This is a genomic window from Clostridium sp., from assembly GCF_021372645.1.
Taxonomy (GTDB): Bacteria; Bacillota; Clostridia; order Clostridiales; family Clostridiaceae; genus Clostridium.
This window is the reverse complement of record NZ_JAJFUC010000053.1, coordinates 1-80,748: the sequence shown is the minus strand read 5'-3', so window position 1 is coordinate 80,748 and position 80,748 is coordinate 1. Positions and strand designations below refer to the sequence as shown.

Annotated in this window: 79 protein-coding genes, 1 pseudogene and 2 other annotated features; of the genes and pseudogenes, 76 read left to right on the top strand and 4 right to left on the bottom strand. The window is 27.4% G+C overall.

Annotated features, from left to right (window positions below; all coding sequences use genetic code 11):
* Positions 1–203 precede the first annotated feature (203 nt).
* Together LLF98_RS09420 and LLF98_RS09415 are read left to right on the top strand one after the other, a co-directional pair.
* A pseudogene (locus tag LLF98_RS09420) lies at positions 204–578 on the top strand (uridine kinase); the annotation flags it as partial.
* A 206-nt stretch (positions 579–784) separates the two neighbouring features.
* Positions 785–1,450 carry an HAD family phosphatase gene (locus LLF98_RS09415; protein ID WP_291702944.1) on the top strand — a complete coding sequence of 222 codons (666 nt, stop codon included), beginning with the start codon at positions 785–787 and terminating at the stop codon, positions 1,448–1,450.
* A gap of 72 nt (positions 1,451–1,522) precedes the next feature.
* Here LLF98_RS09415 and ilvA read toward each other — a convergent pair whose 3' ends face one another.
* Both ilvA and LLF98_RS09405 read right to left on the bottom strand, forming a co-directional pair.
* On the bottom strand, positions 1,523–2,743 hold the full coding sequence (gene ilvA / locus LLF98_RS09410) for a threonine ammonia-lyase (RefSeq protein ID WP_291702943.1): 1,221 nt from the start codon (positions 2,741–2,743) through the stop codon (positions 1,523–1,525).
* Between the two features lie 638 nt (positions 2,744–3,381).
* Positions 3,382–4,938 carry an ABC-F family ATP-binding cassette domain-containing protein gene (locus LLF98_RS09405; RefSeq protein WP_291702942.1) on the bottom strand — a complete coding sequence of 519 codons (1,557 nt, stop codon included), beginning with the start codon at positions 4,936–4,938 and terminating at the stop codon, positions 3,382–3,384.
* Between the two features lie 640 nt (positions 4,939–5,578).
* Here LLF98_RS09405 and LLF98_RS09400 point away from each other — a divergent pair.
* Entirely contained in the window at positions 5,579–5,743 is a 165-nt protein-coding gene (locus LLF98_RS09400; RefSeq protein ID WP_291702941.1) for a hypothetical protein, read from the top strand.
* A gap of 110 nt (positions 5,744–5,853) precedes the next feature.
* Here the strand turns inward: LLF98_RS09400 and LLF98_RS09395 are convergent, their stop codons facing one another.
* Positions 5,854–6,558, bottom strand: a complete 705-nt coding sequence (locus tag LLF98_RS09395) for a DUF6873 family GME fold protein (RefSeq protein ID WP_291702940.1) — start codon at positions 6,556–6,558, stop codon at positions 5,854–5,856.
* Between the two features lie 208 nt (positions 6,559–6,766).
* Between LLF98_RS09395 and ytxC the strand changes: the two genes are divergently transcribed.
* From ytxC to LLF98_RS09255, 28 genes are all read left to right on the top strand, one after another.
* Positions 6,767–7,675 carry a putative sporulation protein YtxC gene (gene ytxC, locus LLF98_RS09390; RefSeq protein ID WP_291702938.1) on the top strand — a complete coding sequence of 303 codons (909 nt, stop codon included), beginning with the start codon at positions 6,767–6,769 and terminating at the stop codon, positions 7,673–7,675.
* A 19-nt stretch (positions 7,676–7,694) separates the two neighbouring features.
* Positions 7,695–7,823, top strand: a sequence feature (ribosomal protein L20 leader region).
* A gap of 15 nt (positions 7,824–7,838) precedes the next feature.
* Positions 7,839–8,360, top strand: a complete 522-nt coding sequence (infC, locus tag LLF98_RS09385; protein ID WP_291702936.1) for a translation initiation factor IF-3 — start codon at positions 7,839–7,841, stop codon at positions 8,358–8,360.
* Positions 8,361–8,381: 21 nt separating this feature from the next.
* Positions 8,382–8,579, top strand: a complete 198-nt coding sequence (gene rpmI / locus LLF98_RS09380) for a 50S ribosomal protein L35 (protein ID WP_160688907.1) — start codon at positions 8,382–8,384, stop codon at positions 8,577–8,579.
* A gap of 28 nt (positions 8,580–8,607) precedes the next feature.
* Positions 8,608–8,967 carry a 50S ribosomal protein L20 gene (gene rplT, locus LLF98_RS09375; RefSeq protein WP_291702932.1) on the top strand — a complete coding sequence of 120 codons (360 nt, stop codon included), beginning with the start codon at positions 8,608–8,610 and terminating at the stop codon, positions 8,965–8,967.
* A 234-nt stretch (positions 8,968–9,201) separates the two neighbouring features.
* Positions 9,202–9,984: an RNA methyltransferase gene (locus tag LLF98_RS09370; RefSeq protein WP_291702930.1), complete on the top strand. Its 783-nt coding sequence runs from the start codon at positions 9,202–9,204 to the stop codon at positions 9,982–9,984.
* Positions 9,985–10,212: 228 nt separating this feature from the next.
* Positions 10,213–10,439: a binding site (T-box leader), on the top strand.
* Positions 10,440–10,555: 116 nt separating this feature from the next.
* Complete coding sequence (gene pheS, locus LLF98_RS09365) at positions 10,556–11,575, top strand: phenylalanine--tRNA ligase subunit alpha (RefSeq protein ID WP_291702929.1); 1,020 nt, start codon at positions 10,556–10,558, stop codon at positions 11,573–11,575.
* 48 nt (positions 11,576–11,623) lie between these two features.
* Positions 11,624–14,002 carry a phenylalanine--tRNA ligase subunit beta gene (gene pheT / locus LLF98_RS09360; protein ID WP_291702928.1) on the top strand — a complete coding sequence of 793 codons (2,379 nt, stop codon included), beginning with the start codon at positions 11,624–11,626 and terminating at the stop codon, positions 14,000–14,002.
* A gap of 353 nt (positions 14,003–14,355) precedes the next feature.
* Positions 14,356–15,288, top strand: a complete 933-nt coding sequence (gene rsmH, locus LLF98_RS09355) for a 16S rRNA (cytosine(1402)-N(4))-methyltransferase RsmH (RefSeq protein WP_291702927.1) — start codon at positions 14,356–14,358, stop codon at positions 15,286–15,288.
* Between the two features lie 120 nt (positions 15,289–15,408).
* Positions 15,409–15,924 (top strand): cell division protein FtsL, encoded by a 516-nt coding sequence (locus LLF98_RS09350; RefSeq protein ID WP_291702926.1) that lies wholly within the window; start codon positions 15,409–15,411, stop codon positions 15,922–15,924.
* Between the two features lie 525 nt (positions 15,925–16,449).
* On the top strand, positions 16,450–18,708 hold the full coding sequence (locus tag LLF98_RS09345; protein WP_291702925.1) for a stage V sporulation protein D: 2,259 nt from the start codon (positions 16,450–16,452) through the stop codon (positions 18,706–18,708).
* A 249-nt stretch (positions 18,709–18,957) separates the two neighbouring features.
* Positions 18,958–21,219, top strand: a complete 2,262-nt coding sequence (locus LLF98_RS09340) for a stage V sporulation protein D (RefSeq protein ID WP_291702923.1) — start codon at positions 18,958–18,960, stop codon at positions 21,217–21,219.
* A gap of 316 nt (positions 21,220–21,535) precedes the next feature.
* On the top strand, positions 21,536–22,999 hold the full coding sequence (locus tag LLF98_RS09335; protein ID WP_291702920.1) for a UDP-N-acetylmuramoyl-L-alanyl-D-glutamate--2,6-diaminopimelate ligase: 1,464 nt from the start codon (positions 21,536–21,538) through the stop codon (positions 22,997–22,999).
* 75 nt (positions 23,000–23,074) lie between these two features.
* Positions 23,075–24,433, top strand: a complete 1,359-nt coding sequence (gene murF, locus LLF98_RS09330) for a UDP-N-acetylmuramoyl-tripeptide--D-alanyl-D-alanine ligase (RefSeq protein ID WP_291702918.1) — start codon at positions 23,075–23,077, stop codon at positions 24,431–24,433.
* Positions 24,434–24,473: 40 nt separating this feature from the next.
* Positions 24,474–25,454 (top strand): phospho-N-acetylmuramoyl-pentapeptide-transferase, encoded by a 981-nt coding sequence (mraY, locus tag LLF98_RS09325; protein ID WP_291702916.1) that lies wholly within the window; start codon positions 24,474–24,476, stop codon positions 25,452–25,454.
* A gap of 21 nt (positions 25,455–25,475) precedes the next feature.
* Positions 25,476–26,612: a stage V sporulation protein E gene (gene spoVE, locus LLF98_RS09320; protein WP_291702915.1), complete on the top strand. Its 1,137-nt coding sequence runs from the start codon at positions 25,476–25,478 to the stop codon at positions 26,610–26,612.
* A gap of 349 nt (positions 26,613–26,961) precedes the next feature.
* Entirely contained in the window at positions 26,962–27,720 is a 759-nt protein-coding gene (locus LLF98_RS09315; RefSeq protein ID WP_291702914.1) for an FtsQ-type POTRA domain-containing protein, read from the top strand.
* A gap of 7 nt (positions 27,721–27,727) precedes the next feature.
* Entirely contained in the window at positions 27,728–28,456 is a 729-nt protein-coding gene (locus LLF98_RS09310; protein ID WP_291702913.1) for a DUF881 domain-containing protein, read from the top strand.
* A 12-nt stretch (positions 28,457–28,468) separates the two neighbouring features.
* On the top strand, positions 28,469–28,861 hold the full coding sequence (locus LLF98_RS09305) for a small basic family protein (protein WP_291702911.1): 393 nt from the start codon (positions 28,469–28,471) through the stop codon (positions 28,859–28,861).
* Between the two features lie 12 nt (positions 28,862–28,873).
* A complete protein-coding gene (locus tag LLF98_RS09300) occupies positions 28,874–29,608 on the top strand; it encodes a DUF881 domain-containing protein (RefSeq protein WP_291702909.1) in 735 nt (244 codons plus the stop codon).
* Positions 29,609–29,700: 92 nt separating this feature from the next.
* Positions 29,701–30,381: a YggS family pyridoxal phosphate-dependent enzyme gene (locus LLF98_RS09295; RefSeq protein WP_291702907.1), complete on the top strand. Its 681-nt coding sequence runs from the start codon at positions 29,701–29,703 to the stop codon at positions 30,379–30,381.
* Positions 30,374–30,826: a cell division protein SepF gene (sepF, locus tag LLF98_RS09290; RefSeq protein ID WP_291702905.1), complete on the top strand. Its 453-nt coding sequence runs from the start codon at positions 30,374–30,376 to the stop codon at positions 30,824–30,826. Before LLF98_RS09295 ends, sepF begins: the two co-directional genes overlap by 8 nt.
* 12 nt (positions 30,827–30,838) lie before the next feature.
* On the top strand, positions 30,839–31,090 hold the full coding sequence (locus LLF98_RS09285) for a YggT family protein (protein WP_291702902.1): 252 nt from the start codon (positions 30,839–30,841) through the stop codon (positions 31,088–31,090).
* Between the two features lie 5 nt (positions 31,091–31,095).
* Positions 31,096–31,860: a YlmH/Sll1252 family protein gene (locus LLF98_RS09280; RefSeq protein WP_291702901.1), complete on the top strand. Its 765-nt coding sequence runs from the start codon at positions 31,096–31,098 to the stop codon at positions 31,858–31,860.
* A 13-nt stretch (positions 31,861–31,873) separates the two neighbouring features.
* A complete protein-coding gene (locus LLF98_RS09275) occupies positions 31,874–32,515 on the top strand; it encodes a DivIVA domain-containing protein (protein WP_291702900.1) in 642 nt (213 codons plus the stop codon).
* A 172-nt stretch (positions 32,516–32,687) separates the two neighbouring features.
* The gene (locus LLF98_RS09270; RefSeq protein WP_291702899.1) at positions 32,688–33,605 is read left to right on the top strand and encodes an RluA family pseudouridine synthase; all 918 of its coding nucleotides are present in this window, start codon (positions 32,688–32,690) and stop codon (positions 33,603–33,605) included.
* Between the two features lie 82 nt (positions 33,606–33,687).
* Positions 33,688–34,236 (top strand): bifunctional pyr operon transcriptional regulator/uracil phosphoribosyltransferase PyrR, encoded by a 549-nt coding sequence (pyrR, locus tag LLF98_RS09265; protein WP_291702898.1) that lies wholly within the window; start codon positions 33,688–33,690, stop codon positions 34,234–34,236.
* 33 nt (positions 34,237–34,269) lie between these two features.
* Positions 34,270–35,430: a class I SAM-dependent RNA methyltransferase gene (locus tag LLF98_RS09260; protein WP_291702897.1), complete on the top strand. Its 1,161-nt coding sequence runs from the start codon at positions 34,270–34,272 to the stop codon at positions 35,428–35,430.
* Positions 35,431–35,713: 283 nt separating this feature from the next.
* Positions 35,714–36,535 carry a MurR/RpiR family transcriptional regulator gene (locus tag LLF98_RS09255; RefSeq protein WP_291702895.1) on the top strand — a complete coding sequence of 274 codons (822 nt, stop codon included), beginning with the start codon at positions 35,714–35,716 and terminating at the stop codon, positions 36,533–36,535.
* A gap of 227 nt (positions 36,536–36,762) precedes the next feature.
* Here LLF98_RS09255 and LLF98_RS09250 read toward each other — a convergent pair whose 3' ends face one another.
* Positions 36,763–38,496 (bottom strand): NFACT RNA binding domain-containing protein, encoded by a 1,734-nt coding sequence (locus tag LLF98_RS09250; protein ID WP_291702893.1) that lies wholly within the window; start codon positions 38,494–38,496, stop codon positions 36,763–36,765.
* 439 nt (positions 38,497–38,935) lie between these two features.
* Here LLF98_RS09250 and dapF point away from each other — a divergent pair, with 439 nt between their 5' ends.
* From dapF to LLF98_RS09025, 45 genes are all read left to right on the top strand, one after another.
* A complete protein-coding gene (gene dapF, locus LLF98_RS09245) occupies positions 38,936–39,763 on the top strand; it encodes a diaminopimelate epimerase (protein WP_291702891.1) in 828 nt (275 codons plus the stop codon).
* 43 nt (positions 39,764–39,806) lie between these two features.
* Positions 39,807–40,814: a hypothetical protein gene (locus LLF98_RS09240; RefSeq protein ID WP_291702890.1), complete on the top strand. Its 1,008-nt coding sequence runs from the start codon at positions 39,807–39,809 to the stop codon at positions 40,812–40,814.
* A 290-nt stretch (positions 40,815–41,104) separates the two neighbouring features.
* Positions 41,105–41,653: a rubrerythrin family protein gene (locus tag LLF98_RS09235; RefSeq protein ID WP_291702888.1), complete on the top strand. Its 549-nt coding sequence runs from the start codon at positions 41,105–41,107 to the stop codon at positions 41,651–41,653.
* Between the two features lie 182 nt (positions 41,654–41,835).
* A complete protein-coding gene (locus LLF98_RS09230; protein ID WP_291702886.1) occupies positions 41,836–42,258 on the top strand; it encodes a GNAT family N-acetyltransferase in 423 nt (140 codons plus the stop codon).
* Positions 42,259–42,361: 103 nt separating this feature from the next.
* Positions 42,362–42,517 carry a hypothetical protein gene (locus LLF98_RS09225; protein ID WP_366512089.1) on the top strand — a complete coding sequence of 52 codons (156 nt, stop codon included), beginning with the start codon at positions 42,362–42,364 and terminating at the stop codon, positions 42,515–42,517.
* Between the two features lie 372 nt (positions 42,518–42,889).
* Positions 42,890–44,128 (top strand): GspE/PulE family protein, encoded by a 1,239-nt coding sequence (locus LLF98_RS09220; protein WP_291702884.1) that lies wholly within the window; start codon positions 42,890–42,892, stop codon positions 44,126–44,128.
* Positions 44,121–45,263, top strand: a complete 1,143-nt coding sequence (locus LLF98_RS09215; protein ID WP_291702882.1) for a type II secretion system F family protein — start codon at positions 44,121–44,123, stop codon at positions 45,261–45,263. Before LLF98_RS09220 ends, LLF98_RS09215 begins: the two co-directional genes overlap by 8 nt.
* Positions 45,263–45,709 carry a prepilin-type N-terminal cleavage/methylation domain-containing protein gene (locus LLF98_RS09210; protein ID WP_291702881.1) on the top strand — a complete coding sequence of 149 codons (447 nt, stop codon included), beginning with the start codon at positions 45,263–45,265 and terminating at the stop codon, positions 45,707–45,709. The genes LLF98_RS09215 and LLF98_RS09210 overlap by 1 nt, the downstream gene beginning before the upstream one ends.
* The gene (locus tag LLF98_RS09205; RefSeq protein ID WP_291702880.1) at positions 45,706–46,134 is read left to right on the top strand and encodes a hypothetical protein; all 429 of its coding nucleotides are present in this window, start codon (positions 45,706–45,708) and stop codon (positions 46,132–46,134) included. The genes LLF98_RS09210 and LLF98_RS09205 overlap by 4 nt, the downstream gene beginning before the upstream one ends.
* Positions 46,097–46,579, top strand: a complete 483-nt coding sequence (locus LLF98_RS09200; protein ID WP_291702879.1) for a competence type IV pilus minor pilin ComGF — start codon at positions 46,097–46,099, stop codon at positions 46,577–46,579. The genes LLF98_RS09205 and LLF98_RS09200 overlap by 38 nt, the downstream gene beginning before the upstream one ends.
* Entirely contained in the window at positions 46,570–47,013 is a 444-nt protein-coding gene (locus tag LLF98_RS09195) for a hypothetical protein (protein ID WP_291702878.1), read from the top strand. The genes LLF98_RS09200 and LLF98_RS09195 overlap by 10 nt, the downstream gene beginning before the upstream one ends.
* A 46-nt stretch (positions 47,014–47,059) precedes the next feature.
* Entirely contained in the window at positions 47,060–47,722 is a 663-nt protein-coding gene (locus LLF98_RS09190) for a hypothetical protein (RefSeq protein WP_291702877.1), read from the top strand.
* A complete protein-coding gene (locus LLF98_RS09185) occupies positions 47,673–48,089 on the top strand; it encodes a hypothetical protein (RefSeq protein ID WP_291702875.1) in 417 nt (138 codons plus the stop codon). The genes LLF98_RS09190 and LLF98_RS09185 overlap by 50 nt, the downstream gene beginning before the upstream one ends.
* Positions 48,082–48,456, top strand: coding sequence for a hypothetical protein (locus tag LLF98_RS09180; protein ID WP_291702873.1), 375 nt, complete (start codon positions 48,082–48,084; stop codon positions 48,454–48,456). Before LLF98_RS09185 ends, LLF98_RS09180 begins: the two co-directional genes overlap by 8 nt.
* A 162-nt stretch (positions 48,457–48,618) precedes the next feature.
* Positions 48,619–49,176, top strand: a complete 558-nt coding sequence (gene efp / locus LLF98_RS09175; RefSeq protein WP_291702871.1) for an elongation factor P — start codon at positions 48,619–48,621, stop codon at positions 49,174–49,176.
* 91 nt (positions 49,177–49,267) lie between these two features.
* Positions 49,268–49,636 (top strand): CD1247 N-terminal domain-containing protein, encoded by a 369-nt coding sequence (locus tag LLF98_RS09170; RefSeq protein WP_291702869.1) that lies wholly within the window; start codon positions 49,268–49,270, stop codon positions 49,634–49,636.
* Positions 49,637–49,792: 156 nt separating this feature from the next.
* Positions 49,793–50,713, top strand: coding sequence for a stage III sporulation protein AA (gene spoIIIAA / locus LLF98_RS09165; protein ID WP_291702867.1), 921 nt, complete (start codon positions 49,793–49,795; stop codon positions 50,711–50,713).
* The gene (spoIIIAB, locus tag LLF98_RS09160) at positions 50,701–51,219 is read left to right on the top strand and encodes a stage III sporulation protein SpoIIIAB (RefSeq protein WP_291702866.1); all 519 of its coding nucleotides are present in this window, start codon (positions 50,701–50,703) and stop codon (positions 51,217–51,219) included. The genes spoIIIAA and spoIIIAB overlap by 13 nt, the downstream gene beginning before the upstream one ends.
* 133 nt (positions 51,220–51,352) lie before the next feature.
* Complete coding sequence (spoIIIAC, locus tag LLF98_RS09155) at positions 51,353–51,550, top strand: stage III sporulation protein AC (RefSeq protein ID WP_008417904.1); 198 nt, start codon at positions 51,353–51,355, stop codon at positions 51,548–51,550.
* An 8-nt stretch (positions 51,551–51,558) separates the two neighbouring features.
* Positions 51,559–51,942, top strand: coding sequence for a stage III sporulation protein AD (spoIIIAD, locus tag LLF98_RS09150; RefSeq protein WP_291702865.1), 384 nt, complete (start codon positions 51,559–51,561; stop codon positions 51,940–51,942).
* A 9-nt stretch (positions 51,943–51,951) separates the two neighbouring features.
* On the top strand, positions 51,952–53,232 hold the full coding sequence (gene spoIIIAE, locus LLF98_RS09145) for a stage III sporulation protein AE (RefSeq protein ID WP_291702864.1): 1,281 nt from the start codon (positions 51,952–51,954) through the stop codon (positions 53,230–53,232).
* A 7-nt stretch (positions 53,233–53,239) separates the two neighbouring features.
* Entirely contained in the window at positions 53,240–53,845 is a 606-nt protein-coding gene (gene spoIIIAF, locus LLF98_RS09140) for a stage III sporulation protein AF (RefSeq protein WP_291702863.1), read from the top strand.
* Between the two features lie 12 nt (positions 53,846–53,857).
* Entirely contained in the window at positions 53,858–54,469 is a 612-nt protein-coding gene (gene spoIIIAG / locus LLF98_RS09135; protein WP_291702862.1) for a stage III sporulation protein AG, read from the top strand.
* A 39-nt stretch (positions 54,470–54,508) separates the two neighbouring features.
* The gene (locus LLF98_RS09130) at positions 54,509–55,021 is read left to right on the top strand and encodes a SpoIIIAH-like family protein (RefSeq protein ID WP_291702860.1); all 513 of its coding nucleotides are present in this window, start codon (positions 54,509–54,511) and stop codon (positions 55,019–55,021) included.
* Between the two features lie 100 nt (positions 55,022–55,121).
* Entirely contained in the window at positions 55,122–55,502 is a 381-nt protein-coding gene (locus LLF98_RS09125) for an Asp23/Gls24 family envelope stress response protein (RefSeq protein ID WP_291702858.1), read from the top strand.
* A gap of 136 nt (positions 55,503–55,638) precedes the next feature.
* Entirely contained in the window at positions 55,639–56,040 is a 402-nt protein-coding gene (nusB, locus tag LLF98_RS09120; RefSeq protein ID WP_291702856.1) for a transcription antitermination factor NusB, read from the top strand.
* A 36-nt stretch (positions 56,041–56,076) separates the two neighbouring features.
* Positions 56,077–56,925 carry a bifunctional methylenetetrahydrofolate dehydrogenase/methenyltetrahydrofolate cyclohydrolase gene (locus tag LLF98_RS09115; protein WP_291702855.1) on the top strand — a complete coding sequence of 283 codons (849 nt, stop codon included), beginning with the start codon at positions 56,077–56,079 and terminating at the stop codon, positions 56,923–56,925.
* The gene (xseA, locus tag LLF98_RS09110) at positions 56,915–58,126 is read left to right on the top strand and encodes an exodeoxyribonuclease VII large subunit (RefSeq protein ID WP_291702853.1); all 1,212 of its coding nucleotides are present in this window, start codon (positions 56,915–56,917) and stop codon (positions 58,124–58,126) included. The genes LLF98_RS09115 and xseA overlap by 11 nt, the downstream gene beginning before the upstream one ends.
* Positions 58,127–58,272: 146 nt before the next feature.
* The gene (locus LLF98_RS09105) at positions 58,273–58,497 is read left to right on the top strand and encodes an exodeoxyribonuclease VII small subunit (RefSeq protein WP_291702851.1); all 225 of its coding nucleotides are present in this window, start codon (positions 58,273–58,275) and stop codon (positions 58,495–58,497) included.
* Positions 58,484–59,353, top strand: coding sequence for a polyprenyl synthetase family protein (locus tag LLF98_RS09100; RefSeq protein WP_291702849.1), 870 nt, complete (start codon positions 58,484–58,486; stop codon positions 59,351–59,353). Before LLF98_RS09105 ends, LLF98_RS09100 begins: the two co-directional genes overlap by 14 nt.
* 17 nt (positions 59,354–59,370) lie before the next feature.
* The gene (gene dxs / locus LLF98_RS09095; protein WP_291702848.1) at positions 59,371–61,227 is read left to right on the top strand and encodes a 1-deoxy-D-xylulose-5-phosphate synthase; all 1,857 of its coding nucleotides are present in this window, start codon (positions 59,371–59,373) and stop codon (positions 61,225–61,227) included.
* Between the two features lie 12 nt (positions 61,228–61,239).
* A complete protein-coding gene (locus LLF98_RS09090; RefSeq protein ID WP_291702847.1) occupies positions 61,240–62,049 on the top strand; it encodes a TlyA family RNA methyltransferase in 810 nt (269 codons plus the stop codon).
* A 16-nt stretch (positions 62,050–62,065) separates the two neighbouring features.
* On the top strand, positions 62,066–62,920 hold the full coding sequence (locus tag LLF98_RS09085; RefSeq protein ID WP_291702846.1) for an NAD(+)/NADH kinase: 855 nt from the start codon (positions 62,066–62,068) through the stop codon (positions 62,918–62,920).
* On the top strand, positions 62,917–63,366 hold the full coding sequence (locus tag LLF98_RS09080; protein ID WP_291702843.1) for an arginine repressor: 450 nt from the start codon (positions 62,917–62,919) through the stop codon (positions 63,364–63,366). Before LLF98_RS09085 ends, LLF98_RS09080 begins: the two co-directional genes overlap by 4 nt.
* 21 nt (positions 63,367–63,387) lie before the next feature.
* Positions 63,388–65,076: a DNA repair protein RecN gene (gene recN, locus LLF98_RS09075; RefSeq protein WP_291702841.1), complete on the top strand. Its 1,689-nt coding sequence runs from the start codon at positions 63,388–63,390 to the stop codon at positions 65,074–65,076.
* A 350-nt stretch (positions 65,077–65,426) separates the two neighbouring features.
* Complete coding sequence (gene spoIVB / locus LLF98_RS09070) at positions 65,427–66,617, top strand: SpoIVB peptidase (protein WP_291702838.1); 1,191 nt, start codon at positions 65,427–65,429, stop codon at positions 66,615–66,617.
* Positions 66,618–67,241: 624 nt separating this feature from the next.
* Positions 67,242–68,063, top strand: a complete 822-nt coding sequence (gene spo0A / locus LLF98_RS09065) for a sporulation transcription factor Spo0A (RefSeq protein ID WP_291702836.1) — start codon at positions 67,242–67,244, stop codon at positions 68,061–68,063.
* Between the two features lie 171 nt (positions 68,064–68,234).
* On the top strand, positions 68,235–69,245 hold the full coding sequence (locus tag LLF98_RS09060; RefSeq protein ID WP_291702835.1) for a tyrosine-type recombinase/integrase: 1,011 nt from the start codon (positions 68,235–68,237) through the stop codon (positions 69,243–69,245).
* Positions 69,246–69,802: 557 nt separating this feature from the next.
* Entirely contained in the window at positions 69,803–71,335 is a 1,533-nt protein-coding gene (locus LLF98_RS09055; protein WP_291702834.1) for a hypothetical protein, read from the top strand.
* Between the two features lie 142 nt (positions 71,336–71,477).
* Positions 71,478–72,407 (top strand): hypothetical protein, encoded by a 930-nt coding sequence (locus LLF98_RS09050; RefSeq protein ID WP_291702833.1) that lies wholly within the window; start codon positions 71,478–71,480, stop codon positions 72,405–72,407.
* 1,166 nt (positions 72,408–73,573) lie between these two features.
* Complete coding sequence (locus LLF98_RS09045; RefSeq protein WP_291702832.1) at positions 73,574–74,338, top strand: hypothetical protein; 765 nt, start codon at positions 73,574–73,576, stop codon at positions 74,336–74,338.
* 371 nt (positions 74,339–74,709) lie between these two features.
* Positions 74,710–75,888 (top strand): MBL fold metallo-hydrolase, encoded by a 1,179-nt coding sequence (locus tag LLF98_RS09040; protein WP_291702831.1) that lies wholly within the window; start codon positions 74,710–74,712, stop codon positions 75,886–75,888.
* A gap of 12 nt (positions 75,889–75,900) precedes the next feature.
* Positions 75,901–77,385: a Hachiman antiphage defense system protein HamA gene (locus LLF98_RS09035; protein ID WP_291702830.1), complete on the top strand. Its 1,485-nt coding sequence runs from the start codon at positions 75,901–75,903 to the stop codon at positions 77,383–77,385.
* A 19-nt stretch (positions 77,386–77,404) separates the two neighbouring features.
* Positions 77,405–79,924, top strand: coding sequence for a DEAD/DEAH box helicase (locus LLF98_RS09030; RefSeq protein WP_291702828.1), 2,520 nt, complete (start codon positions 77,405–77,407; stop codon positions 79,922–79,924).
* Positions 79,925–80,150: 226 nt separating this feature from the next.
* Positions 80,151–80,525 carry a hypothetical protein gene (locus LLF98_RS09025; protein ID WP_291702826.1) on the top strand — a complete coding sequence of 125 codons (375 nt, stop codon included), beginning with the start codon at positions 80,151–80,153 and terminating at the stop codon, positions 80,523–80,525.
* The last annotated feature ends 223 nt before the right edge of the window (positions 80,526–80,748 follow it).

Genomic DNA, 80,748 nt, shown 5'->3' with positions numbered 1-80,748 from the left:
CTTTAACATTTATTTACCACCTTGCTTAGTCTTAATAAATAAATTATATAACAAAAAAAGCATATTCCCAATACTAAACGTATTGGAATTATACTTTTTAATTCTTAAAATAGAGTGAGGGCACTTTTTCAGTGGCCTCTTTAATAGGAGTTGTCTTTTTCTTTGTTTTATAATAAAATCTAATAGGCGTAGTAGTAAAAGTTTATCATTATAAATCTAATGAAGGAATTTCTTTAGAAGAGCGAAAAAAGCTCAATTATGATCATCCAGATTCTTTTGACACGGATCTTTCAATATTTGAAAATAAAGAACTTTGTGATTTAATGGATATTAATGTCTTTGTAGATACAGATGGAGATGTAAGAATAATAAGAAGATTATTAATAGATGTGCAGGCGCGAGGAAGAGATTTAGATTCTGTAGTAAATCAATACTTAAGCACAGTAGCACCTATGCATGAAGAATTTTTAGACCCAAGTAAAAGAAGAGCAGACATAATAATTCCAGAAGGTGGAGTAAATACAGTTGCTTTAAGTATGCTCCTAGAAAGAATAAAAAACTTTCTAAACGAAAGCTAATAGTACATAGCTTACAGGTATTGCAAAATATAAAAATACTTGTAGTAATATTAAAATTTTAAGGTTACTACTAACAAAATCGAAAGGGAAGACATGCTCCATAAAAGCAAGCCTATCCTTTCTTTTATTAGTGTAGATTTTAAAAATATGCTATAATTAATATAAATAAGCAAATAATATTTTAATGTAAGAGGAGACTATTACAGGTGAGAAAAGTAGATGCAATAATTTTTGATATGGATGGAGTATTAATAGATTCAGAAAGAAGATCATTTGAATGCTTTAAAGAAGTTTTCAAAGAATATAATTATAAAATGGATGAAAAATTTTATCTAAAATTAATAGGAAGAAATGTTAAGAGTATAAAAACTATAATGGAAGAAAAGTATGGGGCTGATTTTCCATTTGATACTATATATAAGAAAAAAGCTAACTTAGCATTAGAGATTACTAATAGAAATGGAGTAATAATTAAGCCTGGAGTTCATGAGTTATTGGATTATTTGAACAAAGAAAATTATAAAATAGCAGTAGCTACTTCAACAAGAAGAGAAAGAGCACTTCAATTATTAGAAGAAGCAAAAATAAAGGGAAAAGTTGATTATGTGATTTGTGGGGATGAAGTTGAAAACTCTAAGCCAGATCCAGAAATTTTCTTAAAGGCAGCAAAGGGATTGAATGTAAATTCAGAAAAATGTATAGTTATAGAGGATTCAGATGCAGGAATAACAGCAGCTCATGCAGCTAAGATGATGGGTATACATGTTCCGGATATGAAATTCCTAGAAGATGATACAAAGGAATTAACGTTTAAAATATGTGATGATTTAGTTAAAGTTAAAGAATATTTAGAAAAAATTAAAGAAAACTAGAATTATGAAATATATAATCCCATTAAATAATATAAAAATAGGAATACCTCAAAATTAGAGGTATTCCTATTTTTATTGGTAAATCATTTTAGGCTGGATTAAAGTTGGTTTATAACCATTATCTCTGAGGGCTTTCATAATTGCTTCTTTATGGTCATGACCAAAGGTCTCCATAGTAATATCAAGTTCAACTGCATTATTACGATTAATACTAACAAATTGATTATGGTCAAGCTTAATTATATTACCTTGAGCTTCTGCAATTACCTTAGATACATTTGTTAATTCACCTGGCTTATCTGGAAGTGAAACAGAGATTGTACAAATACGTTCTCTTTCAATTAAACCATGTTGCACTAAAGAAGCAAAAGTAATTACATCCATGTTACCACCACTTATAATAGATACGATTTTTTTATCTTTAACATTTAAGTGCTTAAGGGCTGCAACCGTTAGTAATCCAGAATTTTCAGCAAGCATTTTATGATTTTCAAGCATATCTAAAAAAGCACAAATTAATTCATGATCCTCAATTGTAATAATATCATCAATATTTGCTTGTATGTATGGGAAGATTTTAGAGCCTGGAGTCTTAACAGCAGTACCATCAGCAATGGTATCAACTTTTGGTAAAGTTACAACTTCTCCTGCCTTTAGAGAAGCTTGCATACAATTTGCACCTGCTGGTTCCACACCTATAACTTTAATATTTGGATTAAGAAGTTTAACTAAGGTAGAAACACCAGTAGCAAGCCCACCACCACCAATTGGAACTAAAATAATATCAACTGTTGGAAGTTCTTTTATAATTTCCATTGCAATAGAGCCTTGGCCAGTTGCTACATCAAGATCATCAAATGGATGGATGAAAGTATAGCCTTTTTCCTCAACAAGTTCTAATGCATAATTGCAAGCTTCATCATAAACATCCCCATGCAAAATAACTTCTGCACCATATGCCTTTGTGCGGTTTACTTTCATTAGTGGTGTAGTAGTTGGCATAACTATTACTGCCTTTGAATTATATTCTTTTGCAGCATACGCAACTCCTTGCGCATGATTACCAGCAGAAGCTGTTATAAGTCCTTTATTTCGTTCTTCATCAGTAAGAGTACTAATTTTATAATAAGCCCCTCTAATCTTATAAGCTCCAGTTTTTTGCATATTTTCAGGTTTTAAATAAACTTTATTTCCAGTCGTATCTGAATAATAATCACTATAAACTAATTTTGTCTTTAAGATTACTTTTTGCACAATTTCATATGCTTCTTCGAATTTATCTAATGTAATCATTTTTATAACCCCTTCTTATGTATAATTGCTTTTTAATCATCAATAGTTTCATGATAACATTTTAGTATTTTATGTCAAGAGACACTTTGCCTAAACTGTTATATTTAAATTGTTGATTTCTAACTGAAAAAGGCTTGTCTCAAAAGGCAATGGGTATTACTCAACATTAAAGGCGAGCGTATTTATTATAAGTAAATTAATAACGAGCCTTATAAAAAGGCTCGTTAATTTGAGGTATAGTATACTATTTTAGTTGTCAAATCTACATTACAGTTTTAATAATTAAATTAAATATTTAATTTAATATTAATATCAATCTTTTTTATGTATCTTTTTAGTATGTTTAGTTCTAGAATTATTTGCTTTCTTTTCCTTTTCTTGTTGGCTTGCGCAAGAAGAATCATGTTTTTCACTCATAGCATTTATCCCTCCTAAAAATAAGAATTTAATCGAGTATCACACTACTATTTTCTTCAATATACAAATTATAATACTATGAAATTAATAGAAAAAGAAAAAACACTAATCCTCCAAAGATTATTACTTAACTCTTTAAATATTTTTAATTGTGAATTGTTTAAAATTATAATTCAGTAAAAAGAGCTAGCTTTAATAAACTGACTATTTTTCTAGAACTATTATACGATTTTAGTTGTCCAATCTTCACAATTCCAAGTTTCAGTTATTATATCTCTATAAAACTCTGGTTCATGGGATACTATAAGGATTGTCCCTTTGTATTCTTTAAGAGCTCTTTTTAGCTCATCTTTTGCATCTACATCTAAATGATTTGTAGGTTCGTCTAGGATTAGTATATTTGTTTCATTATTTAGAATTTTGCAAAGTCTAACTTTTGCAGCTTCTCCACCTGATAAAACTCTTATTTGAGATTCAATTTGTTTACTTGTTAATCCACATTTAGCAAGAGCTGCTCTTATTTGATATTGAGTATATCCAGGAAACTCTTGCCAAGCTTCTTCTATACATGTATTTGTATTATTTTTTCTATCTTCTTGTTCAAAATATCCTATGTATTGATAATCACCAAGGTTAACCTGTCCGCTGATCGGTTTAACTATTCCAAGTAAACTTTTTAAAAGCGTTGATTTACCAAGTCCATTAGCTCCAACTAGTGCTATTTTTTGTCCTCTTTCCATATATAAATTTAATGGTTTTGTAAGAGGAGAGTCATATCCAATAACTAAATCATGAGTTTCAAATATAATTTTACCTGAGGCTCTAGCCGTTTTAAAAGTAAATTCTGGCTTTGGTTTTTCTTTTGAAAGTTCTATTACATCCATCTTATCCAATTTTTTTTGTCTAGATTTAGCCATGTTAGCAGTAGCGGCATTGGCTTTATTTCTAGCAACGAAATCTTCGAGTTTTGCAATTTCCCTTTGTTGTTTTTCGAAGGCAGCTTCTAATTTTTCTTTATTTATTGCATATATTCTTTGGAATTCATCATAATCTCCAACGTATCTTGTAAGTTTTCTTTCATCTACATTATATATTAAATTTACTACTGAATTTAAAAATGGGATATCATGTGAAATTAATATAAATGCATTTTCATATGATTGAAGATATCTTTTAAGCCATTCTACGTGTTCTTCATCAAGATAATTCGTAGGCTCGTCTAAAAGTAAAATATCAGGACATTCAAGAAGTAGTTTACCTAAAAGAATCTTAGTTCTTTGTCCACCTGATAAATCATCAACATCTTTATCAAGGCCTAAATCTAAGAGCCCAAGTCCCTTTGCAACTTCTTCAACCTTTGGATCAATTACATAAAAGCCATTATGGTCAAGCAAATCTTGGATTATAGCTGTTCTCTCTAGCATTTTATTTAATTCATCTTCTGTGCAATCACCCATTTTTTCATATAGGGAATTCATTTCTGTTTCTAAGTCGAAAAGATATTTAAATGCATCTCTTAATGCATCTCTAATGCTTAGTCCTTTAGTTAAAGCAGCATGTTGATCCATATAACCAACTCTAACATTATTTGACCAAAGGATACTGCCTTCATCAGGCATAAGCTTTCCAGTTACTATATTCATAAATGTTGATTTACCTTCACCATTAGCTCCAATAAGACCAACGTGTTCTCCTTTTAATAATCTAAATGAAACATCTTCAAAAATAGCTCTATCTCCGAATCCGTGATTCATATTTTTCACAGTAAGTACGCTCATTAATTGCCTCCTAAAATATAAAATAATTATTTATAACTCTATCCTAAAACAGTTTAAATGATAGAAAGCTAATATGTCAAAGTAAATTTCTAAAAATTTTAGATCTTTTAAAAAGATTTATTCTAATATGGTAAAAATCTAAATCATATATATTCTCAAGAATATGCACATATAAAAAAAGTGCGATAGCACAATTAAGAACTTTCACACATATAAAAATCCCAAGTATTATAGTTTCCGTGGGAAATTTATTTGTACAAGCACTGGTTAATTAACTAATTTATCTACAAGAATAATTTTCGCGTATGGTATAGCATTTTTAATTGGACAGAAAGCCATATGGTGGGCAGTATCTTTAGGATGGATATTTGCATCAATGGTATCTGTTATAAGATATAAAAGTGGAAAGTGGAAGGGGAAAGCAGTAATTTGATACAATGCCTTAAATATATGAATGGAGAAAGAAATGGATAATTTAACTTTATTAAAAGATGAACCCTGCAAATATTTAAATTAATAATTTTCATATTTTGGGGAAAACTTATTAAATGTAGATAAAAATATTTTTAAATCTATAAATTTTAATTGTTTATGGAAATTTAAAATAATATCAAGATATTTTATGGAAGGAGAAATTATAATGGTAGATTTCACTAGACAAATAAAGGAAAGGGCAGAGAGGATGGGATATGAAATGAAGGAGCTGGCTCAAGATATGGGCAGTGAAATGAGAGATATGAGAGAATTTATGAAAGAAAAAGCTGAAAGATTAGGCAATGAGATAAAGAAAAAAATGATGAGATAAATTATAAAAAAGTTAGTAAGTTGGGATATCATTCTTACTAGCTTTTTTATTATATGCCTTATCTAAAAGTAACACAAAAAAATAGAAATCATATTATATAGTTGACATGATTAAACAGTAAAAAAACTACCTCTATCTATTAATTTTCCTTTCCTAAGTGAAATAGGGGAGACATCGTATTTAAAGAGAAATTCTTTTATTTCCGCTCCCCATTTGTAACTATTTAAATCACCAAAGAAAACCATCTTATCATTAGAGATCATACCACCAACCCCACCTATAAAACCATAATTTAATGAAGGTAGTAATATATCCCCGGGCGGAAGCAAAAGAATATCAAAGTCATAATTTTTTAAAGATTCAAAAATTCCTTTATCGCTTGTTATTAATGCATTATCTCTGACAGGCAGGATAGAACACTTAGTATATCCTTGGGGAACATTAATATGTACTTTTAAATTTTGAGATTTTAAAAGTTCTTCGTCACTATATTTTAAATTGTGAATAAAATAATTTTCTAAAATTAAAGAATTTAAAATAATATCATCAGGATATGTATTGGACAATGATTTTTTTGAAACAATATAGTTTATATTATTTGCTTTAAGAACTTCTTTAAATTGCTGCGAAATATCTCTTTGAACAATAATTTTAGCAGATGATTTATTTTTGAGTATATTTAGTTGAATATCGGGATGACCATTTATAGCTTCATAAACTTCATTACACTTAGGGATTAAGATTGGGTTTATATTTAGTCTTGAAAGGCTTAGTAACTCTTCTTTAGTAACTCTATAATCAACGAAACAATGCATATAACTCTCCTTATAAAATGTATAATTAATAATTTGTTGTAAAAATTTGTATTCAATATTTAAAATGTTATTTTGAATTATACATTATATTTTGAACTTTAAATTATAACCTGTCAATTAACTGTTACTAAGTACAAAAAATAAAAATAATTTTTGCATATCCATAAAATTTTTATACATACTAATTATTAAGAAGGGAGTGAAATCCATGCTTATTTTAAAATTAGCTTATAATGAAGATTTGACTTTTTCCAGCGAATTACAAGAGCTAAGAGAATTACTAAAGAAAAAAGATATATTAATAGGATTTGTTGAAAGTATAGAAGGAAAAACTCATATAATTAAGATTATTTGTGAAGAAAATTGTTATAATGAAAAAATAAAAGAGATTATTAACTTATATGTTAGTAATATTTTATATAGAATAGTTATTGATAATTATAGAAAAAAAGAAATGTTTGAATTTTTAACTGATAATTATTTTTTCTTAAAACAACATGAGATATTAGAAGTGGAAGATGAAATAGTAAAAGTATTGAAATATGAAGAAACAACTAAAAATGAAGATTCTATATATTGTTTGAATAGAGTAAATTCAATGGTAGAAAAAATTAAAGATTGTATAAGCGAAAAACAAGAAATTAATATAGACGGCTTTATAACGTTTAGAATGAGAAAACTTAGAGGAGACATAGAAAAAATTATAGATAAAGTAGTAGAAAGATATATGATAGAAAAAGAGTATAAAGAATTTGTAAAGCTGTTAAAGTACTTTGTAGAGATACAAGAATGTAAAATAGATGAGATCAATATAATAATAGAAGAAAATAATAACTATATAATAAAAAATAGAGAAGGAAAAGACTTATATTATGATTTTTTGAAAGAAATTAAAGCAGAACAAGGTAGAATAGAATTAAACATGGAAGATATATTAATAAGTGGTCTTATAACGAGTGCACCTAAAAATATAATTATATATGGAAAAGAAAATTGTAATAATAAAGAATTTTTAAATACAATAGAAAATGTATTTGGTGATAAAGTAACTTTTCGAGAAGGTGTTAGTAATTTTAAAGCTAAAAAAATAATAACAAAAAATGTTGACATGTATTAAACATGGTGATATACTCATATATGTTAAGAAGAAACAGCCGTTTCTCACCCTACAGTGTTTGTAGACTACTAGTATGGGTATTTGATGAAGATTTATTATTGAGTATTGATAATATGAGACGGCAGTGATGCCGTCTTTTTATTATGTATAGAGTTTTTCGGAGGTGAAAAATATTAATAAAGATTTTTCTATGAATGAACAGATTAGAGAAAAAGAAATTAGACTAATAGGAAGCGATGGGGAACCATTAGGTGTTGTCCCAACGATCGAAGCAAAAAGACTTGCTGAAGAGAAAGAAATGGACTTAGTTATGATTTCTCCTAATGCGAAACCACCAGTTTGTAGGATTATGGACTTTGGTAAGTATATATATGAGCAATCTAAAAAAGAAAAAGATGCTAAGAAAAAGCAAAAGATAGTAAGTCTTAAAGAAGTAAGATGTAGTCTAACAATCGAGGAACATGACATTGATATAAAAGCAAAAAATGCCAGGAAGTTCCTATTAGAAGGAGATAAAGTTAAAATCACTGTTCGATTTAGAGGTAGAGAAATGGAACTTGCCCATATGGGACAAAAGATTCTTGATAACTTTGCAACTAAATTAGAGGATGTCTGCCTTGTAGAAAAAAGACCTAAAAGAGAAGGCAGAAACATGACAATGGTTTTAGGGCCTAAAAAGGCATAACTTGAGAGGAGGATTTAAATCATGCCAAAAATGAAAACTCATAGAGGTGCAGCAAAAAGATTCAAAAAGACAGGTACAGGAAAATTAAAAAGAGCTAAAGCATTTAAGAGTCATATCTTAACAAAGAAGAGCTCAAAGACTAAGAGAAATCTTAGAAAAGCTGGATATGTTTCAAAGACACAAGAAAAAGTAATGAAGAAATTATTACCATACCTATAATAGAAAGTTAATACAGGAGGTTTAAGTAATGGCAAGAGTAAAAAGAGCAAAGAATGCTCGTAAAAATCATAAAAAAGTTTTAAAGCTTGCAAAAGGATACTACGGTGGAAAAAGTAAGTTATATAAAACTGCAAATGAATCAGTAATAAGAGCATTTAGAAATGCTTACGTTGGAAGAAAGAATAAAAAGAGAGATTATAGAAGCGTATGGATTGCAAGAATTAACGCTGCTACAAGAATAAATGATTTATCATATTCAAAATTCATGAACGGAATCAAATTAGCTGGAATAGATATCAACAGAAAAATGTTATCTGAAATAGCTATAAATGATCCTAAGGCGTTTTCAGACTTAGTAGAAGTTGCTAAAAAACAAATAAACGCTTAATACATAAAATGCGACTTAGGTCGCATTTTTTATTTTATATAATTATATATAAAATAAAAAATGTAGTCATACTACATAGTTTGAAAATCAATTTTTAGTGATAAAAATATAATTAGTATTATTAATTTAGGGGATTGTATATTAACTGCTAAATTTTTTTTAATATAGAAAATAATTAAAATATAGAAGTTTGAAAAAATATGATAAGGTTAATTAGTTTTGAGGTGTAAGACTTTGGTATTTATTGAAAGCAAAGAAAATAACTTATTTAAGCATACAAAAAAACTTAAAGAAAGAAAAAATAGAAATAAAAGCAGTAAATATATAATAGAAGGTTTTAGATTAGTTCAAGAAGCATTTAAGGCGAAAGTAAATGTAGATTGTTTAATTGTTACAGAAGATGCCGTAGGAAAGATTGATAAATTTTTAATAGATTATATAACTGAAGATATAAAAATTTATAAAATAAGTGATAATTTATTTAAAGAACTTATTTCTACAGAGAACCCTCAAGGGATACTTGCAGTTATAAATATGAATATAATGCCCGTGCTGGCTAATGGGAATTTTTATTTGCTTTGTGATAAGTTGCAGGATCCAGGTAATTTAGGAACTATAATAAGAACTGCTCATGCAGCAGGAGTTCAAGGGATTATATTAACTAGGGGAACGGTTGATATATATAATGAAAAAACAATTAGATCAACAATGGGATCAATATTCTATATTCCTATTCACTATGAGGATGAGAATTTATCTTTAGTTAAGAGTTTAAAAGAAGACGGTTTTAATTTAGTAATAACTTCTCTTGATACAAATAAGGATTTTTTTGAGGAAGATTTACGAGGCAAGATAATATTAACAGTTGGAAATGAAGGTAACGGAGTAAGCAAAGAAGTATTGGATTTAGCAGATGCAAAAGTTAAAATACCAATGCCAGGAAATGCTGAATCTTTAAATGTTGCAATAGCAACATCTGTTATAATATACGAAAAAGTACGGCAAGATAGGTTATAGAACAATAGTTTTAATATTTTGAAATATTTGTTATAAGATTAAGAAGTGGATAAATAATTTCTAGATGTAATTTTAGAAATTATTTATTCTTTATTTTTTTATCTAAAGTCTTTTATACATAAGAATATAATTTTAAAACATAGGCAAATTTTAATTTACAGAAATAAATAAAATGAGTATTGATATTTTTAGCATTTATTTGTATAATTAGTTGTATTAATTTAATATTTAAAAACTGTGAATGAGAAAGTAGATATTAGAAAAATTTTAAGGGAGAGAAGGTCATAGACTGTAAGCCTTCTTAAATAATATAATATTGAAGTTCGCTCAGGAGTTCTAGCTGTGAAATTTTAAGTAGTAGCTAGCGGCAAAAAGAGTCGTTAATTTAATTGAGTTGGGTTGCTTTATTTAATAAGTACCAATTAGGGTGGTAACGCGGATAATTCGTCCCTTTTATGAGGGGACGATTTTTTTATGCAAAAAATTAATTAAATAAGAATCAATTTAGAATTTTAGTTTCAATTGAATCATACCTAAATTTCTAGTTGAATTTGTTGGAAGGAGAACAATTATGAAAGAAAAACTTAAAGAATTACAAGAACTTGCATTAAAGCAAATTGAAGAAGCTGTGAAGAGTAGTGAATTAGAAGAAATTAGAGTTAAGTTCTTAGGTAAAAAAGGTGAACTTACTACAATATTAAGAAGTATGGGAGGATTATCTCCAGAGGAAAGACCACAAATAGGGAAATTAGTTAATGAAACTAAAGCTTTTGTAGAAGAAAAATTAGAAACAACTATAAAGAACATAAAGGACAAAGAAAGAGATGCAAAGCTTTCAAGTGAAACTATAGATATTTCACTTCCGGGAAAGAAAAAAGTTATAGGAAAAAGGCATCCTTTAGATTTAACACTTCAAAGTATGGAAGAAATATTTATTTCAATGGGTTTTACAATTGAAGAAGGTCCTGAAGTTGAATTAGATTATTATAATTTTGAAGCTTTAAATATTCCTAAAAATCATCCTGCAAGAAGTGAGCAAGATACTTTATACATAAATGACAATATAGTGCTTAGAACTCAAACTTCACCGGTTCAAATTAGAACTATGGAAAATCAAAAACCACCAATAAAGATGATATCACCTGGTAAGGTTTATAGATCAGATTCAGTAGATGCGACTCATTCGCCTATATTTTATCAAATGGAAGGATTAGTTATTGATAAAGGAGTTACTTTTGCAGATTTAAAAGGAACTTTAGAATTATTTGCTAAAAAGATGTTTGGTAATAAAGTTCAAACTAAGTTTAGACCACATCATTTTCCATTCACAGAGCCATCAGCTGAAATGGATGCAACTTGTTTTGTTTGTGGTGGCACAGGATGTAAAGTATGTAAAGGTAGTGGCTGGATAGAACTTCTTGGATGTGGAATGGTTCATCCAAATGTACTTAGAAATTGTGGTATTGATCCAGAAGTTTATAGTGGATTTGCCTTTGGATTTGGTGTTGACAGAATGGTAATGCTAAATTACGGAATAGATGATATAAGATTATTATATGAAAGTGATGTTAGATTTTTAGATCAATTCTAGAAATACTTAGAATAACTACCCAAAGGTAAAAATTGAGGAGGAAAGAATATGAAAGTACCATATAGTTGGCTTAAAGATTATGTTGAAATAAATGTAATCCCAAAAGAATTAGGAGATAAATTAACCTTAACTGGCTCACAACTTGAAGAGCTTATAGTTCAAGGGGATGTAATTCAAAATGTAGTTACAGGAAAAATCATACAAATAGAGAAACATCCAGATGCTGAGAAATTAAGCATTTGTCAAGTTGACATTGGAAGCGAAGAAATACAAATAGTTACGGCTGCGATAAATATGAAAGAGCAAGATATAGTACCGGTTGCACTTCATGGTTCAACACTCGTTGATGGAACCAAAATTAAAAAAGGAAAACTTAGAGGAGAAGTATCAAATGGTATGTTCTGTTCTGAAGAAGAACTTGGAATTGCTGGAGATCAACCCATTCATGGATTATTGATTTTACCTACTGATACAGTACTTGGAGCGGATATTAAAGATGTTTTAGGACTTAATAAAGCAATTTTAGATTTTGAAATAACTTCAAATAGACCAGATTGTTTAAGTATTGTTGGTATGGCAAGAGAGACTGCTGCTGCACTTAGAACAACATATAAAATGCCAAACTTAGAGTATACAGTTTCAAATTCTTCTAACATTACTAATGAATTGAAAGTTGAAGTTAAGGATGAGCTTTGCTCTAGATTTATGGCAAGAGGAATTAAAAATGTTAAAGTCCAATCATCGCCAGGCTGGATGCAAGAAAGATTACTTGAAGCAGGTATCAGACCAATAAATAACATAGTGGATATAACAAATTTTGTTATGCTAGAAATTGGTCAGCCAATGCATGCTTATGATAAAAGAGAAATCTCAACTAATAAGATTGTAGTTGAAAGAGCAAAGGTTGATGAAAAGTTTACTACATTAGATGAAACTGAAAGAATTTTAGATAATTCTATGCTTTGTATAAAAGATAATGACATAATTATTGGTCTTGCTGGAATCATGGGTGGATTAAATTCAGAAATAAAGGAAGACACTACTGAAGTTATATTTGAGTGTGCAAACTTTGATGGAACTAATATTAGAGTAAATTCTAAAAAATTAAACTTAAGAAGTGAAGCTTCAAGCAGATTTGAAAAAGATATTGATCCTAATTTAGCTGAAGTTGCAATGAATAGAGCTTGTGCTTTGATTTGTGAATTAGAGGCTGGAGAAGTTATGGAAGGAATTATAGATGTTTATAATAACAAAAAAGAAGCTGGAACAGTAGTTGTTGATTCTAATTGGGTAAATTCTTTTCTTGGTACTGATATTTCTAAAGAAGAAATGAAGAAATGCTTAGATAGTGTTGATTTATTTACAAAAATTGATGGAGATAATCTAATTGTAACAGCTTCGACTTTTAGAGTTGATATTGCAATTAGAGAAGATATAGCTGAAGAAGTTGCAAGAATTTATGGATATGATAATATTCCTACAACAATATTTAGTGTTTCTACTGAAAGAGAACCTAGATATAGAAAAGGAATTTTAGATAATAGGGTAGTATTACTTGCAACAGGTAGTGGATTAAACCAATCTATAAGCTACTCATTTGTATCACCAAAGGTATTTGATAAAATTAATTTACCAGAAGATAATGAACTTAGAAATGTGGTTAAAATAAAAAATCCATTAGGTGAAGATTATAGTGTAATGAGGACAACAACACTTCCTTCAATGATGGAGAGTTTAGGGAGAAATTATTCTAGAAATAATTCTTATGTTAGATTGTTTGAAATGGGTAAAGTATATATAAAGAATGATGATGATACTAAGCTACCAGCAGAAAAGAACATTATAACTATTGGCATGTATGGAGACTGCGATTATTTAGACCTTAAGGGTGCAGTTGAAAATATAATAGAGGGCCTTGGAATAAAGAATTCTAAGTATGAAAGAGAAAGTGAAAATGTAAGCTTCCATCCAGGAAAAACAGCTAAACTTGTTGTAGGAAAAACTGTGGCTGGAACTTTGGGTGAAGTTCATTTAGCTGTTTGTGAAAACTATGGGCTTGATGTACCATGTTTTGTAGCACAGTTAAATTTAGATGTCTTATATGAAAGTTCTAATATGTACAAAAACTATAAACCATTACCTAAATTTCCAGCAGTAACAAGAGATATTGCTTTAATTGTTGAAGATGCTATTTTAGTTCAAGAAATTGATGAAACAATACGCAAAGCTGGTGGGAATTTAGTTGAAAAGGTAGAACTATTTGATATATATAAAGGAAAGCAAATACCTGAAGGTAAGAAGAGCATAGCTTATGCAATTGCATATAGAGATGAAAATAAAACATTAACAGATAACGAAGTTAATAAAATCCATGAGAAAATATTAAGATCTCTTGAATACAAGCTTGGAGCTACATTAAGAGATTAAAACAAACTAAGCTAATATAAATATTAATAAACTGTTTTAAAAATAAATTTACTTGTTTTTAAAGCAGTTTATTTTTGCATTTATTAAGCTATTAAGTTTTAAGAAAAGTTCAGATTTGAAAATTATTTTTGATTGTTTTTTATTAAAAAGCAAATTTAAAATTAAAAATATTAATTTTGAGGAGGAATTGCTATATTTTTATAGAATAATATAGATAAAGTGGTGCACAGTGGAGTATAATAGAATCAAAAGTATGAAGCCTATTAAAGTGGAATGAATACAATGAGTCAAATATGGACTTTGATTCAATTGCAGAAAAAATGAATTATTTGGGAATATAAGGAGTTTTTATTATGGAATTTAAACATGTATCAGTATTATTAAATGAGTGTATAGAAGCATTAGATATAAAAGAAAATGGGATTTATGTTGATTGTACTTTAGGGGGAGCAGGACATTCATCTCATATTGTGGAGCATTTATCTAAAGATGGAATACTAATTGGAATAGATCAAGATAAAGATGCTTTGAAGGCAGCTAAAGAAAGATTAAAGGAATTTACAAATGTAAAATATGTTCACAATAATTTTTATAATATAGACAATATTTTAAACGAGTTAGATATTGAAAAAGTTGATGGAATTTTAATGGATCTTGGGGTTTCATCATATCAACTTGATGAGCCTGAAAGAGGCTTTAGTTATATGAAAGATGCTCCGTTAGACATGAGAATGGACAGAGATAATGATTTTTCAGCTTATGAAATTATAAATAGTTACAGTGAAGATGAATTATACAAAATAATAAAAAATTATGGGGAAGAAAGATTTGCTAAAAGAATTGCAAATTTTATAGTTAATAAAAGAGTAGAAAAACCTATAGAAACAACTTTTGAACTTGTAGACCTTATTAAAGCTGCAATTCCAGCAAAAATGAGAAGAGATGGACCCCACCCAGCTAAAAGAACTTTTCAAGCTATTAGAATAGAAGTTAATTCAGAACTGAAAATATTAAATAAGACCATAGAAGATGGAGTAAATAGATTAAATAAAGGTGGAAGAATGGCTATTATAACATTCCATTCTTTGGAAGATAGAATAGTTAAACTTAAATATAGAGAATTAGAAAATCCATGTACTTGTCCAAAAGAGTTTCCAATTTGCGCTTGTGGCAAATTACCAATAGTTAAGGTTATATCAAAAAAAGGAATAGCACCAACTGAAAAAGAAGTTGAAGAAAATCCAAGAAGTAGAAGTGCTAAACTTAGGATAATTGAGAAATTATAATTTTTCCCATAAGGGGACATTGTGCCCTTTATGGGTATAAGTTCAACTGAGATTCAGAGGGGGGTATACCTTACCTGGATCAAGTTTCACTTAATATTATGTATATAAATGAGTTGGGATGTGAATAAATTGGCAGGAAGAGAATATGATTATATAAAGGGTAGTACAGTATCAGCACCAGAAAGAAAAAGTGGAGTCCGTAAACTAGATAAGAAGTATAAAAAAATACAAAGACGAAAAAACATAAACAATAGAAATACCTTATTAAGAAATAGAAGAAAAAATGATAGAAAATATGTCTTAACTATGGTAGTGATTATATTTGGATTGGGTTTTTTAACTATTTCTGGAGATGGCAAGGTTTATGATATGCAAAGGAAAATAAGTAATTTAGGTACTCAAATTAATCAAACGCAAGAAGACAATGAAGCATTAAAAGTAAAATTATTAAAGTATTCTGCTTTAAGCAATATTCAAGGCAAAGCTGAAACTAAGTTATCTATGTTTATTCCTAATAAAAAAGAAACAGTGAGAATTGACTTTTCACAAAATTATTTTGAAGATTTAAAATCTAATAGTTCTAGCAATAATACTAAAGAAACCTTGTTATCTAAAGTTATGAATTTAATAAAGTAATTATAAGCTTCAGATGGAGTGTTCCTAATAGGAATATGATTCTCCACCTGAAGCTTAGAAAAACTTATCCCCACAAGGGGGGCTCGGAACCTCAAGGGTCACAATGTCCAGGAGCGTGCAGCCGTTATCTGATAGTTAGGCAGATAAGTGAGAGCCCAAATCTTGTATTTGGGTTTTCGAACTTAATTAATTCGTTCATACGAGTTAACTTCCTTAAGTAGAGAATCAAAATCTACGATTTTGTGTGAATCACTTACTCAGTGAGTACTCCTCTGATTTTAGGGCTAGTAGTTTCATATATCGTGAGTGTTACGAATGCTAGCTAGCAGATAAAATAATTATGAAGTTGATTTAAAAATCATAGTATTAGTGAATCTAATGTTTACATGGAGAACAATATTAAAAGTGAATTTTATCTGAAATTTAAAAGGTATTAGGCATATTAAAAAAATAACGTGTCAATGATGCAATTTGTATTTTTTTAATATGCCTTATGTAAAGGAAAGTACATGGGGGAAATAGATATTGAAAAAGAAAAATTATAAAGATAGGGCAAAAATGCGTCAAAGGATGAGTAATGCAGCTTTTGCATTGACTTTTGTTTTTGCAATATTGACCATTAGGCTCTCTTATATAATGATAGTTAAGAGAGTAGATTATGCTGCAAGAGCAGAAGAACAATGGACAAGTGAAGTAAAGATAGATGCTGTAAGAGGAAAAATTTTGGATAGAAATGGCAAAGAACTTGCTGTATCTGCCAACGTTTATAGAGTTGACTTTGACTTGAATTCTATTAGGTCATATTTATCAAGAGATTTAACTAAATTATCAAGTAAAGAAATTGATCAAATGAAAAGTATAGGTATTTCTATAGCTGGTAAAAAGAATTTAACTAATGATGATATTGCTCCATTAATTGCAACAGCTTTAGATTTAGATGCATCTAAGGTTAAAGATAAACTTGAAACAAAACTTCCTAGTGGAGCAAATGCAGGATCTGCTATTCTAGTAAGAAGAATAGAAAAGGATCAAGCAGATAAAGTAAAAGCACTTAATATAAGTGGAATTTTAGTTTCGCCAGATACAAAACGATATTATCCAAATAATAATTTTTTAGCGCATGTGCTAGGAAGTACTAATGTTGATGGTAAGGGATTAACTGGAGTAGAACTTAAATACAATTCTTATTTATCAGGAGTTCCTGGTATGAAGATTGCAGAACTTGATAAAAATAATAGAGATTTGCCGTATACTATATCGCAATTTACATCGCCAGTAAATGGTAAGGATGTTACTCTTACTATTGATGAGAATATTCAATATTTTGCTGAAAAAGCAGCAAAGCAAGCTTATGAAGATACTAAGGCTAAAGCAGTATCCATCTTAGTTATGGATCCGAAAACTGGAGAAGTTCTAGCTATGGTTAATAAACCAGATTTTGATCCGAATAGTCCATATGAAGGAGCGGAATCCTTTGATGGAGCAAATTCAACTGAAAAATTACAAAAAATGTGGAGAAATAGATTGGTTAATGATACTTTTGAACCAGGATCAATATTTAAAGTAGTAACAGCTATTACTGGATTGGAAGAAAATGTTGTCAATAAGGATACACAATTTATTGATAATGGATCAATATCAGTTGGTGGCATTAATCCTAAGTGTTGGAAGGCAGGAGGGCATGGACTTCAAAATTTCCCAGAGATTATCCAAAACTCATGTAATGTAGCATTTGTACAATTAGGACAAATGATTGGTAAAGAAAAACTCTGTGAATATATTGATAAATTTGGTTTTGGAAAAATAAGTGGAATAGATTTACCAGGAGAAGCTAAAGGAATTGTTAAACCAGTTGATAAAATTTCAGAAGCAGATCTTGCAACAATATCTTTTGGTCAAACAAATACAGTTAATTCGGTTCAATATATGTCTGCATTTAATGCTATAGCTAATGGAGGAACTTTAATTCAACCTCATGTTATGAAGGAAGTTACTCATGATGATGGAAATAAAGTTAATATAGTCGATGAAACTTTTAAGCCCAAAACTACTACAGTTGCAAGTACTGAAAAAACTGCAGAGCTTCGAACATATCTTGAACGTGTTGTAACTGGAGGATCTGGTACAGGAACTTTTATTGAAGGATACCATATTGGAGGTAAGACAGGTACTGCACAAAAGGTTGTTAATGGTAGATACCAAGAGGGAGCATATATTTCTTCATTTGTTGGAATGGCACCAGTTTCTGATCCTAAAGTTACTGTGATGATAACTATTGATGAACCGAGTAACGGTGTATATTATGCAGCACAAGTAGCTGTTCCGCCAGCTAAGACTTTGTTTACAGATATTTTTAATTACCTTGATAGTGAATTTTCAAATGAAAATTTAGGTCAAATTTCTAGGGATGTAATAATACCAGAAATTAGGGGTATGAAAATTGCAGATGCTAAAAAAGTATTAAAAGATTCAAAATTAGATTTTAATATAGATGGAGATGAGGAATCAGTAGTAGATATGAAGCCATATCCAGGATATTCAGTAAAAGAAGGCTCAAAAATAAATCTTTACACAAGTAGTGATGCGACTTATAATAATAATGTTGTAATGCCAGATGTTAGAGGATATTCAAAAGAAGATGCTACGACCTTATTGAAAAATATTGGAATAGTACCTACCTTTGAAGGAAGTGGAATGGTATCAAAACAAGACATTTCACAAGGGGAAGTTATAACTAAAGGAGCAACTGTTAAATTAACATTAACATCAGATTATAAAGATTAAAAAAGAACTAATGAAAATTTATATGGATATTTTAGGTTCAAATAGTTGTGATTTGAAAATAATTTGTTATAAACTAAACAAATGAAAAAATATTAGTATGTGAGAATGCTCACATACTATATTTTTTAGTAATGATCTCATTATATATTTTAATTGTCTTAGTGGAACTATCATTAATTAAAAAAGAGAAAACAATTTTCTGAAGTTTAAATGATTTTATACAAAAGAAAATACATGGAGGGACAGGCATTGAGAAAGAGAAATTATAGAGATAAAGCCAAAATGCGTCAGAGACTGAGAAGTACTGCTTTTTCATTAACGGTTGTTTTTGCAATATTAATAATTAGGATATCTTATATAATGATAGTTAATGGGGCAGATTATTCTGGGAGAGCAGAAGAACAATTGACAAATGAAGTGAAAATAGATGCTAAAAGAGGAAGAATTCTAGATAGAAACGGAAATGAACTTGCTGTGTCTGCTAATGTCTATAGGGTAGATTTTGATTTGAATTCTGTAAGGACATATTTAAAAAGACCATTAAAATCTATTCCAAGCAAAGAAGTAGATCATATGAAAAGTGTAGGTATTCCAGTGCCTACAGGAGACGATGGGTTGAAAACTGGTGATATTGCGCCTGTAATTGCAAAGGCATTGGATGTGGACGTATCAGAAATAAAGGCTGATTTAGAAAAAAAACTTCCAAGTGGAGCTGATGCAGGGTCTGTTACTGTTGTAAGGAAAATAGAAAAATATGTAGGGGATAAAGTAAAAGAACTTAATATAAGTGGAGTTTTAGTTTCGGCAGATACAAAAAGATATTATCCAAATAATAACTTTCTATCACATGTTCTAGGAAGTACTGATCCTGACAGTAAAGGATTGACAGGATTAGAACTTCAATATAATTCATATTTAGCAGGAATTTCTGGAATGAAGATTGCAGAACTTGATAAAAATAATAGGGACTTGCCTTATACAGTTCCTGAGTATACAGCACCTATAAATGGTAAAGATGTTACTCTTACTATTGATGAAAATATTCAAAGTTATGCTGAGAAGATAGCTAAGCAGTGTTATGAAGATAATAAAGCTAAAGCAGTTTCAATACTAGTAATGGATCCGAAAACAGGAGAAGTTTTAGCTATGGTTAATAAACCTGATTTTGATCCAAATAATCCATACGATGGTGCAGATAAATTTGAAGGAGCAAATAGTAGTGAAAAAATACAAAAGATGTGGAGAAATAGATTAGTAAATGATACCTTTGAACCTGGATCTATATTTAAAGTAATTACTGCTATATCAGGTCTAGAAAATAATGTTGTTAATAAAGATACGCAATTTGTAGATAATGGATCAATATCAGTAGGAGGCATTACTGTAAGGGATGCGGAACTAGAAGGACACGGACTTCTAAGTTTACTTAAAATTATTCAAAACTCATCCAATGTAGGGTTTGTAAAATTAGGACAAATGATTGGTAAAGAAAAGTTATGTGAAACTATTGATAAATTTGGATTTGGAAAAGTAAGTGGAATTGACTTGCCAGGTGAGGCACCCGGAATTGTAAAACCAGTTAATAAAGTTTCTGAAGCAGACCTTGCAACAATATCATTTGGTCAAACTAACACAGTAAATTCGGTTCAATATATGACTGCATTTAATGCTATTGCTAATGGAGGAACACTAATTCAGCCACATATAATGAAAGAAGTGACTCATAATGACGAAAATAATGTTAATATTGTAGATGAAACTTTTAACCCTAAAACTGCTACTGTTGCAAGTCAAGAAAAGACAGCAGAACTTAGAAATTATCTTGAAGAGGTTGTAACAGGGGGAACGGGAATAGGGACTTTTATTGACGGATATCATATTGGTGGTAAAACTGGTACAGCTCAAAAGGTTATTAATGGAGTATATGGAGAGGGGAAGTATATATCTTCATTTGTTGGAATGGCTCCAGCTAATGATCCGAAAGTTACTGTTATGATAACTGTTGATGAACCCAGTAATGGCGCGTATTACGCAGCTCAAGTAGTTGTACCATATGTTAAACCATTATTTACAGATATTTTTAACAATTTAAATAACAAGTTTTCTGATCAAAATAGTGATCAGATTTCTAAAGATGTTGTTATTCCAGAAGTTAGAAATATGAAAATTGCAGATGCTGAAAAGGTATTAAAAGATGCAAAATTAGATTTTAATGTGGATGGTAGCGGAGATAAGGTTATAAATCTCTCTCCATATCCAGGAAACTCAGTAAAGGAAGGTTCAAAAATAAATCTTTACACAAGTAGTGATGAGACTTATAATACTAATGTTGTAATGCCAAATGTTAGGGGATATTCAAAAGAAGATGTAACTTCTTTATTGAAAAATCTTGGAATAACACCTACTTTTGAAGGAAGTGGGGCAGTTTCTTCGCAAGATATTTCAGAAGGGGAAGTCATAACTAAAGGAACAATTGTTAAATTAACTTTAAGTTCAAATTATAAGGACTAAAAAAGAAGTGATAAGATTTAAAAGGGAAATATTAAGTTTATTTAGATTGAAATAGTTATATTTGAAAGGAATTTTAAATGGTTTATACAAATGATAAAATACTAGCATGTGGGAATGCGCGCATGCTATATTTTTTAGAATATAAATTCTACATCTTTATTAGAAAACTAGATTTAGAAATTCAAAAGGAATTTATCATTTATTGTTAATTTTAATAAATGCAAAGTATATCCATATAGGGATAGATATTTCAATTATGGACTTGAAATTCAAAATACAATATTAATGTAAGATAAATTAGTTAGGAGGATTCAATATGAATTTGAAAAGTATTTTAAGGGGAATAGATTATAAAGTAATTCAAGGTGAGGTTGATGTAGATATTAACAAAATAAATTATGATAGCAGAAAAGTTGAAAAACTTGATATTTTTGTATGCATCAAAGGATATGCAACTGATGGGCATAAATATATTGATAAGGCAATTGAAAATGGTGCTAAAGTAATAGTAATACAGGATAGTGTTGAAATAAAAGATAAGAATATTTCTGTTATTAAATGTGCAGATACAAGAAAAGCATTAGCACTAATGGGATCAAATTATTATGATAATCCTAGCAGTAAGATGAAGATAATTGGTATAACAGGAACTAATGGAAAAACTACAACTGCATTTATGATAAAGGATATCTTAGAATCAAATAATAAAAAAGTTGGTTTAATTGGAACTATTGCAAATTATATTGGAAGTGAAAAAATTCACACTGAAAGAACAACACCAGAATCTTTAGAGCTACAAGAATTATTTTTTGAAATGGTAAGCAAAGGCGTAGAATATTGTGTTATGGAGGTATCTTCTCATTCATTAGAGTTAGATAGAGTTTATGGTGTTGAATTTGAAATTGGTATTTTTACAAATTTGACTAGAGATCATTTAGATTTTCATAAGACATTTGAAAATTATTATAAAGCTAAATTTAAATTATTTGAGAGATCCAGAATAAAAGTTATTAATATTGACGATAATTATGGAAAACAAGTAATTAGTGATTTAAATGACTTAAAGGCAGGTAATGTATATTCATTCTCAGTAAAAGAGCATTCCGATTTTAAAGCATTTGATGAAGAAATGGGAAGTAGAGATATTAGATTTAAACTTAATTTTGAAAAAAATGAACAATTTATTTTAAATATACCAGGTGAATATAATATTTATAATGCATTAGGTGCAATTGTAGCATGCTTTAAATTAGGAATTCCAGTAGAAGCAATAAAAAACGGTATAGAAAAAGTCGTTGTTCCAGGAAGATGTGAAAGAGTAGCAAATGAATATAAGTTACCTTATGAAATTATTATAGATTATGCTCATACTCCAGATGGACTTGATAATATATTAAAAACTGCAAAGGCATTTACAAAAGGAAAATTAATATCACTGTTTGGTTGTGGTGGAGATAGAGATAAGGTAAAAAGGCCACAAATGGGTAAAATATCAATAGATCTTGCAGATATTACAATAATAACCTCTGATAATCCGAGAAGTGAAGAACCAATGGCTATTATAAAAGATATTGAAGTAGGACTTAATAAAGATAAGTATATTGTAATAGAAAATAGAAAAGAAGCTATAAAAAAGGCTATAAATATTGCAAATGAAGGAGATGTAATTGTTATTGCTGGAAAAGGCCATGAAACTTATCAAATCTTAAAGAATGAGACAATACATTTTGATGAAAGAGAAGTTGTTAAAGAAATACTCAATGCACAGTGTACAATTTAATGAATTTCCAATGGAAATTGTGCTATAATTGTGAACTGTAAATTGTGAATTGCAAGAAATAAGGGGTGGATGAAGTTGGATTTAAGTTTATCGGAAATAGTTGAAGCAATAAGTGGAGAAATCTTAATCAATAATAATGAAGGGAATTTTAATAAAATTTCTACAGATACGAGAAAAATTGAAAAAGATAATTTGTTTATTGCCTTAAAGGGAGAAAATTTTAATGGAAATGACTATGTTATGCATGCTATTGGGAATGGTGCATCTATAATAATAGTTGATGAAATTAAATTCAAAGTTGAAGAAGTAAATAATAGAGTAACTATTATCAAAGTTGAAAATACTAAAACAGCGCTAGGAGACCTAGCTAGATTTTACAGAAAAAAAATTGGAATAAAGGTTGTTGGAATAACAGGATCCACTGGTAAAACGTCAACTAAAGATTTAGTAGCTGCGTTTTTAAGCGGAAAATACAAGGTATTCAAAACACAAGGCAATTTTAATAATGAAATTGGCTTACCTCTTATGATATTTGAGCTTTCAAAAGAGTATGATATAGCTGTCCTTGAAATGGGGACTAGCAATTTTGGAGAAATAAATAGGCTTGCAAGTATTGCATGTCCAAATATTTCAGCAATAACTAATATTGGAGTAGCACATATAGAATATTTAAAGAGTAGGGAAAATATACTTAAAGAGAAGATGTGTATATCTGATTTTTTTGAGGATAAAAACTCATTAATAGTAAACTGTGAAAATGATATGTTAAAAACAGTTAATAAAGGTGATAAGTTTAACTTAGAGAAAATAGGTTATGATGAAAATTATAATCTTTATGCTAAAAATATAGAATTAACATGTGAAACTACAGCCTTTGATGCAATTGCTAATAATAACGAAAGTCATAGATTTAAGTTAAATATGGTCGGAGAACATAATGTATTAAATGCACTTATAGGAATACAAATAGCAAAAGACTTTGGGCTTACATTTGATGAAATGGAAAAAGGTCTTGAAAATTTTAATGCTACTTCTATGAGACTTGAATTTATAAATAAGAATAATTTTACAATTATAAATGATTCATATAATGCTAATCCTGATTCTATGAAAGCAGCACTTAAAGTACTTGAAAATTATTCTGGTACGCGAAAGATAGCAGTAATTGGGACTATGGGTGAACTTGGAGATTATGCAAAAGAAGCTCATACTGAAGTTGGAAAATTTGCAAAAGGAAAAGCTGACATTTTATTAACCACAGGAGATTATAAAGAATTCTATGAAGAAGGTTTTAAAGAAGGTACTATGCTATTTAATACAAAACAAGAACTAATGGAAAAATTGTCTAATATCATTAAAACCAATGATACGATTTTAGTTAAAGCATCAAGAAGTGAAAAGTTTGAAGAAATAATTAAATATATAGAAAAATAAAACGAAGGAGGTGACTTGCCTTAAAATTAGGCAGCACTAGATGGGGGATACAATAAGACTATTAATTAACTCAAAAATTTTAGCACCATTAATAATGGGATTTCTATTTTCAATAATACTTGGACCAATAGTCATACCAATATTACACAAATTAAAATTTGGTCAAAATATAAGAGAAGAAGGACCTAAAAGTCATCAAAAGAAATCTGGAACTCCAACAATGGGTGGACTTATTTTTTTCATTTCTGTAGCAACGACTATATTAATTATGGGACATAAACTTATGGATAAAGAAATGATCATTTTATATTCATTTCTTGCATTTGGATTTATTGGATTTTTAGATGATATGTTAAAGATAATCCATAGAGACAATTTAGGATTAAAATCAGCACAAAAAATGATATTATTAATTTTGTTTTCAGTAGCTTTTGCTTGGTATGGATATAAATATATAGGAACAGATATCTTAATTCCGTTTGCAAATAAAGGTTTTAGAATGGATTTAGGTATGCTATACATACCATTTATAGTTATTTTTTATGCAGCTGTAACAAATGCAGTTAATTTAACAGATGGAATAGATGGTCTTGCAACTTCAGTTACCGTAATAGTACTAACTTTTTTTGCGATAGTTGGTTTTAGAACAGGAAATTATGAAGTGGCAATTTTTGCAATAGCATTAGCTGGAGCATTACTTGGATTCTTAAAATTTAATGCTTTCCCTGCAAAGATATTTATGGGCGATACAGGCTCATTAGCTCTTGGTGGAGTTATAGGCACAATTGCTTTAATGCTAAAAATGGAGTGGTTTGTAGTTATAGTTGGAGGTATCTATCTAATTGAAACTTTATCTGTTATAATTCAAGTTACTTCATTTAAATTAACAGGCAAAAGAGTATTTAAAATGTCTCCTATACATCACCATTTTGAACAGGTAGGCTGGAGCGAAGTAAAGATAGTAACAGTATTTTCTAGCATTACAGCAATTTTATGTATTATAGGTTTTATAGCACTTTAAGTAGGTTTGGAGGATTTATATATGAATGTTATTAGGTCCAAAAGAAAAAAGAAAATGGGGGAAATTGACTATGTAATATTTTATACTGTAGCCTTGCTTTTGGTAATTGGAGTAGTTATGGTATACTCTGCAAGCTCGTATTATGCAATGTTTATAAATAAAGATAGTATGTATTATTTAAAAAGACAATTGATATCAGCAATTATAGGGGTAGGTGCAATGGCATTTACAATGTGCTTTGATTATCATAAAATAAAAAAATATACAGTAGGGATAATGATTGTAAGTATACCTTTATTGATATCTGTATTCTTTTTTTCGGGTGTTAATGGAGCACAAAGATGGATTCAAATGGGACCATTTAGCTTTCAACCATCCGATCTTGTAAAATATGTTGTAGTACTATTTTTAGCTATGAGTCTTGAAGTTAAAGGAGAAGGTGTTAAAAATTTTAAAAGTGGCATACTACCATATCTAGCAGTATCAGGATTTTATGCTGCCTTTGTTCTAGCGGAGAAAAACTTAAGTATTGCATCAGTTATAATGATTGTTACATTTATTATGCTTTTTTCAGCAGGGGGGAGGATAAAACATTTATTTGGAATCGTAGCTCCTGTTTTGGTAGCAGCAGCACTTTTCTTCACAGTATCAACAGACTATAGAAGAGCAAGAATGCTTAATTTTATAAATCCATGGAAGGATGCCACTGGTAATGGATATCAATTAATTCAATCCTTTTATGCACTAGGTGCAGGAGGCGTCACAGGTCTTGGTCTTGGTCAGTCGAGACAAAAAACATTATATATGCCTGAACCACATAATGATTTTATATTTTCTATAATAGGTGAAGAATTAGGGCTTATAGGGTGCATATGTATAATACTTCTTTTCATAATATTTATTTGGAGGGGTATTAGTGTGGCTATGAAAGCAAGAGATACTTATGGTACACTTCTTGCCATAGGAATAACTTCAGTTATAGCAGTGCAATCCTTAATAAATATTGCAGTTGTAACAGGCTCAATGCCAGTTACAGGAGTTCCTTTGCCCTTTATTAGTTATGGAGGGTCAGCGCTTTTAATGAATATGACGGCAGTTGGAATACTTTTAAATATATCACGGCAGATTGAAGGGAAAGAAGTGCTTAAAGAAAGATAAAATAAAAAATAATAATTTTAGGTATTAAGGCAGGGCAAAGAACTAAAATATAACTTCTTTGTCCTGTATTTTGTGAGGTCTAAACGAATTATAAAATCTGTAAACAAATTTAATTACATATTATATTTAAAGTAAGCAGTATATTTAGTTTGAGAATTACTATAGAATCTTTTGATAATATAATTATTATATGAAAGCGTATGTTAATTTTTGGTTATTATAAAAATCTATTGTAAAATTTAATGAAAATATCTTCTTAAAGTGGTATTATTATTATATGAAATTTTTAGCAATATTATATAAAAATTCATGTTATTATATTAGTGACATGTAAAGAGTAGGGATGTTTATGGTAAAAGCAAATAAGAAATTTATTTTAAAAGCACAACGTAGAAGACTAGTAAAAAGAATAGTTATGATGACTATAATTTTGATTATTGGAGGAACAATTTTTGCAACTAAATCAAGTATCTTTATTATTAAAAAGGTTGCTATTTTAGGAAATCCAATTATGAGTGGAGAGGATGTAAAAAAAAGAACAGAGAACCTAATTGGTCAGAATATTTTCTTTATAAATAAACATAATATAATAAACGAAGCTAAGAAAAATCCCTATGTAGAAAATGTTGAAATTAGTAAGGTATATCCAAAACAAATTAATATAAAAGTTTCAGAGAAGCAAGGGGTATATTATGTAGATAAAGATGGATATAAATATGTTTTAGACAGTCAATCAAATTTACTAGAAAAAACAGATAATATTGATAATAGAAATTTAGTAAATGTTATAGGAATAAATTTGAAAGATGTTGAATTAGGGAATAAAACTTTGGATAATAGCAGAATGTTAGAATTTTTAGATATTTTTTATAAAATTATAAAAAATAATCCAACTAATTATAATATAAATGTTATAGATGTAAGTGATTTGATGAATATAAAGGTGTATATTGGTAAAGTAGAAGGAAGAATTGGAAATGACGAAAACATACCAGATAAAATGAATAAATTACTACACATAATCGAAAATCCAAATATTGGGATTACTAAAGGATATGTGGATGTAGGATTTGATGGTGCACCTATATATTATAAAGAAGAAAGGTAAGGTAGGAATGAAGATATCTAGATCTCAAATATTTGTGGCTATTGTTTGTGGACTTTTAGGCTTTTTATTAGCATATCAATTTAAAGTTTTAGCCAACAAAAATATTGAATCAAACATTAGTAATTATGATAAAAATGATATAATTTCAGAAATTGAAACATTGAAGAAGGAAAAAGTGGAGTTGTTAGCAACAAATTCTAAGATATCAGAAGAACTTAAACAAATGGAAGAAACAGCAGCAAAGGATGGTAATTTAGGCGCAGATATAAAAAATCAACTTGATAATGCTAGAATGCATTTAGGAGTGGTTGATGTTAAGGGGCCAGGAATAACACTTACCATAACACCTAAAACATCTATATTTGGATCTAATTCAAGTGATAGTAATAGAGATTTAGGTGAAGATGAATTAGTTCATATAGTAAATTTAATTTGGTATTCTGGGGCAGAGGCTATAAGCATAAATGACATTAGAATAACTCCACAGACAGGAATTAAGACAGCAGGAAATGGAATTGCAATAGGGTCCACTGGAAAAGTATATCCAAGAGATAAAATTGTAATTAAAGCAATTGGAGAAAAGGGTAGACTTAATGTAGGAATTTCGTTTCCAGGATCTTTAGAATATGGTGTTCTTCCTAACTATAATAATGAAATAAAATCGGAAGATGATATAATTATAGGAAAGACAACACAGTCATTGAAAAGCGAATTTATTAAATTAGTGAAGGAATAGGAGAGAATTAGTTTGATCGCAGTAATAGGACTATTAATTGGAATAATACTTGGATTTGTACTAGATGTTAACATATCAGATAAACTGTCACCATACATGTCTGTAGCAATACTTGCATGTTTAGATTCAGTTTTTGGTGCAATTAGAGGAAATCTTTCAAGGAATTTTCAAGCAGATATATTTATATCAGGATTTTTTGGTAATGCATTACTTGCAGCAGGACTTGCGTATTTAGGCGATAAACTTGGAATACCAATATATATAGCAGCAGTAATAGTATTTGGAGGGAGAATATTTGATAATTTTGCAATTATAAGAAGACTTTTATTAGAAGAGTTTAAAATTAGGAGGAAAAAGTCATCTAAAAAAAATTCTATAGAAAAAGAAAATAATGATATTAAATAAAGAGGTGATGTGATGAAAAATAATAAAGGTTTTTTCTTTGTTTTCATTGCAACCATAATATTAGGTGCTTTAATATCAATGAATTTTAATTTTGAAGGTATTCGATCTTATAGTCAATTAAATGCAACCGAATATCAAAATGCAATTGAAGAAAGAGCTAATTTATATAAATCAATAGGAAATTTAAAAGAGGACAATATTGAGAAACATGATAAAATAAGGAATTATGAAAATAATTATAAGAAAAATGATAAGATTCTTGATGATATGAAAACTCAAATTAGTGATTATGAAATGTTTATTGGATTAAATAAGGTAGAAGGTCCAGGAATTATATTAAAGATAAATGACGGGAAGACTAATGCACTTGTAGAGAATACAGATGAAATTAATAATAAGCTTTTACATGATAATGATATGGGATTAATTTTAAATGAACTTCGAGTTGCTGGGGCGCAAGCTATTAGTGTTAATAGTCATAGAGTTGTTCCTTGGTCTGGTGTAATTTGTAACTGGGCATTTATAGGATTTGATGATGGTGAAATGGAATATGCTCCTTTTAATATTTATGCTATAGGAGATCCGGAAAAATTAAAGGCCGCCCTTTTAGAAGATGGAAGCCATGTTAAACAGCTTATATTTAGAAAGCTTTATGTAGATATTGAAAAAATAGATAAAATAACTATGCCGCCAACAACAGAAAACTGTAATGTTAAATATATGAAGAGAGATGAGAATAAAAAATAAAATTAAATTTATATTTTTAAAGGAAATCTCAAAATTATATAGAATATAAACTAAGTGAAGTATAGAAAGGAATAGTTTTATGGTGTTATATTATGGAAATTAAGCGAAATATAGAAGAACTAAAATTTAAAATTCCAAAAGAGGTAAGGCTTTTAGCTGTTTCCAAAACAAAGCCATTAGAAGAATTAGAAGAAGCATATATTGCAGGTCTGAGAGATTTTGGAGAAAATAAAGTTCAAGAATTAGTGAAAAAATCAGAAAACTTTCATGATGATGTAAGATGGCATTTCATAGGACAACTTCAAAGTAATAAGGTTAAATATTTAGTGGATACAGTTTACTTGATTCATTCTTTAGCTAGCGTTAGTTTGCTAAATGAAATAGAAAAAGTTTTTGGAAAAGCTAATAAAGTGGCCAATGCATTAATTCAAATTAATATTGGAAGAGAAGAAAGCAAAAGCGGTATTTTGGAAGAAAATTTATATGAATTTATAGAAACAATTGAAAAATGTAATTATGTTTCAATCAAAGGTATAATGGTTATTATTCCAAAAGGAAATGAGGAGAGTAATAGAATTTATTTTAAAAAAACAAAAAAAATATTCGAAGAACTTAAAGAAAAAAAATACAAAAATATCAATATGAACATATTATCCATGGGAATGACTCATGATTTTATGACAGCTATAGAAGAAGGTTCTAATTTAGTTAGAATAGGAACAGGAATATTTGGAGAAAGAAATTATAATACAGGAGGCGGAAAAAATGAGTAAGATATTATCAAAGGTTAAATCTTTATTAGGATTTGAGGACTATGAGGACTATGAGGACTATGAGGATGAAGAATATGAAAATGAGATGAAAGATGAAGAAGAAATAGAACCAGTTATTACAAATAAGAAAAATAGCAAGGTTGTAAACATCCACACATCTTCAACTGCAAAGGTAACAATAACTAAACCAGTAGACTATGAAGAAGCAACTGAAATTTGTGAAGCACTAAAGAATAGAAGAATAGTTTTAGTAAATACAACTATGTTAGAATTAAAAATAGCACAAAGATTATTAGATTTTATAAGTGGTTCTTGTTATGCATTAGGTGGAGAATTACAACAAATTGAAAAAGGTGTATATATTCTTTCACCTTCAAATGTTGAAGTAACAAATGAATTGAAAAATGAGCTTAGTTCAAAAGCTATATTTAATTGGTCAAAATAGGGGGAATAAGATTTGATATATAGTATTGTTATGGTTCTTAATACGTTACTTAACTTATTAGAACTAGCTATATTCATAGAGTGTATAGCTTCGTGGATTCCACAAATTCAAGGAAACAAGTTTATAAGTATAATACACAATTTCATTTATCCTCTTTTAGAACCATTTAGAAAATTGCAGGATAAATTTATTTCTGGATTACCAATGGACTTTTCACCTATAATTGCATTATTAGTAATAGACTTATTTAAAAGGCTTTTATAATAATTATGAAAGATAAAATAAGTAAGTATTTTACAGATGATGATAGAAGTGAAGCATTAAATTTGTATGAAAGATATTTGTTATCTAAAGAGAAGGATATACCAATGTTTGGAAAGAATTTCTATACACCTAATATATGGTCATGGTTTGAAAAAAATTTGTGTAATAAGGATTTTAAAGTTGAAACTAATGGAGTTTTTGAAGATGCTGAAAGAAGAATGATTTCTTTTAATAATGTATATGAAAATCCATTTCCTATGAAATTAATAAAAATTCAGAATACATCAAAGTTTTCAAGCCTTACCCATAGAGATTTTTTAGGTGGAATCTTATCTCTTGGTATAGAAAGAAATAAAATTGGTGATTTATTAGTAGATAAAAATATTTGTTATGTACCAGTATATGAGGAAATAGAAAATTTCATTATATATAACATAGATAAAATTTCTAAAGTTGTTTGTAGTGCAGAAGTTATTGATGATTTTAAACTTCTTCCTAAAGTTAATTTTAAAGAAGAGATTATTTTAGTTTCTTCTTTAAGAATTGATGGAGTTGTTTCTAAAATTATAAATGTATCTAGATCAAAAGCTACAGCAATGATAGAACAAGGCCAAGTGCTTATGAATTATGTTAAGATAAAAGATAAAAGTTATGAACTTAAAGGTGAAGAAAGAATTACTATAAGAGGATTTGGAAAATTTATTTTAGGTAATTCTATTGGAAATAGTAAAAGCGGAAGAAAAAAAATTATTATTAAAAAATATACATAATTGAGGTGAAAGTATGAAATTAACACCAATAGACATAAACAATAAGGAATTTAAAAAAGGATTGAGAGGATATCATTCAGGACAAGTTGATGAGTTTTTAGATGAAGTAGTAGAAAATTATGAAGAATTGTATAAAGAAAATACAAGTTTGAAAGAAAAGCTTGCTAATTTAAATGAAAAAGTAGATCATTATTCAAAAATTGAAACTACTATACAGAATACTTTAATACTTGCACAAAATGCTGCAGAGCAAGCGAAAAATTCAGCTCAGAAAGAAGCAGAATTAATGTTAAGAAATGCAAATGAATCTGCTCAAAAGATTATGGATAAAGCTCATAGTGATGTTATACAAATAAATGATGAATATGAAAAAGTTAAACAAGAATTTATTAAATTCAGAGCAAAATATAGAAATTTTATGAATACCCAATTAGAAACATTTGATGATTTAGAGAAGGGCTTTATTAAAAATTATAATGTTTCAGATCCAATAGATGATGATGATGTAGTTCAAGAAGAAATAATAGAAAAAGAAATAAAGTTTATAAATAATAGGATAGATGAAAAACAAGAAAAGGCTCAAGACTTACAGGAGTGTAATTTATTAAATAATGAATTAAATGAAATAAAAAATTTTTTTGTTCAAGGCGAATAATATATATTCAAAAAAATAAAGAGTATAAAAAAACCACCAATAAGTGGTTCTTTTATACTCTTTATTCCTTATTGTTTTGAAGTTTCTGAATTATTAAGTTTTCAATTGTAAAGTATAAGTTATTATATTATAATATTGAAGGAATACGCTTGAAAGAAAGGGATATTGGTTTATGGAGAAAAGTGTTTTTATAGTTTCAGAAGAAGATCAAGGAACAAGAATTGATAAATATTTATGTAAAGTTTTTGTTGATAAATCAAGATCTTTTATTCAAGGACTTATTGAAAAGGATAGCATTAAAGTTAATAACAAAATTCAGAAATGTAATTATAAATTAAAGCCCTTTGATGAAATTGAGATAATATTTATAGAACCAGAAATATTAAAGGTGGATGCAGAAGAAATACCTTTAGAAATATTATATGAAGATAAAGATGTAATAGTTGTTAACAAAGTGCAGGGAATGGTTGTGCATCCTGCACCAGGTAACTACAATGGTACATTAGTTAATGCTTTGCTTTTTTATTGCAAAGATTTATCTAGTATAAATGGAGTTATAAGACCTGGAATAGTTCATAGAATTGATAAAGATACATCAGGTGTTTTAGTAGTTGCTAAAAACGATGAGGCTCATAACAAACTTTCAGAACAATTGAAAGATCATTCCATGAAAAGAGAATATTATGCCTTAGTTGAAGGACGAATTAAAAATGAAAAGGGTACTATTGATAAACCGTTAGCAAGAAATAAAAGGGACAGATTAAAGATAGGAATTGTAGAAGGTGGAAAGAAAGCAGTAACACATTATGAAGTTATTGAAAGATATAATGGTTATACCTTAATAAAATGTATATTAGAAACAGGTAGAACTCATCAAATAAGAGTACATATGGCATCAATTGGTTTCCCTTTGGTTGGAGATCCTCTTTATGGTTTTAAAAAGCAAAAATTTAAGTTAAAAGGTCAGATGTTACATGCTAAGACTTTAGGATTTGTTCATCCAACAAAAAACAAATATGTTGAATTTACTACAGAATTACCAGAATATTTTAATGTTATAATAGATAAACTAAGAAATGAAACTAGATGATTATATTATTATAGTATAAATGAATATGTAATTATATAGGAATAGAATTATGATTTTTTGAATTTAAAAGTGGAGGGATAATATGAAATTAAAAGCACTTCTATTAGATGAGAAAGCTATAAATAGAACATTAATAAGAGTTTCTCATGAAATAATAGAAAGAAATAAAGGGGTAGAGGATTTAGTTTTGCTTGGAATTAAGACTCGAGGTTATCCACTTGCAAAGAGAATTGCAAATTATATTAAAGAGATTGAAGGGAAAGAAGTTCCAGTTGGTTCTGTAGATATAACATTATATAGAGATGATCTAACTATTTTAAATGGGAATATAGAGGTTAGAAATTTAGATTTAGGCCTTGAAATAAAAGACAAGAAAATAGTTATAATAGATGATGTTTTATATACATGTAGAACAGTAAGAGCTGCAATAGATGCTATTATAGACGTGAGCAGACCTACAGCAATTCAATTAGCAGTTCTTATTGATAGAGGACATAAGGAATTACCCATTAGAGCAGACTATGTAGGTAAGAATATTCCTACTTCTAAAAGTGAAATTATAGCAGTTTCACTGAAAGAAACTGATGAAGTAGATTCAGTTAAAATATATGATTCAAATTGCGAAGAATAGAAGTTAATTTGAACAGAGGGAGAATGTAAAATTATGTATGATTTAATTGCAACAAGTACCTTTGGAATAGAGAGTATAACAGCAAAAGAATTAAGAGCACTTGGATATGAAGATTTGAAAATTGAAAATGGAAAGGTAACCTTTGAAGGAGATGAAATGGATATAGCTATTGCTAATATTCATTTAAGAACTGCAGATAGAGTTCTTATAAAAATGGCTGAGTTTGAAGCAAAATCTTTTGAAGAATTATTCCAAGGAACAAAAAAAGTAGAGTGGAGCAAACTAATCCCAAAGGATGGGGTTATGCATGTTGTTGGGAAAAGTATTAAATCGGCACTTCATAGCGTTCCAGATTGCCAAGCTATAGTTAAAAAAGCTGTTATTACGAGTATGAGTGAAAGCTATGGAATAGAGCAGTTTAGTGAAAGTGGTCCTGTTTATAAAATAGAAGTTGCTATATTAAAAGATATAGTTACACTGACAATAGATACAACAGGTCCAGGGTTACATAAGAGAGGCTATAGAGTACTTTCTGGAATTGCTCCAATAAAAGAAACATTAGCTGCATCAATGCTTTTAATTTCAAGATGGAATGATGAGTTTGAACTTATTGATCCATTTTGTGGATCGGGGACAATATTAATTGAAGCTGCTATGATAGCTCAAAATATCGCACCAGGAGTAAATAGAAGCTTTGTATGTGAAACATGGCCATCTATGGAAGGCGATATATTTAATAGTGTTAGAGAAGGTGCTAAAAAGTCTGAAAAAAATAAGGATATAAAATTAATAGGATATGATATTGATTATAACGTAATTAAATTTGCTATGGAAAATGCTAAAAGAGCTGGAGTAGATAAATACATAGCATTTCAAAAAAGAGATTTCATGGAGTTTTCAACTTCTAGAAAATATGGTTTTATAATCTCTAATCCTCCATATGGAGAAAGACTAGGAGAAGAACAAATATTAAATAGTCTTTATAAACATATGGGCAATACTAAGAAAAAGTTAGAAAGTTGGGATTTTAATATATTAACTTCATTTGAAACTTTTGAAAAAATATTTGGATTAAAGTCAACTAAAAATAGAAAATTGTATAATGGTAAAATCAAATGTTATTATTATCAATATTTTGATAATGGTAAGATTAAAAATTTTGGAGATACATTAATAAATGAATTAATGGATTAAAGACTAATGTATTTTATTCCATTATATAAATAAAGAATTGAAAATATATTTACAAAGCTTTACTTACATGGTAAAATAAATATAAGTGAATTTTGAAAGCAAAGATGCTAATAAACGATTAAAGTTATTGGCATCTTTTTTGTTTTGGAATATAAAATTATTCTAAATGTGTAAAATTTTTGTAAGTTAACAACTTAAGAAAAAATTATAGTAGAGATTAAGGCAGTTATATATTTATTAATTCAATATATAATCTTAAATAAAAAAGGAATGAGTTCAAATAATGGCAGAAGTATATCAAAACATAGAAGAAAAGATACCTAATATGAGCAAAGCACAAGAAAAAATAGCAAAATACATATTATCATATCCCAATAGTGCACCTTTTTTAACTGTAGAAAAATTAGCAAAGCTATCTGGTGTTAGTATTGCAACTGTTACAAGATTTGTAATCTTTCTAGGATATAAAGGTTATTCTGAATTTTTAAAAGATACTCAAGAATCTATTAAGGAGCAAGTAACTAATATAGAACGTATAAAAATAGATTCTGAAAAAAAATGTGATGAAGAAAAAGAAATTTATAAAATATTTGAAGATGATGTAAATAATATTAAATTAACTATGGAGGATTTAAATTTATATGAATTAAAAAAAGCAGTTGATTTATTATTAAATGCAAAAAGAATATATATTGTTGTAAGAAAAAATTCTTCTATACTTGGCATTTTTCTTAAATATTATCTTGATTTAATGTTTAGCAAAGTTAATTTAATTGAAAATATAGAACAAATACCAAAACAAATTAATGAATTTAGTGATGAAGATGTAATTATTGGAATTAGTTTTGGGAAATATGCTAGAAGCACAGTAGAAATTTTTACACATTTAAAGAGAAATGGAGCTACAACTATAGCAATTACAGATAATATGTTATCTCCACTTGTACCATATTCAGATGTTACATTAACAGCTGTAAGCAAAGGTTCTACATTTATAGAATCTTTTGTAGCTCCACTAAGTTTAATTAATGTTTTAATTGTATATGTTGAAAAAGAAAAGAAAGATTTCTTTAATAGTAATGTAGAATTATTAGAAGAAGCGTGAAAAAAATTTGATTTATTCATTTAAAGTTTATGCATATATCATATATATCGAAATAAAGTGTACTCTGATGTAATAATTCACAAAAGAGTGCCCTTTATTTCTAGTCTTAGATATACATTTATAGTATAAGAGTAAATTCAAATTTGTATATATCTATTAATATTTATAAAGCATATAGATATGAATTTAATGCTTGTAAATTTTAAGTTAATAACCGCTAATGTAAATTATACATTAAATAAAGTATTAAAATCATTTGGATTTATAATTAAAGTCTTGTTAGTATGATAAATAACCATACCAGGCTTTGATCCGCTTGGTTTTTTTAATTCTTTAACTTTTGTATAATCAATAGGTAATTTTAAAGAATCTTTTCCCTTGCTATAAAACCCTGCAATTATTGCAGCTTCTTCAAGAGTTTTATTAGGAATATCAAAAGAACAAATAATAACATGTGAACCTGGAATATCTTTTGCATGTAGCCAAAGATAATTTTTGTTTGCAAATTTTAAACTTAAATAATCATTTTGTAAGTTATTTTTTCCTACATAGATATCAATTCCATCACTTGAAACAAAATGATGCGGCTTAGAAGTTTTTGATTTCCTTGAACTTTTATTATTCTTTCTGAATCTTATATATTTAGTTTCAATTAACTCGTTTTTTATTTCGTCAATTTCATCATAACTTTCAGCATTTATAATGTTAGTAAGAACAGAATTTAAATATTCTATTTCTTCAATATTTTTTTCAAGCTGAACTTTAGCATATTCTTCTGATGATTTGAGTTTGTTATACTTTTTATAATAACGCTGAACATTTTCAGAAGGAGTTTTTGTTTTATCTAAAGAGATCTTTAGATATTCTTCTTCATTCTCATTATAAAAATTTAATACAGTACAATCACTATCTCCCTTTTTAATACTATAGATATAAGAAGTTAGAAGATCTCCTTTTATTCTTAAAGAATCTTTTTCTGCACATTCATTAAGATTTTCATTAAGTATTCGTGATTTTTTATTACATCTTTCAATGTTTGTATGTATAAGCTTTTGTAAATCAATAGATTTATTTTGTAGCCTATCTTGTTTATCTTTTCTTTCATAAAAAGCATCCATTAAAGTATTAGGGTCATTATAAGGAATTAATAAAAAATTATCTTCTAAGGAATTTAATTTTAATGAATAAAAGTCCTTTAAAATGCCGAATTTGTTTGTAAATATATTATATGATATATTTTTATGTAAATTATTTATAAATTCATTAAATTTTTCATAAATTTCATGTCTAGTAGGTGAATTATTAGCTTTAATAATGTTATAATATAAATCGCTAGATAATAATTTACTTACTCCAGTAAAACAATTAGAGTAAAAATTAATATCAAAAATAATAGAATTATTACTTATAAAAGAATTTAATTCTTCATAAGAAATAGAAAAGGGATTTAATTTAGTAGATGATGGAGGATAAACATAATTCACTCCAGGGTACAATACTCTAAAGCTATTTATATCGGGTGTAATGTGTTTTATGGATTCCATGACTTTGTTGTCTCTATTTCTAACTAAAGTAATGTTAGAGTGACGTCCCATTATTTCAACAATAAGGGAGTATATACTATCAAAACCTAATTCATCTCTATTTTCAATTTCTATTATTAAAATTCTATCATTATCTTTTTGAGTAAGGCTAATAATCCTGCCTCCTAATATGTATTTTCTAAGAACCATTAAATACATAGGAGCTTTTATTGGATTTGCTTTAATTGAATTTGTTAAATGAATTCTAGCAAATCTAGGAGATGCAGAAATTAAAAGTTTTATGTTACTACGGTCTTTTCGTATAGTTAAAATAATTTCATCTTTTTCAGGTTGATTTATTTTATCTATTTTTGAATTTAATATTGATTTCTTTAAATCATCGACTAAACTATATAAGTAGATACCATCTAATGCCATTTTATGTCATCCTTTCTTGGTGTAAGGCACGTGAAAAGAAAATAATGAGTCGAGCTTTCTTATAAGAAAAATACACTAGCATACTGACTTATTATTTTTTGAATGTGCCTGGCTAAGAATATTATAACATTATAGCTATATGATTATCAATTATTAGCAAGGTATGAAGAAGAAATGGATATTAAGATTTAATAAGTTTATAAAAGTATATTAATATGCGTATATAATAAAGAATAAAAAAATATATAGTAAAAATTGCTGAAATTAAGAAAAAAATTATAGAAAATATATGAAAAACTTATCAAATAAGTTATAATTTAAGCTTATGGATATTATTCATCACTAGATTATAGAAAGAAATAATTATTGATATAATTATAAGTATTTTTTTCAATATATGTAATATAAATAGTTAAACTATAGAGTGGGAGGAATTTAAATGAATTTCTATAAAATGCAAGGGGCTGGAAATGATTTTATATTTATTGAAGATTTTAATTATGAGATTAAGGAGGAATGTTTACTTGCTAAAAAACTTTGTGATAGACATTTTGGAATTGGGGCAGATGGATTAGTTATTGTTAGAAAATCAGAAGTAGCTAATGCCAAGATGGTCATAATAAATGCAGATGGATCAAGGGCTAATATGTGCGGAAATGCTATAAGGTGTTTTGGAAAGTATGTTTATGAACATCAAATAGCAAATGGTAATAAATTTTCAGTTGAAACTGGTGATGGAGTTAAAGAAATTGAGATAATATTAGAAAATGACAAAGTTAAATATGTAAGAGTATATATGGGAAATCCATCTTATGATGGACTTGATATACCATTAAACAATATAGAAAGTCTTATAGAACGTGAAATTACTGTAGATAATAAGACTTATAAAATGACTACAGTATTAGTAGGAGTTCCTCATACAATTATTTTTGAAGAAGATAAAGAATACAATGTAGTAGAAGAAGGTTCTAAAATAGAAAAACTTGATTTATTTAAAGAAGGAAGTAATATTAATTTTGTAAAAATAATTGATGAAACCCATATAAGAGTTAATACATGGGAGAGAGGTGCTGGCGCAACTCTTGCTTGTGGAACTGGATGCTGTGCATCCGTAGTAGTAGCTAAGAAATTAGGACTTGTAGATAAGGAAAAAGAGATTTTTGTTAAGGCACCAGGTGGTGAACTAATTATAGAAGTTCTGGAGAAAAATGTATATATGAAAGGACCAGCAGAAGTGTCTTTTGAAGGTAAGATTTCTTTGTAAAGTGAAACTTTTGAGTCAAAATCATTGAAGAAGAGGGAGAGAAATGAAATCATTAAAAAGAAAGTGCTTGAGTATTTTAGCTTTCATTGTTCTTCCTCTGTTTACACTAGGATGTTCATCTCAAAAAGAAAAAGTACCTAATGTAGCAGAGGATATTAAATTGAATTCAGGAGCTGTATTAAAAAATGAAGAAGGAATTTATAAGTTATATAATTATCAAAATGACCAATATGAACAAATGAAAGGTAACAATATTATTTGTGCTTATGATAAAAGCAGTTCGAGTTATATATCCATTGAAGAAGGGAAATCTTATGTAGTGCGTAATGGATATAAGTTTGAAATTAAGGATTTAGGTTATAGTGACCTTAAATTATCTAAAGATGCAGGATATATATCATATTTTATAGAAGATAATGGTCTTAAGCTAAAAGTATTTGATACAAATGGAAATAAAGAAATAGAAATGAAATCTAATGTTTCAATATCGGGAAATTTATATGATTGGTATGATGTTAATACTTTGGTATATTATGGAGTTAGCAATGATGGTTTGAATGGATTATTTACATATAACATAAAAGAAAATAAAGAAGAGTTACTTTATAAAATTGAAGGAGGATATTTAGCATTTATAAAGGGAACTTTAGATAATGTGGTATTCTTACAGTTAACATTAGAAAACAAGAAAGAATTAGTAATGATAGATAAGAAAACAAAGGATGTTAAGCTTTTAACAGATAAGATAGAAGAACTTTCAGATATAATTATAAATAAAGAAAAAATATATTTTACTGGAAAAATTTCTGATAATATCAGTTCATTGTATGAATTAAAAAATAACAAAGCAAAAAGATTAGTTTATGATTTCCCAACTGTGGTAAAAACAAAAAAGGGATTAAAAATAGATGAAAATGGAAATGTTTTATTTATTGGATGTAATAGTGGAAATACTAATGAGGAACAAATTTATACATATACACAAGATGGTAGTATAAGTGCAGTATCTAAAGACTCTGTAGATTATAGGTTTTTAGATTATAAGAGTTAAGATATTTAGCGTGGAAACTGTACTTTGTCATATATCCTACCGAAATAAGGGGGCATGCATTTACTCCCATTACTAAAGATTTTGATGTAACACTCCTCAAAAGCAAGCCCCCTTTATTTCTAGATTGATATATGTAAGCGAAGTAGAAGTGGAATTCTAAATTTAGGAATATTATAATATTATTTGGGATGGAATACAAATGTATATTTGATAAAACTTGATGAAATAATGGTTTAAAAGAACTAGTAATTAGTTAATGGTATTCAGCATAAGATTAATTGTAGTGATTTATGGGAGTGTTAAATATCAATAATTTAAATGGTACTGAAACTGAAAAAAATCTTTATAGAACCTTTGCCGTTGAATGTAGAACTAATAATATTTATATAATGTTTGCCGAAAAGGCTAGGAATGAAGGTTACTTATGGATAGCAGATATTTTTGAAAGGATTGCAGGTAATGAATTAGCACACTCTAGAGCAGCCTATAAAAAATTCCTGGGGTTAATCCAAAATACAGAAGATAATCTAAAATTTGGTGTGGAGAGAGAGGATAATGTCGTTGAACTTTACAAGAAATATGAAAAAATAGCTTTAGATGAAGGGCTAGATGAAATAGCTCGTTTTTATAAAGAATTAAGTGAGGCGGAAGAATCTCATGCCGAAATCTTTACTAATTTATTTAATAGATTTAAAAAAGGGATATTTTCATCAAATTATCCTATTAATTGGGTATGTATGAATTGTGGATATATACATGAGGGGGAGATGGCTCCTAATAATTGCCCATGTTGTGGTTTTTCAAAAGCTTATTTTATGCCGAAGTGTAATCCAGAATAATCTAATGAATGAATTAAATCATAATTTGAACCTAGAATTAATATACCACAATTTCAGAAATGAGTTGTGGTATTTTTAAATTTAGCAATGAAAAAAAGCAAATTTATAAAACAATTGACTCTTACCTTACGTCAGAGTGTATACTAAAATCTATAAAAAGTAAATTGGCAAAGGAGAACGAGATGAATTTAAAAATTCAATATGATTGTAAAAATATAGATTGGAATTGTGTATCTACAATATTAAAAACAGTTGGAATGTCTTATTATGGAGGTGAAGTACATAAAAAAGCTTTTGAGAATAGCTATACTGTTGTATTTGTGTTGGACAATAATAAGATGATTGGTTTTGGACGGGCTATTTCAGATGGAATATATCAAGCTGCAATATATGATGTAGCAGTATTACCTGAATATCAAGGGAAAAATATAGGAAAAACAATTATTAATAGTATATTAAAATCTGTGCCTACATGTAATGTTATATTATATGCTTCACCTGGAAAAGAAAAATTTTATGAAAAAATGAATTTAAGAAAAATGAAAACAGGGATGGCATTATTTCTTAACAAAGAAAAAATGAAGAATAGAGGCTTTATAGAATAAATATTGATCAGTAGAATACCACAATATTCAGTAATGAATATGTGGCATTTTTATTATTTAATAGAATTTAATTGTAAAAATATTACATGATAAAACATTATATATGGGAAAATATTACTTAAAATATAATCCTATGGAAGTACGCGAAGATGTTATTAAAATGGTATCAGGTTATAAGGTAGATATTACAATAAATGAAGAGTTTAGAGCTGGACAAGAGGCACCTAAAACCAAAATAGAAAGAATTAACTTAAATTAAAATTCTCGACAATATGTTATGTGTTGTCGAGGATTTTTTAATTAGAAATGATAGAGTAGTTTAATTCTATGTTTTAGGTATCTATATAGGAATAAGTTTAGTTTAAAACATTTTCATAATTTAAGCTATCAACAAAATGAAATTATTAGAAAAATATGTATATTAATTTAAATTTTAGTCTAAAATTTTACATATGTTATATTAATTCAATTAAAACATAATATGTAAAAAATATAATAGATAGGTGGAATTAAGATTAGAGAATATGAAATCAAAGATGTCGATTTAAAAACTGCAAAGAACCTAAAAAAAGAAATATGTGAAAAATATAAGGTTATTCCAATAAAAGAAAAATCAGATGAAATTATAGTTTTGACATATGAAGCAACCGAAGAAGCTAAAGAATATTTAAGATTTATATATAATAAAGATATAGTTATAAAGGAGATAGAAGAAAAAAACTATGAAAATTTAAAGAACATAATTTTTGGAATGGAAGACAGAACGTTAGAAGATGTTTTAATATTCAATGCAATAAAAGATAAAGTTAGTGATATTCACTTAGAGCCTCAAAAGAATTGTGTTTATGTCAGGTATAGAATAAATGGTACCTTAGTTTTGGTTCATAAAATAGATTCAAGTGAATATATAACGCTTGCATCAAAGATAAAACTGAAGGCTAATATGGATATAACAGAAAAACGAAGACCTCAAGATGGAAAAATAATGATTGAATATAATGAAGCAAAATATGATTTAAGAGTATCATCTATCCCTTTAGTATATGGAGAGAAACTAGTTATAAGAATATTATATTGTGATAATTTTGATTATAACCTTGAAGATTTAGGGTTTTCAGAAGAGCAAATTAAACTTATTAGAAAGATAATATCATTAAATAATGGATTAGTTTTGGTAAATGGTCCAACTGGTTCTGGTAAAAGTACAACTTTATATACAATGTTAAAGGAAATTGATTCAAAATCCTTGAATGTCACAACCGTGGAAGATCCTGTTGAAATTGTTATGCAAAATATTAACCAGATGAGTTTAAATAAAAAATTAGGTATAACATTCTCAAATGGACTTAAGAGTATTTTACGGCAAGACCCTGATGTTATTATGATTGGTGAGATAAGAGATGAGGAGACTGCAAATATGTCTGTACGTGCATCAATTACAGGTCACAAGGTATATAGCACAATTCACTGTAAATCTGCAAGAGAAGTTTACATAAGGTTAGAGAACATGGGTATTAAACCTTATTTGTTAAGTGATGCATTAGTTGGGATAATATCACAAAGATTAATAAAAACTTTATGTGATAAATGTAAAGAAATAGATTATGGAAATTCATTGAATGAAAGAATAATATATAAGAAATGTGGATGCAAGGCTTGTAACTTCTCTGGTTATGCTGGCAGACAAATTGTTAGTGCAGTTTACTTTTTGCAAGATGAAAATAAGAAAAATATAGAAGAATTACATGAAGACAATAATTATCTATCAAATAAGAATATGAAATATGATTTAGAAAAATTGTTAGTCCAAGGGAAAATATCCAACAGTGATTATTTAGAGTTTATAGAAGGAGAAAGATTAAGTGAATAGTAGTAATGCTAGAAATAAAATTAATGAAAAATCCAAATTAAACTTGGATATCAGTAAAGTATTTGGGAATTTAAATTTTTATAATATAAGATTAGGACTACTATTTAAAACTAAAGTAAATGAAGAACAATTATCATTAATTGCAAGTAATTTAGCGCAACTTTATAAGGATGGAATATCAATAACTGCAGCGTTAGAATTGGTTGCTGATATTTTACCTAATAAAACATATAAAAATAGTTTACTAAAAGTTTTGGTGCTTATAAAACAAGGAAAAAGTTTATCAGAAGGATTTGCACAATTTAAAAACTTATACCCTGAATTTTTTATAGGAATAATTAATATAGGCGAAAATACTGGTAAATTATATGAGGTATTAAAAGGCTTGAATGTTTATTATGATAAATCTCTTTTTATAAAAAGAGACATTAAAAATGCAAGTGCTTACCCGTTATTTGTGTTTGCATCAATGATAATACTTATTATATTTTTAATAAATAAAGTAATTCCAAATTTTTGTGAAATTTATAAGGCTATGGATATTGAATTGCCTGCAAACTGTAAGTTTTTATATGATATAAATAGTACATTTAAAAATAATCCATTTTTAACAATGATAACTATGAGTTCGTGGGGATTAATATTAATAATACTTTTTAGGTGTTTATTTAAGAAAATTAATATTGAGAAATTTACAAGAATAAATATAGTGAAATCATTTTTTGAGTATATTATGGTTTTACTTTTTTCAATAATAACAAGTACAGGAATAAATATTTCACAAGCTCTTGAATATTGCGAAGATAGTATGAGTTTTGATTATTTAAGAAAGAAAATAAAAGAGATAAATTTTAGTATTTTAAATGGCAGAACACTTACAGAAGCTTTGGAAAAAACAGGATTATTCTCAAAATGTACATTGGCAATTGTAAAAATACGGGAAGAAAGCGGAACGATAGAAGAAGGCTTTAAAGAATTATCGAATAACTTAGAATTTAAATTATTTGAACAAATAAAAAAGTATCTTAGATTCATTAGTCCGATTTTTGTGGTTATAATGGCTATTTTTATTGTTACTTTTTTATTGGAATTTGTACTTCCATTATTTGATAATTTGAAAAGTGGAATGCGATAATGAAGAGCTATGGATTTACGTTAATAGAAACTGTAGTAAGTATATTTATATTAACCATTCTATTTAGTGTAGGTGTATCTCTAAGTAAATTAGGAAGTAGTTTATCACATGATATAGAAAATACGGCGTATATTTATGAAATACAAAATTTACTTTCTTATGGGAAAGCAGTTTGCAAAGAGAAAAATAAAAATGGAAAAATCACTGTAAAATCTAGTGAAAATGAAATTCATTTTATAGAAGGATGGGACAATATAGAAAAGATAATAAACTTACCTAAAGAAATTAAAATAATTAATAATGATATAAGTGTGATAATAACCTCTGATGGGAAAATATCCCAAGGGGATACAATAAAACTTATAGATAAATATGGACAAAGGCAAGATATAACAATTAGAGTTGGAGTAGATTTAATTGTTATTAAAGATGGTGAATTTGTATGAAAAAGCAGGGAAGTATTTTGATTGAGGTTATAGCTTCAATTATGATTTTGACATTGACTACAACATTTATTATGAGTGCTAGCATACAGAATGCAGATATTATAAAAAAAAGAATTTTAGAAGAAGAAGTTAGTAGGTGCGTATATAATTTGACTAATGAATTTAAATATAATATCTCAAAGGAAGAAATAGAAGAATTGTTAAGTGATGAGAATATTGGATTTAAGTATGATGGTGATTTCTCAAAAAGATTACTTAATACTGATATTAAAGATCTTGAACAAGGGGAAGATATTCAGGTAAGCAAAATTGGAGTGGATAGTGTGGGGTTAAAATTAAAGATTGTAGCCAATGTTAAAGTTGAGAAAAATGAGGTTAATGTAGAAAATGAATTTACCAAGAGTTGGTGGATGGATGAAATATAAAAATTATGTTACTTCAAAGAAAAAAAGAGGATTTACGATTATTGAATCTTTGGTGTATATTTTTTTGACAACTATAATTTTAGTAGAAGGGATAAATTTATATGTATTAATGTATAAGTCGTATATGGAAGCGGTAAATTTAACCATTGAGTATAATGATTTCCAAAATTTCTATATAAATTTAGATAATATTATGCCAGATATAGGACTTGAAAACATAGTAGTAGATGATAAATATATTTTATTTTCAATGGACAATAAATCAGGTAATTCAGACATATTGATAAAATCTTATGATGGTAACATTGTTGCAAAATATACGGAATCTGGTCCAATGCCTCATATGATTCAAGATATAGATTATCTTGAAGTTAAGAAAAAAGGAAAACTAATTTATTTAATAATACATGATAAAGAAGGAAAGGATTTTATTAAATGTATTTAAAGAAGAGAGCTACAGTTTTAATAAGTACAGTAATAATATTATCTTTAATTAGTATGCTTGGATGTTTTTTGTATAAAATGATGAAAAATAATAATGAAATGGCCGCTCTATATAAATTTGATAAAGATATATATGATTTCGATAAAGATGAAGAGGAAATTCTTAATGAATTTATGAAAGAACTTAATAAAAATCGAGCAGATAAGTTAAGTAATCAAGATAAAGAAGATATATTTTCAGAAAGTTTTGAGAATAAGATAGAAGATAATAGTCTTGAGTATGATAAAAACAAGGATAATTTTTTTTTAACAACCCATAAAGATAGGCAAAAGAAAATAAAAAGAAAAAGAGAAATCATATATATTTTAAGAGATGAAAAAATAATATTAGTTCCAACATATAAATTTGAAAAGATTCCGAATAAAAATATATAAAAAAGTAAATAATAAAAAATGCACTTTCATTTAAGGAGAAAATAAAATGAAAAAATCTATAATTATTATAAAGAAAAATTTATTTATATATAATGAAGAGGAATATGATTTTGATAAAGTTGATGAAATGAACAATTTGTTAAAATCTAATCTTAAAATAATAATACTTGAAGAAGAGCTTTATGTAAAACAATTTACAAGTGAAATAAAAAGAAACAAAATGTATGAATTTATAGATTATAAGATTAATAATGAGTTTCCACAAAATGGAGATATATTATATGATTTTGAGAGAAATAATAATATTATTTCTATATATTATATTAAGGGTGCTAAAAGAATAGAAAAGATATGTGAGACAGCAAAAAATATAGAAGTCAAACCAATTCAATTTATAGTTAAAGACGTAATGATGAAAATTTTAAAGACTAATATTTTTAATTGTAAAGTTTTTATAAAATTCAATGAATATTATTATTACATATCATTTAAAGAAGGATTATTTTATTATGGCTTAGTTGAAAAAGATAAAGAAATAGTTTGGGATAAAATAAGTCAAAATGATGATTTTGGAGAAATATACGTTGATAATTCACTATGTGATTTACCTATTACAAATAAACTAAATATAATAAAAATGAATATAGGAGAGTTAATCAATGCAAAAATATATGAAAAACAAAGATTTCATTCCAGAAAAATTTTATAATAAAATAGAATTAAATAAGAATAAAACAGAAAATAAATTATTTACATTATTTTTAATAATAAATTTGCTGTTAATTCCATTTACAACAAAAAATATGGATGAAGTTAAAGAAAAATCTATAGCTAATAAAAATGATATATATGATAATAAATACAGTAATATTAATTCAAATGATATTAATATATGGATAGAAAGTATAATTAAAAATGACATTGAAGAGGCATATATAACTAACAATAATGGAGAAGTTGTAGTTAAAGATTTAGAAGAAATTGATGAGCTTAGTTTAAATAGTTCAATTGAGATTAATGATGTGAATCTAAATAGTAGTGGTAAATATACGCTAGGAGTAAGCTTAAATGAATAAATTATTTAAATATATATTAATAATACTAATGATTATATTTGTTTTTGTACAAATTTTTTATATAAATAAAATTAATAAAGAAAAAAATAAAAAAGTATATAACAATGCACAAAAGGTTATATATAATAATAATAAAACTTTAAAAGAATTCAATGATGAGTTAAATTGTTTAAAAGAAAAAAACATTTTATCTGCAAATGAGGTCAATAAAAAGTGGTATATTAAAGTGAAGATACAAGGTAATAAGGAAGAATTGTTAAATGAAATATCAAAATTAGAAAACTATGAGATAAGTGATTACATTATAAATAAAAACAAAGATGAAAACTCAATTGTATTAGAAATAAGTGCTAAAGAAAGTGTTTAAAACATAAAAATATAAATTTTTACTGAAAAATAATCAGAAATAATTGCAATTATTATTTTCTTTTGATAAAATATGAGTATTATGTCAACGATTAAGTATTAAACTTAATGTTTGAGGTTAAGGTTACATTGTAATTATATTATAAATTTGGAGGGATATTTAATGATATCAGCAGGAGATATAAGAAAAGGAACAACATTTGAGTATGATCATTCAGTATTTACAGTAACAGAATTTTTACATGTTAAACCAGGAAAAGGAGCAGCATTTGTAAGAACTAAACTTAGAAATGTAATTTCAGGAGGAGTTACAGATAAAACATTTAATCCAACTGAAAAATTACAAGAAGCTGTAATCGAAAGAAAAGAAATGCAATATCTTTATTCAGATGGAGAATTATACTATTTCATGGATCAAGAAACATTTGAACAAATTCCTTTAAACTATGAAAAGGTTGAAGAAGCAATAAAATTCTTAAAGGAAAACATGTTTGCAACAATAAAATTCTTCAAAGGCGAAGCATTCTCAGTAGAAGCACCAAACTTTGTTGAATTACTAATTACACAGTCTGATCCAGGTGCTAAAGGAAATTCAACTAGTAATACATTAAAACCAGCAACTGTTGAAACAGGTGCAATAGTAAATGTTCCTATGTTCGTTAATGAAGGTGATGTTATAAGAATAGACACTAGAACTGGCGATTATATGGAAAGAGTTTAAATTATACATATGCCTAAGTTGCTAAGCATAAAGCTTAGCAACTTTATTTATATATAGGCATCTTTAAATAGAGAAAAGGACGTGAAAAGATATGGAAGAGCTTAGAAATGAGATTGAAGGCTTGAAAAGGAATTTATTAAAAATAGAAAATAAAGAATATAAAGAATGTTTTAACAGTGTCTTTTCAATTTTAGAAATAATGAACCAAAAAATTGAAGAGTTAACTGTAAATCAAGAAACTATTCAAGAAAATATTAAATTCATGGATGATGATTTGACAAACATTCAAGACGAATTATTTGAAGAATTATCTATAGATGAATTAAATGATATGGAAGATGAGTATAAAGAGATTATTTGTGTTCATTGCCATAAATCAATTTTTATTGAGCAATCTACCCTAAGCAATAATGATGAAATTCCATGTCCATATTGTAATAAAAATATTAAGGATAACTAATATAATATATAAATACAAGAGAAATGCAGGACTATCTTAAAGTTTGATTTAAGATAGTCCTTTTTATTTCACATATTTTAATCTTCTTCAGTAATATTTTAGGTTAACATTACATATTAATTAAAAAAGAGAACGGGAGAGGAGGGAGTGAGAATTTTGAAATGTGAAGAGGATATTATAGGGATTTTTCCACTTACAATGGGAAATTTGCTCAAGGATAGATTCATTAAAGAACAAATATATGAGGTAAGAATTAAGATTGGAAAACCAATTTTAGTGTATTCAAAGCATGGAGAAAGTATTATAAATTATAAGCCTACAAAAGAAGATATTAAAAGTATTATGCAGAAGATTTCTAATTATTCATTATATGCTTATGAAGAAGATATACGTCAAGGTTTTCTCACAATTAAAGGTGGGCATAGAATAGGCATAGCTGGAGAGTGTGTTATGGAAAAGGGAGAAGTTAAGACTATAAGAAATATTTCATCTATAAACATAAGAATTTGCAGAGAAATTATAGGATGTTCAGAGAAAGTTATGAAATATATAGTTTCGGGGAGTAGAGTTTATAACACCATAATAATTTCACCACCTAAATGCGGTAAGACAACAATTTTAAGAGATATAGCTAGAAATATATCAAATGGAATATCTTCCTTGGGGATTAACGGAAGAAAGGTGGTAGTAATAGATGAAAGAAGCGAAATAGGAGCTTGCCATTTTGGAATTCCTCAAAGTGATTTGGGCATAAGAACGGATATTTTGGATAATTGCTTAAAAAGAGAAGGTCTTATTATGGCAATTAGAAGTCTTTCTCCTGAAGTTTTGATTTGTGATGAAATTGGAAGTAAGGGTGATATTGAAGCGCTTATGATGGCTTTTAATTCTGGAGTAAACATAATTACTACAATTCATGGTTTTACAGTTGAAGATTTATACAAAAGAAAAGTTTTCTCTGATTTGCTTGATAATGAAATTCTAGAAAGAGCAATAATCTTAAGTAATAGACGTGGTGTTGGAACGATTGAAAATGTGCATAGTTTAAAGGGCGGTGAAAACATGTGCTTAAATTAATTTTTATAATTAGTATAGTTCTTATAAGCACTTATATAGGTTTTGCATATGGAGATACTTTTAGAAAAAGACGAGATGAGCTTAAGGAAATATTAAAAGCCCTAACAATTCTTGAGAATGATATTGTATGTGGAACAACACCTTTGCCAGAAGCTTTAGAGAATCTTTCTCATAAGGTATGTGAACCTATAAATTATTTTGTTAAAGCTATCACAGATAGGTTAATAAAAGGAGATGTAGAAAGTGTATATGGAGGAGCTTTAGAAGAATTTTTAGTATTAGAAGATAAATTTTACTTATGTGATGAGGATAAAAAAATAATGGAGGATTTTTTCAAGTCCCTTGGAGAATCAGGAGTTTATGGTCAAGAGAAAATATTCTCTTTAGCAATTGAAGGTATAAAAATGAATTTAAAGGATGCTGATGAAAGTGCAAAGAAAAACATAAAGCTCTATAGATATCTTGGAGTATGTTTTGGAGCAATGATAATCATATTTATAATATAAAATTGCCAATTATTAATTAATAATAAAATCCTCTTTAGGATTTTTTAACATAGATAATTTTCCAAACTCCGTAGGGGTTTGTTCCTCAATTGACAATTGTCAATTGAATTTAATATAGATTGGGGGAAGATAAATGCATGATATAAGTATTCTTTTTAAAATTGGTGGAGCTGGAATACTCTTGGTGGTTTTAGATAAGGTATTAACTAGTAGTGGAAAAGGTGAGATTGCAGCTATTACAAATATTGCAGGAGTTGTAATAATTCTTCTTATGATAGTTTCCATTATAGGAGATTTATTTAGTACCGTTAAGACAATGTTTATGATGTAGGTGTAGTTATGTTAATAGTAAAAATTGTAGGAATAGCATATATAACATTATTTATTATGTTACTATTCAGACAATCTAAAAGTGAATTAAATACATTTCTTACGTTAACAGCAGGAGCATTAATTCTCCTTATTATGATAGAACCACTCAAACAAATAATTGATTTTTTAAAACAAATTTCTGATAAAGCAAATATCGATACAGTTTATATTGGAATTGTACTGAAAATTTTAGCAATAGCATATATAGCTTCATTTTCTAGTGCACTATGCAAGGATGCAAATGCAGATAGTCTTGCAGCTCAAATAGATCTTTCTGGCAAAATAATGATTTTAGTACTCGCTATTCCAATACTAATGGCGGTATTAAATTCTATATTACAGATAATGTAGGTGTTTATTATGAAGATGATAAGAAGAGTTACATTAATATTAATAATGAGTTTTACAATTAATATAATTATAGCAGTAATACCTAGTTGTACATTTTTAAAATTAAATCATGTTTGTGCTACAGAAATTAATAATATAAGTATAGACAGTAACATAAATGATAGCAAGAAAATAGAAACTAAACAAACTGTAGAAAAGCAAATTAATATAGATGATTTAGGGGGAAGCACAAAGGAAGAACTTAATTCTTTATATGAATATATAAGGAAAATGAAAACAGATGTGGAACTTATGGATAGCCTTGATCCAGTAGAATATATAAAAGCATATATTAAAGATGGAAGAGGTAATCTTTCTTTTGATACCATTCTAAATGCAGTTCTAAGTATTGTCTTTAAAGAAGTTAAAAGTGTTTTAAAACTTGTATTATCAATAGTTACAATAGCAATAATATGTTCATTACTAAAAAATTTACAAGATGCATTCTCAGATGAGAGCATATCACAAGTTGCTTTTTATGCCTGTTATGCCTTAATCATAATGGTGCTATCAAAAAGTTTTATAATCTCAATTTCAGTTGCAAAGGAAGTAATAACTAATATTTCAGATTTTATGAGCGCTCTTCTGCCTATACTTATTACTATGATTTCCCTTGCGGGAGGAATTACATCGGCTGCCACTTTAGATCCAATTGTGCTTGGTGCAGTTGTATTTATACCAAAAATCTATTCTAATTTTATAATTCCAATGATATTAATGGGCTTTGTATTAGAATTTGCAAATAATCTTTCTACAGATCATAAAATAACAAATTTATGCAAATTATTCAAGCAAGCCACTATATGGTTTCAAGGGATTATAATAACAGTCTTTATAGGCCTTTTAACAATTCGTGGAATTACATCAACTACAATTGATGCAGTAACACTTAAAACAGCAAAGTTTGCAGTAGATAATTTTATTCCTATAGTTGGAAAGGCCTTCTCAGATGCAATTACATCTGTTGCTGGATACTCGCTTATAATAAAGAATGCAATAAGCTCTATAGGGCTAGTTGTAATTATTTTAATTCTGTTGCATCCACTTATTAAGCTTATACTCATTACGTTTATATATAAATTATCAGCAGCATTAGTTGAACCAATAAGCGATTCAAGGATAACAAAATCATTAGAAGCAGCAGGAAATTCTATGACACTAATAACATCATGTGTTTTAACTGTAAGTTTAATATTTTTTATATTAATTGGTATTATAGCATCATCAGGAAGGTTTATAGTTGGAGGATAGAAGTCTTATGTTTATAGAAACTCTTAAGAATATTGTAATAACACTTGTAACAGTGCTTATATTTATAAGTGCCGTAGAGCTTATATCTCCTAATAATAAAATGAAGAAGTATATTAAATTCATATTGGGATTAATATTAATAAGCGTGATTTTAAATCCAATTTTGCAATTTATATCAAATGGAGAAAAAAGTGTTGTTGATGGCATTGAAAGTTATGAGCAAGTATTCTCACAAAGCAAAGATAAAGTCGATTTAGATAATATAAATACATTAAAAGAAAATCAGGATAAGGGAGAAAGCAGAAAAAATGCATTTGTGAGTAATTTTAACAAAAATTGCGATAACGTACTCAAAAATCAATTTAAAAATATGAGATTTAAGAGTGAAATTGATTGTGATGTAAATTTCACCGATATAACTTTGAATGTAAAAAAGTTAAAAATAGGTGTAGGTGAAAATAAAATAAATAAGATAAAAAAGATAGTAATTAATGACGAAACACAAAGTAGCACAAAAGAAGAAAATAAAGAATATACAGAAATAATTGATTTCGTATCTAGTGAATTGAATATACCAAAGGAAAAAATAGAAGTATATAAATTAGATGAATAGGAGGTATAAATTATGGATAAGGACAAAATTATAAAAGAAATAAAAAAAATATTTGCTCAAAAGCAATTAAAAAATCTAGTAGCTGTATGTATAGTTTTAGGATTTATTTTAATTGCTATGAATGTATTGTTACCAAGCAGTAAAAGTTTGACTAGTAATAAGATATCAGAAGTAACAGCTCAAGAAAATGTGAAAAATACTCCAATTTCTAATGAAACAGATGAAAAAAGTTATGAAGACCAACAAAAAATAGATTTAAAAAATATATTAAAAAAAATGAATGGAGTTGGTGATGTTGAAGTAATGATGTCTTTTGATAATGGAGAGAAGAAAGTACCAGCTTACGATACAAATGCACAAAAATCAACTACTGAAGAAACTGATAATCAGGGAGGGAAACGAGTTAATAATCAAAATACAGATTCATCAAAGATTGTAATGACAACATCAGATGGAAATAATGAGCCATTTATATTAACAACATACAAGCCTAAAATTAATGGAGTCATAATACTAGCAGAAGGAGCTGAAAATAGCAAAACAAAGTATGAAATCGAACAAGCTGTATCTAAACTATATAACTTAAGTTTAGATAAGGTTAATGTATATAGTATGAAGAAGTAGCATATAATTTTATAGAAAAATGATTGGAGGAAGTTTATTATGACAAAGAAACAATGTGGTATTATTTTTACATTGTTAGCATTAATATTATGTGTAGGAGTGCTAGCTGCAAAACTTAATAATGGAGGGTTAAATGACCCAACAGATTTAAGCCAAGTTTTATCCACTGAAAAAGTAAATGATCAAGATGCAGAAGCATTAAGTCAAAAAAATTATTTTTATGATTCAAGAAGTTCAAGAGAACAACAAGATTCAGCAACCATTCAAACTTTAAATTCTATAATTTCAGATGCCAATACATCAAAAGAGCAAAAGGATGCAGCAACAAAAGAATTAACTCAAAAAACAATGGTAAAAGATAATGAAAGTAGAATAGAATTAAGTATAAAAAATAAAGGTTATGAAGATGCTTTATGCAGATTAGACTCAAATAAAGCAACAGTAATAGTTAAATCAGCAAATGGGCTTCAAGAAAATGAAACTGTAGCAATACAAGAACTAGTTCAAGATGTATCAAAAATAAAAGATGTAATAATAGAAGTTCAAAAATAGTAGAAAAACCATAATATAATTGTAATGTTAAAATATATTTGATATAATAAACACAAGATTATCATGTTTTGTTATTACAAAACCTAGGAGGTTAAGTAACATGGAAGATTTAGTTAGAGAAGAAAATATTGGAATTATTAAAATTTCTGATGAAGTAGTAAGCGTTATTGCTGGAATTGCTGCTCAAGAAATAGATGGAATTTTAGATGCTCAAATGGGTGTTGCAAGCAATTTAACAAACATATTTAAAGGGAAGAAGAGCACTGTTAAAGCAAGTAAAGTAACACTAGAAGAAGATAAAGCAATAATAGATATGAATGTATCAGTGGAGTACGGAAGAAAAATCATGGATGTTGTAGCACAGGTGCAAGACAATGTTAAAAAAACTGTTGAAGCTATGACTGGATTATATGTAGAAGCAGTTAACATTTATGTTCAAAATATTTATTTGCCTAAAAAGGAAGAAAGTGAATCTAACTAGTTTGATTTTCACCCTCTGAAGCTTTCAGAGGGTGTTTCCATGTAAGTTAGGAAAGGTATTAGGTTTAAAAGAAAGAAAAAATGTATATAATGATAAATGTACATAATTAATTATGATACAAATTTAGGAGGACAATATGAATAGAAAATTATCAAGGGATAAAACTATGGAGTTATTATTTGGGATGACTTTAAGTAAAGATACAACTGAAGAGGCAATAGAAGGATTTATAGAAAATTATGAAGGTGATATAAAAGAAATTGATTTAACTTATGTTAAACAAGCATTAATTGGAATAGAAAACAATAAAGAAGCAATTGATACAGTTATTTCGGAGAATCTACATAATTGGAAAATAGATAGAATATCTAAGGTAAATTTAAGTATATTGAGACTTGCAACATATGAGTTATTATATGATGAACAAGTTCCAAGACCAGTTGTTATTAACGAAGCATTGGAAATTACAAGAAGATATTCTGATGAAAAAAGTGTAAGCTTTATTAATGGAGTGTTAGATAAAATTAAAGAGAATTAATTAACTATAAAAGAATGAAAGTAGGTATACATTAAAATGGGGCAAATTATAAATGGTAAAGAAGTAGCGTTAAAAGTAAAAGAAGATATTAAGAATTTTGTTAATGACAGAAAAGAAAAAAATCTTAAAGTCCCTAAAATTGCATCTATATTAGTTGGAAATGATGGTGGGTCTATTTATTATATGGCAAGTCAAGAAAAGGTTGCAGTGTCTCTTGGTGCTGGATTTTTAAAAGTGACGCTAGCTGAAACTTTAAAAGAGGAGGATATAATAGCTGAAATACATAAATTAAATGAAGATAATGATGTTCAAGGGATTATTTTGCAATTACCACTTCCAAGTAATTTTGATGAAAAGAAAATAATTAAAGAAATATCTCCAAGTAAGGATATTGATTGTCTTACATTTGAAAGCCAAGGAAAGCTATATATGGGTGAACCGAAATTTTTGCCTTGTACTCCTAATTCTGTAGTTACTTTAATTAAAAGTTTAAATTTTGATATTACAGGTAAGAATGTAGTAGTCCTTGGAAGAAGTAACATAGTCGGAAAGCCAGTGGCACAGCTTTTATTAAATGAAAATGCTACAGTTACTGTATGTCACTCTAAAACAAAGAACTTAAAAGCAATTTGCAAGGGTGCAGATATATTGGTAGTTGCTATTGGAAGACCAAAGTTTATTGATGAATCTTATGTAAATGAAGATGCTATAGTAATTGATGTAGGAACATCATCTTTTGAAGGTAAGATAACTGGTGATGTAGATTTTGATAAGGTCATAGATAAGTGTAAATTCTTAACTCCAGTTCCAGGTGGAGTAGGAGCACTTACAACAACTCTTTTAATAAAAAATGCATGTGAGGCTTTAAAGGAAAATGAATATTAAGACGTTAACTGTTTCTGAGGTTACGAATTACATAAAAAGAATGTTAGACAGTGACTTTATTTTAAGCAATCTCTCTGTAAAAGGGGAGATTTCTAATTTAAAATATCATGGTAGCGGGCATATTTATTTCACTCTGAAAGATAGCAATGGAAAAGTAAATTGTGTTATGTTTAAAGGTAATGCAGTTTTACTAGACTTTGCTTTAGAAGAAGGCATGGAAGTTGTAGTTAAGGGAAGAGCATCTATATACCCTGCAACTGGAAGTTTTCAACTTTATTGTGATGAAATAAAAAAAGAAGGGCTAGGAGATTTATTTGTTAAATTTGAGAAGCTTAAAGAAAAATTGTCTAAAGAAGGATACTTTGATGAAGCTAATAAAAAACCATTGCCTAGGTACCCTGAAAAAATAGGAATAGTAACATCACCTACTGGAGCAGCAATTAAAGACATTATAAATGTTTCAACTAGAAGAAGTACTTTAGTTGACTTGGTATTATATCCAGCAAAGGTGCAAGGAATAGGTGCCTATAAAGAAATAATTAATGGAATTAATTATTTTAACAAAACAAAGTCTGTGGATATAATAATAGTAGGTAGAGGTGGTGGCTCTATAGAAGAATTATGGAATTTTAATGAAGAAGAATTAGCTAAGTCTATTTTTAATTCTAAGATACCTATAATTTCAGCCGTAGGTCATGAAATAGATTTTACTATTTCAGATTTTGTAGCAGATTTTAGAGCAGCAACGCCATCACAAGGGGCTGAAATATCAGTTCCATTAATCGGTGATATAGAGTCAAAAATTTATGATATTACAAGGTGCTTAGATAAAAAAATGGAAGATAAATTAAAAATGTGTAAAAGTAATCTAGTTGGAATTGAAAGAATATTAAATATTCATTCTCCAATAGCTAAAATATCTAATTCGTATTTAGAATTAGATCAATTAAAAGATAGATTAAATTTCGTAATAAAGACCAAACTTAAAAGAGAAAAAAATCAAATAGAAAATTTTAATAATTTACTTTCTGCTCATAATCCAATTAGGGTTATATGCAAAGGATATGCTATAATAGAGGATAATGAAAAAAATCTCATTACATCAAAAGAACAATTAAAGGAAACAATAAATTTAAAGATTTGTCTTAAAGATGGAAACATAGAAGGAAAATTTGTGCCCAAGACACATGAAATAAAATAGACTATATAAGTTGAGTTAAAGATTTTACAGTGCATACTTAAGTGTTAGTTCTGTGCCATTAACTGCAATATAAGTTCATTATCGCAACTTACATAGCATACTGACTTGTTATTTTTTGAATATGACACAGATAAGGAGTTAAAAAAATGGCTAAAAAAGAAAGTTATGAAGAAATGTTAACTAAGCTTCAAGATATATTAAACAATTTAGAAACAGATGATCTAAATCTTGAAAATTCTATGAAATCTTATGAAGATGGTGTTAAACTTGTGAATAAAATTTATAAGATTTTAGATTCATATGAAGCAAAAATTTCTATAATTAAAGACGAAAAAGAAGTGGAGTTTACTGATAGTTATGGAGATAAGTAATTTAAAACAAGACATTAATGATTATTTAGAAAATTATTTTAAGGAAAAAGGTACATATAATAAAATTATATATGATTCATGTAGCTATAGTTTAAATATAGGTGGAAAGAGAATTCGTCCGACATTACTTGCATTGTCTTATTATATATACAAAGAAGATTATAAAAAAGTTATGCCAATGGCAGCTGCAGTAGAAATGATTCACACTTATTCTTTGATTCATGATGATCTTCCTTGTATGGATAATGATGATTTAAGGAGAGGAAAACCAACAAATCATATTAAATTTCAAGAAAATATAGCAGTTCTTGCAGGAGATGCTTTATTGAATGAAGCTATGATACTTATGATGGATTATGCTTTGAAAAATAAAGAAAATTCATTAAAAGCAGCCTATGAAGTTGCAATTGCTGCAGGTGCTGAAGGCATGATAGGTGGTCAGGTTGTTGATGTTATCTCTGAAGGCAAAACAATTTCAAAAGATGAATTGCAATATATGCACTCAAAGAAAACAGGTGCATTAATTAAATCATCAATACTTGCAGGAGCAATTTTAGCTAATGCACCAGAGGATGATTTAAAGGCTTTAGAAGAATACGGAGAAAAACTAGGCCTGGTATTTCAAATAAAAGACGATATATTAGATGTAGTTGGAGATGCAGAAGTATTAGGGAAAAATATAAATTCTGATGCAGAACATGATAAGGTTAATTTTATATCAGTTTATGGATTAGAGAAATGTAATGAATTATGTACTACCTTAAGTGAAGAATGTACTCAGATTCTTAGACAATTAACTGTTAATGCAGATTGCTTGATTGAGCTAACATATACTCTTCTAAATAGAGAAAATTAATAGAGGGAATGATTGTTGTGAAATTATTGGATAAATTGAATTTCCCAAAAGATTTAAAAAAACTTAATGAAAATGACAGTAAACTCTTAAGTGATGAGCTTAGAGAGTTTTTAATAAATAGTGTGTCTAAAACAGGAGGGCATTTAGCATCTAATTTAGGTGTTGTTGATCTTACTTTAAGTTTATTTAAAGCCTTTGACTTTGATAAAGATAAGATAGTATGGGATGTAGGACATCAAAGTTATGTTTATAAAATTTTAACTGGAAGAAAAGATGGCTTTAAAAAACTTAGACAATTTAATGGAATGAGTGGATTTCCAAAAAGAAATGAAAGTAAATATGATTATTTTGATACAGGTCATAGCAGTACTTCTATATCAGCAGCACTTGGAATTGCAAGGGCAAGAGATTTAAATAAAGAAGATTATAATGTAATTGCTGTTATAGGTGATGGTGCATTAACTGGTGGAATGGCACTTGAGGCGCTAAATGATGTGGGTTTTAGAAAAACAAATCTTATTGTTATTTTAAATGATAATCAAATGTCGATTTCAAAAAATGTTGGAGCACTTTCAAGGTATTTAAATAAGCTTAGAATAGAACCTAGGTATAATAAGTTAAAAATGGATATATACGCTTCCCTAAATCAATCAGATTTAGGGAAAAATATTGCAGGGAAAATATCTAAAGTTAAAGATAGCATAAAGCAATTAGTAGTACCATCTATGCTTTTTGAGAATATGGGAGTTAAGTATATTGGGCCTATTGATGGTCATGATATAAAGGGAATGACTGAGGTTTTCATAAAGGCTAAGGAAGTTGAAGGGCCAGTTATAATACATGTTATAACTCAAAAGGGGAAAGGACATATATTAGCTGAAAAAAGTCCAAGTAAGTATCATGCTGTAGGTCCTTTTAATTTAGAAAGTGGAGAATTAAATGTATCACCAAAGAATAGTTACTCAAAAGCTTTTGGGAAAGCATTAATAAATATTGCCTCAAAAGATGAAAAAGTTGTAGCAATTACAGCAGCAATGCCAGAAGGAACAGGGCTCAAATGTTTTTCTGAAAAATTTAAAAATAGATTTTTTGATGTAGGAATATCAGAAGACCATGCAGTTACTTTAGCTGCTGGAATGGCAAGTAATGGATTAAAACCTGTTTTTGCAGTTTATTCTACGTTTCTGCAAAGAGCATTCGATCAATTGTTGCATGATGTTTGTCTTCAAAATCTTCCAGTAGTATTTGCAATAGACAGAGCTGGAATAGTTGGAGAAGATGGAGAAACACATCAAGGCATTAATGATTTATCTTATTTATCTATGATGCCGAACATACATATAGTTGCACCAAAGTGTTTAGAAGAAGTTGAAATTTTATTAAAATGGGCAATAGACCAAAATGCACCTGTTGCAATTAGATATCCAAGAGGTGGAAACATAATAAATACACTTTCTCCAATTACAAAAGTAGAGGAAGGTAAATGGGAAATAATAAATAAAGGCTCTAAGGTATGTATTATTGCTACTGGTAAAATGGTACAATATGCAGTGCTCGCAAAAGACATATTATATGAAAAGGGATTAGATCCAACTATAATAAATGCTACATTTATTAAACCAATTGATAAAAATTTACTAGAAAATATTAAAAAAGAGGGATATAATATTTTAACAATAGAAGATAATATCTTAAAAGGAGGATTAGGTTCAGCTATTAAGGATTATTTAAGCAGTATAGATTATAAAGGAACTATTAGATCTATTGGATATGATGATGAATTTATTCCTCAAGGAAATGTAGAGACTTTGTATAAAGTATATAAGTTAGATTCTGAAAACATAAGTAAGGCTGTTATAAAGCTTTATGATTAAAAGGAGAAATAAATGGCGGAAAAAAAGGAAAGACTTGATTTACTTTTAGTAGAAAAGGGCATAATTACTTCTAGAGAAAGAGCAAAAGCATGCATCATGGGAGGGAAAGTTTATGTTGATGGGCAAAAAGTAGATAAAGCTGGAGAAAAAGTAAGTCAAAGTGCTAATATAGAATATAGAGGAGATACTCTTAAATATGTTAGTCGCGGTGGACTCAAATTAGAAAAAGCAATGAAAACTTATAATATTTCATTAGAAGATAAGGTGTGTATGGACATAGGAGCATCTACAGGGGGCTTTACAGACTGTATGCTTCAAAATAAAGCATCTAAGGTATTTTCTGTTGATGTTGGATATGGACAGTTTGCGTGGAAGCTAAGAACTGATGAGAGAGTAGTTTGTATGGAACGAACAAATATAAGATACGTTACTTTAGAAGATATAGGAGAACCTTTAGATTTTGCATCTATAGATGTATCTTTTATCTCTTTAAAAAAAATAATGCCAGCAACCTTAAATCTTTTAAAAGATAGTGGCGAAGTTGTAGCACTTATAAAACCACAATTTGAAGCAGGACGTGAAAAAGTAGGCAAAAAAGGTGTTGTAAGAGAAAAAGATACCCATAAAGAAGTAGTTTATGGAATTATAGACTTTTTGATTCAACAAAATTTAAATGTTCTAGGAGTAGGATATTCTCCAATTAAGGGACCGGAAGGAAATAGAGAATATTTAGTTTATTTTTCAAAAGATAAGAATAAAGAAAGTAATTTTAAAAGAGAAGATGTAGATACAGTGGTTGAGGCATCACATGTAGAAATTTAACTTCTTTGGAGGGGCTATGAATAATATTGGGATTGCAATTAATCAATCAAAGGACAAAGATAATAACATATTAAATATGGTTATAAATAAATTTAGAGAAAAATTCAAATTAAAAGACATTGCTATTTTTAGCTCTTTTGATATAGAAAAGCAAGACTTAAAAGATATTGATTTGCTTGTTGTCCTGGGAGGAGATGGAACTCTTCTTGGAATAGCAAGATCTTTAAATGAAAGCTTTAATGCACCTATTTTGGGAATAAACATAGGAAATTTAGGTTTTTTATCAAGTGTAGATATTTCCGACATTGATGATGCACTTGAAAAGCTTGAAGAAGGTAAATATAAAGTTGTAGACAGAATGATGTTAAATTGCAAAGCTGAGTCTACTGAAAATAAAGAAGAGCTTAAAGCTTTAAATGATGTGGTATTAGCAAGAGGAACCTTATCAAGAATGGTACGATTCAAAATATTCGTAGATGGTAAAATATATTCAACATTTAAAGGCGATGGACTCATTATAGCGACCCCTACAGGCTCTACTGCATATTCTTTTTCAGCAGGTGGACCATTTGTATATCCTGACTTAGAACTTATAACTATAACACCCATATGTCCACATACAAAAAGTATGCAAACTATTGTATTAAAAGGTGATAGTATTATAGAAATACATGCAGATTATGAGGAAGAAAAAGTTTATTTAACCGTAGATGGTCAAAAGGCCATTAAAGTTAGTCATGAGACTTCAATAACAGTAAGTAAAAATAAAAAAAGTGTGAAATTACTTTTATTTGATGATTATGATTATTTTAAGGTTTTAAGGAGTAAGATTTTAAACAATTCTAAAGAATGCGATGGTGAGGAATTTTGAAATCAAAAAGACATACGAAAATATTAGAAATTATAGGAACTAAAGAAATAGAAACTCAAGAGGAACTTGCAGAGGCATTAAAAAAAGAAGGATTTGATGTAACTCAAGCAACTGTATCAAGAGATATTAAAAATTTAAAATTAATAAAAATGCAAGCGTCTAGTGGTAAGTCTAAATATTTTGTATCTACAGTAGAAGAAAAAAATATAATTAATAGGTTAAGTAATATATTAGTTAATACAGTGATTTCTGTAGAAAATGTAGATAAGATGGTTGTTATAAAAACCATAACAGGGTCAGCACCAATTGCAGCTGAAGCTATTGATAACTTAGAAAGTGCAGATATTGCAGGAACAGTGGCTGGAGACAATACTATCTTTATTTTAGTTAGAAGCATAGAAAGTGCTGAAAATTTGGTAGATAAAATAAGAAAAAGAATGTCATGATAAGTATAAGGATGGGATGAGATGTTAATTCAATTAAATATTAAAAACTTTGCGTTAATAGAAGAAATAACAATAAACTTTAGTGAAGGATTCAATATACTTTCAGGAGAAACAGGAGCTGGAAAGTCTATTATGATAGATGCAATAGACTTTGTTCTTGGCGGAAAATTTTCTAAGAGTATAATAAGAACTGGTGAAGATAAAACATATGTAGAAGCATCGTTTACCATTGAAGGATCCAAAATTTTTAAAGTTTTAGACGAACTAGATATAGAGTATGATGATGTATTGATTGTTTCAAGAGAAAGTCATACAAGTGGAAAAAATTTAATTAAGATTAACGGAAAAAGTTTAATTACATCTCAGCTAAGGAAAGTAAGAGCAAAACTTTTAGATATTCATGGGCAGCATCAAAATGTAGATTTGCTACAAAGGAGTAGTCATATATCATATTTAGATGATTTTATTGATAATGAAATAGTAAATCCACTAAGTAAGTATAGTGCTTTAAGAGAAAGCTTATTGCAAATAAAAGAAGATATTAAAAGAATTTCAGGAAATCAAGATAGAAATAAATTACTTGATTATTTGAAATTTCAAATTGAAGATATTGAAAAAGCCAAGCTTAAAGAAAATGAAGAAGAAAGCTTAAAAGAAGAATATAATATTTTAGCAAATGCAGAAAAAATTAATAATAGTTTATCTACTTCTTATATAATATTAAATGGAAATGAAGAATTTAGTGTAATTGATTCAATTTCAAAAGTAATTCAAGAATTATCCAATGTAGAAAATCATTTTGAAAAAATAAAAAAGAATAAAGAAGCTATTGAAGGGGCATTTTATACTATAGAAGAAGTAAGTCATGAACTTCGCGATATGGCTGAAGAAATTGTTTTTGATCAAAATGTTTTAGATAAAGTAAATGCTAGAATTTATGAAATAAATACGTATAAGAAAAAATATGCACCAACTATTCCTGAAATATTAGATTATCATAGAAAAATAAAAAGAGAATATGATGAGATAGTAAATTCAGAAAAAATAATTGAAGAACTTAAGAAAAAAGAAAAAGAAATTTTATCTAAAATGGAAGAAGAAGCGTTAGTGATTCATGAGCTTAGAGTAAATAAAAGTTGGCATTTAGAAGAGAAAATTTTAAAAGAACTTACGTTTGTAGGACTTGAAAAATCAAGAATGGAAATAAGAGTATCTAGGCAAGAGGATTTTAATGAAAAAGGCTTTGATGATGTATGCTTTTTTATATCTACTAATCCTGGAGAGCCGCTTATGCCACTAGAAAAAGTATTGTCTGGTGGAGAGCTTTCAAGAATAATGTTGGCTTTAAAATGTGTTTTTGCTGAAAAAGATGAAATACCTACTTTGATTTTTGATGAAATAGATACAGGTATAAGTGGAGCTGTTGCGCAAAGAGTTGGAGAAAAAATGTATCAATTATCGAAAATACATCAAGTTTTATGTATAACTCACTTACCGCAAATTGCAGTATTGTCAGATTATCATTATTTTGTTACGAAAAAGGTAATAGATAATAAAACATTTACCCAAGTAAGAACTTTATTAAAAGAAGAAAAAGAATTTGAAATAAGCAAAATGCTAGCTGGTGATGATGTAACAGAAGCTACATTAAATAATGTTAAAGAAATGATAAAATTAAGTGAATTAAAAAAAATAGAAATTAAAAAATAAATACATATACAAATAAAAATTGGTAAAAATAAAATCATGGGTATCGTGGTTTTATTTTTTTTATGAAATATTGATCTATCTTAAAATTAAAATAAAACTCTATTGTATATTTTTATGAAGCTCATAAGGCTTATATTTGCAATTGAAAATACAAATTTGCAAAATAAGATCTGAATGATTTTTATGCTTTGATTAGATTTTAAAGATTTCTTTCATATAAGAAATAAAATTATAGAATTATTAAAATTTAGTATATGCTAAATTTTTTGTCTCGAATAACAAAGTTCTTATAGGATAAGAATATTGTATAGTGGGAAAATTAAAAGTAAGAAGTAAAGGAGGAGAGAAATATGAAGAAGAAATTTTTATGTACAACTAGTCTACTTATAGCTCCAATCCTGATTCTAGTTTTAATTACCATGATAAGTATAAATAATTTGCCGAATAAAATTTATACTAGAAATGAAAAAGCGGTACAGTCAATTTCACCTATAGGAAATACAATAAATAAAATTAGTAATAATGAAAACAAGTATCAAATAAAATTTTTAGGTATGATTCCACTTAAATCTTTAGAGGTTCAAAAAATTAAGGATTTAGAAGTTTATCCAGGAGGAAATTCTATTGGTGTAAGGGTAAATAGTGAAGGTGTACTAATTGTAGGATATTCTGATATAGAAGTTAATAATAAAAAAGAAGAAAGTCCTGGGAAGTTATGTGGTCTTGAAATTGGAGATATAATATTAAAAGTTAATGGCATCGATATGGAAAATTCTATTGATTTGTTAAAAACAATTAAAACATGTGAGAAAGAAGATATAAACGTTGATATTCTAAGAAATGGCGAAAATCTTACAAAAATTATTCATTTAAAAAAAGAAAATGATAAGGATTATAAAATTGGATTATGGATTAGAGATTCTGCAGCTGGAGTTGGAACAATGACATTCTTTGATGATAATACAAAGAAATTTGGAGCATTAGGACATCCAATTACAGATTGTGATACCAATGAACCTTTCATAATTAAAAAAGGAGATGTATTACAATCATCTATAATAAGTGTTAGAAAAGGAGAAAAAGGCTCACCTGGGGAATTAAGAGGAATTTTTATAAATGAACAAACACCAAGCGGTGATATTCAAAAAAATACTCAAAGTGGGATTTTTGGAGAAATTAAAAATATTGAAGCATTAAATCAAGAAAGAAAACCACTTAAAGTAGGATTTAGAGATGAAATAATTATAGGGAAAGCAAAAATAATTACAACTATTGATGAAAATGGTCCACAAGAATTTGATATTGAAATTGAAAAGCTTTTAAATCAATCTACTGCAGGTTCTAAGAGTATGGTAATTAAAATTACAGATCCTAGATTATTAGAGAAAACAGGTGGAATAGTTCAAGGAATGAGTGGAAGTCCAATTATTCAAAATAATAAAATTATAGGAGCTGTAACTCATGTACTAATTAATAAACCTGACACAGGATACGGAATATATATAGAATGGATGCTTCAAGATGCAGGTATAATAAAATAGGAACAAATAAATAATTCATAATTAAAGAGGAAGTCTAGAGTAAAAGTTCTGATACTAAATATAAAATTTGGTTAGCAGAACTTTTGCAGCTTGATTTTTTACTGAGTGATTTAATAAAAATACAATTTTTAGAAATCCGTAATTATATATTAATATATAACAATAAGAAATTAAAAAATAATTCTTTTTTTGAAGATAGGGTATATACATTGTAGAAAAAGAGATATAATTATATAATATATATATATTCGATTAATAATTGAGAATTTAGGAAATATATAGTTACATTTTTATTTAAAAAAATACTTTAAAGTATTTTTTAAGAAACTATTTACTTCTTAAGAATATAAGTGTATAATTTACAAATAGTGGAATAGAAATACATTATAACAATTAAACATATAAAATATTTAGGTAAAAGTAAATATTTTAATATAAATTATAATATCCATTAAGACTAGTGTACATACCCTAATAATAAAAAGTATTTTACAAAAATTTGTAAAAATAGTATTTCATATGGTATTTTATAATAACATAATTATTAGATAGGATATGGTTATAAGGGTAAACGAATATAATACAACATATAATTTAATAATGGACTAAAGGAGAGGGAAAAATATGGAAGATTCAAAAATATCTGTACTTATTGCTGACGATAATAAAGAATTTTGTAGCATTTTAAATGACTACCTATTAAATCAAAGAGATATAGTTGTAACTGGGATTGCAAAAGATGGTAGAGAGGCTTTAGAATTAATAGTAGAAAGAAAGCCTGATTTAGTTATTTTAGACATTATTATGCCACATTTAGATGGATTAGATGTTCTTGAAAAATTAAACACTATGGAATTAGAAAAGGTTCCAAGAGTAATAATCTTATCAGCAGTTGGGCAAGATAAAATCACTCAACAAGCTATAACACTTGGAGCAGATTATTATACTGTAAAACCTTTTGACATGGAAGTATTCACTAAAAGAATAAGAGAAATGTTTAATGGTGTTTCTTCACAAACAACAAATGTAAGAGCTTCATATCAAACATCATTAATGATATCTTCATCAAATGATAATAGAACAAAGGTGCCTATGGATTTAGAAACAGAAATAACTAATATAATACACGAAGTTGGTGTTCCAGCTCACATAAAAGGATATATGTATTTAAGAGAAGCTATTACTATGGTAGTAAACGATATGGAATTATTATCAGCAGTAACAAAGGAATTATACCCTTCAATAGCTAAGAAGTACAACACAACAGCTTCAAGAGTTGAAAGAGCTATAAGACATGCAATAGAAGTTGCATGGGGCAGAGGTCAAATAGAAGCTATTAATAGACTATTTGGATATACAGTTCATAATGAGAAGGGCAAGCCTACAAATTCAGAATTTATCGCAATTATTGCAGATAAATTAAGACTTAAGAATAAAGTGTCTTAATAAGCCTTAAAGCAAGATGAAAAGCTAAGTTGAAAGTTGTGGAAAATAATTTCCATCCATATATTAATAGCAACTAATAGTTTTTCATAGCAATTAATATTACAAAATTATGTAAGACTAATACCTTTTATTAGTTGGGTGTAACAATCTAACTAATAGGAGGTTATTTTTATGCCAAAAATTAAAACCAAAAAGGAGTTTACAATTCATATTAAGGATTTTATAGATTATTGTAAACTTAAAAATCTGTCAATTAAAACTATAAAAAGTTATTATCAAACATTAGCTTTATTTGCTAAGTATTTGGAAGAAGAAAAACAAATATCGAAAGTAGATGAAGTTAATAAAAACATTGTAGAGGAATATTTGGAATTTACTAAAGAAAGAGGAAAATATTCATATGTTGCAAATGACAAAAGTTTAGAGATTAATTTTCAGCAAAATAGAAGAGATTTAGGGAAAGAGATTAGTCCAGTTACTATAAATTGTTATCTACGAAATATAAAAGTATTTTTCAATTGGCTAGAAGAAAATCAAATTATAAAATCAAATACTGTATCAAAAGCAAAATTTTTAAAAGTAAAAAGAAAAGCTAAAGACCAAATAACAGATGATGAATGGAAAGCTCTTATAAAAGCTATGGATTTAACAAAATTCCATGAATATAGAGATTATGTAATAACAAATCTAATTTTGGATACAGGAATGAGATTGACAGAATGTATTAATTTAACCATAAATGATGTTGATTTAGACAGAAGAAGTATACTAATACCAGCGGAAATTAATAAAGGTAAAAAAGATAGAGTAGTTTTCTATAGTCCACTAATGGCCAAGATACTACAAAAATGGCTTAGATTTAAAGATAGTATGCAAAGCACTGAATTACTATTTCTAACTCAAAGAACAAATGGAATACTTACTGCATCTAATTTTGAAAGGAACTTTAGGAGTTATATGCTAAGAATAGGATTAAATAAGAATATAACACCACACTCACTAAGAAATAATTTTGCTAGACGATTTCTAATAGCTTCTAAGGGTGATATCTATACATTATCAAGATTATTAGGTCATAGTTCTGTAACTGTTACTGAGAAAGCTTATTTAGATTTGTCTGATGAAGATTTGAGAAATGCATATCAGAAGTATAGTCCTTTAGAGAATATAAAGAAGTGGTAAATACATAATGTGTTAATAAATATATGCAGGAAGAGTTTATTATTATTGATTTATATATTTTATATTCATCTCAAATTGGTGTTGAACGGTAGACAATATTTGGAATATTTACTAATTGCTATGCATCATAACAATATCATTTTACGTATATTGCGATTTTTAATTACAATATAATTAAAAGCGGGCAAGAAATGCTAAAGAATACGTGTTAAGAGCTAATTATAATATATTGCAGTAGTGCAAAAATTCTAAATGTTTTTGAAGAATAATTAAAAATTTGAAAAATCATGAATTTGTTATGTTCTTTATGTAGAGCATGTTTGTGGAGTTATGGTGAGGTGGTAGAGGATTAGAGTTAGTGGAGATATTAATTAAAAATTGAGTGATAAAGCGACACTACATGAAAAACATTTGGTGCCATGATGTTTATAAATATTTAAACTATTGCCTTTTCAATTTATTAATGATATGGTAAAACATAAATATGTTATAATATTGAAGCTATGAGATATTATGCTTTAAATTATTAACAAAGTGATGATTAGAGGGGTGGTAAAATGACTTATTGTTTAGCTTGGAAAAAAGAAAAGAGTGTATATATGATTGCTGATACAGCAGTATCTGAAAAGACAAATGAATTAGAATCTACTACTAATTCATTTGGAGAGGTACAAGGATTGTATGGAAAACACTACATACAAGAAGGGGTGTTAAAAATTTATAAAGTATCTCCGAATTTGGCTATATCATATTCGGGAAATGTTGATGCTGCTCTTGAAATCATACAAAGAGTATATCAATGTATTTATGAAATGAATATATCTGAAATAGATACTATATTGAAAAGTATTGAAAACAGTTATGATAAATACGATGTAGAAATGATTTTTATTTTTTCGAAAGGTCAAGATGATAATCATATATACTTATTTTCGGAGGGGAGTTTTAGTGAGTGTGATTATGCTGAAATTGGTAGTGGAAAAAGTATACATTTCTTGTCGGATGATATGAAGGGAATAGTAAATGGGTTATATTCTAGTAAGTTTGAAAAGGAATACTATCTATCAATGATAATTGCCTGTAGTCAATGTTATATTCTAAAAAATGATATTTTTAAATATGGAGTTGGAGGTACGCTATCAGGGATTTTGCTTAATAATACATTAAAATGGTTTAGAGATATTGAATATTATTTAGTTGATGATGACATAAGTCAATGTAAAGCAATATCGGTTATAGTTAGAAATAATAGTGTTTTTTCATCATCTGATATAGATGGTAAAAAAAGATATATGCTTAATAGTATAACTGATACAAAAATTTGGGAGGATCTATATTTAAGAAAAGGAATTATAAAGTCACTTGATACAAAGAATGCTTTTTATTATGTTTTTTATAGTAGAAAATATAATGTGATTTATTTTATGAATGTTAATAGTTGTGTACATAATATCCATTTTAGAAGATATATAAGACGTGGTAATGAAGAAACAGATTATGCATATACATTTCGTCCTGACTTTAAAAAACATTTTATACAATTTGATAGTCATAATGAAAGAATACCAGCATTATCGGAAATGCAAGTTATACCAACTAAATATATTTCTCATAAAGAAATTCTAGAACAGTGTAATGAAGAGGATATTTTACAACAAGCTAAACATGAGGATATGGATTTTGATTTTAGTATTGGACAATATCCTGGTTATGATATTTCACTTATAACTCCAATAAAAAAAGTAATAAATGAATACCACAATTTAGTGTTGATAGATTATCAGTATTTCTGTGATGCTGTTGAAGAAAAAATAAATCTATATGAACCATTTAGGGCTTTTAAGATGGAAAATTTAAATTTAGAAGCAATAGTAAATAATTTCATGAAACAAATGATTCCAGATGAGTTTGAAAAATATTTATTTTGTGTGGTGAAACAAAATAATTATAAAAAAGTAATTTCAGGTTATAATATGGATGATTTCTTTGATAAATATAATAATGCATTTATAATTAATGTTTCTGATTTAAAAAATGGTTTCTATGGAACATTATTAGCAAAACAGACTATGCCAAAATGTGCAATATAAGCAGGCCAACTTTAGATAAATATATAAAAGTTCTTGTAGAAGGTTAGAAATAATCTTCTTTTATTTTAATAAAATATGGTATCATAAGTGTGTAGCGGAAAAAATTGAATATAAGCTAACATTACAAGAGGAGAAGAGAGTTATGAATATTAGTAATGTCTTTGTTTATTTAAATGAAACATTTAATAATAGGGAGCTTGCAACTGCTTTTTGGATTTCGATGTTTCTTATCTATATTTTATTAAAAAAAGATACTAGAGTATCGCTGTTTAATATTATTAAGTGTGCATTAGAGAAAAAATTAATTATTTGGTATATAACAATGGTAGTATATTATTTGGGAATAGTATTTATATTAATTAAATGTGGATATTGGGAAAAGAGGCTTTTAAAAGATACAATTGTATGGTTCGTTACCATTGGATTAATTTGGTGCGGTAAAGCTATTGGAACAGCAAAAGATTTTAGTTACTTTAAAAAGCACCTTAAAAGTAATATAAGGTTAATGATAATTCTTCAATTTATATTAAATTTATATACTTTTTCATTTATTGTAGAAGTTGTTTTAATGATAGGCATGACAATTTTAACATTATTTATAGTCTTTCTTGATAAAAATGAAGAGCTTCAGAACCAAAATAGTAAAAAGTTAAAGAAACTCTTAACTATAATTCAGAGTTTTATAGGATTGTACATGTTATTCTATTCAATTAGAGAAATTGTTATAAACATAAGTAGCATTATAGTAAAAGATAAAATTAAAGATATTTCATTACCTGTAATACTTTCATGTATGTTTATGCTATATATTTACTTATCATGTATTTATGCAAGTTATGAACAACTATTTGCTAGAGTAAGTTTGAAAAAAACAATTGATGATAGAATTAGATTCTTTTTAAAAGTGAGAATTATAATTTTTTGCAATATAAATATTAAAAGGATAAATTGCTTTATTGAACGTAGTAATATAATGAGAAGTTATGTAAGAAATAAGAAAGAGGTACAAGAATTGATTCATAATTATAAGTCATTTAGTATTGACAGAGAAAACAATAGAATAAGTGTATAAGTAATATTGAAGAGGAGTAGTGTTTATCCTCTTCTCTTTTGTTTTAAAACTTAAAATTACTATTGTTTTCGTTTTAAGATAGTATATAAGAACATTTATAATTTGACTAGTTTTTGGTCTGTTAAAAGCTTATAGGGGCTCTTGGTTACGTTTTGAAAAGTTCTACGTAGTTGATATGAGGCGTTCACACCTTGATAATTACACCATTGAAAATTTATTGACGATAAAAATATATTGTTCAAATTTTATGGTTGAGTACATAAACATACACAAATTGTAAAAAAAAGTTACTATTACATACATTTTGAATAATTGAAATAGTTAAGTAAATACTAGCGATTTATCGTAAACGAAGATATCTTAAAACCAAGATTTTATATTGAAAAATGTATATCAATAGATATGTTATTCTGGAGAAAATGGAAGTAAATAGAACAAAAAAATAGATATAAAAAGATGTTTATATCTAAACGTGAATAATATCTAAATTTAACCATATTTGAACTTTGAGTAATGCTTTAAATTATGTTATATTAGATTTTACTTGGCTAGTTCATACGATATCTCAATTATATCCTATATTATATATAATAAGTTAATACTAACTTACTGTCAAGTAAAATTATTTAACGTTAAGAATTATTTTAGAAAGGAAATAAGATAATGGGGAAACAAGTGATTTACAAAGAAAGACTAAGGCCGTGGAGTTATATGGATAGTAGTTAAAATTAAGTCAAGAAGTTGATGATGAGTTATATACTCTCTTCAAAACTAATATTTACAAAAGATAAAATTATTAAATTTACGAAGGAGAAATAAAAATGGATAAGATTAATTTAGAAGTATTAAAGAAATTAGAATTAAATAAGGAATATACGTATAAATAGCTATGTGATTTAAGGTTATTTAACAAATACTATTCTGGAATGTCGAATGGCAAAAAGGGGCAATTTGAGGAATTAGCTGTATATTGCAAATATTCTAAGCTACGAAAATCTCGAGGCAAATATATAATAAAAGAAATATATACACAAATGCAAATAATTAACCAACTATCACAGAGTCAATTACAAAATGATATTCAGTTATTGGTGTTAGATAAATTAGCTAGAGCTAATAGGAATAATATAATAATTACTACGCGTAATTTAATGGGGGATTGCGGAATGGTTAATAATAATTATTTCTACAACATTGAAGACATTGCCTATACATTGAATATTGAAGAAGATATTGTGTCGGAGATATTATCTTTAACTAATAATACTAATTCTGGATATATAAAAAGAGCATTAAATGGTTTGAAAAGTAAAGGATTAATATTGTTAGAATATATTTTATTTATAAATGTACAAGTATTTCTTGAGAATAATGAAGATGGAACACCTAAAAAAGAAGGTTTATATGATATAGAAACAAGAGAAGCAACTCAAGAAGAAAAAGCTTTATTCATAGAATTGCAAAACCAAACCATGGAAGGAATGAAGATAGATAATCTTAAAGATTTATATAAGCTGAAAAATACAACTCTAAGAATGGCATTCTATAAAAATTTAAACTATAAGTTTAAAATGCATGGAATATATTCAAGCTTTTTTGCGTATAACATTACTTCATCTAAGGAATTTGTTATTAAGGAATTAGGAAAACGTAGGGCAATGGAGTTAAAATCAAATTTAAATCAATCTATCTTAGATAGTATTTATTCTAAAATAGAGATAAAAGCAATTGATGTGGATGCTAAGTTTTTAGATGAATTGGATGAATTAGTAATTCCCTTATATGATGATTTAATAGAAAAAGAGAAAATTAAAGAAGGAACTAGAGCAAAAGACAATTATATTGAAGATGGAAAAGAAGTTGCTAAAACTGTTATTTCATCTAAGACTAGAAAACAAATTAAAGAAGCACCTAAAAAAGTTAGTAATTAATTTATGTTTTAAGGTCATTGTAGCTAGTGCAAAATAATAAATGTAATGTATTTTTAGAAAATATATAATAAATTTTGAGATGAAAAATTATAGATTAGCACCAATTTTAGGTATATAACAGTAATAGTTATATAGTTAAATTTGGTGCTAATATTTTGTTTCTAAACAACTAGAAAGTTATATAATAATTATATTTTTTAGTGATTAAATTTTTAGTAAGAATTGCAACGAGGTATTTAGTAATTATTAATAGGTGGAATAGTGAAGTATTTTTATTGGAAAAGTTTTAAGTAGTTACAAAATAATTCAATAATATACTATTTATGCTATAATAAATATAAAAATATAAGAATTGTAGGAAGGTAGTAAAAATGTGTAGTGTTGCAATTAAGTGTTTTCCAGCGAGTTATGGGGAAAGTTTTTTATTAACAATATCACAAGATAAGGAAGAGTATAATATCCTGATTGACTGTGGGTTAGTAGATACATATAAAAATTTTATAAAGAAAGAGTTAGAGTCTATTAAAAAGATTGATTTGATAGTACTTACTCATATAGATGATGACCATATAGGTGGAGCGGTAGAGCTGTTTAAAGATAAAGAGATTATGCAAAAAATCGATATTGGTAATATATGGTTTAATGATTTATATAAAATTACTGAAGGAAAATATAAACATGATATAGTCTTAGAGTCAAACGAAAAAGAAGAGTCTAATAAGAGCATTTTTGATGAAGAAGTATCATATGAGAGCGCAAAGATTTTAGCGAATTACATCTTAAAAAGTAAGCACCGAGATGTTTGGAATAAGGATGAAGTTGTTGTACAATGTGAAAAACAGCTCTACAAAGAAGTGTATCCTATTAATGATTCAATAAAGTTTGTGCTATTATCTCCTAAGTCCCAAAGAATAAACAAACTTTTTGAAGAGTGGTGTGATGAGTTAGAAATAGAGAGTGATGGTCTAGTTATTGATAATAAAACAATGAATAAATTCTACAATTACTATATAAATAGCGAAGATAGTAGTGAGGTTTTTGATGAAGATTGTTGTATAGGAGAAATACAAATAGAAGAGTTAGCAAAACTAGAATTTAACAAGTCAAATCCAGCTAATAATGCTTCAATAGCTTTTTTTATAGAAGTGGGAGGAAAGAAAATGTTATTTTTAGGAGATTCTAATTCGAGCGATATTAAGAAGAGCCTTGGGAAATATGTAGAAGATAATGAGTTGAAAAAGATTGATTTTGATTTGGTTAAATTAAGTCATCATGGTAGCAAATACAATATTTCTTCAAAATTTTTTGATTTATTTAGTTCGAAAAAATATGTTATATCTACTAATGGAGATAGGTATAATCATCCAAACCTAGAATGCTTATGCAAAGTAATAGTTAAGCAAACTAGTATGAAAGAAATTTTATTTAATTATAGAAATTGTGAAATATTACGAGAGCTAGATAAAATTCAACTTAAAGAAAAGTATAAATATATCATTAATATGCCAGCTTCTGCGGAAAGCGAAGAAATACTCAATATAAACATATAGGAAGGACAAGATATGGATTATTCATTTGTATGTAAGTTGTTCAAGGCTGAAAAAGTTTTAGGAACGGCATTTCTTATTAAAAAAAATATATTATATACAGCAAATCACAATTTTAAAGAGCTAACTAGCTATGATGATTGCTATGTAGAATATAGGAATGATTTTGGGAAAAAATACTTTTTTGAATCGGTTAATAGAATCCCAGATTTGGATTTAGCAGAAATTATATTAACAGAGGAAATTCCTATAAGCTACATACCAGAAATATCAACAGAGTGTATAACAGAGGAAAAATTATTTGCCTATGGATATAAATACAATAAAGAGACGGGGGAGGTAGTAGGAGTTCAACTTAAACTTGAAAAATATGATGATTTAAACGGGGAGATTGGAGATAATCTATTCATGATTGAAAATCAGGAGGATAGAGCTAAATGGAATGGAGTATCGGGTGGAGCGGTTTATTCGGGAAAATATATACTTGGGATGGCTATAAGAAATTATGGTGGAGATGGTGTGAAAACAAGAATCAAGGTCATTTCGTTTAATAAAATAATAAATTATCTAGTAGAACACAATAGAATGGAGCTGATAGAAAACATTCCTCAAAAACAGTTTTCGTTACAATTGAGTAAAAGATTGATAGAAAATGAGAAGCTATGTAATGAACTATATTATCATTCATTCCATGAGTTTGAAAATGAAAATATAGATTTTAGGATAAGTTTTTTTAAGGTGGAAGGACATGGAACTATAAATACAAAAAAATATTTAGATGAGATAAACAATGCAATAGGAGAATATGCTTTGACTTATGATGAAAGATATTCTTTAGAAAATAATGAGTTACCTAGTATAAAGTATATAGAAAATATGCATAAAAGAATAGAGAAAGTTAAAGCCAGAATGAATTGCAATTTTAATAGTGCTTATATTATATTGTGGATGTTATCAGAAGGAATTATTAATGCTCCTAAAATAGGAAAAGTTTTAGTAGAAAAGGAGTGCCAATATTATGAAGAGGATATATATTTTAAAAAAGGTGAAAAAGGAATTAAGTTATTAATTCCAATCATCTCAGTTTATGAAGATTTATTTCTCTCTTTAGAAAATTTAATAAATTCCATAGGGATAAGAGACAAGAATAACTTTGTGGAACTCACAGGAATAGAATGGGATGGAAAAGCAGTTGAGTGTTTAGATTACAAATCACAAGTAGAAATTGGGAGGATAACTAGAAATGAGTATAAGGGGAATGTTGATATTGATATAACTGCATTAGTTGTATATAATAGCAAAATATATGAAAATATTCCTTGTATAATAAATAATGAAAAAAGAATAATTAAATATTTTACAGATACGTTTACGAAAAAAATCACTGATGATGAGAATAAATATAATGGATTAGTAAGATTAAGTAATAACATAGGAGATATAAATGTAAATTTATTTGTATTGCCAATATCAGATATAAGAACTATAGAAAATATTTAGAAATAATGGGTGTTATATAATGATTATATTAAAAGAATCAGACTTGTTATTAGTCAATATGTTAGTAGATAAGTATACAAGAGTATATATAAAGAAAGAATTTTTAAAGTTAAATGTTAATTCTGAAATTAATGCGGATGAAATGAAGATAGGGCTTGGGCTAGCTAATATAATGTCATTTTCTGAAAAGTTTTTATATCAAAAGCTGGCTTTAAGATATGCTACTATAATATCAAGCGTTAGTGAAGATAATAAGATATTAATAAAATGTAATAATATATTATCAAATTTAACTATATTTACATTTGAAAATGTTTTAAGAAAAAGAAAAGGATATGATAAAAATTTAGTACATTATAAGGGAATTTCTTTATTTGAAGAATTATATAAAAAAGAGTTTTTTTCGAAGAATTTTGCGGGGAAAAAAGAAATATTAAATAGGTTCCAATTATCAACAAGTAATGCACTAAAGAATGTAAAAAATATCAGTATATCAGCCCCCACATCAATAGGAAAATCATTTTTGATGAAAAAAATAATTATAGACCAACTAGTTAATACACAAACTAGAAAAATAGTGTACATAGTTCCAACACGAGCATTAATTAATGAGGTTATGAATGATATACAAAATGAGATAGTAAGCCTAAATTTAGATGAGAGAATATTTGTAACGTGCTCATCTGAACTAAATGATGAAATGGTAGAAAATAAAGTGATATTTATTTTGACTCAAGAAAGATTAAATCAATTATGCAGTAATGCTAGTGAGTTTAACTTGATTTTAGATTTATTAATAGTTGATGAAGCTCAACAGATAGCAGAAGGTGCTAGGGGAATATTGTTAGAATATACAATAAAAAGAGCTAAACAATTATGGAGAAATATAAAAATATTTTTTGTAAGTCCGTTAATTGAAAATCCAGAAGTATTTATTAAAAGATTTGAGTTGGAAAATACGTATTACAGACATGAAAAACTATCAACAGTAAATCAGAATGTAATAACACTAGAAGAAGATAGTAAAGATTCTGATATCAAGATAAAATATAAAGATAAGACTATAAGCAGCTTTGAATATAGAAGTAAAAGCTTTCGTCGTTTAGAAGATAGAATAGCATATGTAATAAATAAATTTAACAATGATGAAAATTCTATTATATATTGTAATATACCAAGTAGTACAAGGAAAATATCAAATAAATTAGCTAAGCAGAAAAATTTTCCTAAATTAAACATTATAGAATTAGATGAGTTTAGTGACTTCTTAAAGAAATATATATGTGAAGAATACGATTTGGCTGATTTAATACAACGTGGGGTAGCATATCATTATAGCAAGCTTCCAAGTATAATAAAAAATGGAGTGGAGGATTTAGCTAAGGATGGAAAATTAAAAATAATATCATGTACATCTACTCTGCTGGAGGGTATTAATGTACAAGCAAATAATATATACATATATAATCCTAAGAAAAATACGGAATTTTTATCAAATTTGGAATTTTGGAATCTTTCTGGTAGGGCAGGAAGAATGAATAATGACTTATGTGGAAATATAATTTGTATTAATTTTAAATCTGATTGGTATAATTCAAATTATGCAAGAAGAAAGATAGAAGACATAGAATTTAAAAAAAATAAAATGATAAGTGAAGAATTGAACCAATTTAAGTCGTATATAGAAAATAAAGAGACTATAAAAGTTAATAGAAATAATAAAGAGGTAATAGTATGTAATGAAAATCTTGAAAGTATCTTACTTTTAGAAAAAATTGATGGACAAAATATAGTGGAAAAATATTTAGATAAAAGCAATGATATTCTAGAGATAGATTCTATTTTAGCAGAAAAAATTAATAATAATGAAGCTCCGAAAGAATTATTAAAAAGACTAGTTGGAATTGATATTGTAGCAATAAATATATTATGGAATACATTTATAAAAAATTATAATAGTATAGAATTATATTTCTTGCTAAATCCATTTTTTGAAGAAGCTGATAAAAGATTTGGAATTATTCTAGGAGGAATAAATAAAATATTTTTTAATGGTAAATATACAGATAAACAATTAAATGCAATAAAGATAACAGGCCTCAAGTGGATGAGGGAAAAGAATATTAGAGAGATAATATTTTATGATTTTAGTCCAAGTGAGTATACATCCAGTGAGATAAATGAAAAGATACAAGATAGATTGGGATTTTTAAATGAAGAGATACGATTTACTATAAATAAATATCTTTATGCATACCAAGAAATATTAAAGGAAGTTCTTAAATTGAATGGTGGGGAGTTATATATAGAAAAGTTATGTAATTACTCCTTATATCTAGAATTTGGAGCATCAAAAAAGACGACATTAGAATTAATGTATTTGGGAATATTTAGAGAAGGTGCAATAAGTTTATCAAATTACATATTCAGCGAGGAGCCTGATAAAATAAGAAGTGAGCTTAAAGCACTAGATATTAAATCTTTAAAAATTAATAGTTATATAAAGAAAAAAATAATGGAAAAACTTAGCATGCTATAAAATTTAGTATTATGAAAAATGTTATACTTATAGATAATTAGTGCTTATTTATAAGTATTTAATAAAATCTCATTTTTAGCGTGATAAAGTATGATGTAGATGTTTTACTTCATTTACTAAAAGATAATATTAAAAGAATGATTATGCATAATTTTTATAAAGGAGATATTAAAATGAAAAAAAAATAATTCTTATAATATTAACATTGATATTAGTAAGCATAGGAATGATAAGTAACATACCAGTTATTTCCGATATGGTATCAGGAGTATTATCAAATACTCCAATAATAGGACAAGTTCTTACCGCAATAGATATAGTATGGGCATTTAAGTATTTTTATTATGGAGTAGATAGTTCAAATATTGGATTTATGGCACTTAGAGTGATAAGTATATTAGCAACATTAGTAACATCATCTTTAGTTTATAAAGTTGAAAAGAAATGTATTGATAATGATATAAAATTAAAGATAATGCTTATAATTTCATGTGCAATTGTCTATATGGCATTTAATTATGTTATTTCGAGTGTATGTATTAAAATAATCAATGCATATATTAGTGCGGGAAATACTGTAGGAAATTTACGAATAAGATAGTGTAGTAATTAATATTCTGTTTTGGTTACTAACGTATTAGTTACTACTATATTAATAATTATAATTTAGTAAGATTATTGAGGTGGAGTATACCCTATTTGATAGACACATAGAAAAGTATGTATAATAAGTACAGATAAGGATGTGTTAATCAAATGACTAAAAGAAAGAAATTTTCAGTAGAATACAAGATGGAAATAATAAAATTAGTAACAGAGCAAGG

What these genes read in the sequence shown, in the direction of transcription:
- ilvA (WP_291702943.1), bottom strand. Translation starts at nt 2,743, where the DNA reads ATGATTACATTAGATAAATTCGAAGAAGCATATGAAATTGTGCAAAAA.
- LLF98_RS09405 (WP_291702942.1), bottom strand. Translation starts at nt 4,938, where the DNA reads ATGAGCGTACTTACTGTGAAAAATATGAATCACGGATTCGGAGATAGA.
- LLF98_RS09400 (WP_291702941.1), top strand. Translation starts at nt 5,579, where the DNA reads ATGGTAGATTTCACTAGACAAATAAAGGAAAGGGCAGAGAGGATGGGA.
- LLF98_RS09395 (WP_291702940.1), bottom strand. Translation starts at nt 6,558, where the DNA reads ATGCATTGTTTCGTTGATTATAGAGTTACTAAAGAAGAGTTACTAAGC.
- ytxC (WP_291702938.1), top strand. Translation starts at nt 6,767, where the DNA reads ATGCTTATTTTAAAATTAGCTTATAATGAAGATTTGACTTTTTCCAGC.
- rpmI (WP_160688907.1), top strand. Translation starts at nt 8,382, where the DNA reads ATGCCAAAAATGAAAACTCATAGAGGTGCAGCAAAAAGATTCAAAAAG.
- rplT (WP_291702932.1), top strand. Translation starts at nt 8,608, where the DNA reads ATGGCAAGAGTAAAAAGAGCAAAGAATGCTCGTAAAAATCATAAAAAA.
- pheS (WP_291702929.1), top strand. Translation starts at nt 10,556, where the DNA reads ATGAAAGAAAAACTTAAAGAATTACAAGAACTTGCATTAAAGCAAATT.
- pheT (WP_291702928.1), top strand. Translation starts at nt 11,624, where the DNA reads ATGAAAGTACCATATAGTTGGCTTAAAGATTATGTTGAAATAAATGTA.
- rsmH (WP_291702927.1), top strand. Translation starts at nt 14,356, where the DNA reads ATGGAATTTAAACATGTATCAGTATTATTAAATGAGTGTATAGAAGCA.
- LLF98_RS09335 (WP_291702920.1), top strand. Translation starts at nt 21,536, where the DNA reads ATGAATTTGAAAAGTATTTTAAGGGGAATAGATTATAAAGTAATTCAA.
- mraY (WP_291702916.1), top strand. Translation starts at nt 24,474, where the DNA reads ATGGGGGATACAATAAGACTATTAATTAACTCAAAAATTTTAGCACCA.
- spoVE (WP_291702915.1), top strand. Translation starts at nt 25,476, where the DNA reads ATGAATGTTATTAGGTCCAAAAGAAAAAAGAAAATGGGGGAAATTGAC.
- LLF98_RS09315 (WP_291702914.1), top strand. Translation starts at nt 26,962, where the DNA reads ATGGTAAAAGCAAATAAGAAATTTATTTTAAAAGCACAACGTAGAAGA.
- LLF98_RS09310 (WP_291702913.1), top strand. Translation starts at nt 27,728, where the DNA reads ATGAAGATATCTAGATCTCAAATATTTGTGGCTATTGTTTGTGGACTT.
- LLF98_RS09300 (WP_291702909.1), top strand. Translation starts at nt 28,874, where the DNA reads ATGAAAAATAATAAAGGTTTTTTCTTTGTTTTCATTGCAACCATAATA.
- LLF98_RS09295 (WP_291702907.1), top strand. Translation starts at nt 29,701, where the DNA reads ATGGAAATTAAGCGAAATATAGAAGAACTAAAATTTAAAATTCCAAAA.
- sepF (WP_291702905.1), top strand. Translation starts at nt 30,374, where the DNA reads ATGAGTAAGATATTATCAAAGGTTAAATCTTTATTAGGATTTGAGGAC.
- LLF98_RS09280 (WP_291702901.1), top strand. Translation starts at nt 31,096, where the DNA reads ATGAAAGATAAAATAAGTAAGTATTTTACAGATGATGATAGAAGTGAA.
- LLF98_RS09275 (WP_291702900.1), top strand. Translation starts at nt 31,874, where the DNA reads ATGAAATTAACACCAATAGACATAAACAATAAGGAATTTAAAAAAGGA.
- LLF98_RS09270 (WP_291702899.1), top strand. Translation starts at nt 32,688, where the DNA reads ATGGAGAAAAGTGTTTTTATAGTTTCAGAAGAAGATCAAGGAACAAGA.
- pyrR (WP_291702898.1), top strand. Translation starts at nt 33,688, where the DNA reads ATGAAATTAAAAGCACTTCTATTAGATGAGAAAGCTATAAATAGAACA.
- LLF98_RS09260 (WP_291702897.1), top strand. Translation starts at nt 34,270, where the DNA reads ATGTATGATTTAATTGCAACAAGTACCTTTGGAATAGAGAGTATAACA.
- LLF98_RS09255 (WP_291702895.1), top strand. Translation starts at nt 35,714, where the DNA reads ATGGCAGAAGTATATCAAAACATAGAAGAAAAGATACCTAATATGAGC.
- LLF98_RS09250 (WP_291702893.1), bottom strand. Translation starts at nt 38,496, where the DNA reads ATGGCATTAGATGGTATCTACTTATATAGTTTAGTCGATGATTTAAAG.
- dapF (WP_291702891.1), top strand. Translation starts at nt 38,936, where the DNA reads ATGAATTTCTATAAAATGCAAGGGGCTGGAAATGATTTTATATTTATT.
- LLF98_RS09240 (WP_291702890.1), top strand. Translation starts at nt 39,807, where the DNA reads ATGAAATCATTAAAAAGAAAGTGCTTGAGTATTTTAGCTTTCATTGTT.
- LLF98_RS09235 (WP_291702888.1), top strand. Translation starts at nt 41,105, where the DNA reads ATGGGAGTGTTAAATATCAATAATTTAAATGGTACTGAAACTGAAAAA.
- LLF98_RS09230 (WP_291702886.1), top strand. Translation starts at nt 41,836, where the DNA reads ATGAATTTAAAAATTCAATATGATTGTAAAAATATAGATTGGAATTGT.
- LLF98_RS09225 (WP_366512089.1), top strand. Translation starts at nt 42,362, where the DNA reads ATGGGAAAATATTACTTAAAATATAATCCTATGGAAGTACGCGAAGAT.
- LLF98_RS09210 (WP_291702881.1), top strand. Translation starts at nt 45,263, where the DNA reads ATGAAGAGCTATGGATTTACGTTAATAGAAACTGTAGTAAGTATATTT.
- LLF98_RS09205 (WP_291702880.1), top strand. Translation starts at nt 45,706, where the DNA reads ATGAAAAAGCAGGGAAGTATTTTGATTGAGGTTATAGCTTCAATTATG.
- LLF98_RS09200 (WP_291702879.1), top strand. Translation starts at nt 46,097, where the DNA reads ATGAATTTACCAAGAGTTGGTGGATGGATGAAATATAAAAATTATGTT.
- LLF98_RS09195 (WP_291702878.1), top strand. Translation starts at nt 46,570, where the DNA reads ATGTATTTAAAGAAGAGAGCTACAGTTTTAATAAGTACAGTAATAATA.
- LLF98_RS09190 (WP_291702877.1), top strand. Translation starts at nt 47,060, where the DNA reads ATGAAAAAATCTATAATTATTATAAAGAAAAATTTATTTATATATAAT.
- LLF98_RS09185 (WP_291702875.1), top strand. Translation starts at nt 47,673, where the DNA reads ATGCAAAAATATATGAAAAACAAAGATTTCATTCCAGAAAAATTTTAT.
- LLF98_RS09180 (WP_291702873.1), top strand. Translation starts at nt 48,082, where the DNA reads ATGAATAAATTATTTAAATATATATTAATAATACTAATGATTATATTT.
- efp (WP_291702871.1), top strand. Translation starts at nt 48,619, where the DNA reads ATGATATCAGCAGGAGATATAAGAAAAGGAACAACATTTGAGTATGAT.
- LLF98_RS09170 (WP_291702869.1), top strand. Translation starts at nt 49,268, where the DNA reads ATGGAAGAGCTTAGAAATGAGATTGAAGGCTTGAAAAGGAATTTATTA.
- spoIIIAC (WP_008417904.1), top strand. Translation starts at nt 51,353, where the DNA reads ATGCATGATATAAGTATTCTTTTTAAAATTGGTGGAGCTGGAATACTC.
- spoIIIAD (WP_291702865.1), top strand. Translation starts at nt 51,559, where the DNA reads ATGTTAATAGTAAAAATTGTAGGAATAGCATATATAACATTATTTATT.
- spoIIIAE (WP_291702864.1), top strand. Translation starts at nt 51,952, where the DNA reads ATGAAGATGATAAGAAGAGTTACATTAATATTAATAATGAGTTTTACA.
- spoIIIAF (WP_291702863.1), top strand. Translation starts at nt 53,240, where the DNA reads ATGTTTATAGAAACTCTTAAGAATATTGTAATAACACTTGTAACAGTG.
- spoIIIAG (WP_291702862.1), top strand. Translation starts at nt 53,858, where the DNA reads ATGGATAAGGACAAAATTATAAAAGAAATAAAAAAAATATTTGCTCAA.
- LLF98_RS09130 (WP_291702860.1), top strand. Translation starts at nt 54,509, where the DNA reads ATGACAAAGAAACAATGTGGTATTATTTTTACATTGTTAGCATTAATA.
- LLF98_RS09125 (WP_291702858.1), top strand. Translation starts at nt 55,122, where the DNA reads ATGGAAGATTTAGTTAGAGAAGAAAATATTGGAATTATTAAAATTTCT.
- nusB (WP_291702856.1), top strand. Translation starts at nt 55,639, where the DNA reads ATGAATAGAAAATTATCAAGGGATAAAACTATGGAGTTATTATTTGGG.
- LLF98_RS09115 (WP_291702855.1), top strand. Translation starts at nt 56,077, where the DNA reads ATGGGGCAAATTATAAATGGTAAAGAAGTAGCGTTAAAAGTAAAAGAA.
- xseA (WP_291702853.1), top strand. Translation starts at nt 56,915, where the DNA reads ATGAATATTAAGACGTTAACTGTTTCTGAGGTTACGAATTACATAAAA.
- LLF98_RS09105 (WP_291702851.1), top strand. Translation starts at nt 58,273, where the DNA reads ATGGCTAAAAAAGAAAGTTATGAAGAAATGTTAACTAAGCTTCAAGAT.
- LLF98_RS09100 (WP_291702849.1), top strand. Translation starts at nt 58,484, where the DNA reads ATGGAGATAAGTAATTTAAAACAAGACATTAATGATTATTTAGAAAAT.
- LLF98_RS09090 (WP_291702847.1), top strand. Translation starts at nt 61,240, where the DNA reads ATGGCGGAAAAAAAGGAAAGACTTGATTTACTTTTAGTAGAAAAGGGC.
- LLF98_RS09085 (WP_291702846.1), top strand. Translation starts at nt 62,066, where the DNA reads ATGAATAATATTGGGATTGCAATTAATCAATCAAAGGACAAAGATAAT.
- recN (WP_291702841.1), top strand. Translation starts at nt 63,388, where the DNA reads ATGTTAATTCAATTAAATATTAAAAACTTTGCGTTAATAGAAGAAATA.
- spoIVB (WP_291702838.1), top strand. Translation starts at nt 65,427, where the DNA reads ATGAAGAAGAAATTTTTATGTACAACTAGTCTACTTATAGCTCCAATC.
- spo0A (WP_291702836.1), top strand. Translation starts at nt 67,242, where the DNA reads ATGGAAGATTCAAAAATATCTGTACTTATTGCTGACGATAATAAAGAA.
- LLF98_RS09060 (WP_291702835.1), top strand. Translation starts at nt 68,235, where the DNA reads ATGCCAAAAATTAAAACCAAAAAGGAGTTTACAATTCATATTAAGGAT.
- LLF98_RS09055 (WP_291702834.1), top strand. Translation starts at nt 69,803, where the DNA reads ATGACTTATTGTTTAGCTTGGAAAAAAGAAAAGAGTGTATATATGATT.
- LLF98_RS09050 (WP_291702833.1), top strand. Translation starts at nt 71,478, where the DNA reads ATGAATATTAGTAATGTCTTTGTTTATTTAAATGAAACATTTAATAAT.
- LLF98_RS09045 (WP_291702832.1), top strand. Translation starts at nt 73,574, where the DNA reads ATGGTTAATAATAATTATTTCTACAACATTGAAGACATTGCCTATACA.
- LLF98_RS09040 (WP_291702831.1), top strand. Translation starts at nt 74,710, where the DNA reads ATGTGTAGTGTTGCAATTAAGTGTTTTCCAGCGAGTTATGGGGAAAGT.
- LLF98_RS09035 (WP_291702830.1), top strand. Translation starts at nt 75,901, where the DNA reads ATGGATTATTCATTTGTATGTAAGTTGTTCAAGGCTGAAAAAGTTTTA.
- LLF98_RS09030 (WP_291702828.1), top strand. Translation starts at nt 77,405, where the DNA reads ATGATTATATTAAAAGAATCAGACTTGTTATTAGTCAATATGTTAGTA.
- LLF98_RS09025 (WP_291702826.1), top strand. Translation starts at nt 80,151, where the DNA reads ATGATAAGTAACATACCAGTTATTTCCGATATGGTATCAGGAGTATTA.